The organism is Kribbella italica, assembly GCF_014205135.1.
GTDB lineage: Bacteria > Actinomycetota > Actinomycetes > Propionibacteriales > Kribbellaceae > Kribbella > Kribbella italica.
This window is the reverse complement of sequence record NZ_JACHMY010000001.1, coordinates 1,416,501-1,529,713: the sequence shown is the minus strand read 5'-3', so window position 1 is coordinate 1,529,713 and position 113,213 is coordinate 1,416,501. Positions and strand designations below refer to the sequence as shown.

The 113,213-nt window shown below is 70.3% G+C and carries 109 protein-coding genes and 1 riboswitch (2 of these 110 cut by a window edge); of the genes, 33 read left to right on the top strand and 76 right to left on the bottom strand.

Translation table 11 applies throughout. The annotated features are described in order from the left end of the window. Positions 1–14: the start of an aconitate hydratase AcnA gene (acnA, locus tag HDA39_RS07150; protein WP_184794441.1), read on the bottom strand. 2,761 nt of this gene lie to the left of the window's left edge; 14 of the gene's 2,775 nt are visible here — the first part of the coding sequence; its start codon is at positions 12–14; its stop codon lies beyond the left edge, outside the window. Positions 15–215: 201 nt separating this feature from the next. Here acnA and HDA39_RS07145 point away from each other — a divergent pair, with 201 nt between their 5' ends. Continuing rightward, positions 216–1,412 (top strand): MFS transporter, encoded by a 1,197-nt coding sequence (locus HDA39_RS07145; protein WP_184794440.1) that lies wholly within the window; start codon positions 216–218, stop codon positions 1,410–1,412. On the opposite strand, the gene HDA39_RS07140 is transcribed toward HDA39_RS07145, so the two are convergent. The 4 genes from HDA39_RS07140 to HDA39_RS07125 form a co-directional block, all read right to left on the bottom strand. Beyond that, positions 1,409–2,341, bottom strand: a complete 933-nt coding sequence (locus HDA39_RS07140) for an LLM class F420-dependent oxidoreductase (protein WP_184794439.1) — start codon at positions 2,339–2,341, stop codon at positions 1,409–1,411. The two genes, HDA39_RS07145 and HDA39_RS07140, sit on opposite strands and share 4 nt — an antisense overlap. Positions 2,342–2,351: 10 nt before the next feature. Then, positions 2,352–8,240: a hypothetical protein gene (locus tag HDA39_RS07135; RefSeq protein ID WP_184794438.1), complete on the bottom strand. Its 5,889-nt coding sequence runs from the start codon at positions 8,238–8,240 to the stop codon at positions 2,352–2,354. Positions 8,241–8,305: 65 nt separating this feature from the next. Continuing rightward, positions 8,306–9,478 carry a TRAM domain-containing protein gene (locus HDA39_RS07130; RefSeq protein ID WP_184794437.1) on the bottom strand — a complete coding sequence of 391 codons (1,173 nt, stop codon included), beginning with the start codon at positions 9,476–9,478 and terminating at the stop codon, positions 8,306–8,308. Then, the gene (locus HDA39_RS07125) at positions 9,475–11,502 is read right to left on the bottom strand and encodes an amino acid permease (RefSeq protein ID WP_184794436.1); all 2,028 of its coding nucleotides are present in this window, start codon (positions 11,500–11,502) and stop codon (positions 9,475–9,477) included. The genes HDA39_RS07130 and HDA39_RS07125 overlap by 4 nt, the downstream gene beginning before the upstream one ends. 94 nt (positions 11,503–11,596) lie before the next feature. On the opposite strand from HDA39_RS07125, the gene HDA39_RS07120 reads away from it, so the two are divergent. Both HDA39_RS07120 and HDA39_RS07115 read left to right on the top strand, forming a co-directional pair. Further along, positions 11,597–12,259 (top strand): NAD-binding protein, encoded by a 663-nt coding sequence (locus tag HDA39_RS07120; protein ID WP_184794435.1) that lies wholly within the window; start codon positions 11,597–11,599, stop codon positions 12,257–12,259. Further along, positions 12,259–12,927, top strand: coding sequence for a potassium channel family protein (locus tag HDA39_RS07115; RefSeq protein ID WP_077016494.1), 669 nt, complete (start codon positions 12,259–12,261; stop codon positions 12,925–12,927). The genes HDA39_RS07120 and HDA39_RS07115 overlap by 1 nt, the downstream gene beginning before the upstream one ends. Before the next feature lie 34 nt (positions 12,928–12,961). Here the strand turns inward: HDA39_RS07115 and HDA39_RS07110 are convergent, their stop codons facing one another. From HDA39_RS07110 to HDA39_RS07090, 5 genes are all read right to left on the bottom strand, one after another. Beyond that, positions 12,962–13,876, bottom strand: a complete 915-nt coding sequence (locus tag HDA39_RS07110) for a DUF3159 domain-containing protein (protein ID WP_184794434.1) — start codon at positions 13,874–13,876, stop codon at positions 12,962–12,964. Beyond that, a complete protein-coding gene (locus HDA39_RS07105; RefSeq protein ID WP_184794433.1) occupies positions 13,869–14,258 on the bottom strand; it encodes an OB-fold nucleic acid binding domain-containing protein in 390 nt (129 codons plus the stop codon). Before HDA39_RS07105 ends, HDA39_RS07110 begins: the two co-directional genes overlap by 8 nt. A 54-nt stretch (positions 14,259–14,312) precedes the next feature. Next, positions 14,313–15,059, bottom strand: a complete 747-nt coding sequence (locus tag HDA39_RS07100; protein ID WP_184794432.1) for a DUF3710 domain-containing protein — start codon at positions 15,057–15,059, stop codon at positions 14,313–14,315. 95 nt (positions 15,060–15,154) lie between these two features. Continuing rightward, on the bottom strand, positions 15,155–15,607 hold the full coding sequence (dut, locus tag HDA39_RS07095; RefSeq protein ID WP_184794431.1) for a dUTP diphosphatase: 453 nt from the start codon (positions 15,605–15,607) through the stop codon (positions 15,155–15,157). Continuing rightward, a complete protein-coding gene (locus HDA39_RS07090; RefSeq protein ID WP_184794430.1) occupies positions 15,604–16,158 on the bottom strand; it encodes a hotdog domain-containing protein in 555 nt (184 codons plus the stop codon). The genes dut and HDA39_RS07090 overlap by 4 nt, the downstream gene beginning before the upstream one ends. Before the next feature lie 52 nt (positions 16,159–16,210). On the opposite strand from HDA39_RS07090, the gene HDA39_RS07085 reads away from it, so the two are divergent. Both HDA39_RS07085 and HDA39_RS07080 read left to right on the top strand, forming a co-directional pair. After that, on the top strand, positions 16,211–16,666 hold the full coding sequence (locus HDA39_RS07085; protein WP_184794429.1) for a DUF3093 family protein: 456 nt from the start codon (positions 16,211–16,213) through the stop codon (positions 16,664–16,666). Positions 16,667–16,695: 29 nt separating this feature from the next. Then, on the top strand, positions 16,696–17,010 hold the full coding sequence (locus tag HDA39_RS07080) for a DUF4235 domain-containing protein (protein ID WP_184794428.1): 315 nt from the start codon (positions 16,696–16,698) through the stop codon (positions 17,008–17,010). Between the two features lie 83 nt (positions 17,011–17,093). Here the strand turns inward: HDA39_RS07080 and HDA39_RS07075 are convergent, their stop codons facing one another. From HDA39_RS07075 to HDA39_RS07065, 3 genes are all read right to left on the bottom strand, one after another. Beyond that, on the bottom strand, positions 17,094–17,393 hold the full coding sequence (locus tag HDA39_RS07075; protein WP_012921380.1) for a DUF4193 domain-containing protein: 300 nt from the start codon (positions 17,391–17,393) through the stop codon (positions 17,094–17,096). A gap of 312 nt (positions 17,394–17,705) precedes the next feature. Then, positions 17,706–18,500, bottom strand: a complete 795-nt coding sequence (locus HDA39_RS07070) for an inositol monophosphatase family protein (protein WP_184794427.1) — start codon at positions 18,498–18,500, stop codon at positions 17,706–17,708. Continuing rightward, the gene (locus tag HDA39_RS07065) at positions 18,497–19,648 is read right to left on the bottom strand and encodes a ferrochelatase (RefSeq protein WP_184794426.1); all 1,152 of its coding nucleotides are present in this window, start codon (positions 19,646–19,648) and stop codon (positions 18,497–18,499) included. Before HDA39_RS07065 ends, HDA39_RS07070 begins: the two co-directional genes overlap by 4 nt. Before the next feature lie 46 nt (positions 19,649–19,694). Here HDA39_RS07065 and HDA39_RS07060 point away from each other — a divergent pair, with 46 nt between their 5' ends. Beyond that, positions 19,695–20,894 carry an MFS transporter gene (locus HDA39_RS07060; RefSeq protein ID WP_184794425.1) on the top strand — a complete coding sequence of 400 codons (1,200 nt, stop codon included), beginning with the start codon at positions 19,695–19,697 and terminating at the stop codon, positions 20,892–20,894. Here the strand turns inward: HDA39_RS07060 and HDA39_RS07055 are convergent. Then, a complete protein-coding gene (locus HDA39_RS07055; protein WP_184794424.1) occupies positions 20,891–21,502 on the bottom strand; it encodes a trimeric intracellular cation channel family protein in 612 nt (203 codons plus the stop codon). The two genes, HDA39_RS07060 and HDA39_RS07055, sit on opposite strands and share 4 nt — an antisense overlap. Before the next feature lie 76 nt (positions 21,503–21,578). On the opposite strand from HDA39_RS07055, the gene HDA39_RS07050 reads away from it, so the two are divergent. Beyond that, positions 21,579–22,730 (top strand): phosphotransferase family protein, encoded by a 1,152-nt coding sequence (locus HDA39_RS07050; RefSeq protein ID WP_184794423.1) that lies wholly within the window; start codon positions 21,579–21,581, stop codon positions 22,728–22,730. On the opposite strand, the gene HDA39_RS07045 is transcribed toward HDA39_RS07050, so the two are convergent. Continuing rightward, positions 22,727–23,368: a peptide deformylase gene (locus HDA39_RS07045; protein ID WP_184794422.1), complete on the bottom strand. Its 642-nt coding sequence runs from the start codon at positions 23,366–23,368 to the stop codon at positions 22,727–22,729. The genes HDA39_RS07050 and HDA39_RS07045 overlap by 4 nt on opposite strands. Before the next feature lie 130 nt (positions 23,369–23,498). Here HDA39_RS07045 and fdhD point away from each other — a divergent pair, with 130 nt between their 5' ends. The 4 genes from fdhD to HDA39_RS07025 all read left to right on the top strand — a co-directional run bounded on the left by fdhD (position 23,499) and on the right by HDA39_RS07025 (position 25,973). After that, positions 23,499–24,326, top strand: coding sequence for a formate dehydrogenase accessory sulfurtransferase FdhD (fdhD, locus tag HDA39_RS07040; RefSeq protein WP_184794421.1), 828 nt, complete (start codon positions 23,499–23,501; stop codon positions 24,324–24,326). Positions 24,327–24,396: 70 nt separating this feature from the next. Then, complete coding sequence (locus HDA39_RS07035; RefSeq protein WP_337925659.1) at positions 24,397–24,996, top strand: sigma-70 family RNA polymerase sigma factor; 600 nt, start codon at positions 24,397–24,399, stop codon at positions 24,994–24,996. 5 nt (positions 24,997–25,001) lie between these two features. Beyond that, a complete protein-coding gene (locus HDA39_RS07030; RefSeq protein WP_184794420.1) occupies positions 25,002–25,745 on the top strand; it encodes an anti-sigma factor in 744 nt (247 codons plus the stop codon). Positions 25,746–25,754: 9 nt separating this feature from the next. Beyond that, the gene (locus tag HDA39_RS07025) at positions 25,755–25,973 is read left to right on the top strand and encodes a hypothetical protein (RefSeq protein ID WP_184794419.1); all 219 of its coding nucleotides are present in this window, start codon (positions 25,755–25,757) and stop codon (positions 25,971–25,973) included. Here HDA39_RS07025 and HDA39_RS07020 read toward each other — a convergent pair whose 3' ends face one another. Both HDA39_RS07020 and HDA39_RS07015 read right to left on the bottom strand, forming a co-directional pair. Next, complete coding sequence (locus HDA39_RS07020; RefSeq protein WP_184794418.1) at positions 25,974–28,751, bottom strand: AAA family ATPase; 2,778 nt, start codon at positions 28,749–28,751, stop codon at positions 25,974–25,976. Continuing rightward, complete coding sequence (locus tag HDA39_RS07015; protein WP_184794417.1) at positions 28,748–29,959, bottom strand: metallophosphoesterase family protein; 1,212 nt, start codon at positions 29,957–29,959, stop codon at positions 28,748–28,750. The genes HDA39_RS07020 and HDA39_RS07015 overlap by 4 nt, the downstream gene beginning before the upstream one ends. Before the next feature lie 195 nt (positions 29,960–30,154). On the opposite strand from HDA39_RS07015, the gene HDA39_RS07010 reads away from it, so the two are divergent. Both HDA39_RS07010 and HDA39_RS07005 read left to right on the top strand, forming a co-directional pair. Further along, the gene (locus HDA39_RS07010) at positions 30,155–30,718 is read left to right on the top strand and encodes a GNAT family N-acetyltransferase (RefSeq protein WP_184794416.1); all 564 of its coding nucleotides are present in this window, start codon (positions 30,155–30,157) and stop codon (positions 30,716–30,718) included. 15 nt (positions 30,719–30,733) lie between these two features. Continuing rightward, positions 30,734–31,231: a phosphatase domain-containing protein gene (locus tag HDA39_RS07005; RefSeq protein ID WP_184794415.1), complete on the top strand. Its 498-nt coding sequence runs from the start codon at positions 30,734–30,736 to the stop codon at positions 31,229–31,231. A gap of 3 nt (positions 31,232–31,234) precedes the next feature. On the opposite strand, the gene HDA39_RS07000 is transcribed toward HDA39_RS07005, so the two are convergent. From HDA39_RS07000 to HDA39_RS06980, 5 genes are read right to left on the bottom strand one after another with little or no spacing between them, the layout of a single operon-like run. Beyond that, entirely contained in the window at positions 31,235–32,908 is a 1,674-nt protein-coding gene (locus tag HDA39_RS07000) for an ABC transporter substrate-binding protein (protein ID WP_184794414.1), read from the bottom strand. Beyond that, the gene (locus HDA39_RS06995) at positions 32,905–33,927 is read right to left on the bottom strand and encodes an ABC transporter ATP-binding protein (RefSeq protein WP_337925658.1); all 1,023 of its coding nucleotides are present in this window, start codon (positions 33,925–33,927) and stop codon (positions 32,905–32,907) included. The genes HDA39_RS07000 and HDA39_RS06995 overlap by 4 nt, the downstream gene beginning before the upstream one ends. Beyond that, on the bottom strand, positions 33,924–34,925 hold the full coding sequence (locus HDA39_RS06990; RefSeq protein WP_184794413.1) for an ABC transporter ATP-binding protein: 1,002 nt from the start codon (positions 34,923–34,925) through the stop codon (positions 33,924–33,926). Before HDA39_RS06990 ends, HDA39_RS06995 begins: the two co-directional genes overlap by 4 nt. Then, the gene (locus HDA39_RS06985; protein WP_184794412.1) at positions 34,918–35,916 is read right to left on the bottom strand and encodes an ABC transporter permease; all 999 of its coding nucleotides are present in this window, start codon (positions 35,914–35,916) and stop codon (positions 34,918–34,920) included. Before HDA39_RS06985 ends, HDA39_RS06990 begins: the two co-directional genes overlap by 8 nt. Position 35,917: 1 nt before the next feature. Further along, complete coding sequence (locus tag HDA39_RS06980; protein WP_184794411.1) at positions 35,918–36,847, bottom strand: ABC transporter permease subunit; 930 nt, start codon at positions 36,845–36,847, stop codon at positions 35,918–35,920. Positions 36,848–37,040: 193 nt separating this feature from the next. On the opposite strand from HDA39_RS06980, the gene HDA39_RS06975 reads away from it, so the two are divergent. Then, on the top strand, positions 37,041–38,072 hold the full coding sequence (locus HDA39_RS06975; RefSeq protein WP_184794410.1) for an NADPH:quinone reductase: 1,032 nt from the start codon (positions 37,041–37,043) through the stop codon (positions 38,070–38,072). Positions 38,073–38,129: 57 nt separating this feature from the next. Here the strand turns inward: HDA39_RS06975 and HDA39_RS06970 are convergent, their stop codons facing one another. Then, entirely contained in the window at positions 38,130–38,762 is a 633-nt protein-coding gene (locus HDA39_RS06970; RefSeq protein WP_184794409.1) for a hypothetical protein, read from the bottom strand. Positions 38,763–38,841: 79 nt separating this feature from the next. Here HDA39_RS06970 and HDA39_RS06965 point away from each other — a divergent pair, with 79 nt between their 5' ends. Continuing rightward, complete coding sequence (locus HDA39_RS06965) at positions 38,842–39,570, top strand: class I SAM-dependent DNA methyltransferase (RefSeq protein ID WP_184794408.1); 729 nt, start codon at positions 38,842–38,844, stop codon at positions 39,568–39,570. On the opposite strand, the gene HDA39_RS06960 is transcribed toward HDA39_RS06965, so the two are convergent. Both HDA39_RS06960 and HDA39_RS06955 read right to left on the bottom strand, forming a co-directional pair. Continuing rightward, the gene (locus tag HDA39_RS06960; RefSeq protein WP_184794407.1) at positions 39,549–40,247 is read right to left on the bottom strand and encodes a hypothetical protein; all 699 of its coding nucleotides are present in this window, start codon (positions 40,245–40,247) and stop codon (positions 39,549–39,551) included. The two genes, HDA39_RS06965 and HDA39_RS06960, sit on opposite strands and share 22 nt — an antisense overlap. Further along, positions 40,244–40,765, bottom strand: a complete 522-nt coding sequence (locus HDA39_RS06955; protein ID WP_337925657.1) for an RNA polymerase sigma factor — start codon at positions 40,763–40,765, stop codon at positions 40,244–40,246. Before HDA39_RS06955 ends, HDA39_RS06960 begins: the two co-directional genes overlap by 4 nt. Positions 40,766–40,880: 115 nt before the next feature. On the opposite strand from HDA39_RS06955, the gene HDA39_RS06950 reads away from it, so the two are divergent. Next, positions 40,881–41,660 carry a DinB family protein gene (locus tag HDA39_RS06950; protein ID WP_184794406.1) on the top strand — a complete coding sequence of 260 codons (780 nt, stop codon included), beginning with the start codon at positions 40,881–40,883 and terminating at the stop codon, positions 41,658–41,660. Between the two features lie 54 nt (positions 41,661–41,714). Here the strand turns inward: HDA39_RS06950 and HDA39_RS06945 are convergent, their stop codons facing one another. Continuing rightward, a complete protein-coding gene (locus HDA39_RS06945; RefSeq protein ID WP_238355995.1) occupies positions 41,715–43,469 on the bottom strand; it encodes a DUF2207 domain-containing protein in 1,755 nt (584 codons plus the stop codon). A gap of 139 nt (positions 43,470–43,608) precedes the next feature. Here HDA39_RS06945 and HDA39_RS06940 point away from each other — a divergent pair, with 139 nt between their 5' ends. From HDA39_RS06940 to rox, 5 genes are all read left to right on the top strand, one after another. Continuing rightward, a complete protein-coding gene (locus HDA39_RS06940; RefSeq protein ID WP_184794404.1) occupies positions 43,609–43,896 on the top strand; it encodes a hypothetical protein in 288 nt (95 codons plus the stop codon). A gap of 68 nt (positions 43,897–43,964) precedes the next feature. Further along, a complete protein-coding gene (locus tag HDA39_RS06935) occupies positions 43,965–45,482 on the top strand; it encodes a metallopeptidase TldD-related protein (RefSeq protein WP_184794403.1) in 1,518 nt (505 codons plus the stop codon). Next, positions 45,479–46,888 carry a metallopeptidase TldD-related protein gene (locus tag HDA39_RS06930; RefSeq protein WP_184794402.1) on the top strand — a complete coding sequence of 470 codons (1,410 nt, stop codon included), beginning with the start codon at positions 45,479–45,481 and terminating at the stop codon, positions 46,886–46,888. Before HDA39_RS06935 ends, HDA39_RS06930 begins: the two co-directional genes overlap by 4 nt. A gap of 121 nt (positions 46,889–47,009) precedes the next feature. Further along, a complete protein-coding gene (locus HDA39_RS44080; protein WP_420488796.1) occupies positions 47,010–47,180 on the top strand; it encodes an SbtR family transcriptional regulator in 171 nt (56 codons plus the stop codon). A gap of 97 nt (positions 47,181–47,277) precedes the next feature. After that, entirely contained in the window at positions 47,278–48,693 is a 1,416-nt protein-coding gene (rox, locus tag HDA39_RS06925; protein ID WP_337925656.1) for a rifampin monooxygenase, read from the top strand. A gap of 49 nt (positions 48,694–48,742) precedes the next feature. Here the strand turns inward: rox and HDA39_RS06920 are convergent, their stop codons facing one another. Continuing rightward, complete coding sequence (locus HDA39_RS06920) at positions 48,743–49,399, bottom strand: class I SAM-dependent methyltransferase (RefSeq protein ID WP_184794401.1); 657 nt, start codon at positions 49,397–49,399, stop codon at positions 48,743–48,745. A 381-nt stretch (positions 49,400–49,780) separates the two neighbouring features. On the opposite strand from HDA39_RS06920, the gene HDA39_RS06915 reads away from it, so the two are divergent. The 3 genes from HDA39_RS06915 (at position 49,781) to HDA39_RS06905 (ending at position 53,456) form a co-directional block, all read left to right on the top strand. Beyond that, on the top strand, positions 49,781–51,313 hold the full coding sequence (locus HDA39_RS06915; protein WP_184794400.1) for a PfkB family carbohydrate kinase: 1,533 nt from the start codon (positions 49,781–49,783) through the stop codon (positions 51,311–51,313). A 96-nt stretch (positions 51,314–51,409) separates the two neighbouring features. Next, positions 51,410–53,059: a PfkB family carbohydrate kinase gene (locus HDA39_RS42165; protein ID WP_184794399.1), complete on the top strand. Its 1,650-nt coding sequence runs from the start codon at positions 51,410–51,412 to the stop codon at positions 53,057–53,059. A 241-nt stretch (positions 53,060–53,300) separates the two neighbouring features. Next, on the top strand, positions 53,301–53,456 hold the full coding sequence (locus HDA39_RS06905) for a hypothetical protein (protein ID WP_184794398.1): 156 nt from the start codon (positions 53,301–53,303) through the stop codon (positions 53,454–53,456). 71 nt (positions 53,457–53,527) lie between these two features. On the opposite strand, the gene HDA39_RS06900 is transcribed toward HDA39_RS06905, so the two are convergent. From HDA39_RS06900 to clsA, 19 genes are all read right to left on the bottom strand, one after another. Beyond that, entirely contained in the window at positions 53,528–54,469 is a 942-nt protein-coding gene (locus tag HDA39_RS06900; protein WP_184794397.1) for a Mom family adenine methylcarbamoylation protein, read from the bottom strand. A gap of 150 nt (positions 54,470–54,619) precedes the next feature. Beyond that, complete coding sequence (locus HDA39_RS06895) at positions 54,620–55,132, bottom strand: hypothetical protein (protein ID WP_184794396.1); 513 nt, start codon at positions 55,130–55,132, stop codon at positions 54,620–54,622. Between the two features lie 163 nt (positions 55,133–55,295). Further along, entirely contained in the window at positions 55,296–57,020 is a 1,725-nt protein-coding gene (locus HDA39_RS06890) for an IucA/IucC family protein (RefSeq protein ID WP_184794395.1), read from the bottom strand. After that, positions 57,017–58,258, bottom strand: a complete 1,242-nt coding sequence (locus HDA39_RS06885; RefSeq protein ID WP_184794394.1) for a lysine N(6)-hydroxylase/L-ornithine N(5)-oxygenase family protein — start codon at positions 58,256–58,258, stop codon at positions 57,017–57,019. The genes HDA39_RS06890 and HDA39_RS06885 overlap by 4 nt, the downstream gene beginning before the upstream one ends. Then, positions 58,255–58,803 (bottom strand): GNAT family N-acetyltransferase, encoded by a 549-nt coding sequence (locus HDA39_RS06880; protein ID WP_184794393.1) that lies wholly within the window; start codon positions 58,801–58,803, stop codon positions 58,255–58,257. Before HDA39_RS06880 ends, HDA39_RS06885 begins: the two co-directional genes overlap by 4 nt. Next, a complete protein-coding gene (locus HDA39_RS06875; protein WP_184794392.1) occupies positions 58,800–60,446 on the bottom strand; it encodes an IucA/IucC family protein in 1,647 nt (548 codons plus the stop codon). Before HDA39_RS06875 ends, HDA39_RS06880 begins: the two co-directional genes overlap by 4 nt. Next, positions 60,443–61,945: a pyridoxal phosphate-dependent decarboxylase family protein gene (locus HDA39_RS06870; RefSeq protein WP_184794391.1), complete on the bottom strand. Its 1,503-nt coding sequence runs from the start codon at positions 61,943–61,945 to the stop codon at positions 60,443–60,445. Before HDA39_RS06870 ends, HDA39_RS06875 begins: the two co-directional genes overlap by 4 nt. 83 nt (positions 61,946–62,028) lie before the next feature. Further along, positions 62,029–63,330: a serine hydrolase gene (locus tag HDA39_RS06865; RefSeq protein WP_184794390.1), complete on the bottom strand. Its 1,302-nt coding sequence runs from the start codon at positions 63,328–63,330 to the stop codon at positions 62,029–62,031. Further along, the gene (gene gcvP, locus HDA39_RS06860; protein WP_202892895.1) at positions 63,327–66,215 is read right to left on the bottom strand and encodes an aminomethyl-transferring glycine dehydrogenase; all 2,889 of its coding nucleotides are present in this window, start codon (positions 66,213–66,215) and stop codon (positions 63,327–63,329) included. The genes HDA39_RS06865 and gcvP overlap by 4 nt, the downstream gene beginning before the upstream one ends. Before the next feature lie 76 nt (positions 66,216–66,291). Continuing rightward, positions 66,292–66,383: riboswitch (glycine riboswitch) on the bottom strand. A gap of 15 nt (positions 66,384–66,398) precedes the next feature. Continuing rightward, positions 66,399–67,286 carry a dihydrodipicolinate synthase family protein gene (locus HDA39_RS06855; protein ID WP_337925655.1) on the bottom strand — a complete coding sequence of 296 codons (888 nt, stop codon included), beginning with the start codon at positions 67,284–67,286 and terminating at the stop codon, positions 66,399–66,401. Between the two features lie 58 nt (positions 67,287–67,344). Beyond that, positions 67,345–67,962 carry a MerR family transcriptional regulator gene (locus HDA39_RS06850; protein WP_420488712.1) on the bottom strand — a complete coding sequence of 206 codons (618 nt, stop codon included), beginning with the start codon at positions 67,960–67,962 and terminating at the stop codon, positions 67,345–67,347. Positions 67,963–68,162: 200 nt separating this feature from the next. Further along, positions 68,163–68,657 (bottom strand): bifunctional nuclease domain-containing protein, encoded by a 495-nt coding sequence (locus HDA39_RS06845; protein ID WP_184794388.1) that lies wholly within the window; start codon positions 68,655–68,657, stop codon positions 68,163–68,165. Between the two features lie 215 nt (positions 68,658–68,872). Next, a complete protein-coding gene (gene ftsR, locus HDA39_RS06840) occupies positions 68,873–69,508 on the bottom strand; it encodes a transcriptional regulator FtsR (RefSeq protein ID WP_337925654.1) in 636 nt (211 codons plus the stop codon). Positions 69,509–69,539: 31 nt separating this feature from the next. Then, the gene (locus tag HDA39_RS06835; protein WP_184794386.1) at positions 69,540–70,064 is read right to left on the bottom strand and encodes an FHA domain-containing protein; all 525 of its coding nucleotides are present in this window, start codon (positions 70,062–70,064) and stop codon (positions 69,540–69,542) included. Positions 70,065–70,225: 161 nt separating this feature from the next. After that, complete coding sequence (gene gcvH / locus HDA39_RS06830) at positions 70,226–70,609, bottom strand: glycine cleavage system protein GcvH (protein WP_184794385.1); 384 nt, start codon at positions 70,607–70,609, stop codon at positions 70,226–70,228. A 24-nt stretch (positions 70,610–70,633) separates the two neighbouring features. Further along, the gene (locus HDA39_RS06825; protein ID WP_238355994.1) at positions 70,634–71,626 is read right to left on the bottom strand and encodes a DUF881 domain-containing protein; all 993 of its coding nucleotides are present in this window, start codon (positions 71,624–71,626) and stop codon (positions 70,634–70,636) included. A 2-nt stretch (positions 71,627–71,628) separates the two neighbouring features. Next, positions 71,629–71,961, bottom strand: coding sequence for a small basic family protein (locus HDA39_RS06820; protein ID WP_077016542.1), 333 nt, complete (start codon positions 71,959–71,961; stop codon positions 71,629–71,631). After that, on the bottom strand, positions 71,958–72,740 hold the full coding sequence (locus HDA39_RS06815) for a DUF881 domain-containing protein (RefSeq protein ID WP_184794384.1): 783 nt from the start codon (positions 72,738–72,740) through the stop codon (positions 71,958–71,960). The genes HDA39_RS06820 and HDA39_RS06815 overlap by 4 nt, the downstream gene beginning before the upstream one ends. Before the next feature lie 41 nt (positions 72,741–72,781). Continuing rightward, the gene (clsA, locus tag HDA39_RS06810) at positions 72,782–73,384 is read right to left on the bottom strand and encodes a cardiolipin synthase ClsA (protein WP_184794383.1); all 603 of its coding nucleotides are present in this window, start codon (positions 73,382–73,384) and stop codon (positions 72,782–72,784) included. A 206-nt stretch (positions 73,385–73,590) separates the two neighbouring features. On the opposite strand from clsA, the gene HDA39_RS06805 reads away from it, so the two are divergent. Both HDA39_RS06805 and HDA39_RS06800 read left to right on the top strand, forming a co-directional pair. Beyond that, positions 73,591–73,959 (top strand): YciI family protein, encoded by a 369-nt coding sequence (locus HDA39_RS06805; protein WP_184794382.1) that lies wholly within the window; start codon positions 73,591–73,593, stop codon positions 73,957–73,959. Between the two features lie 68 nt (positions 73,960–74,027). Further along, positions 74,028–75,251 carry an RNA polymerase sigma factor gene (locus HDA39_RS06800; RefSeq protein ID WP_202892893.1) on the top strand — a complete coding sequence of 408 codons (1,224 nt, stop codon included), beginning with the start codon at positions 74,028–74,030 and terminating at the stop codon, positions 75,249–75,251. A 136-nt stretch (positions 75,252–75,387) separates the two neighbouring features. Here the strand turns inward: HDA39_RS06800 and HDA39_RS06795 are convergent, their stop codons facing one another. From HDA39_RS06795 to HDA39_RS06785, 3 genes are all read right to left on the bottom strand, one after another. Next, positions 75,388–76,368 (bottom strand): NAD(P)-dependent alcohol dehydrogenase, encoded by a 981-nt coding sequence (locus HDA39_RS06795; RefSeq protein ID WP_184794381.1) that lies wholly within the window; start codon positions 76,366–76,368, stop codon positions 75,388–75,390. Between the two features lie 113 nt (positions 76,369–76,481). After that, the gene (locus HDA39_RS06790; protein ID WP_184794380.1) at positions 76,482–76,865 is read right to left on the bottom strand and encodes a VOC family protein; all 384 of its coding nucleotides are present in this window, start codon (positions 76,863–76,865) and stop codon (positions 76,482–76,484) included. A 27-nt stretch (positions 76,866–76,892) separates the two neighbouring features. Next, on the bottom strand, positions 76,893–77,687 hold the full coding sequence (locus HDA39_RS06785) for a RibD family protein (protein ID WP_184794379.1): 795 nt from the start codon (positions 77,685–77,687) through the stop codon (positions 76,893–76,895). A gap of 113 nt (positions 77,688–77,800) precedes the next feature. Here HDA39_RS06785 and HDA39_RS06780 point away from each other — a divergent pair, with 113 nt between their 5' ends. Continuing rightward, positions 77,801–78,217: a hypothetical protein gene (locus tag HDA39_RS06780; RefSeq protein WP_184794378.1), complete on the top strand. Its 417-nt coding sequence runs from the start codon at positions 77,801–77,803 to the stop codon at positions 78,215–78,217. Positions 78,218–78,888: 671 nt separating this feature from the next. Here the strand turns inward: HDA39_RS06780 and HDA39_RS06770 are convergent. From HDA39_RS06770 to HDA39_RS06750, 4 genes are all read right to left on the bottom strand, one after another. Then, positions 78,889–82,809 (bottom strand): error-prone DNA polymerase, encoded by a 3,921-nt coding sequence (locus HDA39_RS06770; RefSeq protein ID WP_337925653.1) that lies wholly within the window; start codon positions 82,807–82,809, stop codon positions 78,889–78,891. A gap of 371 nt (positions 82,810–83,180) precedes the next feature. After that, the gene (locus HDA39_RS06760) at positions 83,181–85,061 is read right to left on the bottom strand and encodes a DNA polymerase Y family protein (protein WP_238355993.1); all 1,881 of its coding nucleotides are present in this window, start codon (positions 85,059–85,061) and stop codon (positions 83,181–83,183) included. After that, positions 85,061–85,954, bottom strand: a complete 894-nt coding sequence (locus tag HDA39_RS06755; protein ID WP_337925652.1) for a hypothetical protein — start codon at positions 85,952–85,954, stop codon at positions 85,061–85,063. Before HDA39_RS06755 ends, HDA39_RS06760 begins: the two co-directional genes overlap by 1 nt. Before the next feature lie 53 nt (positions 85,955–86,007). Then, on the bottom strand, positions 86,008–86,589 hold the full coding sequence (locus HDA39_RS06750) for a hypothetical protein (protein WP_184794377.1): 582 nt from the start codon (positions 86,587–86,589) through the stop codon (positions 86,008–86,010). Between the two features lie 56 nt (positions 86,590–86,645). Here HDA39_RS06750 and HDA39_RS06745 point away from each other — a divergent pair, with 56 nt between their 5' ends. Both HDA39_RS06745 and HDA39_RS06740 read left to right on the top strand, forming a co-directional pair. After that, entirely contained in the window at positions 86,646–87,026 is a 381-nt protein-coding gene (locus HDA39_RS06745) for a hypothetical protein (protein WP_184794376.1), read from the top strand. Positions 87,027–87,031: 5 nt separating this feature from the next. Continuing rightward, positions 87,032–87,496 carry a PPOX class F420-dependent oxidoreductase gene (locus HDA39_RS06740; protein WP_184794375.1) on the top strand — a complete coding sequence of 155 codons (465 nt, stop codon included), beginning with the start codon at positions 87,032–87,034 and terminating at the stop codon, positions 87,494–87,496. 17 nt (positions 87,497–87,513) lie between these two features. Here the strand turns inward: HDA39_RS06740 and HDA39_RS06735 are convergent, their stop codons facing one another. The 13 genes from HDA39_RS06735 to HDA39_RS06675 all read right to left on the bottom strand — a co-directional run bounded on the left by HDA39_RS06735 (position 87,514) and on the right by HDA39_RS06675 (position 98,701). Next, on the bottom strand, positions 87,514–88,206 hold the full coding sequence (locus tag HDA39_RS06735; RefSeq protein ID WP_184794374.1) for a GntR family transcriptional regulator: 693 nt from the start codon (positions 88,204–88,206) through the stop codon (positions 87,514–87,516). Between the two features lie 184 nt (positions 88,207–88,390). Further along, positions 88,391–89,356, bottom strand: a complete 966-nt coding sequence (locus HDA39_RS06730; protein WP_184794373.1) for a quinone oxidoreductase family protein — start codon at positions 89,354–89,356, stop codon at positions 88,391–88,393. A 79-nt stretch (positions 89,357–89,435) separates the two neighbouring features. Continuing rightward, positions 89,436–90,332 carry an amidohydrolase family protein gene (locus tag HDA39_RS06725; RefSeq protein WP_184794372.1) on the bottom strand — a complete coding sequence of 299 codons (897 nt, stop codon included), beginning with the start codon at positions 90,330–90,332 and terminating at the stop codon, positions 89,436–89,438. Between the two features lies 1 nt (position 90,333). Next, entirely contained in the window at positions 90,334–90,723 is a 390-nt protein-coding gene (locus HDA39_RS06720) for a cupin domain-containing protein (RefSeq protein WP_184794371.1), read from the bottom strand. Beyond that, positions 90,720–92,300 carry an FAD-dependent monooxygenase gene (locus tag HDA39_RS06715; RefSeq protein WP_184794370.1) on the bottom strand — a complete coding sequence of 527 codons (1,581 nt, stop codon included), beginning with the start codon at positions 92,298–92,300 and terminating at the stop codon, positions 90,720–90,722. The genes HDA39_RS06720 and HDA39_RS06715 overlap by 4 nt, the downstream gene beginning before the upstream one ends. 3 nt (positions 92,301–92,303) lie before the next feature. Further along, the gene (locus tag HDA39_RS06710) at positions 92,304–93,032 is read right to left on the bottom strand and encodes an SDR family NAD(P)-dependent oxidoreductase (protein WP_184794369.1); all 729 of its coding nucleotides are present in this window, start codon (positions 93,030–93,032) and stop codon (positions 92,304–92,306) included. After that, positions 93,029–93,730 carry an FCD domain-containing protein gene (locus HDA39_RS06705; protein ID WP_184794368.1) on the bottom strand — a complete coding sequence of 234 codons (702 nt, stop codon included), beginning with the start codon at positions 93,728–93,730 and terminating at the stop codon, positions 93,029–93,031. The genes HDA39_RS06710 and HDA39_RS06705 overlap by 4 nt, the downstream gene beginning before the upstream one ends. Next, positions 93,727–94,578, bottom strand: a complete 852-nt coding sequence (locus HDA39_RS06700) for a fumarylacetoacetate hydrolase family protein (protein ID WP_184794367.1) — start codon at positions 94,576–94,578, stop codon at positions 93,727–93,729. The genes HDA39_RS06705 and HDA39_RS06700 overlap by 4 nt, the downstream gene beginning before the upstream one ends. Positions 94,579–94,626: 48 nt before the next feature. After that, positions 94,627–95,022 carry a RidA family protein gene (locus HDA39_RS06695; protein ID WP_184794366.1) on the bottom strand — a complete coding sequence of 132 codons (396 nt, stop codon included), beginning with the start codon at positions 95,020–95,022 and terminating at the stop codon, positions 94,627–94,629. Continuing rightward, on the bottom strand, positions 95,022–96,110 hold the full coding sequence (locus tag HDA39_RS06690) for an Ldh family oxidoreductase (RefSeq protein ID WP_184794365.1): 1,089 nt from the start codon (positions 96,108–96,110) through the stop codon (positions 95,022–95,024). The genes HDA39_RS06695 and HDA39_RS06690 overlap by 1 nt, the downstream gene beginning before the upstream one ends. After that, positions 96,107–96,889 carry an ABC transporter permease gene (locus HDA39_RS06685; RefSeq protein WP_184794364.1) on the bottom strand — a complete coding sequence of 261 codons (783 nt, stop codon included), beginning with the start codon at positions 96,887–96,889 and terminating at the stop codon, positions 96,107–96,109. The genes HDA39_RS06690 and HDA39_RS06685 overlap by 4 nt, the downstream gene beginning before the upstream one ends. Next, a complete protein-coding gene (locus tag HDA39_RS06680; protein ID WP_184794363.1) occupies positions 96,886–97,677 on the bottom strand; it encodes an ABC transporter ATP-binding protein in 792 nt (263 codons plus the stop codon). The genes HDA39_RS06685 and HDA39_RS06680 overlap by 4 nt, the downstream gene beginning before the upstream one ends. Before the next feature lies 1 nt (position 97,678). After that, entirely contained in the window at positions 97,679–98,701 is a 1,023-nt protein-coding gene (locus HDA39_RS06675; RefSeq protein ID WP_184794362.1) for an ABC transporter substrate-binding protein, read from the bottom strand. Between the two features lie 370 nt (positions 98,702–99,071). Between HDA39_RS06675 and HDA39_RS06670 the strand changes: the two genes are divergently transcribed. Together HDA39_RS06670 and HDA39_RS06665 are read left to right on the top strand one after the other, a co-directional pair. After that, positions 99,072–100,340: a histidine kinase gene (locus HDA39_RS06670; RefSeq protein ID WP_184794361.1), complete on the top strand. Its 1,269-nt coding sequence runs from the start codon at positions 99,072–99,074 to the stop codon at positions 100,338–100,340. Next, positions 100,337–100,999: a response regulator transcription factor gene (locus tag HDA39_RS06665; protein ID WP_184794360.1), complete on the top strand. Its 663-nt coding sequence runs from the start codon at positions 100,337–100,339 to the stop codon at positions 100,997–100,999. The genes HDA39_RS06670 and HDA39_RS06665 overlap by 4 nt, the downstream gene beginning before the upstream one ends. Before the next feature lie 629 nt (positions 101,000–101,628). Here HDA39_RS06665 and HDA39_RS06660 read toward each other — a convergent pair. Further along, entirely contained in the window at positions 101,629–102,171 is a 543-nt protein-coding gene (locus HDA39_RS06660) for a MarR family winged helix-turn-helix transcriptional regulator (protein ID WP_184794359.1), read from the bottom strand. A 108-nt stretch (positions 102,172–102,279) separates the two neighbouring features. Here HDA39_RS06660 and HDA39_RS06655 point away from each other — a divergent pair, with 108 nt between their 5' ends. Continuing rightward, positions 102,280–102,945: an FMN-dependent NADH-azoreductase gene (locus tag HDA39_RS06655; protein ID WP_184794358.1), complete on the top strand. Its 666-nt coding sequence runs from the start codon at positions 102,280–102,282 to the stop codon at positions 102,943–102,945. 155 nt (positions 102,946–103,100) lie between these two features. Here HDA39_RS06655 and HDA39_RS06650 read toward each other — a convergent pair whose 3' ends face one another. From HDA39_RS06650 to HDA39_RS06640, 3 genes are all read right to left on the bottom strand, one after another. Further along, complete coding sequence (locus HDA39_RS06650) at positions 103,101–103,970, bottom strand: putative RNA methyltransferase (RefSeq protein WP_337926121.1); 870 nt, start codon at positions 103,968–103,970, stop codon at positions 103,101–103,103. 755 nt (positions 103,971–104,725) lie between these two features. Further along, on the bottom strand, positions 104,726–105,643 hold the full coding sequence (locus tag HDA39_RS06645; RefSeq protein WP_238355991.1) for an ABC transporter permease: 918 nt from the start codon (positions 105,641–105,643) through the stop codon (positions 104,726–104,728). After that, a complete protein-coding gene (locus HDA39_RS06640) occupies positions 105,630–106,538 on the bottom strand; it encodes an ABC transporter ATP-binding protein (protein ID WP_337925651.1) in 909 nt (302 codons plus the stop codon). The genes HDA39_RS06645 and HDA39_RS06640 overlap by 14 nt, the downstream gene beginning before the upstream one ends. A 94-nt stretch (positions 106,539–106,632) precedes the next feature. Between HDA39_RS06640 and HDA39_RS06635 the strand changes: the two genes are divergently transcribed. Further along, positions 106,633–106,902 carry a hypothetical protein gene (locus tag HDA39_RS06635; RefSeq protein ID WP_184807058.1) on the top strand — a complete coding sequence of 90 codons (270 nt, stop codon included), beginning with the start codon at positions 106,633–106,635 and terminating at the stop codon, positions 106,900–106,902. Positions 106,903–107,122: 220 nt separating this feature from the next. Here HDA39_RS06635 and HDA39_RS06630 read toward each other — a convergent pair whose 3' ends face one another. The 6 genes from HDA39_RS06630 to HDA39_RS06605 all read right to left on the bottom strand — a co-directional run. Then, positions 107,123–108,211, bottom strand: coding sequence for a LolA family protein (locus HDA39_RS06630; RefSeq protein WP_184794356.1), 1,089 nt, complete (start codon positions 108,209–108,211; stop codon positions 107,123–107,125). A gap of 302 nt (positions 108,212–108,513) precedes the next feature. Next, the gene (locus tag HDA39_RS06625) at positions 108,514–109,128 is read right to left on the bottom strand and encodes an LURP-one-related family protein (protein WP_238355990.1); all 615 of its coding nucleotides are present in this window, start codon (positions 109,126–109,128) and stop codon (positions 108,514–108,516) included. After that, positions 109,125–110,549: a 5,6-dimethylbenzimidazole synthase gene (gene bluB / locus HDA39_RS06620; RefSeq protein ID WP_184794355.1), complete on the bottom strand. Its 1,425-nt coding sequence runs from the start codon at positions 110,547–110,549 to the stop codon at positions 109,125–109,127. Before bluB ends, HDA39_RS06625 begins: the two co-directional genes overlap by 4 nt. Next, complete coding sequence (locus HDA39_RS06615) at positions 110,546–111,901, bottom strand: cobyrinic acid a,c-diamide synthase CobB (RefSeq protein WP_337925650.1); 1,356 nt, start codon at positions 111,899–111,901, stop codon at positions 110,546–110,548. The genes bluB and HDA39_RS06615 overlap by 4 nt, the downstream gene beginning before the upstream one ends. Continuing rightward, positions 111,895–112,509 carry a cob(I)yrinic acid a,c-diamide adenosyltransferase gene (gene cobO, locus HDA39_RS06610; RefSeq protein WP_184794354.1) on the bottom strand — a complete coding sequence of 205 codons (615 nt, stop codon included), beginning with the start codon at positions 112,507–112,509 and terminating at the stop codon, positions 111,895–111,897. Before cobO ends, HDA39_RS06615 begins: the two co-directional genes overlap by 7 nt. Before the next feature lie 43 nt (positions 112,510–112,552). Then, positions 112,553–113,213, bottom strand: the 3' end of a protein-coding gene (locus HDA39_RS06605) for a magnesium chelatase subunit D family protein (RefSeq protein WP_184794353.1). Its footprint extends 1,580 nt past the window's final position; only the last 661 of its 2,241 coding nucleotides appear in the window; the start codon falls outside the window, past its right edge — the gene reads right to left on this strand; the stop codon is at positions 112,553–112,555.

The window sequence follows — 113,213 nt, the reverse complement described above, 5'->3', positions numbered from 1 at the left end:
TCGACGCTGGCCATCAACCTGCTCCTCTGTCCGTCCTGTTCCGCTGGTACCCATCCTGCCGAGCCGCCCACCCGAGCCACAGGTCAGGCTGCCCTAACTTCCCGGCCGCTGCTTCCCGGCCGAAACTCTCTCGACATCAAGATACACGACATCGAGCCACCACCCTAGGGCGAAATTGCGTTGCCGCTCGCCGCCGTGGCCTGATCGACTACCGCGTGGCCAGTTCGCGGCAGGACGTGCTGACCCGCGCGTTCGTCCGGTGGAACTGGGTCCGCGCCGTGCTGCACAACGGCTGGTGGCTCGTCACCTCGGTCTACCTGGTGCTCGACGCCGGGCTGAGCGCTGCCCAGATCGTCGCCATCGGGGCCGTTCAGGGGATCTTCGCGCTGTGCTGCGAGGTGCCGGCCGGCGTACTGGCCGACACGGTCAGCCGGAAGTGGTCGCTGGTCGTCTCGCAGGTCCTGATGGGGACGGCCATGCTGGCGACCGGACTCGTCACGTCGTTCCCGTTGCTGCTGGCAACGCAGGTGCTGTGGGGACTCGCGTGGACCTTCGCGAGCGGTTCGGACATCGCCTGGATCACCGACGAGCTGGACGCCCCTGATCGCATCTCCTTCGTGCTCGCCCGGACCGCCCGCGCTCAGCTCTCCGGCGCGGCGACCGGGCTGGTGGTGATCGGAGCCCTCGCCTGGGCGACCCGGCGTGACGTGGCGATCGTCGGAGCCGGCGTGGCGATGCTGTTGCTGAGCCTGTACGTCGTCGCCCGCTTCAGCGAGGAACGGTTCGTCCCGGCCACCGGCCCTCGGTGGGCGGCATCGTGGACGACGTTCCGCCGCGGACTCAGCCTGGTCCGCGGCAGCCCGGACCTGCTGCGGATCTTCCTGGCGACCTTCCTGATCAACGGAGCTACCGACGCCGCCGGGCGGCTCGCACCGAAACAGCTGCTGGAGCTGGGCCTGCCGATCCGGCTCGACCCGATCATCTGGTTCACCGGGTTGGGTTTCGTCGCCCTCGTCCTCGGCGCGGTGGCCCTGCGGATCGGGGCACGCCGCCTCGACGGGGAACACGCGCGGCACTCGTACGGCGTCGCGGCGGTGGTCGGCACCGCCGGCGCGATCGGGCTGGCGTTCGCGCCGAACGCGATCAGCGCCGCCGCGGCGCTGATCCTCGTGTCCGGGATCGCCGTACCGCTCACCCGGGTGATCTCGATGATCTGGGTCAACGCGCGCACCACGAGCGACGTACGGGCGACCACGCACTCGTTCCTCGCGCAGGCCGAGTACCTCGGCGAGGTGGTCTGCGGGTTGCTGATCACGCTCGTCGCCCACGTGGCCGGCCTACCGGTCGCCCTCGCGGGAGCCGCCGCACTCTTCGCCCTGACCGCGGCGATCATGCGGCGGCCCGCGGTCTAGGACAGCTGCGGGAGGACCTCGGAGGCGATCAGCTCGAGGTGGTCCAGGTCGGTGAGGTCCATGATCTGGAGGTAGAACCGGTCCGCGCCGAGCTCGGCGAAGCGGCCGAGGTGGTCGACGACCTCGGCCGGGGTGCCGCCGACGCCGCTCTCGGCGAGCTGGTCGAGGGACCAGCCGACGGCCGTTGCGCGGCGTTCGACCTCGGCCTTGTCCTTGCCGACGGCAACGCGGTGCGCGGCCGACAGGGCGAGGGTCTTGGGGTCGCGGCCGATCGCCGTACAGGCTGCTTGGACGCGGTCGAACAGCGTCTTGGTGTCGTCGAGCGGTTTGAAGCCGGCGTTGAACTCGGCGGCGTACTGCGCCGCGAGCGCGGGCGTGCGCTTCTTGCCGGCGCCGCCGACGATGATCGGCGGGTGCGGCTGCTGGACCGGCTTCGGCAGGGCCGGGGAGTCCTTGAGCTGGTAGTGCTTGCCGGTGAAGTCGTACTTCTCCCCCACCGGCGTGTCCCACAGCCCGGTGATCAGCTCGAGCTGCTCGGTCAGCAGGTCGAACCGGCCCGGCGTGTCCGGGAAGTCCAGCCCGTACGCCGCGTGCTCGGCCTCGAACCAGCCCGCACCCAGCCCGAGCTCGGCGCGACCACCGCTCATCTGGTCGACCTGCGCGACGCTGATCGCGAGCACGCCGGGATTGCGGAACGTAGCGGAGCTGACCAGCGTGCCGAGCTTGATCCGGCTGGTCTCGCGGGCGAGCCCCGCCAGCGTGATCCAGGCGTCGGTCGGCCCCGGCAGGCCGTCCTCGTCGCCCATCACGAGGTAGTGGTCGGAACGGAAGAACGCGTCGAAGCCGCACTCCTCGGTCTTTTGCGCGACGGCCAGCAGGTCGTCGTACGAGGCGCCTTGCTGGGGTTCGGTGAAGATCCTGAGCAACATGGGGACAACGCTATCCCGCGGTGATGTACAGCTGCTCCAGGTAGGACGGCTGCCAGTCCGGACCGCGGCGGTACAGGCGTCGTACGAGCCCCTCGACGTCGATCGCGCCGGGGAGCTGGGTGTCCCACCACTCGGGAACCTGGTCGTACCAGCGGTCGATCCGCAGGGTCCGGCCCGCCGCGTCGATCCGCGCGAACAGCCACCCGCCGTGATCGGTCCGGGCCTCTTCGATCCACAGATCCCCGAGCAACTCGCTCAGCCGGTCGTCGGGCCACTCCTCGTCGTCGACCCGCGCCGGCTCGAGGTCGAACCGGTACGACGGCCGGGCGGGGTCGAGGACCTGAACCTGAAGCGTGAAGCCAGACGGTACGACGTTGGTGCGTGCGCGGCACCAGGCACGGAGTGCTTCGAAGGCGGCGGACTCCTTGGGGCGCGGGCGGGGGCGCTCGGGCTCGGTGCGCATGGCCTGCTCAACACCGAGCGGGAGCGCGATGGGGATGCCCGGGCTGGAGAGCTCGGGGATGAGCATGCCTGCGGAGGCGTCGTCGGTGGGGTGGGTGTTGGGGGTTTCGGCGTGGTCGCTGGGGATTTCGGCGTGGCCGTTGGGGTGCTCCTGGTGATGGCCGTTCAGCCCGTTGGCCTGTGCGGCGGTCGCCTCGCCGACAAGCTGTGCCGCACCGGCGGCCGCCGCATCCCCGGCAGCCTCGTGCTGCGCCTCCACGTGGTCGGCCGTCTGATCCGGCTCGTCGTCCGCGTCTGCCGGTTCCTCGAGGACGATGGACTCAGAGGCGCCTTCCGGCTCGGCAACTTCTGCAACCTCCGCGGTCGCATCCTCCTCTGACCCCGGCGCGTCCTCCGCTGTCGGTGCATCTTCCGACGCCGGCATATCCTCCGCATCGGCGGCATCGGCCGACTCATCGATGCCAACAGCAACTACCTCGGCCGCTGATACTTGGTCGCCGCCCGGCGCCTGCTCGGCAGTTGCCTGCTCGGCACCTGGTGCTTGCTCAGCTGGCTCTTGCTCGGCGATCTCCGCCTCGGCGTCCACCTCAGCAGATTGCTGCTCGGTCTCGTCGACTTCATGTACCTGCAGCTCGGCGTCCTGCGACTCCGACGTACCGGCGGCTTCTGCCTCAACCTCAGGTCGAGCTTCACTGATCGAAATCTCACCGAGCTGATCGGCCGTCCAGTCCGCGCCACCGAGGATCTCGTCGTGGAAGACCTCGTTCGCGTACTCGTAGTCCAGCTCGCCCCCCGACCCGCCGTACTGATCACTCAACGGCGGATAAGTCCGCGGCCCATCCCCAGCCGCAGCGCTCTCCCCCGAGTCGACCCGCGCAATCTCCTCATCAGCCAGCCCGTCAACCACCGCGGCGATCTCAGCCGTCGGCGCCTCATCCTCGAACCCGACGCCGTCCGCCCGCTGCTCACCCACAGACGACCCGTCAACGTCCTCCGCCGCAGCCCCAAGCACGCGGCCGGCACCCGACCGTTCAACGTCGGCGTCCTCACCGATCAACCGGTCTTCGAAGACCAGATCGTCGGCGTCTTCCGCACCAGCGATCCACCGACCGCCATCCCCGGCAGTGTCGCTCTCGTCGACCGCCTCCACACCAACGGCGTCGCCATCGGAAGCTTCCGCGGTCGGCTCATCGGTAGCCCACCGCGTGTTCGCCGGCTGCGCCTCAGCCTCCGCAGGTCCGTCAGACACCCACCGCGAACCGCTGGGCCCAGACTCACCATCCGCCCGCTGACCGTCCACCGGACGGCCGCCACCCCGTACGTCGACTGCTCGACGGTCGTCATCGCTCCGCGCGTCGCGCCCATCCCCATCGGCACCCTGCGTGCCGGCAGCCCGCCCATCGCTCGTGTCGGCGGCAGGAAGTGCATCGAAGGATTCCGTCGGCAGCTCGGCGATCCGGCGGTCGCCGTCTCCCCGCGGGTCAGTGCCCGACGCCTCGGCCGCCTGCAGGTCCGCACCCGGCTCATCAACACCAGCGCGTGCGTCGGTCTGCCGGTCGCTGTCTCCGCGCAGATCGGTACTCGACGCGTAGGCCGCCTCCTGGTCCGCAGCACCCCGCTCATCAACACCAGCGCGTACGTCGGCCTGGCGCTCGCTGTCCCCCCGCGGATAAGTGTCCGACTCGTCGGCAGTGCGCCGGTCGGCCGCACCCGACTCCTCGACACCACCGGGTACGTCGCCAGCCGCTGCGTCGAGCGCGGGCCGGTCTGCCGACCGCGGCTCCTCGACACCACCGTGTACGTCGCCGGCCGCTGCGTCGAGCGCGGGCCGGTCTGCCGACCGCGGCTCCTCGACACCACCGTGTACGTCGCCCGCCGCTGCGTCGGGCGCGGGCCGGTCTGCCGACCGCGGCTCCTCGACACCACCGTGTACGTCGCCCGCCCGGTGGTCGCTTTCGCCCCGCGGGTCAGAGCCCCACGCGCCCGCCACCGCGTCGGGCGCGGGCCGGTCTGCCGCGGCCGGCTCATCGTCATCACCGGGCACGTCGTCGGCCCGGCGGTCGTCGGTGTCTCGCGGATCGTCGAGGGCGGGAAGTGCCTCGATGGACTCCGTGGGGAGATCGGCAGTGCCTTGGGACTCGTCGTCGGAGTCAAGCACGCGGCTGTCGAGGCGACCGCCGTCGGCGCGGTCTCCGCCGGCATAGGTGTCGGCGGTGTCTCGTGGTTCGACGAGGGCGGGGAGTGCCTCGATGGACTCCGTGGGGAGATCGGCAGTGCCTTGGGACTCGTCGTCGGGGTCAAGCTCGCGGCTGTCGAGGCGACCGCCGTCGGCGCGGGCTTCGCCGGCATAGGTGTCGGCGCGGGATTCGCCGGTGTAGGTGTCGGCGCGGGATTCGCCGGTGTAGGTGTCGGCGCGGGATTCGCCGGTGTAGGTGTCGGCGCGGGATTCGGCGGTTCGGGATTCGGCCGCGTAGGCGTCAGGGTGAGTCTCAGCGGCTTGGGATTCGGCAGTGTGGGTGTCTGGGCCGAACTCCGCGCCACGGGGTTCGGCCGCGTGGGCGTCTGGGCCGAACTCCGCGCCACGGGATTCGGCCGCGTGGGCGTCTGGGCCGAACTCAGCGGTACGGGATTCGGCCGCGGGGGCGTCGCGGCGGGAATCGGCGGCGTAGGTGTCGGGGCGGGATTCGGCGTAGGGGTTGGGGCGGGATTCGGCGTAGGGGTTGGCGGGGGTGTGAAGGCCCTCGGGCGTGGTCGGGTCGGCGGATGGGGTTCTGCGTTGGCGGCGGGCGGGGCGGGGTGGGTGGGCCAGGTGAGGGTTGGCCGCCAGGTACGCGGCGGCGTCCTCGATCCACTCGCCGTTGATCCAGGCGCCGCCTACCCACTCGCGTTCCATCGGGGACGGGGGTTTGGGCTCGGCCTGCGCCGGGTGGTCCGGGGCGTGGGCGTCGAGGGGCGAGACCGCGCGAGGGGGCTGACCTGCGGCGAGGGGCGAGGGCGGGCGGTCACCCTGGGCGTCGTTCGGGTGCGAGGTCGGATGCTGGTCCTGGGGTGCATCGTCAGGCGAGGCCGGATGACGGTCCTGGCGGGCGTCCGAGGGGGAACTCGGGTGCTGGTCCTGGGCCGCCTGTACGGACGAGTCCGAGCGACGGTACTGATCGCGGTCCAGAGGCGAGCCGGGCTGGTCGAAACCAGCGGCGTCGAGAGGCGGAGTCGGGCCGTGGCTCTGGCCGGCGTCGTGGGGTGCAGTTGGGCGATGGTCCCGTTCGTCCGGCGAGGAGGCCTGGCGGTCCTGCAGAGTCCCGAAGGACGAGTCCGAACGCTGATCCTGGGCTGCGTCCGAGCGTGAGCCTGGGTGCTGAACTCGGGCCGCGTCCAAGGGCGAGCCTGGGTGGTGGTCCCGGGCTGCGTCCGGCGACGAGTCTGGGAGTTGGCTCTGGGGGCTGTCCGTGCGCGAGTACTCGCGTGGGTCCTGGTGGGCTTCCAGGGACGACGTTGGGTGGTGGCGCTGGGGGGCGTTCAGTGGGGAGTGCGGCTGGTGGTCCTGCGATTCGGCTGTGGGCGGGTGCTGGTCGTGGTGTGCGTCTGGTGGGAAGGGCGCGTGGCTGCCCTGGGCGGAGTCCGGGGTGGCGACGGGTTGGATTACTCCGGTGTCGTCGTCGGGGGTGGAGTCCGTGGGGGTGATGGCTTCGGCGATCGGCGGGGTGATGCCGGTGTCGTCGCCGGCGGTGAAGGAGTCGGTGGTGCCGGGGTCGGCGATCGGGGGGATGACGCCTGTGTCGTCGTCCGTGGCGGACGGTGCGTCGGCGTCGATGGGGGTGATGACGCCGGTGTCGTCGTCTGCGGTCGAGTACGCCTGGTTGGTGTCGGCGATGGCGCCGGTGTCGTCTGCTGCGGATGCCGAGGCCTGGGGGGCGAACGGGGAGGCGCCAGCCGACGGAGCGAAGGGTGATTGGGGTTCTTGGCCGGGCGCGTGGGGTGCGAAGGGCGAGCCGGGGGCAGGCGGTTGTGCATCGGGGCCGGACTGCTGGGCTCTTGAGGATGGCGCGAAGGGGGAATCCAAGCGGCGGGGATCCGCGTCCGGGAAGGGCGTGAAAGGGGCCGTGTCGTCGATGACTGGGGTGTACGGGGCCGTGTCGTCGGCGGGGTTGTACGAAGCCGCGTCGTCTTCGGCGGGGTAGTACGAGGCCGCGTCAACGGTCGGGGGGTACGGAGCCTCGTCCTCGGCGGGGTCCTCGCCGACGGAGGCGAACTCGCTGGTGGCGTCGTTGGCTGACCACGGGGGTTCGGCGGGTTGCTGGTCGGTGGGGGTGTCGGGGGTGTAACTGGCCGCGGAGGGGGCGTCGGCGAAGAGGCTGGCGTAGAAGTCTTCGCCGTCCTGGACGGGGGCGCCTACGCGTGGGGGCTCTGAGGACGGGAGGGGGCGGTCGTAGCTGCGGGGAGGCGGAGGCGCCGGCTCGGGGTCGGGGGCGGCCAGGCCCAGGCCGGCCAGGGAGGCATTGTCGTCCTCGCGGGGCTGCTTTTTCTTGCGGCCGAAGAGGCGGGGTTTCTTGCTGACTACGCCGTAGTTGTCGGCCGGCTCAGGCGGCGGCGGAGTTTCGTACGACGGCTGGGGCTCGTACGAAGGCTGAGCATCGTACGGCTGCGCGTCGTACGAAGGCTCGGCGCCGATGACCTCATGAGCGTCCTCAGCAATCGGCTGGCCGGTGAACGGACTGACGCCCGGAGGAACGATGAAGAGTTCTTCCTCGTCCTCAGGCTCCTCAACGACAGGCGCAGGCTCAGCAACAGCCACCCCAGGCACCTGATCGAACTGCCCCACAGCCGCCAGCGCCGCCCGCAGATCCGGCTGCTGCGGCGACCGCCGCCCAATCCCCAGCCGCGCAAAGAACCCGTCCAGCTCCTCGGCCGACAAGCTCGAAGCAGCAGCCGAGCGGATCAGCCCCACCCCGAGCGGCACCAGCTCGTCCAGCCCGCCCAGGTAGTCGGCCCACTCAGCAGCCCACTCGACCAGCTCCCGCGCGGTCTCCTCGTCGGAGGTGATCCACGCGCCGATCGGGCCGAAGCCGTCGTCCACCGGCTGCCAAGGATCACCCTCGTACGACGCCCGGGCCCACGTCCCGTTGAACGAGCCGTACACGAACCCGAGATCACCGGCGGTGATCCGCCGCTTGACCTCTGGCTGCCCGATCCAGTCCGGCGCGCCCGCGAGCAGGTCCGTCCCCCGGGTCTGGCTGTGCTGCGTGTGGTAGCCGAACAGCACGGACCGCCCACCGTCGAGCCGCACCATCCGCAGGTCCGAACCGGTCTCGTCCTGGTGGTACCAGCCGTCGGCGTCGGCGTACCAGCGGCGGTCGAAGCCGGTGGCATGGGCGACCGCGGCGAGAGCACTCCAGCGGGCGCGGAGCTCCTCCGGGTCATCCAGATCGACGAGCGGCATCGGGTATCAGGTCTCCAGCGAACATCAGGGCACCAGCGCAGAACGGTACCCGAGCCGCCCGGCAACTAACCAGTCACAGGTTCCAGCACGGCCACGCACTCTATGTGATGGGTCATCCCGAACAGGTCGAACGCCCGCAGCGAGCTGACGCCGTACCCGAGCCCCGCGAACGTCTTCAGGTCCCGTGCCAGCGCCGCCGGGTCACAGGCGACGTACGCGATCTTCCGCGGCGCCAGGCCGGCGATCCGCCGTACGACGTGCTTGCCGGCACCGGTCCGCGGCGGATCCAGTACGACGAGGTCGACCTGCGACAGCCCCTGCCGGACGGCGCCGTTCAGCACCCGGTCCACGTCGCCCTGCTCCAGCGTGACGCCGGTCAGGTCGTGCAGGTTGCGCCGGGCGTTCTTGACCGCGTCCTTGTCCCCCTCGATCGCCAGCACCGCGCACCCGGCCTCCGCCAGGAACGCCGCGAACAGCCCGACCCCGGAGTACAGGTCCAGCGCGGTCTCCCCCGCCGAAGGCTCCAGCCCAGCCAGTACGGCGTCGACCAAGGTCGTCGCCGCGGCAGGATGCACCTGCCAGAACCCACCGGCCTCCACCCGGAACCGCCGGTCCCGGACGACCTCGACGACCCGCCCGCCGTTCGCCGCGTCGGTCAGCACCGCCTGCTTGCCCTCCGACGACACCACCGCCTGCACCGACTCGGTCCCCGGCCAGCGCTGATCCAGCACCGACGGCGTCCCCGGGTGCGCGATCAAGCACTGGTCGACCGGAATCAGGTCGTGCGACCGGTGCACCCGCATCCCCGGCCGCCCGTCGGGCCCCACGGCGTACCGCATCCTGGTGCGCCAGGCGAGCCCGTCGTCACCGGGCGACTCCATCGTCACGGTCCGCTCGATGCCGCCGATCCGCCGGAGCGTGTCGGAGACCACGGTCGCCTTCAGCCGCCGCTGCTCGACGATGTTGGCGTGCTGGAAGTCGCAGCCGCCGCAGAGCCCCGGCCCGGCGTACGGGCACGGTGGTTCGATCCGGTGCGGTGACGGCGTGAGCACCTGGACGACGTCGGCCCGCAGGTACTTGGTGGTCCGCTCGGTCACCCGCGCGTGCACCAGCTCCCCCGGGAGCCCGTGCCGGACGAAGACCACCTGGCCCTCGTACCGCGCGACACAGTGCCCGCCGTGCGCGACCGGGCCAATCTCCAGCTCCAGTACCGTCCCGACGACGACCTCGTCCCTCACCGATCTCCTGACGTCTTGCGAGCGCCCCGGCGTACTTGTCCGGCCACCCGCTCCACCCGGTCCTGCCGTTCCTGGGCCGCCTCGGACGAGATCAGCTGGTACGGAACCGACGTCACCATCACACCAGGTGTGAACAAGAGCCGCCCCTTGAGCCGCAGCGCGCTCTGGTTGTGCAGGATGTGCTCCCACCAGTGGCCGACGACGTACTCGGGGATGTAGACCATCACCACGTCGCGCGGCGACTGCCGCCGGATGTCGCGGACGTACTGCAGGATCGGCCGGGTGATTTCCCGGTACGGCGACGCGAGGCGCTTCAGCGGGACCGGGATGTCGTGCCGTTCCCACTCGGACTGCAGCGTCTCGGACTCCTCGCGGTCGACGTCGACGGTGACCGCCTCGAGCATGTACGGCCGGGCCGCCTTGGCGAAGGCCAGCGCCCGCAGCGTCGGCTTGTGCAGCTTGGAGACCAGCACGATCGCGTGCACGCGGGCCGGCAGCATCAGCTGGTCGCCCTCGTCGACGGCCATCTCGCGGCCGACCGTGTCGTAGTGGCGGCGGATGCCCTTCATCATCACGAACAGCACGGCCATCGCGATGATCGCGATGTAGGCGCCGTGGGTGAACTTGGTGACCAGCACGATCACCAGCACCGTGGCGGTCAGCGTCAGGCCGACCGCGTTGATCGAGCGCGAGCGCATCATCCGGCCGCGGGCGACCGTGTCGGTCTCGGTCTTCAGGTGCCGGGTCCAGTGCCGGATCATGCCGAACTGGCTGAGCGTGAACGAGACGAACACCCCGACGATGTACAGCTGGATCAGCTTGGTGACCTCGGCGTCGAACGCGATGATCAGCCCGACCGCGCAGGCCGCCAGCAAGATGATGCCGTTGCTGTAGGCCAGCCGGTCGCCGCGGGTGTGCAGCTGCTTGGGCAGGAACCCGTCCTTGGCCAGGATCGAGGCCAGCACCGGGAAGCCGTTGAACGCGGTGTTCGCGGCCAGCACCAGGATCAGCATCGTCGCGCCGAGCACCAGGTAGAAGCCGGGCGCGAAGTTCGAGAAGACCGAGTCGCTGATCTGCCCGATCACGGTCTTCTGGGTGTAGGTGTCCCCGACCGGTACGCCGTCGCGGTACAGCTGCGTCCCCGGGTCCTCGGCGAAGCGCAGCTTGATCTTGTCGGCCAGGAACAGGATCGACATCAGCATCGTGATCGCGATCGTGCCGAGCAGCAGCAGCGTGGTCGCGGCGTTCTTGCTCTTCGGCTTGCGGAACGCCGGTACGCCGTTGCTGATCGCCTCGACCCCGGTCAGCGCCGCACAGCCGGAGGAGAAGGCCCGGGCCAGCAGGAACGCGGCCGCGACGCCGCTGAACACTTCGTGCCCCGGCTCCGGGTGCACGTCGAAGGCCGCGCTGTCGGCCAGCGGCAGGTTGCCGGTGGTCAGCCGGACCAAGCCCCACAGCGTCATCCCGATGATCGCGGCCATGAAGATGTACGTCGGGATCGCGAACAGCGCGCCGGACTCCCGGACGCCGCGCAGGTTCAGCGCGGTCAGGATCAGCACCAGCCCGACGCCGAGCGTCGCCTCGTGGCCGGCCAGGAACGGCAGCGCGGACTTCGCGTTCTGCACACCGGACGAGATCGACACCGCCACCGTCAGCACGTAGTCGACCATCAGGGCGCTCGCCACGGTCAGGCCCGCGGTCGGGCCGATGTTCACGGTCGCGACCTCGTAGTCACCGCCGCCGGAGGGATAGGCGTGCACGTTCTGCCGGTACGACGCGACCACGATCAGCATCACGAACGCGACCAGCAGGCCGATCTTCCAGGAGAAGCTGTACGCCGCCAGCCCGGCCAGCGACAGCGTCAGGAAGATCTCGTCGGGCGCGTAGGCCACCGACGACAGAGCGTCACTGGCGAACACCGGGAGTGCGATCTTCTTCGGAAGCAGCGTCTCGCCGAGCTGCGTGCTGCGCAGCTTGCGTCCGATGAGGATGCGTTTACCGATGTCGCCTAGAGCGGGGGTCACACCGAGGATGTTAGAGGGAGCCCCGGTCCGGTGTAGCGTCTACACCGCCGAATGGATGCCAGCGGCCCCCCGCGGGGCAGGGAGTGATCACGGAGTGCACGTCGTCATCATGGGCTGCGGACGCGTCGGGTCGACGCTCGCCCGGACCCTGGAGAAGCGCAGCCACACAGTGGCGATCATCGACCAGTCGGCCGACTCGTTCCGTCGGCTGAGTGCGAACTTCTCCGGCCGCACGATCACCGGCATGGGGTTCGACCGGGAGGTGCTGATCGAGGCCGGGATCGAGGACGCCGAGGCGTTCGCGGCGGTCTCCAACGGCGACAACTCCAATATCCTCGCCGCGCGCGTCGCGCGGGAGAACTTCGGGATCGAGAACGTCGTCGCCCGGATCTACGACCCCGGGCGCGCCGAGGTCTACCAGCGGCTCGGCATCCCGACCGTCGGCACGGTGAAGTGGACGGTGGACCAGATGATCCGCCGGCTGCTGCCGAGCGGGTCCGAGCCCGAGTGGCGCGACCCGTCGGCGACCATCCGGCTGGCCGAGGTGCACGTGCACTCCGGCTGGGTCGGGCGGGCGGCGTTCGACCTGGAGAAGGCCACCGGCGCCCGGGTCGCGTTCCTGACCCGGCTCGGCGAGGGTCTGCTGCCCAAGGCAGACACCGTCATCCAGGAGGGTGACCTGGTGCACGTCGTCATGCTGGAGACCGCCGCCGCGGCGGTCGAGGCCCAGCTCGGCGCCAAGCCTGAGGAGCTGTGATGCGGGTAGCCATCGCCGGCGCGGGGAACGTCGGCCGCTCGATCGCCGGCGAGCTGCTGGAGAACGGGCACGAGGTCCTGTTGATCGACAAGGACCCACGGGCGATCAAGGCCGAGTCGGTGCCGCGCGCCGAGTGGCTGCTGGCCGACGCGTGCGAGCTGTCCTCGCTGGAGGAGGCGGCGCTGCAGCGGTGCCAGGTGGCGATCGCGAGCACCGGTGACGACAAGGTGAACCTGGTCGTCTCGCTGCTGGCCAAGACCGAGTTCGGCGTACCGCGCACTGTTGCCCGGGTCAACCACCCGCGCAACGAGTGGATGTTCAACGAGGCGTGGGGCGTGGACGTGTCGGTGTCGACGCCGCGGATCATGTCGGCGCTGGTCGAGGAAGCGGTCTCGGTCGGCGACCTGGTCCGGCTGTTCACCTTCCGCCAGGGCGACGCGAACCTGGTCGAGCTGACGCTGCCCGAGGACTCCCCCATGATCGGCCTGCGCGTCGGCGACATCGACTGGCCGACCGACACCGCACTGGTGACGATCATCCGCGAGGGCCGCGTGCTGCGGCCGGACCCGGAAGGCACCTTGGAGCTGAACGACGAACTGCTGTTCGTCGCGGCGGACGAGACCGAGGAACAGCTCGAGGACATGCTCTCCCCGCACCACCGGAAGTGAGTAGTTGGGGGAAGGCGGTGCCTTCCCCCAACGGCTACTTCTTCTTGCCGCCGCCCAGCAGGTGGGTGATGTGGTCGCGCGCCTCGTCCCACTTGTCCGGGGGCAGCGAGCCACGCAGTACGGCGTACGCGAGCCACAGCGCGAGGGCGTAGAACGGCAGGCCGAGGCCGACCTTCGCGATTCCCAGGGCGTTCAGGCTGCCGGCCAGGTACAGCGGCACCTGCACGACCAGCCGGATCGCGAACAGCGCGACGAACACCCAGGTGGCCCGGCTGAATCCGCGCAGCATCGCGGGGTCGCGGCGCCACGCCGTACCGGTCTGGGTGATCAGGCCGTACAGCAGGCCGAACAGCGGCCAGCGGATCAGCACGGTGATCAGGTAGAGCAGGCCGTAGCCGACGTTGGTCAGCAGGCCGGGCAGGTAGACGTCCTCGGCGTTGCCGCTGCGGTTCGCCACCCAGGCGGAGATCAGGACGCCGACGAAGCCGCCGAGCACGTTGCGCAGGGGCTGCTTGCGCACCAGCCGCAGTACGGCGACCGCCGCGGCACAGCCGATCGCGACGAGCAGCGCGAGCTTCAGGTCCTTGTCGCTGGCGCTGTAGACGATCAGGAACGCGATCCACGGCAGCCCGATGTCGAGCAGCGCGCCCCAGCCGCCGAGCGCCTGGAAGAAGTCCTTGTCGGTGGTCTTCGGCCGGTCGTCGGTGGAGGTGTCCGGCTGGTCGCCGGTCAGCTCCGACTCCGCGGCCTCGAGCTCCGGCCGCAGGATCCCGGCCAGCTCCTCGTCGGTCGGCCGCTTCGGGGCCTGGTCGGCGTCACGGCCCAGCTGAGGGTCCGAGTCACGGTTCAGGTCCTGATCACGGCCCAGGCCAGGGTCGATGGTCCCGTCCAGGTCCCGGTCGGTCCCGGAGTCCGTGTTGGTGTCACGGCCGGCCCGCGGCTCAGCCATGCGCGGCCGTCGGACGCAGCTCGTAGCGCGGGTTGAACATCACCCGGTCGCCGTCGACCACTCCGATCCGCCCGGACGCGATCAGCTCCGAGCCGGGGTGGATCCCGGCGATCTTGCGCCGGCCGAGCCAGACCAGCTTCACCGTTCCGGTGCCGTCGTACAACTCGCCCTCCAGGGCCGGGACACCGCCGCGCGGGCTGAACGTGATGGTGCGCAGCGTCCCGTACAGCGTCACCATCTCCCGGTCGTGACAACCGGTGATCGACCGCGCGCCACAGTCGTGGGCGAAGTCCTTGAGTACCTCGGCGTCCTGCTCGTCCTGGTCGCCGGCCAGGCCGCGGAAGGCACGCCGCCACAACCCTGCGGGTTTGTCGCTCCCCATGAGATCAGTGTAATCCGCGCGCGAACGCGCCGAACCGGAATCCGGACATCGGGATCAGGCCTCTTCCTCGGCGGCCGGCTGCGCACCCGCGGGCAGCTTCAGCGCCAGCGACTCGCGCGGCGCCATCGGCTCCGAACCGCGGACCACGACGACGTTGCGGAAGGCCTGCTCCATCGGCGGTGCCGCGTCCGGCTCGACCGCGGCGCGACCGAGCACGGTGCCGCGCAGCAGCCAGCGCGGGCCGTCGATGCCGATCACCCGCGAGGTCTGGCTGAAGATCTGGCCCTCGGGGTCCTGCACCGGTACGACGAGCACGAGCTCGGTGCCGAACGGGCCCTCGGTCTCCGACGCCGTCCCGCCCATCTTGGTGGCCTCGCCCGCGATCTCGCGGCGGACCTCGTCCCAGATGCCGGCCGTCTTCGGGGCGGCGAACGCGCGCAGCTCCAGCGCCGAGTCCTCCAGCACCAGCAGGATCGCCTGGACGTCGCCACTCTGCTCGTCGACCTGCAGCCGCAGCTCCATGCCCGGCAGGCCGGTGATCACCAGCGCGCCGAGGTCGATCCGGTCCTCGGCCTCCAGCGTCGCCGGGTCCACCTCGGTCACGTCGAACGGGCCACCCGCGGTGTCCTGGCCGGCCGCGGCGGTCGAGGACTCCTCGGTGCCACTGCCCTCGGTGTCGCTGCCCTCAGCGCCACTGTCCTGGGTGCCACCGTCCTCGGCGGTCTCGCCGGTCGTCGTCTCCTCGACGGCGTCCACGGTCTCCGGGGCGTCCTCGTTCTTGGCCTTGCGGCGGAAGATCACTGCTCTTGCCTACTTCCTCGATCGTCAGTCTTCTGGGGGCGGCACGAACCCCGCCGTAGTCTCCCGTACCCGCAGGTCAGCGGGCGGCAACCTGATCAGCGTGTCACATCACCGAAACCGCCGGTCGAGCCGTGTCCCCCGGTACCGCGCGCGGAGCCCGGCAGGGTGGTCACCTCGACGAAGCGGGCCTTCTCGACCTGCTGGACCACCAGCTGCGCGATCCGGTCGCCACGCCGCAGCGTGACCTCTTCGTGCGGGTCGTGGTTGACCAGGCACACCTTGATCTCGCCGCGGTAGCCCGCGTCCACCGTGCCAGGTGCGTTGACGATCGACACCCCGTGCTTCGCGGCCAGTCCGGACCGCGGGTGCACGAACGCGGCGTACCCGTCCTGCAGCGCGATCGCGATGCCGGTGCCGACCAGCTGACGCTCCCCCGGCTTCAGCGTGACGTCGTGCGAGGCCACCAGGTCGGCGCCCGCGTCGCCCGGGTGCGCGTACGACGGCAGCGGCAACTCCGGGTCGAGCCGCTGGATCAGTACCTCGGTCATGGGTTCACCTCGTAGTCGTGGACCTGCTCGGTCGTCATGTCGGTGCCGTGCTCGACGAAGTGCTCCGGCGGTACGACGACGAAGACAGCGCTCGCCCTCAACGCCACACTGCCCTCGGGTCCCAGCCGCCCGACGGCCTTGGCGTACATCCGCCGTCCGGCGAAGCCCAGGCAGCGGGCCGTCAGGAAGAGCGTCGTACCGACCGGCACCGGCCGGATGTAGTCGGTCTCGAGCCGCCCGGTCACCATCGGCCGCCGCAGCAGCCAGGACAGACCGCCCAGCGTCTCGTCGAGCGCCAGCGCCAGTACGCCGCCGTGCGCGAGACCAGGTGCGCCCTGGTGATCAGCAGTCACGGTGAACTCGCCGCTGATGCTCACCTCGGGCCCGGCAGTAGACACCAGCCGCAGCCCGGTCGGGTGCGAAGGCCCGCAGGCCACACAGTTCTCGTAGTGCGACGGCAGGACCGTGCCGGGAGCAGGTGCCTCCGGGTGACGCTCCGGCGGCTCCAGCTCACGCTGCGGGGTCGCAGAGCGGGTCGGGGGCTCGATCACAGGAGGCGACCCTACCTACGCCACCTGTTGAGCCACATGCCAGGCTGGTCCTGTGACGAACTATCGGGAGCGGTTGAGCGTGCCGGTGCGCTGGTGGATCATCGCCGCCCTACTCGTCCTGACCATCTGGCTGATCGTCGCGGTCCCCGCAGGCCAGCCGGCCGGCCTGGTCGCCGGTGGGGTGTGCGCTGTCCTCCTGGCCGCGCTCTTCGTCCGGTACGGCGGTGCGCTGGTCGAGGTGGACGCCGAGCGGCTCCGCGCGGGCAAGGCCTCGATCGAGCGCGAGTACCTCGGCAAGGTCGAGCCCCTGACCGGCGAGGCCGTCCGGAACGCGTTCGGCCGCGACTGCGACCCGGCGGCGTACCTGGTGCTGCGCAGCTACCTGCGGGGCGCGGTGCGGGTCGAGATCACCGACCCGCACGACCCGGCGCCGTACTGGCTGATCGCCACGCGGAACCCGGAGCGGCTCGCAGCGGCTCTGACGGAGAGCAGCGTGGCAAGATCCTGAAGTCACGGGATCAGCTAGAGGAGGCAGTGGTGATCGGAGCCAAGATCGGCTGGAAGCTGGTGCTGGCGGTCTTCACGATGGTGGTCGGACTGGTCGCCAACAAGGCGGTCAACACGGCCTGGAAGATCGGGTCCGGCGGGAAGCCGCCGAAGAAGGGCAGCACCGAGGCCGGCTACGTCGAGGTGGTCAGCTGGGCGGTCGCCAGCGGCGCGGCCGCGGCGGTCGCCAAGCGGTTCGCCGAGCAGCGGGCGGCGCAGTACTGGCTGAAGTCCACCGGGCGCCTGCCCCCGGGCTTCGAGACCGAGGCCGTCAAGGGCGCGGCCAAGGACGTCGTGAAGGCCTAGAACGCACCAAGGGACCGGCCCCCGGAAGGGGGACGGTCCCGTGTTTGGTACGGATCAGCCGAGCAGGGCGACCGTGCTGTGTGTCAGGCAGCGCAGTCGCGGCAGATCAGCTGGCCGTTCTTGCTGTTCGCGAGCTGGCTGCGGTGGTGGACCAGGAAGCAGCTCGAACAGGTGAACTCGTCGGCCTGGCGCGGGAGAACCCGTACCGCCAGCTCCTCGTGGCTCAGGTCGGCGCCGGGCAGCTCGAAGCTCTCGGCCGCCTCGGCCTCGTCCTCGTCGACCTTGCCGGAGTTCTTGTCGTGACGGCGAGTCTTCAGCTCTTCGATCGACTCCTCGCTGGAGTCCTCGTCCGTCTTGCGCGGGGCGTCGTAGTCAGTCGCCATGGTGTTTCCCTGCCCTCTTCGTACCCGTGGTGTTGCCTGCTGAGCCCAGGAACGGATAACACGCCCGAGAAATTCCGCCCGGAATCCTCTGGTCCCCCGAAACCCTTGACAGACAGGCTGGGACCGGACTCGCTTCCGCTCCCGAGGCAGGGATTGTGCCCTATAACCCGGCCATCACGCGCGCCGGGGTCCACCTTCTGACCCGCGTGTCGAGGAAATTGTCAGGACCGAACAGAAGTTTGCGCGTTACCGCCCCGTACAAGCAGCTTGTGTGCACAAACGAGCACGGGGACTGCGCGCGGGGTGCCGCGGCTACTGACGCAGCGGGTCCGCGGCCGCGAGGGCGTCGTGTAACGCATCGAACACCGCGGGCGTGGCGGCAATCGACATCTCCGGCGAGACCGGGGCGCCGTTCAGGCCGCCGACGCGCGCTCCGGCCTCGGAGGCGACCAGCGCGCCGGCGCCGTAGTCCCACGGGTTCAGCCCGCGCTCGTACACCGCGTCCAGCCGCCCGCAGCCGACGTAGCAGAGGTCGATCGCGCCGACCCCGATCCGCCGGATGTCGCGGACCTTGGCGATCAGGTGCTGGACGACCTCGGCCTGCACCAGCCGCCGGTCCGGGTCGTAGCCGAAGCCCGTCCCGACCAGGGCCCGGTCGAGCGACGTACAGTCCGAGACCTGGATCGGCTTGCCGTCCAGGAACGCGCCGCCGCCGAGTGTCGCGGTGAACACCTCGCCCTTGGGCGCGTCCACGACCACCCCGGCGACCGTCACGCCGTCCTGCTCGACCGCGATCGAGACGGCGTACGTCGGGATGTCGTACAGGTAGTTGACCGTGCCGTCGATCGGGTCGACGACCCAGCGGACGCCGCTGGTCCCGTCGATGTCGTCGCCCTCCTCGCCGAGGAACGAGTCGTCCGGCCGCGCCTCGAGCACTCGGGCCCGGATCAGCTCCTCGGACTCACGGTCGACGGCGGTCACGATGTCGGTCGCGGTGCTCTTGGTGTCGGCCACGGTGATCGTGCCGCGGCGCCGCTCGACGATCAGCTCGGCCGCCTCGGTGGCGACCGTGACGGCCAGCTTCAGCAGTTCCTGCGGGGTGCTCATGCGGTGTCCTTCGGTCCTGCTGTCGTTGGTACGGCGGTCTGGGTGGAGGTGGTCGGCCGGCGCAGGGCCGGGCAGCAGTCGGGGCGGCAGTTGTCCCAGCCGGGGCCCAGCTTGCCCACGCAGGGCCGCTCCGGCTGCTCACCGCGCTCGGCCTCGGCCCGCTCGACCACCAGGTCGCGCAGCATCGTCACGAACCGCGCGTCGGTGCCCGGCGTCGCCGCGCGGGCCATCGGCAGGCCCAGCTTGTCCGCGGTCGCCGCGGCCTCGGTGTCGAGGTCGTAGATGACCTCCATGTGGTCGCTGACGAACCCGATCGGTACGACGGCCACGCCGGGCACCCCGGCCGCGGCCAGCTCCTCCAGGTGGTCGTTCACATCCGGCTCGAGCCACGGGACCTGCGGCGGGCCGGAGCGCGAGCAGTAGACCAGGTCGGTCCGGCGCGTGACGCCGGTCCGCCGTTCCAGCTCGGCGGTGATCTCGGCGGCGACGTCCAGGTGCCAGCCGACGTACCCGTCGCCGTCCGGGCCGCTGGTCGCGTTCATCGCGGTCGGGATCGAGTGCGTCACGTAGGCGATCGCCGCGCCCTCGGGCAGCTCGCTCAGCGCGGCCGCGGTCGACTCGACGAAGGACCCGACGAAGCCCGGGTGGTTCGCGTAGTGCCGCAGCTTGTTGATCACCGGCGCGTTCTCGACCGCGGCGGTCGCGTCGGCCAGGTTCTCCCGGTACTGCCGGCAACCCGAGTACGACGGGTAGGCGCTCGTCACGATCACCACCGCCCGGCGGATCCCGTCCGCGGCCATCTCGCGCAGCGTGTCGGTCAGGTACGGCGCCCAGTTGCGGTTGCCCCAGTACACCGGCAGCCCCAGGCCGATCTCGTCGAACGACTCCCGCAGCGCGGCCAGCAGGGCCCGGTTCTGGTCGTTGATCGGGCTCTTGCCGCCGAAGCCGTAGTAGTGCTCGCCGACCTCCTTGAGCCGCTCGTCGGGGATGCCACGGCCGCGGGTGACGTTCTGCAGGAACGGCAGCACGTCCTCGGGTTTCTCGGGTCCACCGAAGGACAGCAGCAGCACGGCGTCGTACGGGTCGGAGTCAGTGCGAGCCGGGGTGGAATCGGCGCGGGCCGGATCGGGCGACACGGGGTGGACCATGTCACGAGTTTGTCAGGCCCTCCGGATACGGTGTGCACGGTCCCCCATGCTGATGCCCTACGTCCCCCTCATGCGCCGTCCCGGTGCTGCCGCGTTCTGCGCCGCCGGGATCCTCGGGCGTATGCCGATCTCGATGATCGGGCTGGGCATCGTGATCCTGATCGCCCAGGAGAGCGGCTCGTACGGGCTGGCCGGCGCGGTCTCCGGTGTGGCTGTGGTCGCCGGTGCGATCACCGGACCGATCCAGGGCCGCCTGGTCGACCGGTTCGGGCAGCGCAGCCTGCTGCTGACCGGCAGCGTGCTCTGCACGATCGGCCTGGCCGGGCTCCTGCTGGCGGTCCGGGCCGACGCCCCGACCGCCCTGCTCTACCTGCTGTCGTTCCTGGCCGGCGCTACTCGTCCGCAGGTCGGTTCGTTCGTCCGGGCCCGCTGGACTCACCTGCTCGGTCGCGGCCGGGCGCTGCAGACCGCGTTCGCGCTGGAGGCGGTCGGCGACGAGGTGGTCTTCATCATCGGCCCGGTGCTGGTCACCGCGCTGGCGACCCAGGTCAGTCCGTACGTCGCTCTGGCGACCGCCGGCGTGCTCGGGCTGGCCGGCGGCACCTGGCTGGCGCTGCTGCGGCGTTCCGACCCGCCTGGTCGCGGCAAGGCCAACGGGGCCGAGCAGGCTCCGTTGCCGTGGCTGTCGCTGCTCCTGCTCAGCCTGATCGGTCTGGGGCTGGGCGCGACGCTCGGTAGTGCGGAGGTCGTCACTGTGGCCTTCACCGCCGAGCAGGGGCAGCCGGGGATGTCCGGCGTCGTACTGGCGGTGTGGGCGTTCGGGTCGCTGCTGGCCGGGCTCTGGTACGGCTCGGTGCACTGGCGGGCGCCGGTGGAGCGCCGGCTGCTGATCGGGACGATCCTGCTGGCCATCTCGCTCGCGCCACTCCCCTGGGTCGGCAACACCGTCGTACTGGGTGGAGTGCTGTTCTGCGCCGGGCTGACGATCGCACCGACGATGGTGGCGGTCACGGCCTGCGTCGAGGAGTGGGTGCCGCCGCAGCGGCTGACCGAGGCGATCACCTGGACGGTCACGGGGATCCTGCTCGGTGTTGCTCCCGGCAACGCGGCCGCTGGTCACGCGGTCGACCTGTGGGGCGCCTCGTCGGCGTACTGGGTGCCGGTGTTCATCGGCGTACTCTGCGCGGGGGTTGCCGGGGTGTCGATCACGTTCGCTCGGCCGAAGACGGTGTTCGCCCATAACTAGCGCGGCAGCGGGGCGTTCCAGCCGCGGCGGATGGCGATCAGGCGGATCAGGAAGCAGATGACTGCGGCCGTCACCGGCACCCACAGCTCCTCGTAGTCGAGCGCCGCGGCGACGACCACGATGCCGGCGCCGAGGAAGGCCGGGGTCGCGTAGATCTCCGAGCGCAGCACGACGGGCACGCGGCCGGACAGGATGTCGCGGATCACTCCGCCGCCGATGCCCGAGATCGTGCCGAGCAAGGCCGCGGGCAACGGCGAGAGTCCGTAGCTGGTCGCCTTGACCGCGCCGGTCACGCAGAACAGCGCCAGGCCGGCCGCGTCGAAGATGTTCACCAGCCGCTCGACCCGGCCGATCCGCGGGTGCAGGAAGAACGTGAGCAGCCCGGCCACCACGGGGACGACGAGGTACCGCCAGTCCTGCAACGCGGCCGGCGGTGTCGCGCCGATCAGCACGTCCCGCAGGAACCCACCGCCGAGCCCGGTCACCAGCGCCAGCACCTGGATCCCGAACACGTCGAGCTTCTTCCGTACGCCGACCAGCGCCCCGGTGATCCCGAACACGAAGATGCCGACCAGATCCAGCACGTGCAGCACCACAGATCCGTCCATGCTGCGCACGCTAACCGTCCACAGGCCACCAGAAATGAGAGGCTCGCTGGACGCCCGGGCGGCTAGGGTCTGCGGCATGTCCGGACCACCAGTCGTCGACTACACCGCCACCTCGGCCCGCCCCGGCTGGGACACGCTGCCCGCCGCCCTGCAACACGCGCTGGCCGTTGCCCTAGGCACCGAGATCGCCGAGGCCGGCCGCCCGGTCGGCTCTGGCTTCACCGGCGGTTTCGCAGCCCCCGTCACCCTCGCCGACGTCCGCGAACTCTTCGTCAAGGCAGCCCCCGACACCCTCCACGCGTACGGCGCCTACCAGCGCGAGGCAGAGATCGTCCCGCAACTCCCGGACGCCGTCCGAGTCCCAGCAATCGTCGCAACGGCGACAGCCGAACTCCCCGCGACCACCACCCAAGCCCCGGCGATCGTCGCAACGACGGCAGCCGAGCCCCCCGCGACCACCACCCAAGCCCCGGCGATCGTCGCAACGACGGCAGCCGAGCCCCCCGCCACCGCCCAAGTACCGGCCCCCGCCAGGGAGTCGGCCCCCGCAGCCAGCACGACCAAGTGGTTTGCTGTTGCCTCCGAGCGGATCCCCGGCCGCATGCCCGGCTCACCCTGGACCGTCGCCGACTTCGCCGCCGTCACCAGCGCCTGCGAGACCATGGCCGACGCCCTCACACCCACTCCCCTGGCCGGCCTCGACGTCCTCGTCGCCGACATCGCCTCCGGCGGCTGGCCGATCGACCTCCCCGACCAGATCCGCTCCGGCGACCGCCCGCTCCCGCCCGGCTTCCAGCCCTGGCTCCCCGACGTACTCCACGAGCTGACCGACCTCATCGCGCTCTACCCCGAGGCCCTCGCCGGCGACACCGCCATGCACAGCGACCTGCGCCCCGACAACCTCCTCATCGACCCGGCCGGCACCTGCTGGACCGTCGACTGGAACTGGCTCTCCCTCGGCCCGAGGTGGTTCGACTGGTCCTGCCTGCTCCCGATCGCCCAGTACGAAGGCATCGACACCCAGGCAGCGATCACCAGCTCACCGCTCACCGCCGACGTCCCCGCCGACCACCTCGACTGCGGCGCGGCCGTCATCGCGGCGTACATGCTCCACGACCTCGACACCCCACCCCCGGCCGGCTGCACCCCCGAACTCCGCCGCCACCAGCGCCTCTACGCCTGGACCTTCCTCGACTGGCTCGCGATGCGCCGAGGCTGGTCCAGCTAGTCCAGGTGAAAGCCCAACTCCCGAGCCGCCTTCGTCGGCACCGGATCGGCCCACCGGTTCGTGTAGTTCGCCGACGTCGCCAGCGACCGCGGCTCCAGCTTGTCGACGTACACGGTCCCACTCAGGTGATCGGTCTCGTGCTGGAAGATCCGCGCCTGCCACCCGGACAGCGCCCGCTTCCGCCGCTCACCGGTCGGATCGGTGTAGACCGCGTCGACCTTCAGCGGCCGGTTCACCACCCCCGTGTACCCCGGCATGCTCAAGCACCCCTCGTAGAACCCCCGACGCGTCCGCCCGACCGGCTCGTACGACGGATTGATCGCCGCGAAGAACTCCAGCGGGTACCGCTCCCGTGCCTCCGCGACCTCCGCCGGCACGGTCGCCGGATCCTCCATCACGGCCATCCGCAGCGAGATCCCGACCTGCGGCGCGGCCAGCCCGACCCCGGGCGCCGCCTTCATCGTCCGCCGCAGCAGCTCGACGAACGCGGTCAGCAGCTCGCCGTCCAGCTGCCCGTCGTACGGGTCGGCCTTGCGGCGCAGCACCGGATCGCCGAGCGCCACGATCGGCGCGACGTCGTCGCGGTACAGCTCGACCAGCGCCTCGACACGGTCCTTCACAGTGCTCGTAGTGCTCATGGCTCCTCGAGAGGTGGTCACGTGGGCGGTCAGTGGCGCGACCAGCGAACTCGCGAGCAGCAGTCGACGGGACACCCGCACGGCTCACTCCGATCGGTCGGTTTCTCCCCCGCAGCATAAGATCGTATACATGAGCAAAGGCCCCGTGACGCGCTACAAGGTCGAGGTTCAGGACGGTGCGAAGACGTCGCGGCGCGAGGACGTCGTGGTCACCGAGGAGCCGCTCGAGCTCCGGCTGGAGTGGCCCGGCCGACCGCCCGAGGCGCTGGTCGTCACGATGCGCACGCCGGGGTCCGACTTCGAGCTGGCCGCCGGGTTCTGCCTCGCCGAGGGCTTCGCCGTACGGCCGGACGCGATCCGTACGGTCGCCTACTGCACCGACTCCGTCCTGACCCGTGAGCAGCAGTTCAACACCGTGACGGTCACCTTCGACGGCCCGCCCGACCGCGAGCCCCCGCAGCGGTACGGCGTGACCTCGGCCGCGTGCGGCGTCTGCGGCCAGCAGAGCCTCGACGAGCTGGCCGAGCGCGAGTACGACCCGGTCGACCCGGTCGAAGCTCCGCTCGACCTCGTACTGCGCCTGCCCGATCTGCTGCGCGACGCGCAGCCCACGTTCGGGCGGACCGGCGGTTTGCACGCGGCCGGACTGTTCACCACCGACGGCCGCAAGGTCGTCGTCAAGGAGGACGTCGGCCGGCACAACGCGGTCGACAAGGTGGTCGGCTGGACCGTGCTCAACCAGCACAGCCGCAAGGGCCTGGTGCTCGCCCTCAGCGGCCGCGCCGGCTACGAGCTGGTCCAGAAGTCGGTCGCCGCCGGTATCGGCATGATCGTCGCGGTCGGCGCGCCGTCCAGCCTCGCCGTCGACCTGGCCCGGAAGTTCGGCATCACGCTGGCCGGCTTCACCCGCGGCGAGCGCTGTGTGATCTACAGCGCACCCGAGCGCATCCTCAGGTAGGAGACCCATCCGCCACGGCCTCTGCTCCGAAGCTCTTCCGACCGAGTTCTGACGAGCGAAGAGGATGCCCGTGAGCGAGGAGTCGACAGCTCTTCCGTGGCCGGTGGTGACCGGCACCGGCGGTACGACGCCTGCCGAGCTGATGGCCCGGGTGGCGCGTGGTGACACCGACGCGTTCTCGGTCCTCTACGACCAGATGACGCCGCGGGTGTTCGGACTGATCCGGCGCGTGCTGCGCAACCCGGCCCAGTCCGAGGAAGTCACCCAGGAGGTGATGGTCGAGGTCTGGCGGACCGCCACCCGGTACGACGCCGACCGCGGCTCACCGACCTCCTGGATCCTGACGATGGCGCACCGGCGCGCGATCGACCGGGTCCGCTCGGAGCAGTCGGCCACCGACCGGGAGCAGGCCGTCGCCGCGGCCAGCTCCACCACGGCGTACGACGAGGTCGCCGAGGCGGTCACCACGAATCTCGAGGTCGAGCAGGTCCGCCACTGCCTGTCGGCCTTGACCGAGCTGCAACGCGAGTCGGTGACGCTGGCCTACTACGGCGGCTACTCCTACCGCGAAGTGGCCGAACTGCTGGACGCGAAGCTGGCAACGATCAAAGCGCGGATGCGCGACGGCCTGATCAGGCTGCGCGACTGCCTGGGTGTGACGGGGAGGTGAGGGCCATGACAACACCGGACGTGCACATGCTGACCGGTCCCTACGTACTGAACGCACTGCCCGAGGACGAACGGATCGGGTTCGAGGCGCACCTGGCCGACTGCCCGTCGTGCCGGTCAGAGGTGGCCGAGCTGAGGGAAGCGGCCAACAAACTCGGGACGGCGGTTGCGACGCCACCGCCGGCCGCGCTGAAGGCACGGGTCCTGTCGGAGATCGCGGCGACCCGGCAGCTCCCGCCGATCGTCACCGACACCGACGCCGAGCTCGAGCCGGCCGAGGTCGCCACACCGCTCAGGGCACGCCGTACGCGTCGCTCGATGCTCGCCCTGGCCGCCGCGGCTCTGGCCGTCGCCGCCACCGGCGGGATCGCCATCGACCAGTACCGTGACAGCCAGGAGGTCGAGCAGCAGAACAGGGACCTGGCCGGCCTGCTGGCCCAGCCCGACGCCCGCACAGCCCGCGGAGCTGTGGCTGGTGGCGGCAGCGCGGCAGTAGTGCTGTCCGCCCGGCAGGACCGAGCGATCGTCCTCTTGCGCGGCCTGCCCAAGCTGCCCGACGGCAAGACCTACCAGCTCTGGCTGATGGACAAGTCCCGGACCCCGCACTCGGCCGGCCTGGCCACCCCGGAGACCACCAGGCTGTTCACCGGCGGCATCAAGGACAAGACCGCGCTGGGCATCACCGTCGAGAACTCCCCCGGCGCCGTGACTCCCACCGAGCCCATCATCGCCATGGTCCAGATGGCCTAGCCTGGACCCGTGCCGTACTTGATCGCCGCGCTCGCGCTGACCATCACGCTGGCCGCCTTCACCGGGCTGGCCAGGTGGTCACGCAAACGCGGCACGGCAGGTTCCGGCCTCAGCGCGGCGATGGCGGCGTACGACGAGGCGTACCACACCACGGCGTACAGCTCCCACCAGGAGCAACGGGCGGCCGCAGACCGGAAAGCCCAGCAGGGCTCTCCGGACGACCTGTGATCACTGCAGCTTGATGAAGGTTGCCCGGGGCACGTACTCGTAGCGGTCGGGCATGCAGGTCAGGATGATGACCTGGCCGTGGTCGCCGGCGCGGCCGAGCAGGGTGCCCATGTCGCGCAGGCGGGCCTTGTCGGACCAGCCGAGGGCGTCGTCGAAGATGACGGGCACGCTGTTCTCGGTGGTGCTGACCAGGTGGCTGATCGCGAGCCGGGTGATGATCGCGAGCTGTTCCTGGGCGCCGGTGGACAGCGACTCGATCCGCAGCCGGTTGCCGTCCAGCTCGCGTTCGGCGACGGCCAGGTCGTCGTCGAGCCAGACGCGGAACGTCGGCCCGTAGACACTGCGGCCGAGCGCCTCGATCCTGCTCTGCAAGGGCTCCGAGTACTTCGTCTGCGCCGCGGCCCGGTGCCGGCCCAGCGTCTCGTGCACTCGCCGTGCGGCCTCGGCCCGGCGTTGCAGGTTCTCGTGCTCGGCCCGTACGGCGGCCAGCTCCACCCCCGCCGTGTCCTGCCGAGTCGCCAGCCCGTCACGCCCCGACTGCTCCAGCCGGCCCTCCGTCGTACGGAGTGAGTCGCGCAGGGTGTCCCGCTCGCCCTGCAGCCGCCCGGCGACCGCCAACGCGTCAGCCAGCTCGCCCTCGACGTGGTCGGCCCCGGCAGCGTCCACCTGCTCCTGCACGGCGGTGTACTCCTCCAGCACAGCCTCGACCTCGCCGGTCGCCTGCTCCTCGGCCGCGTCGACGTCTTCGTCGGCGAGCACTGCACGAGCCGCCTCCAACGAGGCCGTCGCCGCAGCAACGCGCTCAGCCGCCAGCTCCGCCCGGGCCCGCGCCTGCTGCGCCTCGGACCGGTCCTCGTCGGCCGCCTTCCGCGCCTGCGCCGCCGCGAACTCCGCGTCGGCCAGCAACCGCTCCGCCGTCGCCAGCTCGGTCCGCGCGTCCTCCAGCGCACGCTGCGCACCGGCCAGGTCGTCCGGCGCCAGCGGCTCCGGCATCACCAGGTCCTCGAAGTCGAAGGTGTCCTCGGCGAACTCCTCGAACAGCGACATCTGTCCCGGCACGTTCTCCACCGCCGGCTGCTGCTTGCCCTTGGGCGTCTCGTCCTCGTCCTCGGCCGGCTCGTCGCCGAAGACGCCCAGCCGCGCCGCCAGCAAGGCGATCCGCTCCCCCGGGTCACCGCCGGCGGTCAGCGACCGCTCGGTCCGCCGGGCCTCCTGCAGCTCCGCCGACGCGGTATCGCTCTTGCGCAGCAGCTCCCGCGCAGCCTGCAGGTCACGGACCTTGGCCCGCTTCAGCAGGTCCGTCTCCCGCCGTACGGCCTCGTCGACCAGCGACCGCAGCGAGGCCGCGTCACCCCCGGCGCGAACGGTCACCTCGAGCTGACCCGGTACGCCGATGTGCAGCTCGCCGGACACGAGCATCGACAGCTCGGCACCCTCCGCCAGCTGCGGCGGAACCTCGACGCCGTGAGCGTCCAGCCCGGTCCCGGTCAGCGAGACCTCCTCGGCGCCGAGCCGTCGTACCAGCACATCCGGTACGCCGGCCGCCAGCGCCGCCCGCGCCTCGACCACCCTCGCCCGCGAGTCCTCCAGCTCGGCAACCAGCGCGTCGGTCACCTTGATCCCGTCAAGCACCCGCGACGCCGCGGCGATCCGGGCCCGTACGTCGGCCAGCTCGGCCTGCTGGCCGGTCAGCCGGTCCAGCTCGGCGCGGTCCATCAGCTCGGACACCCGCTGCTCGGCGTGCTGCACGTCACCGCGCCGGTCGTCCTTCAGCTCGACCACCTCGGCCAGCGCGGCCTCGGCGGCGTGCAGCGTGTCGGTGGAGGCCTTGGCGACCTTCTCCGCCTCGGTGCGCAGCTCGGCCAGCTCACCGGCGGCCGTGGTGAAGCGCTCGAGCTCGGTGAGCAGCCGCTCGCGCTCCAGCCGGGTGCGGGTGTGGTTCTCAAGCCGGGCCCGCGCCGTCTCGGCCCGGGCGCGCACCGAGTCGCGCCGCAGCAGGATCTCGTCGGTCTCCTTCTTACGGACCCGCAGCTCCTCGACGGACTTGAGGTGCTCGGCCAGCCTGCTGCTGAGGTCTTCCAGGTCGAGAGCGAGCCGCTCGGCCCGGCGGATGTCGGCGACGACCTCCTCCATCGCCTTGGCGGCCTGCGCGGATCGCAGCTCGGCCGCGGTCACCGCCTGGGCCGACTTGGCGAAGTCCCCGGTCGGGCGGCCGCGCGGCGTCCAGTACCGCAGGAACTCGTGCTCGACCGCGGAGACCAGCGGCATCGAGGCGCCGTCGACCGGCGTACCGGACTCGGCGGTGACGGCGGTGATCAGCGGCTCGGCGTCGGCGGGCGTCGGCAGGATCAGCGACTGGCCCTGGCTGACCATGAGGGTTTGCCAGAGCACCGGGTCGACGTTCTCGGTGAAGAGCCGCTCGGCCTCGTTGTGCGCCTCGCGACCGGTGAACGTCTGGCGGCGGCCGTCCGGCGTGACCACGGACAGCTCGGTGGACCGGTTCTTCAGCCAGCGCTTGGTGTAGGTCAACTCGCGGCCGCCCAGGGTCAGCTCGACCGTCACCTCGGGCGCGACGTCGTGGCCGACCGGCTGGACGTCGGCGATCCGCTTGGACTTGGAGTCGTCCGGGAAGTCGAAAACCAGCGCGAACGCCTCGACCAGGCTGGACTTGCCGACCTCGTTGTCACCGACCACGACGGTCGTACCGATCGCGGGCAGCTGGACAGTGCGCTCCGCGACGCCGCGGAAGTTCCGCAGCGTCAGGCTGTGCAGTCTCATCCGGCGTCCCTGGCCAGACGGTGCATCAAGGTCAGCGCGGCACCGGCCGCCTCGTCGCCACCGGCGAGCGCCTGCCGCAGCTCCTCCATCGCCGCCCGGGCCGGACCGCTCAGCTGCAGCGCGTCCAGGTCGGCGGCCTCCGGCGCGGGCCGGACGGTCCAGAACTTGGGCCACTTCTCGACGCTGGCGAACACTTCGCCCAGCGCGTCGAGCGTCGCGTCCAGCCGGCTCATCAGCGGCAACGGCAGCGACCCATCGGCGGCCAGCCGCACGTACGTCCGCTCCTTGTCCGGCAGCTCGGCGAACCAGTCCTCCAGCGCCTTCAGCGACTCCTCGCCGTCCAGCTCCGCGTGGTGCTCGACCATGTGCCACGCGCCGACCCGCTGCGGCTCGACGGTGATCGCGTCCCCGGTCAGCGTCACGGCCAGCACGTTGCCCGGATGCGTCTCCTCCGGCGCGGTGACCTCCTGCGTCCCGGAGAACCAGATCCGCTCGGTCACCTCGGTCATCGAGTGCCGGTCGCCGAGCCCGACGTACTGCAGGCGCCCGTCCTCGACCGCGGCCTCGAGCGCCGCCTGGTCGATGGTCGGTACGTCGGACATGCCGCCGCTCAGGCTGGTCAGCTGCCCGTGCGCGAGCAGGATCCGCCGTACGGCGGGCTGGGCGCCCTTCGCGCCACCTGTGCCGCTGCCCTTCGCGCCGCCCGTGCTGCTGCTCGTCGCGCGGCTCTTGGCGCTCTGGGCGACGGGCTCGAGCCCGGCGTAGCCCGGGGCTGCCGGGTCCGACACCGGCCGGCGCGAACGCCAGGGCGCTCCGACGATCTCGACCCCCGGCACCACCTCGAACGGCCTCTCATCGGTCACCACCCGCACATGGTCCGGCTTGTGCGCGGCCCACTGCGCCGACGTCCACAACGAGCCCGGCTCGAGGGCATCGTGGTTACCCGGCAGCAGCACCACCGGCACCGGGATCCGCTTCAGCGCCTCGCACGCGCGCAGGATCGTCTGCCGCTCGACCTGGTTGTGCTCGAACACGTCCCCGGTGACCACCAGGAACCGCGCACCGGTCCGTTCCGCGACCTCACCGATCCGCGCGACAGCGTCCAGCCGCGCCTGACCCCACCGGGCCTGACCGTCCGGCCCCAGGAACCGGCGCATCATCCCCAGCTGCCAGTCCGAACTGTGCAGAAACGTGATCGATTCGTCCATCGCGCGAGAACGCTAACCCGACCCACCGACTACCGCCCAACCCAACACACCCACAACCCCTCGACCGCCCGGCATCCGAACACCCATTCGGAATCTCCCTGACAGAACACCGACTCTTTCCGGTCTGGTCCGCTCCGCCGGCGCGGCCGCGAAACCCCGTTGCCGTGCCGCCCGTCCATCACCCAGGATCGGCGCATGGAGACGTACCTGGAGACCGCGCGCCTGGTGCTGCGGGAGTTCACGAGTGGGGACGTGGAGCTGCTGGTCGGGCTGGACTCGGATCTCGAGGTGATGCGGTTCCTGACCGGGAAGGTGACGCCGCGGGACGAGATCGAGAACAAGGTGCTGCCGGGGATGCTCGACGTCTACGCGCGGCACCCGGGGCTGGGGACGTTCGCGGCGCACGAGAAGGCGACGGGCGAGTTCGTGGGGTGGTTCGGGCTGCAGCCGACGGCGACGCCGGGGACGGTGGACGTGGGCTACCGGCTGCGGCGCCAGACCTGGGGCCACGGGTACGCGACCGAGGGGACGCGGGCGCTGATCGCCAAGGCGTTCACCGACCTCGGGGCCGAGCGGGTGGTGGCCGACACGATGGCCGTCAACACCAAGTCCCGGAGGGTGATGGTGAAGTCGGGGCTGCGGTTCGTGCGGGTGTTCCACGTGGTCTTCGAGGATCCGTTGCCGGGGACCGAGCACGGCGAGGTCGAGTACGCCGTCGACCGGGAGACCTGGTCAGCTGAGGCCTGCCGCGACGCATAGGGGACACTGATCTCCGTGCCTGACGACAAGCCGCCGTACGCCGTACTGGACATCGACGCGACGCTGTCCGACACCAGCCGGCGCGTCCATTTCCTGAACAGGAAGCCGAAGGACTGGGACTCGTTCTTCGCCGGCGCCAAGGACGACGCGGTGCTGGACGAGGGACTGGCTGTCGCGACCCAGCTGGCCGAGGGGCACGAGCTCGTCTATCTCACCGGCCGGCCCGAGCGGCTGCGGCGGGACACGGTGAAGTGGCTGAAGGACAACGGCTTCCCGGACGGACAGCTGTTCATGCGGCGCAACAACGACCGCCGGCCGTCGGCGACGATGAAGCTCTACCGCTTGGAGCAGCTCAAGGCCGATCGCCCGGTCGCGATCCTGGTCGACGACGACGTCAAGGTCTGCGCCGCCGCTGAGAAGGCCGGCTACACCGTGCTGAGGGCCGACTGGGGACTCGATGCCGAGACCCAGCCGACCCTCTTCGAGGCCCAGGAGAACGAGGGCCGGACGTAGGACCTACTTGCTCAGACCCACGATCAGCACGTTCGGGTACGGCGGGTAGGCGCCCAGGTAGAAGTCCTGCACCTTCGACCCGTGCAGGAACGCGTTGGTCGCGTAGAGCAGCGGGACCAACGGCGCGTCGCCGAGGATCTGCTGGTCCAGCGCGGCCCACTGGGCCGCGGCCTTGGTGTGGTCCGGCTCACCGGTCGCCGCGGCGATCGCGGTGTCGACGGCCGGGTTGGAGTAGCGCGACAGGTTGTACCCGCCGTTGCCGATCTCCGACGAGGCGAACAGCGGCTGGATGTTGCCGATCGCGCTCGGGAAGTCCGGCAGCCAGCTGCCGACGGTCAGGTCGTAGTCGCCCTTGGCGTTGGTCTGCACCTCGGTCAGCGCCTCGGCCTCGTACGGCTTGATGGTGACGGTGATCCCGGCCCGCTTCAGGCCCTGCTGGATCGCCTGCGCGACGCCGAGCTTCTGGTTGTCCGCGGCCAGCACCAGGTTCAGGTTCGTGGCTCCCGCGGCGGCGAGCATCGACTTGGCCTTGTCGGGGTCGCCCTGCGGCGGCGCCTGGTACAGGTCGAACTTGGTGTAGCCCTCGATGCCGGGCGTGATCAGCGTGGTCGCGATCTCGCCACCGAACTCCGGGCCGCCCTCGGCGACCTGGACGGCCTGCTTGTCGACGGCGTACTGGATCGCCTTGCGGACCTCCGGGTTGGCCAGCGCCGGGCGCTTGTTGTTCATCGCCAGGTACTGCAGCGCACCGGACGGCGACGTCGCCACCCGGGCCTTGACCGCGGCGTTGCCGGTCACGGTCGGGATCAGCGCGGCCGGCACCGACGTCCCGGTGGTGGCGGCGAACTGGTCGTCGCCGGCGTCGGCGATCAGCCGCTGGTTGATGACGTCGGGCTGCAGACCCATGTCGGTGACGATCGTGTCCGGCAGCGCGGTCCGCGCCGGGTCGGTCGCCTGGTCCCAGTTCGGGTTGCGCTCCAGCTCCAGCTTCGAGCCCGGCGCGTACGACTTGATCTGGTAGGGGCCGCTGGCCACGGGGTCCTCACCGTAGTGCGCCGGGTCGGTGTCGGCCTTCTTCGGCACCGGCGAGAAGGCCGGCATGCTGACGATCCACGGCCAGTCGCCGTACGGCTTGTTCAGCTTGAACACGATCGTGGTGTCGTCCGGCGCCTCGATCGACGTGAGCTGCTGGCCCTTGTACGGGCCGGTGTACTTCTCGGCGCCGGCCAGCAGGGACTTGTGGTAGCCCAGACCGCCGGACAGCTCCGGCGCGAACGACCGCTCGACGCCGTACTTGAGGTCGGCGGCGACGATCGGCGAGCCGTCGGCGTACTTCAGGCCCGGCTTGAGCTTGTACGTCCAGGTCTTGCCGCCGTCGCTGACCTGCCCGGTGTCGGTGGCCAGGTCGGGCACGATCTCGGCGCCCTTGCCCTCGGTGGTCTTCCACGAGGTCAGGCCGCGCAGCACCAGGTGGATGCCGCTGATGCCGAGGTTCTGGCTCTTGGCCGGGTCGTAGCTGATCTCCTTGCTGGTGCTCAGGATGTGGAACGTGCCGCCCTTCTCGGCGGCCGCGTCGCTGCCGCCGGCGCCGGGCGTGGACTTGTCGTTGGCGTTGCAAGCGGCCAGCGCGAGGGCCAGCGCCCCTGCGACAGCGACCGCCCGGGTGATGCTCTTCATGGTGTCCTCTCAGACGTGGGGGGTTCAGAGGATTCGGGGAAGTAGCAGGCGGCACGGTGCTCGCCGCCGACTTCTTCGAGACTCGGCCGGACCGTCGCGCAGACGTCCTGGGCCTTGTAGCAGCGGGTCCGGAACGGGCACCCGGAGGGAGGGTCGATCGGCGTGGGGACGTCGCCGGTCAGCACGATCCGCTCCCGCACCGCGCCGGGTTCGGGAACCGGTACGGCGGACAGCAGCGCGCGCGTGTACGGGTGGGCCGGGTTCGCGTAGACGTCCGCGGCCGGGCCCTCCTCGACGATCGTGCCGAGGTACATCACCGCGATCCGGTCGGCCACCTGCCGTACGACGGCCAGGTCGTGCGCGACCAGCACGTACGACAGGCCGAGCTCGTCGCGCAGATCGGCCAGCAGGTTGAGCACCTGGGCCTGGACCGAGACGTCGAGCGCGGAGACCGGTTCGTCGCAGACCAGCAGGTCGGGCTTCACCGCGAGCGCGCGGGCGATGCCGATCCGCTGGCGCTGGCCGCCGGAGAACTCGTGCGGGTACCGCTCGAGGTGCTCCTCGGACAGCCCGACCTGGTGCAGCAGCTCGATCAGCTGGGCCCGGGTCGGTTTGATCCCCTGGGCGCGGAACGGCGTGCTGAGGATCGTGCCGACCGACTGCCGCGGGTTGAGCGAGGCCTGCGGGTCCTGGAACACCATCTGGATCTTGCGCCGGACAGGCCGAAGCCTGCGGCCGCGCAGCGTGGTGACGTCCTGGCCGGCGATGCTGACCCGGCCCTCGGTCGGGTCGAGCAGCCGCATCGCGAGCCGCGCCAGCGTCGACTTACCCGACCCGGACTCCCCGACCAGCCCGACGGTCTCGCCCTTCCGTACGACGAAGTCGATCCCGTCGACGGCCCGCACAGGACCCTTGGAACGGAAGCCGTGCCCGCCGAAGTACTTCTTGACCCCAGTCAGCCGAAGCAGTTCCTCGCCGCCGGCGGGCACCTCGCGGACCTCCACGTTCTCCCCGCTCACGGCGCGACCTCCGGCCGGCGCCCGAGATGGCACGCCGCCTCGTGATCGCCTTCGCCCGGACGCGGCGTCAGCTCGGGCCGCTCGGTCACGCACCGCTCCCCCACCTGGTGCGCGTACGCACACCGCGGCTGGAACGGGCACCCCGTCGTGATCGACCCCGGCGACGGCGGGCTCCCCGGAATCGTCGCCAGCCGGTGCCTCGGCGGTACGTCGACCCGCGGCATCGCGCCGAGCAGCCCCAGGCTGTACGGATGCGCCGCCCGGAAGAACAGGTCGCGGACGGTCCCCCGCTCCGCCGCGCGCCCGGCGTACATCACGAGGATGTCGTCGGCGACCTCCGCGACCACCCCGAGATCGTGCGAGATCAGCACCAGCGCGGTGCCGAACTCGCGCTGCACGTCCTCCAGCAGCCGCAGGATCTGCGCCTGGACGGTGACGTCGAGCGCTGTCGTCGGCTCGTCCGCGATCAGCACCTTCGGGTCGTTCACCAAAGCCATAGCGATCACGACCCGCTGCCGCATTCCCCCGGAGAACTCGTGGGGGTAGGCGCGGGCCCGTTGCGCAGCCGACGGGATGCCGACCAGATCGAGCATCCGGACCGCCCGTTTCCACGCGTCCTTCTTGGACGTGTCGTGGTGCAGCCGGTACGCCTCGGCGATCTGCCAGCCGACGCTGTAGTACGGGTTGAGCGCGGACAGCGCGTCCTGGAAGACCAGCGCGATGTCGTTGCCGCGGATCGTGCGCAGCTCGTCCTTCGGCAGCCCGATCAGCTCGCGGCCGCCGAGCAGCACCTCGCCTTTCACCGTGGCGTTCGACGGCAGCAGGCCCATTACCGCGGCCGAGCTGACGCTCTTCCCCGAGCCCGACTCGCCGACGATCGCCAGCGTCTGCCCGGGCGCGACGGCGAAGTCGATCCCGGCCACGGCCGGCACCGGGCCGCCCTCGGTCGTGAACGTGACGTGGAGGTCGTGGACCTCCAGCACCGGCTGATCAGGCATGGCCCACCCTCGGGTCGAGAACTCCGTGCAGGACGTCCACCACGAGGTTGGCCAGGATCACCAGGAACGCCGAGAACAACGTCACGCCGACCACCACCGCGACGTCGAGCTGCCCGACACCGCTGATCAGCAGCTCGCCGAGACCCTGCATGCTGAACACCTTCTCGGTCAGGATCGCGCCGCCGAGCAGGCTGCCGAGATCGAGCCCGAAGATCGTCACGATCGGCACCAGGACGCCCCGCAGCCCGTGCAGTACGACGACCCGCCCCTCGCCCGCGCCCTTGGCCCGGGCCGTGGTGATGTGGTCGAGGTTCAGCTCCTCGAGCATCTGCGCCCTGGTCAGTCTGATGTACGACGCCGCGTTCAGCGCCGCGAGCACCAGCCACGGCGTGATCAGGTGCCAGGCCCAGTCGACCGGGCTCTCGGTGAACGGCACGTAGCCGTTGACCGGCACCATGTTGAGCCAGAAACCGAAGACCAGGATCGCCAGCAGCCCGACCAGGAACGACGGCGAGGCCACGCCCACCAGGGCGAACCCGACGGCCGCGCGGTCGAGCAGCTTGCCCCGCTTGAGCGCCGCGCCGACACCGAGCGAGACGCCGATGATCAGCCAGAGCACGGCCGCCCCGAGCGCGATCGACGCCGTGACCGGCAGCCGGCTGAGGATCAGCGTCGTGACCGGGCGGGCCAGCGGGAACGAGTAGCCGAAGCAGGGCGCGTTGCACTGGACGGTCGCGGCGCCCTCGCCGAAGCTGCGGCCGGCGACGATGCCCTTGAGGAAGTTCACGTACTGCTGGACGACGCTCTGGTCCAGCTGCATGAAGTGCCGCGCCTGCTCCAGGCGGTCCGGCGTACAGGGCTTGCCGCAGCCGAGTCGGGCCGGGTCGGCGGGCAGCGCGTAGAAGATCAGGTAGACGGCCAGGCTCAGCGCGAGCATCACCAGCACGGTCGCCAGCAGGCGGCGGATCACGAACCACAGCAGGTCGGGCATCTCAGTTCGCCCTCCGCAGCCGGACGTCGAACGCGTCCCGTACGCCGTCGCCGAGCAGCGTGAAGCCGAGGACGGCGAGGAACAGCATCGCGCCCGGGAAGACCAGGAACCACGGGTCGGTGCCGGTGTAGACCCACGCGATCGAGTCCGAGATCGACCGGCCGAGACTCGGTGTCGGCGGCGGTACGCCGACGCCCAGGAAGGACAGCGCGGCCTCGGTGCCGATGATGCCCGGCACGGCCATCGTCGCGATCACCAGCACCGGGCCGAGCAGGTTCGGCAGCAGCTCGCGGGTGACCACGTGCCAGCCGCTGGAGCCGGACGAGCGGGCGGCCTCGACGAACTCGCGGGTGACCAGCGAGCGGGCCTGGTTGCGGATCAGGCGGGCCAGTCCGGCCCAGCCGAACACGCTGAGCACGAGGATCAGCAGCAGCGAGCGCGGGAACGAGGCCGGAACAATGATGCCCAGGGCAATCATGAAGACCAGCTGCGGGAACCCGAAGAGGAAGTCGAGCAGCCGCGACACGATCGCGTCGTACCAGCCGCCGAAGTACGCGGCGCTGATGCCGACCAGGGTGCCGACGGTCGTGGTGATGACGGTGCAGACGATCGCGATGAACAACGACGTACGCAGTCCGAGCACGGTGATCGCGAACAGGTCACGCCCGGTCAGCGGCTCGACGCCGAACCAGTGCTCGCCGCTCAGCCCGCCGACCGCGCCGCGCGGGGCGTTGCCCCGCAGGGGATCCAGCAGGCCGATGTTGTAGGTGTAGGCGTCCTGGCCCTCGAGCTTGGCCAGCAGCGGCGCGGCGAGCGCGATGACGATCAGGGCGAGAACCAGGACGGCGCCGAGCCGGGCACTGCGGTCCCGGCGGACACGGCGCAGGGCCTGCCGGGTCGGTGAGACGGCCGTGGCGACCGAGGAACCCACGAAAACTCCTGACAACGATGGACTTGAACCCAGCCAGAGGACGGTAGGCCAGAGTCTGCCACTCCCGGCACGCCGTCTTGAATGGTGAGAATGTGGGTCGACGTACTGTTGTTTCGTGCTGACGCTCCCGGGAAGATCCGCGGCCCGTGCGGGGTTGTGGGTGGCAAGAGCCGTCGAGCGATGAGGAGTACTGATGAAGGCCGTTGTGTTCAGCGAGTTGGGTGCCGCGGACGTGCTGCGGGTGACCGACCTGGCCGTGCCCGAGCCGGGCGCCGGCGAGGTCCGGGTCCGGGTGGCCGTGTCCGGCGTGAACCCGACGGACTGGAAGGGCCGCAGCGGCGCGTACGGCGCTGGTGAGGGTGAGATCCCGCTCTCGGTGCCGAACCACGACGGCGCGGGGGTGATCGACGCGGTCGGTCCGGATGTCGGGGACTTTGCGGTGGGCGATCGGGTCTGGGTGTCGCTGGCGGCGTACCAGCGTCCGGCGAGTGGGACGGCCCAGGAGTACACGATCCTTGCCGTGAACCGTGTCTTTCCCTTGCCCGACGGCGCGAGCTTCGAGCTGGGCGCGGCGACCGGGATCCCTGCACTGACTGCCCACCGGTCGCTGACCGTCGCCGAGGACGGGCCGTCGCGCCTCGCGCCCGGCGCGCTGGAAGGCGCTGTCGTCCTGGTCGCGGGCGGCGCGGGCGCGGTCGGCCACGCCGCCGTGCAGCTCGCGCGCTGGGCCGGCGCGACCGTCGTCGCCACGGTGAGCGGCGAGGCCAAGGCGTCGTACGCGAAGGCCGCCGGTGCGCACCACGTCGTGAACTACCGCGACGACGACGCCGCCGAGCAGATCCGCGCGATCGCGCCGGAGGGCGTCGACCTGATCGTCGAGGTCGCGGCCGGGCGGAACAACGCGCTCGATCTCGCCGTGCTGAAGAACCGCGGCACGATCGCGATCTACGCCAACGACGGCGGGACGCCGTTCGCGATCGACATCGGGCAGAACATGGGCCTCAACGTGCGCTACCAGTTCGTGCTCGGCTACACGTTCGGCTGGGACAAGGTGGCGGCCGGCGCGGAGGACATCAACGCGGCGATCGCCGACGGCGCGCTGCCGGTCGGCGAGGTCGCGGGACTGCCGCTGCTGGAGTTCGGCCTGGACCGGACCGACGACGCGCACCGCGCCGTCGAGTCCGGTGCAGTAGGCAAGGTTCTGGTGAAGGTCGCGGACCTCTGAGGTCGGCTTCTGATCCGGAGGCCGTCCCCGGTCCGGAGGCTGCGCCTGGTCTGCGCGTTACTCCTGGTCGATCAGCTCCCAGCGGCGCCGCGGCCAGAACTTGACCGCGACAACTGCGAGCACGGCACCGACTAGAGCCCCCGGGAGCGCCCAGCGCCAGCCGGTGAAGGCGTCGGTGCCGTCGCTCGTGGTCGCGGCGGCGGCCGTCGTCACGTCCTCGCTCACCGCGACGTCCGGAGTCGCGCCGTCGCTACCCGCCTTGCCCGGCAGCAGTCCGAGCTCGCCGAGCACCTTGGTCAGCGCGACGCCGTCACCCGCCGGATGCCAGACCGGCTTGTCCGCCATCGTCTCGTTGTAGCTCTCGAACGTCGCCACCCACGGCCCGCCCTCGGCGTCGGGGTAGATCAGGTCGAGCCGCCAGACCGACATGTCATGGATCAGCCAGGTCGCGCGAATCACCCGCCCGTAGTTCTTGTCCGCCTCCCAGCCCGGATGGTTCTTGGCCTGCATCCCGACCGAGCTCATCAAGTCGTTGTACCTGGCCTCCTGGTAGCCGGCGGCAACGACTTTCGGGATCGCCGGCGCGCTCACCAGCACGCTCGTCGGTCCACCCGCCTGCGCCGGCGCCGCGACCCACGCCGACATGACGATCAGCAACAACACACCACCCAACCGCAGCAAAGTCTTCATACCTCTCCTACACCGCTCGGCGCTCGGTGGTTCCGGAAATCCGGTTGCCGACCTCGCCCGCTCCCGCAAGGCTGAGACCATGCGCGACTTCGATCCAGCAGCTGCTTTCGGTCCCGCCGTCGCCGCCAACGACGTCAAGTCCTCCCGCGGCGACGAGCAGGTGGCCGTCGACCTCCTCGCCGACCTGGCTCGCGGCGACTCGGCCCTGGAGTTCGCCATCGGCACCGGCCGGATCGCGCATCCGCTGGCCCAACGCGGTATGCGCGTCGACGGCATCGAGCTGTCGCCCGACATGGCCGAGCAGCTCCGCACCAGGCCCGGCGCCGATTTCGACGTCCTCGTCGGCGACATGACCACCACCACGACCGGCCGCCAGTACCCGCTCGTCTACCTGGTCTTCAACACGATCTTCAACCTGCTCACCCAGGACGCCCAGGTCCGCTGCTTCGAGAACGCCGCCCGCCACCTCACCGACGACGGCGTCTTCCTGATCGAGGCCGCCGTCCCGAGCGCCTGGCTGCCGAGCAACCAGTACGTCAACGCCGAGCAGGTCGAACCGTCGTACGTCGTGCTCGACGTCTGCCGCTACGACCCGGCGACCCAGATCCTCGACGAGAACCACGTCCGCCTCGACGCGGCCGGGGTCCATCTCGGCCCGATCTCCTGCCGGCTCGCCTGGCCGTCGGAGCTCGACCTGATGGCCCGCCTGGCCGGGCTGCGTCTGGTCGACCGCTGGGGCGGCTGGGAGAAGGAGCGCTACACCGGCGAGGGCATGCACGTCTCGGTCTACGGCCGCTCCACCGACTGAGCGATCTCCGTGGCGCGGTCCTTGTCCGCCGCGCCTTCCAGCCGGAACGTCAGGCCGTCGTACAGCCAGACCAGCGTGGGACCGGCGACGCGTTCGTACCGCTCGTTGCCGTACTGGTCCTCCAGCACCAGCTCGTGCGGCGTACTGAACCAGTAGCCGTTGACCGCCGGCACAGGCTCCAGCGAGTCGTAGTACTTCTTCACGTAGTACGGCGACAACCGGTCCTTGAACTGCTCCAGCCGTACGACGCCGTCCGCTGTGTTCCAGCTCATCGCCACCTTGCCGCCTGACGCCTCGACGCCGTCCGGCTTACCGAGCCACTTGGGGACGAGCGGTGTGATTCCAGCGAGCCGACCGGCCTCCTGGAGTGACAGCTGCCCGGTGACAACCGGCGGACCGGGTGCACTGGTCGGGCCGCTGGGGACAGGCCGGGCCTCCACGCCGCCGATGTTCAGCCACTCCGCCACAGCAGCCCGGACCGGCGGAGCCACCACGGCACCCGCGACCAGGACGGCCAGCAACGCCAGCAGGGCCCGCCACTTGCTCCGGATCACCTCGCCGGCAGTACGGCGTACGGCCACACGTTCCAGCACGGCCGTCGCCAGGTCAGGTGCAACAGGAGGTGTGAAGGTGCGCCCGAGCGCCCGCAGCTCTTCAGCCAGCTGCTCATCAGTCATCGCTGCACCTCCTTGTCCGGCAGTTGAGTCCGTAGCTTCTTCAGGGCACGGTGCAGCCTCGACTTGACCGTGCCCCTCGCCCAGCCGAGCACTGTGGCGGTCTCCTGCTCGTCCAGCTCCAGCAGGTAGCGACACGTCACCACCAGTCGGTACTGCTCGGGCAGGGCCTTCAGCGCGTCCAGCAACTCGCGTCTGCGCTCCGACGACAGCGCAGCGGTCGCCGGGTCGTCGAGCACCTCGTCGGGGAGCGCCACCAGCTCCTCACGCCGTACGCGCCGCTGTCTGGAGCGGACCTGGTTGCGCGTCTCGTTGGCCACGATCCGCAGCAGCCAGGGCCGGAAGGCCGAGTCGGTCCGGAAGCTGCCGAGCGCCCGGTAGGCCTTCACGAACGACTCCTGCACCACGTCGTCGGCGTCCGCACCGGCACCGAGCAGCACCGCCATCCGCTGCGCCACCTGGGCATGACGGTTCACCAGCTCCGCGTAGGCGGCGGAATCACCACCCCGGACCCGGTGCACGATCGCGGCCTCGTCGCTGATGCCGCCTCCCTTCCCTGTGCCTGAACTACACCACGGCGGCGTTCGCGGTTCCCACTACCCGAAATCGTCCTGGATCCGGTCCAGAATGCTGACCATGACCGCACAGTTCGGCCCGCACCGCTGGTCCGCCGGCCACGACCGCACCCCCGACACCGACCGCTTCCACGGCGCCCGCTTCCACGTCGCCGACCTCCGCGGCACCCGCTTCGTCGACTGCGACCTGACCGGCGCCAAGGTCGTCGACGCCGCCCTGGTCGACGTCTCGATGTCCGGGTACGTCGAGAACCTGGTCGTCAACGGCGTCGACGTCACGGCGTACGTCGAGTCCGAGCTCGACCGCCGCCACCCCGAACGCGTCCAGCTCCGCTCGGTCGCCGGCCTCGACGACTTCCGCGCCCTGTGGACCACCATCGAGTCCCTCTGGGCCGCCACCACGCGCCGCGCCTCGCAGCTCCCTGAAGCGTTGCTCTCCCAACGCGTCGACGAAGAGTGGTCGTTCACCGAAACCCTCCGCCACCTCGTCTTCATCACCGACTCCTGGGCCAGCCGCACCATCCTCGACCAGGAGAACCCGTTCCACCCCTTGGCCCTCCCGCAGTCCGCCTACTCCCCCACCGACGCCGCCGCCCTGGGCATGACGCTCACCGCCACTCCGTCGTACGCCGAGGTCCTCGCAGCCCGCCACTCCCGCCAGGCGACCGTCCGCGACATCCTCAACTCCCACCCCGACCTCAACCACCCCTGCCCCCGCACCCCCGCCCCCGGCTACCCCGAAGGCAACCGCCCAATCGCCGAATGCCTCTACGTCCTCATGGAAGAAGAACTGGACCACCACCGCTACACCACCCGAGACCTCACCACCCTCGAGTCGTGACCCGCCACCTGGGCGCTCTTCGCGAACTCATCGACTACTGAGCCAGGTGGCTCGTCACCAGGAGCCGCCGCCTCCGCCGCCGGAGCCTCCGCCTACGCCGCTGCTGGAGCTGCCGCTGTAGCTGCTGTCGGAGGACGAGCTGCCCGAACCACCGCTGGACGACCTGGCGCTGTCGGTCGCGGCGGGCAGGTACAAACCTAGCTGCCAGCGGACGTGGTCGTACTCGGGCTGGGCCAGCCGGGCCGAACCGCCCTTCTTCGTGGCGCGCTCAGCGGCGAGCACCCAGGAGGTGGTTTCGCCGAGTCCAGCGGCCCAGGCGGTGAGGAGGTCCTCGTCGCGACCGTCCCAGCCGTCGAGGCCGACGAGGTAGAGGCGGTAGGCCTCGGCCTGGCACCACAGCTCCGAACCTCGCGCCGTACGGGCTACCAGTTCCCACGACCGGACCGCTGCCGCGAGACCACCACCGGCCAGGGCCGCGCCGATCGCGGTCGGCACCCGCCAGCCCGTGCCCGTGTCCAGCACACCGCCGGCACTGAAGATCAGCACGACCACTCCGGCGACAGTGGCCAGTACGCCGCCGAACAGCGCCACCCGGCGCGAGCGCTCCGCACCCGGCACCCACAGCTCCAGTTCGTCGGACTGCCGCCAGGCCTTCAACCCGGCCTCCAGTTCCTTCCACGCCTCGGCGAACTTCCGGTTGTGCTTGCGCAGCGATACATCCCGGTTGTTGGCGAACAGAGTGCCGATCACGCGCCGGGTCAGCTCGTCGGCGTCGGCGGGCTCCTCGTCGGCCTTGCGCAGTACCGGCCGGGTCGCCCCGGTGATCCGCAGGTGGCCGTCCAGCCCGGCGCCGAGCAGCCACGCGACCAGATGGTTCTTGCGAACCTGCCCGGTCAGCAGGATCCCGGCCTGGGCCGGTCCGAGCTCCGTGGGCGGAAGGCCCGACGGCCGAACGGTCCGCGCCAGCCGGCCGGCATCCATCCGGCGGATGCTGCCGTCCGCGCCCCGCACCCGCGCCCGTCCCGCGAACTGCAGGAGTCCCGTGACCAGCACAGCCGCCGCGAGGGCGATGCCGGTGATCCACAACCACCCCTGCACCAGGTGTCCTTCGGCCTCGGACGGCGCCGGCCCGGTCGGCGCCGCGGGCAGGGTCGCCCCGCCGCCACCGGCCTTGGTGAACGTCCCGTAGACAGTGAGGCCCTGCCCCTTGTCGAGGCCTCCATGACTGGCATCGATCTGTCCCGGCACAGGCTGCCGCGTCGTCCCGCAGGGATCGCCGGACCCGTACGTCCCTGCCGCACAAAGCACCGAGCGCAGCGCGTACGGCGTGACGACGTGCACCTCGACCTGCCTGATCGGCACCTCCCACTCGGTGCCGACGGCGTCCCACGCCAGCCGCTCCAGGTTGCCCAGGGTCCGCAGCGTGTACTCGATCCGGTACCGGTGTGTCCCCGTCACCGTCGACGCCGGGTCGCCGATCACCAGCTCTGTCAGCAGCGTGCCGCTGGCCCGGAACGGGACCTTGGCGCCGTCCATCGTGACCGAGACGTCCGTCAGGTCGCCCCGCGCGTCCAGCGGCACGGTCCGGAAGATCCCGTGCTTGTCCGCACCGGCGAAGTCGTAGTCGATCACCTCGGTGATCCGCGCACTCCCGTCCTCCCGGACCTCCGCCCCCACCCACATCCGCGCGACCTGCTCGCCCGACTGCCCGAGCAGCCCCACCAGCAGCCCGACGAGCCCGATCACCAGGCCGCCGGCCACCAACCAGAGCGCGTCCTTGCGTCGACGTCTCACCACTGAACCGGCCATCGCCGTACGCCCTCCTGGCACCGAGCACTCGTTGATCTGCGCAACCATCTTCCCGGGCCCGAGGTCCACCGCTTCGGGCAGGCAGTCTCGGCACCGAGAACCAGGAAGGACAAGGGAACACCTGTTCTATTCTAGATCCATGGGGACCAATCGCCGCTATCCACGCGAACAGCCGCCAGGGCGGCACCGACGGCACTGCTGGGTCCTGGCGACCGCCCACGAACGAGGCCCCTGGCCCGGCCTCATCCTCGAGTGGCGCCGCACCAACTCCGGCGACTGGTCCGCCCGCGTCGTCTACGTCCCCGACCCCCACGAGCACCGCTCCATCGAAGCCTGGTTCGCCTCCGGCCTGCTCCGCCCCATCGACTCCTGGCCCTCCCGCACCACCGTCGACGAGGCCCGGCACATCGACGTCCACGGGATGTGAGGCGGCGTTGTCCACAACGCATTCGATCCGCGCGAAAACCGTCCGTACGACGTACTAAGGTCGTTCCCGTGCCTGACCTCGACGAGTCCTTCCTCGCCCTTCCGCGCCACGAGCTGGCCGGCGCCGCCCTGCAACGTGCCAAGGATCTCGGCGCGACTTTCGCGGAGTTCCGGCTGGAGCGCATCCGCTCGGAGTCGATCGCCCTGCGCGACGGCGCGCTGGAGAGCGCCCGCGACGACGAGGACCTCGGCCTGGCCGTGCGTGTCGTGCACGACGGCACGTGGGGTTTCGCCGCCGCCGTCGCACTGACCACCGACAGTGCGGTCGCCGTCGCCGAGCAGGCGGTCAACCTGGCGCAGGTCTCCCGCCCGATCAACACCGAGCCGATCGAGCTGGCCGACGAGCCGGTGTACGACGACGTCACCTGGGTCTCGTCGTACGAGGTGGATCCGTTCAGCGTGCCGCGCGCGGAGAAGGTCGCGCTGCTCGCCGACTACAGCCGCCGCCTGCTCGAGGCCGACGGCGTCACCCACGTCAACGCGCACGTCGCGTCCGTGCACGAGTGCAAGTTCTACGCGAACTCCGAAGGCACGTCGTACACGCAGCAACGCGTCCGCATCGGCCCCTCGATCCAGGCGACGTCGGTCGACCCCGAGTCGGGCCGCTTCGACACGATGACCACCTGCGCGCCACCGGCCGGCCGCGGCTGGGAGTACCTGACCGGCACCGGCTGGGACTGGGACACCGAGCTCGCGCAGATCCCCGGCTGGCTGGCCGACAAGATGGTTGCCCCGAGCGTCGAACCGGGCCGGTACGACGTGGTCGTGGACCCGACGAACCTCTGGCTGACCATCCACGAGTCGATCGGCCACGCCACCGAGCTCGACCGCGCCCTGGGCTACGAGGCCAACTACGCCGGCACGAGCTTCGCAACCCTCGACCAGCTCGGCACACTCAAGTACGGCTCGCCGATCATGCACGTCACCGGCGACCGCACCGCCGAGCACGGCCTGTCCACCGTCGGGTACGACGACGAGGGCGTCGCCGGTCAGCAGTGGGACCTGGTCAAGGACGGCCTCCTCGTCGGCTACCAGGTGGACCGCCGGATGGCGAAGGTCAACGAGGACGTGCTCGGCACCGAACGCTCCAACGGCTGCGCGTACGCGGACTCCTCCGGCCACATCCCGATCCAGCGCATGGCCAACGTCTCCTTGCAGCCCGCGCCCGACGGCCCCTCCACCGAGGAGCTGATCAGCCAGGTGCAGAACGGGATCTACATCGTCGGCGACAAGTCCTGGTCGATCGACATGCAGCGCTACAACTTCCAGTTCACCGGCCAGCGGTTCTTCAAGATCACCGACGGCAAGCTCGACGGCCAGCTGCGCGACGTCGCGTACCAGGCGACCACCACCGAGTTCTGGGGCTCGATGGCGGCGGTCGGCGGCCCGCAGACCTACCTGCTCGGCGGCGCGCTGAACTGCGGCAAGGCGCAGCCGTCCCAGTCCGGCGCGGTCACCCACGGCTGCCCGTCCGCCCTGTTCCGCGACGTCAACATCCTCAACACCACGCAGGAGGCCGGCCGGTGACGACCGCCATTCAGCTCACCCCGCAGGACACCGTCGAGCAGGCCCTGGAGCTCGCGGCCGCGCAGGGGGCCGAGGGCTGTGTCGTCCTCGTCGCCGAGACCTCCAGCGCGAACCTGCGCTGGGCCAACAACACCCTCACCACGAATGGCGCGATGCGCGGCACCAGCGTCACGGTGATCGCGACGGTCGGCGCCGGCGAGGGCACGGCGGTCGGCATCGTCAGCCGCTCGTCGGTCACCTCGGAGACGCTGCACGAGATCGTCGAGGCCGCGGTCGCGACGGCGCGCGACGCCGAGCCGGCCGAGGACGCACGCCCCCTGGTCGACGGCACCGTCGGCCCGGGCTGGGACGAGGAGGCCGACGAGACCTCCGTCAACGTGTACGAGAAGTTCGCGCCGGCGCTCGGTGAAGTGCTCGGCCGGGCGGGCAAGGAAGGCCGCTGGCTCTACGGCTTCGCCGACCACGAGGTCGTCACGCTGTACGCCGGATCGTCGGCCGGGATGCGTTTGCGGCACTCGCTCCCCCGCGGATTCGTCAGCGCGACCGGCAAGTCCGGCGATCTCGCGCAGTCCGCCTGGGCGGGTGCCGCGACCCGGGACTTCAGCGACATCGACCCACACACGCTCGACGCCGAGCTCACCCGCCGGCTCGGCTGGGCCTCGCGGACGGTCGCGGTCGACGCGGGCCGGCACCCCACGATCCTGCCGCCGGCCGCTGTGGCCGACCTGACGACGTACCTGTTCTGGACGCTCGACGGCCGTGACGCCGCGGACGGCAACAGCCCGTTCTCCAAGCCAGGCGGCGGTTCCCGCGTCGACGACGTACTGTCCAAGCAGCCAGTCAACCTCCGCTCCGACCCGCACCTGCCGGGCCTGGAGACGTTCCCGTTCGCGGTCGCGCGGTCGTCCGGTGGATCGTCCAGCGTCTTCGACAACGGCCTCACGCTGACCGCGACCGACTGGATCCGCGGCGGCAAGCTCGAGAACCTGATGCAGAGCCGCTTCACCGCGGACCTCACCGGCGCTCCCGCGGTCACGCCGACGATCGACAACTACGTCCTGTCCGTCGACGGTGCCACCGGCTCGGTCGACGACCTGGTCGCCGGCATGGACCACGGCCTGCTGCTCACCTGCCTGTGGTACATCCGCGTCGTCGACCCGCAAACCCTGCTGGTCACCGGCCTCACCCGCGACGGCGTCTACCTGGTCGAGAACGGCGAGGTCACCGCCGCGGTCAACAACTTCCGCTTCAACGAAAGCCCGATCGACCTCCTCGACCGCTTCACCACGGCCGGCGCCACCGTCCCGTCCTTCTCCCGCGAATGGGGCGACGAGTTCTCCCGCACCGCGACGCCGCCTCTCCTGATCCCCGACTTCAACATGTCCACCCCAAGCCAAGCGAACTGATCAGTCCCGGGAGGCTCCCCCAGGAGCCTCCCGTACGACGGCTCGCACAACAGCCGCTCCGAGACGGCAGCGCGCCCTCGCGGCAGCGCGCCCAGGCGGCAGCCCCTGCCGATCGCATCAGCTGCTCGACGCGGGCAAGCACGACGGCAGCATCCGTACCGACGCCGACCCCGGCGACTTCCTGCAGCTCACCGGCGCGCTGTGGCGGGCGGCGCGCGGGCCGGACGACCGCTCGCCGCGCATGCTCGCGCTCGTCCTCGACGGCCTCCGGCCGCAGCAGCCGTTGCCCTAGGCAAGCAGCTGGAAAGGTGTGGACGACGTCGTACCGGGGCTTGTAGCTTGCAGTCGTCCGTGACACCGCACGAAGAATCGAGACCCTCCTGTACGACGTGATCATCGCCGGCTGCGGGCCGACCGGCGCGATGCTGGCCGCCGAGCTCCGGCTGCACGACGTCCGCGTTCTCGTTCTGGAGAAGGACACCGAACCGGTGTCGTTCGTCCGCATCGTCGGTCTGCACATCCGCAGCCTCGAAGTGATGGCGATGCGCGGGCTGCTGGAGCGCCTGCTCCCCCACGGGAGGCGGCGCCCCGCGGCCGGGTTCTTCGCCGCGATCAGCAAGCCGGTACCCGAGGGCCTCGACTCCGCGCACGCCTACCTGCTGGGCATCCCGCAGCCGGTCGTCGTACGGCTGCTCGAAGAACACGCGATCGATCTGAGCGCGGAAGTTCGGCGCGGCGGCACGGTCGCCGGTATCGCGCAGGACGACGACGGCGTGACCGTCGGGCTGCCGGACGGCGAACGGTTGCGGGCGCGCTACCTCGTCGGCTGTGACGGCAGCCGCAGCACGGTGCGCAAGCTGCTCGGCGTCGGATTCCCCGGCGAGCCGTCGCGGACCGAGACGCTGATGGGCGAGCTGGAAGTCGCGGCGCCGCAAGAGGAGATCGCCGCCAAGGTGACCGAGGTTCAGCAGACCAGCAAGAGCTTCAGTCTCACGCCGTTCGGCCAAGGTCTCTATCGCGTCGTCGTGCCCGTCGTGGACGTCAGCGAACGCGCGGAGGCGCCGACGCTCGAGGACTTCCGGCACCAGTTGCGCGCCCTCGCCGGGACGGATTTCGGCGTGCATTCGCCGCGTTGGTTGTCCCGCTTCGGGGATGCCACCCGGTTGGCCGAACGCTACCGGGTCGGGCGCGTGCTGCTGGCCGGCGACGCGGCCCACATCCATCCACCGACCGGCGGGCAGGGCCTCAACCTGGGGATCCAGGACGCCTTCAACCTCGGCTGGAAGCTGGCCGCACAGATCCGCGGCTGGGCTCCGGAAACCCTGCTGGACACGTACGAGGCCGAGCGCCGTCCGGTCGCTGCGGACGTGCTGGACAACACCCGCGCGCAACTGGAGCTGTCGTCCACCGAGCCGGGTCCGCAGGCCGTACGGCGGCTGCTCACCGAGCTGATGGACCTCAAGGAGGTGAACCGCCACCTGATCGAGAAGATCACCGCGATCGACCTTCGCTACGACGTCGGCGAAGGTCCGGACCTCCTCGGCCGACGCCTGCGCGATCTCGACCTGCGACAGGGCCGCCTCTACGACCAGCTGCACCGAGGCCGCGGCCTCCTGCTGGACCGCACCGAACGCCTGACCGTCGGCGCCTGGTCCGACCGAGTCGACCACCTCGCCGATCCCACTGCTCCACTGGACGTCCCGTGCGTCCTGCTCCGCCCCGACGGCCACGTCGCCTGGATCGGGGACAAGCAGCAGGACCTGGACGCGCAGCTCAACCGCTGGTTCGGCCAGCCGGTCGCCTGAGTTCGCGGGCCGAACGCCGATCTCCCACGGCGGTCAGGCGGTCAGGCGGTCAGGCAGGCTTCGCCTGAGTGACTCGCCAGAGCTTGCGCGGCCCCTCGTCGTACGCGTCGGCTCCACCAAGCTCCCAGTGATCCGCCAGCTCGCCGATCAGCTCCCGATCGAAGAACCGCCCGGCAAAACCGTCCTTGGCGTACAGGCCGTCACCGACCTCCGGGCACTTGCCGAAGTGCGGATCCTCGGTCGACCACACCGAGTACACGAACAGCCCACCGGGCCGCAGCACCCGCCGGACCTCGTTCATCAGCGACCGCAGCTGCGACCGGGTGAACGCCATGTTCAGCAGCAGGTTCGCGTACACCGCGTTCACCGTCGCGTCAGCGGGCGGTAACGGATCGCGTACGTCGTGCAACGCGGCCGTCACCCGATCGTCCAGCCCGTCGCGCTGAGCGTCCAGCCGCAACTGGTCGAGCGCCGACTCGCTGAAGTCCGTCGCGTGCACGCTGAACCCCTGCCGGGCCAGGTACAACGCGTCCCGCCCGTGCCCGGCGCCGAGTTCCAGCACGTCGTCGATGCCCGCGGCACCGAACAGCCGAACCGTCCACCGCGCGGCCGCCGACGGCTCCGACCCGTGCAGCCGCGGGTTCTCGTCGTACGCCCGCTGCCACCTGTCCTGCTGAGCCCTCGCGAGCTCCTGCTCAGTCTTCATCCTGCTCCCCGTGGTCGCCGTGCCGATCAGAGAAACCGGCAGACCCGCTGCAGCCTACGCGACAACTCACGACCCGTCTTCCCGCCGCCTCTCCTTTGCCAACCGCAACGACCTGGCCCAATTAATTGCTAATAGCAACATTCTCCGGCTCGCACCGTCCCTGGCCAGCCGAAACCGGGACCGGCGAGACACTGACCGGCCGGCCGGATCCGGACCTGCTCGCCCCGGCGGCTACTGGCCGTCATCAGACCTGTAGGCGGTTGGTATCCAACTGAGCCCTCACCGCGCGGCCGGCCGGCGCCGCGGACACTCCGGCCCGCGGTGCGAGCCGGCACCCCGCTTCCCATACTGGAGGGGAACCACGATGAAGCCGGGGGGCGAATGGCCAACCGCGATGATCCGGACTCATCCGACGCCGTCGTACTGACGCATGCGCTGAGAGCGCTCCGGATGCGGGCCGGCGTGGTTCTGGCCAGGCTCGAGGACACCAAGAACGAGGACGTCGCCTCCCTGCTCAACCTGCCCGTCGTCCGCGCACACGCGGAACGGCAGGAGATCGGCCGGCCGGACGCGGCCCTGCAGATCATCGCCCAGGCAGTCCGAGACACCGGCAACGCGACCCACCGCATCGTCGCCGACGCCGTCCTCGGCCTCGGCGTTCTCGCCGACGTCTACGCGCAGCACGGCCTCGATGACAAGGTGATCCAGTCGTTGCGCGCCGGCGCCGTCGGCCGCCGCCGCGCGACGCTGCTCGCGAACTGGCGCCGCCTCCACGAGGCGATGGGCGAGACCGCCACCGAACCACCCAGCGACCGCACCCTGCGCGGCAGCACCGAACCCGAAGTACTCCGCCAACTGGCGCGCCGCCTGATCCAACCGGGTCCGGTCTCCCCCACCGCCGGCCCGCTGTCCAGCGCGACCGATCCGGACCCGCCGCCGAGCGCCCCCGCGGGCCGCGTGATCGTCGTCGGCGGCGCCGTGATGGACGCGATCTTCCGGACCAAGATGATCCCCCAGCACGAGACCTCCGTCCCCGCGCACGACTTCACCCTCACGCCCGGCGGCAAGGGGGTCACCCAAGCGATCGCCGCCGCCCGCCTCGGTCTGAAGGTGTCGATGGTCGCCGCGGTCGCCGCGGTCGCCGACGATCCGTTCGGTCACGAGATCGTCCAGCACCTGCGCGCCGAGAACGTCGACACGTCGTTGCTCAAGATCGTCCGCGGTGCCCGGACGCCGATGACCGGGGTCTTCGAACTGGACCTGGGCGACAGCATCGCGGCGGTCTGGCGCAACGAGAAGGAGATCAGCCTGACCGTCCGCGACGTCGACCTGCTGGGCCGGCAGATCGCGGACTGCGACGCGCTGCTGCTCACCTTCGAGGTCCCCCGCGAAACCGTCCAGCGCACCCTCGGCCTGGCCCACTCGAACGAGACGACCCGGCCGATCGTCATCGTCACTCCCGGCCAGCCACACCCCGACGGCCGCATCTCCCGCCCGGCCCTCGGCCAGATCGACTACCTCGTCGCGCACGCCTGGGAGCTCGCCCGCTACCGCCCGACCGACCAGGACCGTTTCGACGCCGACCGCCTCGGCGAACACCTGCTGGACGGCGGCGTCGGCACCCTGTGCCTGCTCGGCAACGGCGGCGGCCTGATCTACTCGCGCACCGCCCCGACCATCGACCGTCTCCCCACGGTCTCCCGCTCCCCGTTCAAAGAGGTCTCGATCACCCGCGACGCCTTCTGCGCCGCCCTCGCCGCCAAACTCATCGACGACGGCCCGACCCTCACGCCGGCCGCCGCCCGCTGGGTCACCGCCGCCATGGCCTGCGCCGCCGAGGACTTCCCGCTGGCCACCACGATGCCCGACCGCGACCGCATCAACCGCAAACTCCGCGAGGCCCAGAACTTCTGACCTACACCTGCACTGAAGACCATTTAACTCGCGCGGACTGTCAAGGTGGGCAACTTCTCCCCATAATAGACCTCGCGGCGAGCCGAGGGGGCCCATGTGGAACGGAACGACCGAATAACCCACCAGGAAGTACTTGAGATCCTCAAGAGCCTTCGTAAGGGTCGCGGCATCCCACCCGACAACGTCCCGGCATCGAAGATTACGCTCGCGGCAGGGCTTTCAAGACTCTACGCTTTCAGACGGTTCGAGCGTATTGGAAACCCCGATGACATGTTCCCCGCAATTCGCCGACTGATCGTTCAGTGCACCGCGAGCCTGCCGGATCCCACTCAACGGCTGGTGCTCTGGATCGTCCTGGCACTTGATGACCAGCTGCCCAAGAACCTGAGCCAGAGAGACAGGACAGAACTCACCGAATCAACTTTGGACAAACGTCGGGCAGCGCTGGTTGAGCGATGGTCACACCTCCACGAAGCTCTGTCCAAAGGCAATGCAGAGCTCCGCCCCGAAGGCAATCGGCAGAAACCTCCCACAGCGCGGCACCTTCGCCGGAGCGGTGAACTGACAGCTCTGGCTGTCCTGGCGAAGGCGCTCCTGGAGGCCCCAGGCAACGGCACCGCACCGTCAGTCCGCGCTGGCCCTCCAGCACAGAGCATCGGAAAAGTAGTCGTGGTCGGCAGCGTGGCGATGGACCTGACGTTCAGAGTGCACGACTTCCCACCTCACGAAACCTCCACGGAGGCCTCGAGCTTCAAGGTCACTCCTGGCGGGAAAGGTTTTATGCAGGCGATCGCCGCCGCGCGACTTGGCCTTAATACAGCACTACTGGCAACCATCGCTGACGACGAGTATCAAGACTTGATTATCGGACAACTCCAGGCCGCACGAGTTGATACATCTCTGATAAGAATTGCCAACAAGGCCGACAATGAATATCTCGAAGGCGAAGACAACTGGAGCGGAACGAGCTTCACGGGAATCTTCGAGCTACCACTCGGCGACAGCACGGCGGTGAATTTCCGTGGCCATGCAAGAATTACCTCACAGGACATCAACGCCGCATCCGCACGGATCGCCTCGTGCGATGCCTTGCTGGTGACCTTCGAGATTCCAACCAGGATCATGCAAGAGTTGCTGACCATGGTGGCAGGACTTCCCCCTGATCGACCTCAGGTGATCGTCACCCCGGGACAGCCATATGTCGAAGGGAACAAACTCGCCCGCCGTGTTCTCACACATGTGGACTATCTAGTCGGGCGCCGTTGGGAGTTCGAGCAGATCTTCTCGAAGGAACACCCCACGCTGCCCGGCGACAGCCTCTACAAGCACCTGTTGAGTCAGGGCGTGAAGAACGTCTGCGTGATGAACGATCACGGTTCATCGGTGTACCGGGACATGGCGGACGTAATCACGGAGAACCCACCTCACCACCTCTACACGATGGCAAACTCCGCCATCTCGCGCGACGCGTTCTGTGCCGCCATCGCCCATCGCCTCATCGAGGATCCAACAGGAATCGGCGACTCTCCCGGACTCGCAGAGGCGGTTCGATGGGCCACAGCTGCGATGGCTCAGGCAGGCTCCGAGTTCTCGAAGGCTGTCGAGGCGAAGGACGAGACGCCAGCCTTCAACTCTTTACCAAACCGTGACGATGTCAATCGCCGGCTCGAGACCGTCAACCGGGTAGCCAAAAGCCCTGAACTGGCCGCGGAGAACCAACGGGACGACAGTCGCCGGCCGAACTAGCCACGGCCGACGATCGACTGGCGCCAAAACTTACAGTCTGGCGGTGACCAGAGTCCGGTCTCGCCGCCAAACTTCCCTTGCCGCCGCCTCATCGGCGCCAGTACGCCCCGCCGACCGTCGATTCGACTGCCTTGACGGCATTCCTATCTCCTGTTGAATGGAAGCATCGACCGCCGAAGCCACTGGCGACATTATCAACCTGATGTCGCACCAGAAATAGCATGACGGAGGTGCAGATGCCATGCCGACAAACGAGGGAATGCTGCTCCTGATCGCGATCCTGATTGCCGTGTTCACGATCCGGTATTGGAGGAGACTGTTCACCGCATTTCTGATCGCGTTCACCACAGTTTTCATTTTCGGGATACTCCAGATCGCAGCGATTTTCGGCATCTGAAGCGACCGACCTGCCGGCTTCCTGACTCGGTCAGGGAGCCGGCACCAAGCCCAGTCCTCTAGGACAGCAGGTCAGGAGCGGCGACGCAGCCGTCGGCGCGCGGCAGGCTCGACGACCTCCGTCACTCCGCGCACACGGGCGCAGTAGATCATCGAGTCCGCCAGCGCGACTCTGCTCTGCTCGACCACAACCCCAGATCTCGCCCGCACGTCGAGCAGGCTCTGCGTGCCGTACCGATTGCGCAACTGGCGAAGGCTGATCGCGACTCCGTCGATGTACAGGTAGGGCCGCGGTCGTACCGACAGCCAGTGCTGCCAATTCGCCGCGCGATAGCTCGAACCGGTGAATCCGAGATTCTGGTCGACCACCGTGGTGAGCAGTTCCGCGCTCGGTTCGGTCCGGGACAATTCCTTGCGGACCCCGGCGAGCAGTGTCGAAATGGCATTGGCCGGCGCGACGTCGAACGAGTAGACCCGCGACACGTCCCACATCCGCTCCGCCGGTACGCCGAACTGCCGGCTCAACTGCTTGCCCACCAGCGCCCAGTCCAAGGGCGACACGCTGCACAACGTCACCGGCCGTCGATGGATCGGATCGACCAACGCGAAGTTCCGCGACCCGGGCCGGGCGCTCCGCAGATAGTGCAGATTCCCGAAGATCGCCTCGGCGTCCTCGGTCGCGCACTCGACAAGGTGCAGTGCGCTCAGCGTGTATGTCTCGGTCGGGACCAGGTCGGGGATCTTGGCCTGGTCGGCCTGCAGGCCGGTCGCCGCGTTCCGCAGCTCGGCCTCGAGATCACGCCGCCGGATCCGACCGCTGTGCGCCGCAACCCTAGGCAGCTGCAGCAGCGTTCGTACGGTGAGTGCCCGCGTCTCGACGCCGTTCCGTGCGGCCGCGGCGGCGACTGTGGTGGCGAAACGCTCGTCGCCCGACCGGCACAGTTCGAGCGTTAGGGGGGTCCGGGCCGATTCCCGGAGGCCAGGAACTTCTGTCCCGATTGCAAGGGCGCTCATCCGGCCGCCTCCTGTCGTAGACCTTGCATCCGCGATGGGTACGTCTCACGCTCATGCGTGTCTCGCACGCTCCGTCCAGAGATGCGGCGAGCTGGGCCTCACTCACGAGTACGACCGGGTGAACCATCAGTTTCCTCATGGCCGGTGATGTCAGGCGGCCGAACTCTCCTGCGTGCGCAAACGGTGCTTCAGGATGTCCAGGCGCTTCTGGACAAGATCGTTGGTCAGCTCGATGGAACCAAGCCGCGCGATACTGGCGTCATAACTGATCTCCAGCTGGTCGAGGAGCTCGTCGTGCGGCCAGCAGAGGACTTCGTACCGTCGGAGGGCTTCGACCTGGTCGGCAGTGCAGTCGACGATCCAGCGCTGCTCGTAGGAACTCTCCATGACCTCGACCCAGCAGTGCGCCATCAGCAACGGCGTCGTTCCGAGCCGTACCTGGCCGTAGCAGTACGACAGCCTCGACGCGTCGACGCGATCGAGCAGCTGCTCGATCAGCCAGGCCGAACTGACTCCGCACTGCCCGCTCGATTTGGCCCTGTGGCCGTCCGGCTGATCCAGACCGCCCATGTATCTCGTGTCCTCCGACCAGGCGTCGGACAGGCGTTTGCGATGCTTTCCGATGTCGTCGGCCCACATCGGTAACGGTCGACTGGGCAACATCGCCGGCTGACATCCTTGCGCTCCGCGAGGTCCTGTTGACCTTGGGGCCTGGTTGTCGATCCATCTCACTGTGAATGGTCCTGTCTGTGAGGACGACGCCAATCAACCAAGTCTCACATGCGACAACGACCTGCCACAACGATCGCAACGACCCTGATGCCTTTCAACGCTGCGGTGGTAGCGCGACGGTCGCATGGAGCGGATTGGGCAACTCACCCGTTGTCGGGATCGGGGGCCGGGTGTCCAGGTCGGTGTAGCCGAGGGTCAGGCGGTAGCCGTTCAGCGGGTACCGGGTGAACGTTTCTCCGGTCAGCGCTGTGGCAGAAATCCGGTATGCGAGCTGAGGGTTCTGGGTGGCGTACAGGTCCAGTTCGCCTCTGACCAAGCCCCAGAGGTCTACCTCGGGGACGAGGGTGGACAGCGGGTTGAGGACGCCCAGGAAGAGGGCGTCGACCAGGTACTGGCGGAGGACGTTCCACGGTTTGCGGGGAAGGACTCGGTCGTGGGAGTCGGGTTCCAGGCCTCGGGCGGGGATGGGGGTGGTGGAGATGTTGACGTCGTCGACGAGGTCCTTCACGACCAGGCGGGACGGCAGGCCGGACGGGTCGCAGATGATGGCGAGGTTTTCGCCGTGGGGGTTGACCGTGATGCCGTAGCGGTGGAGGAGGTGGAGCAGGGGTCTGAGGACGGTGGTGAGGAGATGGCTGATCCAGACCTCGGGGGTGACGCCGGAGCGTTTGATGTACGTCGCTACGAGGGGCTCGCCGGCGGCATCGACGTGGAGGACGGCGGCCAAGGGCCAGGCGGTTTCGTTGGGACGCAGGCGAGGGTCCAAGGGGTCTCGCCAGATGCAGCCGAGGGTTTCGGTCCATTGGTACGGGACGCCGGGGGCCGTGTTGAGCTGGGGATGGCGGACGGTGACGGAGGCGACCTCGCCGAGGAGTTCGGCGCCGAGGGACTGCAGGACCTCATCGCGGTACCAGAGGCCGCGGAGCCACTGGGTGACCATCGGGGCGGCCAGCGTGCAGTGGGTCGGGATGCCTCGGTAGACGGAGGTGTTGAGGATCTTCAGGGGCAGCTTGACCTGGTAGCGCAGGGGCGACGAGACGTTGACCATCGTCCGGATGGACTGGGTAGGGAGATAGTCGTCAGCAGACTCCCCCAGGACGACGATCTCGCCGGTGGCGAGTTCGCGGGACCACTGGGTTCGGACGACGTGGTCGAGCTGCCACGGGTGGACTGGGAACCAGACGTACGAGTCCGGGTCGACCAACGAGCCCCGAAAGGCCTCCAGAACCTCAGGCCCCAGCTCACGGCCGACCACCGCGTGCTCCGACAGGTCAGGAGTCCCCCGGAACTCGGCCAGGCCTCGCCGCACCGCCAGCCACACCAGCCGGAGCGGCGTACGGGCCTCTGGTGCGTACAGCTCGCTGTCGGAGGCGGAGAAGCCCAGGCGGCCCTTGTTGGCGACCAGGATGGGGTGGCCGGTCAGATGCCCTTCCAGCCGGGTGTGGTGGAGGTCAGCGAGCTCCTCACTCCCCACAGCAGTGGAGGCCATCCGCACGTCGGCAGCGAGCGTGCTGGACAGCTCAGCCGTGTAGCCCGCCAGCGTCGGCCCGTCCAGCCCCAGTACGCCGCCTGCGTCCAGCAGGAACTGCAGCGGGTCGATGGCCGGTTCGCTCTCGTCGTTGCCGAGGATGCCGGCGGTGGTCCGCTGCACGGACCCCGGCGTCACCCGGTACGTCGCGAAGGCGCCCTCGGTGTACTCGAAGGTGTAGGCCACCGAGCCCAGCTCCAGCCGGCCGTCCACGGGCGTCAGCAAGGCCTCACTGCAGAACTGCGAGATCAGCTTCGCCAGTAGCTCCGACGAGCAGCGCTCCCAGCTCATGCGGGCTGGGCGAAGCTGGTGAAGGCGGTGGACTTCTGCAGCCGGAACACCTCGCGCCCGGCGACCGCGTTCAGGATCGTCGCGTTGCGGACCGCCCCGATGCCGAGGTCCGGCGCCGCGACGCCGTGGCTGTGCAGGTCGGCGTTCGAGACGAACAGCTTGGCCAGACCGCCGACACTGTGGTCCCGGTTGATCACCCACCGGCCCGCAGCATCCCGCTGCACCAGCGACTCGACCGAGTCCCCTAAAAACTCCAGCGCCCGGTTCCGGTAACCAGTAGCGGCGACAACCACGTCACACACGTGCTGGAAGGTCCGACCGCTGTCCGTATGCCGCAGCGTCAGCTCAACCCCGTCAGGCCCCTCAACAGCAGCAGTGACCGCCACACCACACTGCAGCTCAGCAGACCGCTCGCGTGAGTACAGCAGGTCGTGGATCTGGTCCAGTGTCTCGGAGGAGATCCCCTTGTAGTGCCGCCATTGCTCCTTGACCAGCCGGTCCCGCACCGGCTCGTCCAGCGCGTGGAAGTAATCCACGTACGACGGTGTGGTCATCTCCAGCACCAGCTTCGAGTAGTCCAGCGGCGCAAACGACGCCGTACGGGTCAGCCAGCTGACAGCCGGTCCGTCGGCCCGCAGCAGGTCCAGCGCGCATTCCGCCCCGGACTGCCCGGACCCGACGACTGTCACCCGCCCAGCCCGCAGCAGCTCGTCCCGCCGGTACAGGTAGTCGGCCGAGTGCAGCAGCCGCTCAGCAGGCAGGTCAGCGAGTGCAGCCGGTACGGCGGGCTCAGTGCCGACTCCAAGCACCAGGTGCCGAGCCTCGAAGACCTCACCACCCGCCACCACCTTGAAGACCGACCCGGACCACTCCACCGAGGTCACCTCGCGCCCAAAGTGCAACGAGTCCAGCTGCGCCGCGCACCACCGCAGGTAGGACTCGTACTCACGCCGGGTCGGGTGGAACTGCTCCCGCACGTAGAACTGGTACAGCCGGTCGCTGTCCCGCAGGTACGACAGGAACGACAGCCGGTGCGCCGGCTCGACCAGGCTGACCAGGTCGGCCAGGAACGAGACCTGCAGCATCGCATCGTCGAACATCAGCCCCCGGTGCCAGGTGAACTCCGGCCGGCTGTCCAGCACGGCGACCCGCAGGTCCAGCCCGTCGGCCAGCGCGGCCAGCCCGAGGTTGAACGGGCCGGCGCCGATCGCGATCACGTCGTACGGATCCGATGTCATGATGCCTCCACGGTCCGGGTGCGGACCATCAGTAGTGCGGTCTTCTCGGGCAGCTGTAGCTCCCCGGCCGGCTCGAACCCGGCCGCGGCGAACGCGCGCAGCGACGGGGTGTTGCGGACGTCGGGTTCGGCGACGACGCGGTCGCAGCGGGGATCGGCCCGCAGTACGGCGTCGGCCAGGGCGCGCAGCAGCCGCCGCCCGATCCCCCGCCCCACCTGGGCGACGTCGCCGATGGCGACGTGCAGTCCCCAGTCGTGCTCGCGCCAGGCGTAGTACTCCGCGAGCCGGTCGTGCCGGACGCGGTACAGCTCCACATACCCCAGGTCAGTGCCGTCAGCAGCGACCAGGCACGGGACCGAGTGCTCCCCCGCCGCCTGCTCGTCCAGCGACCGGGCCCAGCGCTCCACCGGCCAGTCCGACTCCCACCAGGGCACGATGTGCGGCTGCGCCATCCACTGCGCCACGACACCGGCGTCGGACGCAAGAGCCGGGCGGAGGTCGAAGCCGTCGTCCAGGTGCAGCACCGGCGCGACCTCGCACCTCATCGAGCCGCGCCCAGCCGCAAGGGGTTCGGGATCTCGAGGTAGACCGACTGGTTGTCCAGCGGTGCGACCACCTCGTCGATGCCCTTCAGCCGGGTCAGCATGTTCGCCTTGCAGGGCAGCTGGTCGGCCGTGAGCCAGCGCTGAGCCAGCCGGTCGCCGTCAGGTCCAGCAGCCTTCAGCGACGGCAGCGCGTCGGCCAGGCGATCCCGTACGACGTCCAGCAGCTCCAGCTCGTCCGCTACCCCGTCGACGCCCAGTGCACCGACCACTGCGAGCGCCTGGTTGTGCAGCAGGTAGTAGGTCAGCCGGTCGTCGACGATCGCGTCCTCGACCACAGCCAGCGTGGAGTCGCGCAGACCGGTCACCGCGAGCATGCCCTTCAGGTACGACGACGCCAGGTAGTACCCCTGGTTGTCGCGGTACGCACCGCCGCTGACACGTCCGGTGTCGTCGAGCCGGACCAGCGTGTTCTGCTGGTGCGCCTCCAGGCCGATACCGGTCTCGGCGTACAGGCAGAGCATCGGGACGAGCACGTGGTCGACGTACGACGCCACCCAAGCAGCCGGATCCTCCAGTACGCCGGGGAGCGCGCTGAGGCGGCTGACGCCGCCCAGCCGCGGTGCGACGAGTCCGGCGAGACAGGCGTAGCTGTCGACGTCAGCGGGGACCTCCCGGACAGCTACGTCGAGTCCGGTGAGCGTTGGGCCGCCCTCGTCGAGCGCTACCCACGCCGGGTCGCGCACGATCGAGAAGCCGGGGTGGGCGGTCGCCGTACCGGCGTTGTACGCCGCGTCGAGCAGGCGGTTGATCTCGAGCCCGCGGCGAAGCTCTGTCGGGGTGGACTCGCGGCGTGAGTTGGTGATCCGCAGGCCGAGGGACAGCTTGAGCATGACCGGCAGGTCCGGGTGGTACACCGTGCGGAGACTGGAGGTCGGGTACCACTGCGCGCCGAGCGGTCCGAGCGGCCGGACCCGACCGGAGCGGATCAGCTCGGCCACACGCGGCCGGTGGAGCAGGGACTCGGCCTGCCACGGGTGCGCCGGTATCAGCGCCGCACCCGCGGCAGGCGTCGTACCGGCCAGTGCGGCCATCAGTTGCGGGGCGTCCAGTCCCTGCAGTGACGGCGCACCGGCCACCTGATCCGAGGAGACCAGCTTCTGGTCTACCTCGAACCAGTGCACTGCGAAGCGGCCACCGAGCTCCGGCGAGTACGCCGCCAGCTCGGCTCCGCTCAGCCCGTCCCGGCTCTTGGGAGCGGGATGGAGTTGATGCCCGACGAGCAGGGCCTGCTCATGGGCGAGGAAGCGGCCGGGCGCCTCCGCGCCCGGGCCGTCGAAGAACGTCGCGACGTTGCGGACCGACTCGGCGGTGCGCGCGGCCAGGTCGTCGACCTCGGTGGGGTCGGCATCGACGGCGAGCAGCCGCACAAGCTCCTCCGGCGCGGAGACCTGGCCGTCGACGAGCACGTCCGTGAACAGGTGCAGACCGGTCGGCGAAGCATGCAACACCTCGGCGGTGACTTCGGCATCACCGACCAAGAAACTGAGGCGACCAGGTGAGACCGGCACCCCGGCCTCTCGCGTGTAGCACCTGAGGATGGCGTTCAGGTGGGTGGTGACAGCTGCTGCGGTGGTGGGGGTCACGCTGCTCCTTCGCCGCCGGCCGACCGGACTTTGTGGCCGGTGGCCACGACCAGGTCGAGCAGTTCCTCGAGGTCCGGCGCGGTGGCGTTCGGGTTGAGCAGCGTCAGTTTCAACGCGACCGCCGCCGGGCGGTCACCACCGCCGGGGATGGTGGTCCGGCCGATCAGCACCCGTCCCGACGTCAGCAACCGGCGCCGGACCTCCCCCTGGAGCGCGTCCACGCCGGCCGCGTCCAGGCCCCGCCCGGCGACCCGGAACAGCACCGTGGTCAAGGTCACCGGCGCCAGCAGCTCGAGGTTGCTGTCGGCAACGACCCTGGCCGCGGCGGCGTGCGCGAGCTCGTGGCAGGTGTCGAGCATCTTGCCCAGTCCGGCCCGCCCGTAAGCGGTCAGCGTCGTGGCGACTTTCACAGCGTCGGGGCGGCGCGTGGTCTGTAGACTCCGCCCGAGCAGACCGTCCAGGCCGGAGTCGATGTCGTCGACCGGGTTCAGGTAGTCGACCGATCGCCCGAGTGCCGAGAAGCGTTCCTTGTTCGCGACCAGCAGCATGCTCGTCGCGGCCGGCTGCCAGCCGATCTTGTGCAGGTCGAGTGTGACCGAGTCCGCCGCCGGCAGCTCGGCCAGCAGCGGCGCGAGCCGGTCGGAGAACAGGGCACCGAACCCGTACGCCGCGTCCGCGTGCACCCAGGCGCCGTACGGACGGGCGAGCTCCGCGATCCCCTCGATCGGATCGATCGAGCCGTAGTCCGTCGTACCGGCTGTGGCGACCACCGCGATCGGCGTCCGCCCCGGCCGGGCCAGCTCGTCAGCAAGGACGTCCAGGCGCAGGCGGAAGTCACCGTCGGTCGGGATCGCGATCACGGCGTCCTCGCCCAACCCGAGCGCGGCACACGCGCGCTGGATCGAGAAGTGCGCCAATTCGGAGCACAGCACCACGGGGCGCCGCATCCCGTACACGCCGTTCCGCCGTACGTCGAGACCGGCCGCCGCAGCCGCGTTGTCGCGCGCGATCAGCATCGCGAGCAGGTTGGAGATCGAGCCACCCGGTGTCAGCACGCCGTCCGCCGCCGGACCGAACCCGGCCATCCCCGCCAGCGCCCGCACCACCCACTGCTCGATCGCCAGCGTCGCCGGGCCGGAGTCGTAGGTGTCCATGGACGCGTTGCTCGCCGAGGCCAGCCGATCGGCATCCACCGCGACCTGAAGCACCGGCGGCTGCAGGTGCGCCGCCGCGTGCGGGTGACTGAGATCGATCCCGTCCCGCTCCAGCAGTCCGGCGATCAGATCCAGCGCCGCCGACTCGCCGACGCCGGTCGACGGCACCCGCGGCTCCCCGAGCATCGCCGCCGTTCGCCGCAACACGTCGGCCGGTAACCCAGCCGGCAACGGCCCGCGGTCCCGATCCACTACCGTGGACGCCAACGGCCACTGCACGACGTGCGGGCTGTACGGCGCCCGGACCGATGAGCTCAACGGTGCGGGACCCACTTGCTGCGACATCCAGCGACTCCAGGAAAAGTTGTTGAGTAAGGCAACCCTTACTTAGGTAGCCCTAACCTACTTCTCCAGCAGGTGATGTCAATTCAGCGGCCGTACGGCGCGCGGGTCAAGACGAACGTCGCGATGTTCAGCTCGGCGACGCTGCCGTGGTCGTCGCGGACCACGCGCAGTTTCTCGCCCGCGAAGTAGCCGTCGCGGCCCTGGTAGAGGTCAGGGCCCAACGGTGAGAAACGACACGTGAGAGCGCCGCTCAACTGGAGGATGCAACCGCTGACCGTCATGGTGACGGGGGTGTTGCCCCAGTACCAGTGGCCCAGGAGATCCTCGCCCTGCGGCAGCTCGGGCTCGGGGACCCACTCCTGCGGGAGCCACGGCTCGTGGGTCAGCGTGGCCCGCATCAGGTCGAGCGGGACCGAGGCGCACTTGCCGTACGTCGCGTTGGCGAGCGCGACGGCGCCGATGCGCCGGGCCCGGTCGAAGAACAGGCCCGCGACGAACCCGGGCATCGAGCCGGTGTGCCCGGCGAACAGGTACGGGTCGTCGGCCTGCAACCGCAGTCCCAGCCCGTACGCCGCGTTGAGCGCCTCGCGCGGATCGGCCGACGCGGGCGCCGACATCTCCTCGACGCTCTCGCGGCTCAGCACCTCGGACACCGGATCGATCCAGAAGCACGCGTACCGCGCCAGGTCTTCGATCGTGCTCCACAGCTGCCCGGCTGGAGCCATCGCCAGCGAGTCGTACGCCGGTTCTTCAGACAGCCGGCCACTGAACGGATGCACCGAGAAACCCTCGGCCGCCGGATCCTCCGGGAAGTACGTCGTACGCCGCATCTCCAGCGGCGACAGGATCCGCGAACGCACCAGCTCGATCCAGGAAGCACCCCGCAACCGCGAGACGATTTCCCCGAGCAGCCCGTAGCCGAGGTTCGAGTAGTGGTACCGCTGATCCGGTACTCCCGCGGCCTGCGACTCGTCCATCGCCGCGGCCAGCGCCTCGAACGACACTCCCGGATTGCGTTCCCACCAAAGCCCTTCGGGCTCGGCGTTCATCCCGCCCGAGTGCGACAGCAGGTGCCGGATCGTCAGGTCCCCGAACGCGATCCCCGGCAGGTACTTGCCCACGGCATCGTTCAGGGCGAGCAGCCCGTCGTCGCGGCACTGCATCACCAGCACCGCGGTCAGCGTCTTGGTGATCGACCCGATCCGGTACTGCCGCTCCGGACCGGGCAACCCACCGTCGGCCGTGGCGAACTGCCCCCGCGACCCGGTCCACACCAGCGCACCGTCGCGCACCACACCGGCCGTGATCGACGGCAGCTTCCATTCACTCTGGGCCGCCGCCACCTCGGCGTACAAGGCGGCGGCGGTGTCAGAACGAAGAGTCACTCAAAGGCCTCCGGGGAAGGGCAGGAGCAGATCAGGTTGCGGTCGCCGTACGCGCCGTCGATGCGGCGGACCGGCGGCCAGTACTTCGTGGTCCGGTCGACCGACTGCGGGAACGCGGCCTCCTCGCGGGTGTAGGCGTGCTCCCACTTGTCGTTGATCACCGCGGACGCCGTGTGCGGCGCGTTGACCAGCGGGTTGTCGTCGGCCGGCCACTCGCCCGCCGCGACCCGGTCGACCTCGTGCTTGATCGCGATCATCGCGTCGATGAAGCGGTCCAGCTCGCCCAGGTCCTCGGACTCGGTCGGCTCGACCATCAGCGTGCCGGGTACCGGGAACGACATCGTCGGCGCGTGGAAGCCGTAGTCGATCAGGCGCTTCGCGACGTCGTCGACGGTGACGCCGGTCTCCTTGGTCATCGGCCGCAGGTCGAGGATGCACTCGTGCGCGACCAGGCCGTTCTCGCCGGTGTAGAGCACCGGGAACGCGTTCTCGAGCCGCTTGGCGACGTAGTTCGCGGTCAGGACGGCGGCCTTGGTCGCCGAGGTCAGGCCCTCGGCGCCCATCATCCGGATGTAAGCCCAGGAGATCGCCAGGACGCCGGCCGAACCGAACGGCGCCGCCGAGATCGGGCCGACCCCGGAGTCCGGACCGGCCTGGTCCAGGAGCGGGTGGTTCGGCAGGTACGGCGCCAGGTGCGCGGCGACCGCGACCGGACCGACGCCCGGGCCACCGCCGCCGTGCGGGATGCAGAACGTCTTGTGCAGGTTCAGGTGCGAGACGTCGCCGCCGAACTCACCCGGCTTGGCCAGGCCGAGCAGGGCGTTCAGGTTCGCGCCGTCGACGTACACCTGACCGCCGTGGTCGTGGACGATCTGGCAGACCTCGGTCACGCTCTCCTCGTACACGCCGTGCGTGGACGGGTAGGTGATCATGATCGCGGCCAGCTTGTCCGCGTGCTCGGTCGCCTTGGCCCGCAGGTCGTCCAGGTCGATGGTGCCGTCGTCGTTGCCCTTGACAACAACAACCTTCATCCCGGCCATCACGGCGGAGGCGGCGTTGGTGCCGTGCGCCGACGACGGGATCAGGCAGACGTTGCGCTCTTCGTTACCCTCGGCCCGGTGGTATCCGCGGATCGCCAGCAGGCCGGCCAGCTCGCCCTGCGACCCGGCGTTCGGCTGGATCGAGACCTTCGCGTAGCCGGTCACCTCGGCCAGCCAGCGCTCCAGCTGGCCGATCAGCTTCACGTAGCCGGCCGCGTCCTCGATCGGCGCGAACGGGTGCAGGTCGGCGAACTCCGGCCAGGTGACCGCTTCCATCTCGGTGGTCGCGTTCAGCTTCATCGTGCACGAGCCGAGCGGGATCATGCCGCGGTCGAGCGCGTAGTCGTAGTCGGACAGCTTGCGCAGGTAGCGCAGCATCGCCGTCTCGGACCGGTGCGTGTTGAAGACCGGGTGGGTCAGGTAGTCCGACGTACGCGTGACGGCCTCGGCCAGGTTGCCACCGGCAAGCGAAGCGTCGTACCGGACGCCGAACGAGCGGCAGACCCGGCCGAGCGCGGCGGCGTCGGTCTTCTCGTCGCAGGAGATGCCGACGTGGTCCGCGTCGACCAGGCGCAGCCAGATGCCGTTCTGCCGGGCGGTGTCGACGACGTCGGCCGCACGACCGGGGACGCGCGCCAGGACGGTGTCGAAGAACTGCTCGTGCACGACCTCGACGCCACCGGCGCGCAGGGACGCGGCCAGGCTGTCGGCGTTCGCGTGGACGCGTTCGGCGATCGCCTTCAGGCCGTCGGGGCCGTGGTAGACGGCGTACATCGACGCGACGACGGCGAGCAGGACCTGCGCCGTACAGATGTTGGAGGTCGCCTTCTCGCGACGGATGTGCTGCTCGCGGGTCTGCAGCGCCAGCCGGTACGCCGGCGCGCCGTCGGCGTCGACCGAGACGCCGACGAGGCGACCGGGCAACGACCGCTCGAGCCCGGCGCGGACCGACATGAAGCCCGCGTGCGGGCCACCGTAGAACAGCGGGACGCCGAAGCGCTGCGACGAGCCGATGACGATGTCGGCACCGGCCTCACCCGGTGCCTCGAGCAACGTCAGCGCGAGCAGGTCGGAGGCGACGGCCACCAGCGTCTCGCGCTCGTGCGCGGCGGTGACCAACGGCTTGAGGTCGCGGACGACCCCGCCGGAGCCGGGGTACTGGACCAGGAAGCCGAAGAAGTCACCGTCCGGCAGACCATCGGTGGTGTCGGCGACGACGACCTCGATACCGAGCGCCTCGGCGCGGGTCTCGACGACGGCGATCGTCTGCGCGAAGCAGTCGGCGTCGACCAGGAAGCGGTTGCTCTTGCTCTTGCGGTTCGACCGGTGCGCGAGCGTCATCGCCTCGGCGGCAGCAGTGCCTTCGTCGAGCAGCGACGCGTTCGCGGTCGGCAGGCCGGTCAGGTCCGACACGGCGGTCTGGAAGTTCAGCAGCGCCTCGAGCCGGCCCTGGGAGATCTCCGGCTGGTACGGCGTGTACGCCGTGTACCAGGCGGGGTTCTCGACCAGGCGGCGGACGATCACCGACGGGGTGAAGGTGCCGTAGTAGCCCTGGCCGATCATCGAGGTGGCCACGGTGTTGCGGGCGGCGAGCTGCCGGAGCTCGGTCAGCGCGTCGACCTCGGAGGCCGGCTCGGGCAGCCGCAGCGGCTCGGCCGAGCGGATCGAGGCCGGGACCGCGGCATCGACGAGCGCGTCGACGTCGGCGTACCCGAGGGTCTGCACCATCCGGGCGACCTCGTCGGCGCGCGGACCGATGTGGCGGTCGGCGAAGGTGGCCGAAATCTGTGGGGAGATGTCGTGCGACCGGGGCGGTGGGGTGGGAAATGTATCTTGCACAGTCATGAGTGGAGGCTCCGTTGCTGACAGGTCTGCCGGTGGCCTCCCCCTCTGTCACGCGGCGAGCGCGCTTCAGAGTCGCCTGCGGCACCCGGTCCATGGGCCTGAGAGGTTCCGGGGAGGAATTGCCCCTTCGGCGCCCAGGCGAACCTGGGACTCTCCCGAGTGCTGTGTACGGCAACCCCGAGGTTACCAGTTGCCCTCGTCGAGTTCCGGCAGCAGCCGCCGCGCGGTCACCCGCGCGGGTCCGACCAGGTCCGGTTCGGCGTACGCCATCGGCCAGCGGACCCGGGTCCCGGCGTCGGCCCAGCCGCCGACCGCGGCGAGGAACTTGTCGAGCGCGGGGTTGGACAGGCCGCGTGCCTGCAGTGGCGCGATGTGCCCGGCGAAGAACTCCGCGATCCGCCGCTCCACGTCGAGTGCCGCCTGGTGGTCGGTCTCGATCAGCTCGTACCACCTGACGGAACCGGCCGGCGAGAGCGCGGCGACGTTCGAGTAGCTGCCGTCCGCGCCGAGCGGCGTCATGCTCGCCAGGAAATGGCCGGGGACGAAGAGCGACAGGCCGGACTCCCGCGCCTGGCCGAACCACGCGGCGTCTCCCCCGGCGTTCTTCAGCCCGATCAGCGTCGGTACGGCGCGCGCCAGGTCGGCGAGTTGCCGGGGCCCGACCTGCGTCTTCGCGTGCGGCGGGTTGTAGAGCACGAGCGGTACGCCGTCCGCCGTCTCGGCGACGCGGTCGAGGAAGGTCAGCGCCTCGCCGGCACTCAGCGACAGCCAGTCGGGCAGGATCACCTGGATCGCCGAGGGGCGCAGCGCGGCGGCCCGGCGTACGCGATCGAGCTGGAGCTGGGCCGAGGGATGGCTGGCCCCGAGCTGGAACGGGAGCTCGGTCTGCGCGGCGAGGAGGTCGTTGATCCGGTCGTACTCGTCCTCGGTCAGGGTCTGGAACTCGCCCGCCGTGCCGTGCACGTACACACCGTGGACTCCGCTGGTGAGCAGGTGGTCGAGCTGGGCCTTCAGGCGGGCGAAGTCGATCGTGTCGTCAGCGTCGAGGGGCAGCAACAAAGTCGCCCACACACCACGCAAGGTTTCCGCGGTGAGTGGGCGCACTGTTTTGCTGGGGATAGCTCGGGGATCAGCCGGTCATCCGGGCGCGGCGGCGAGCGGCGAGCTCGTCGTTCGCGTGCGAGCCGGACTCCTCGTCGTTGCCGTCGGCACGCTCGGTCGGCAGCTCGGACAGCGAACCCTCGACCTCGCGCCAGACGCCGCCGAGGGCGATGCCGAAGACTCCCTGGCCGCCGGCCAGCAGGTCGATCACCTCATCCGGCGAGGTGCACATGTAGACCGAGGCGCCGTCACTCATCAGCGTGATCTGGGTCAGGTCGTCGATGCCGCGCTTGCTCAGGTGGGCGATCGCGGTCCGGATCTGCTGCAGCGAGATGCCGGCGTCGAGCAGACGCTTGATCACCTTGAGCAGGAGGACGTCGCGGAAGCCGTAGAGCCGCTGCGTGCCCGAGCCGGTGGCCGGACGGACCGACGGCGACACCAGGCCGGTGCGGGCCCAGTAGTCGAGCTGACGGTAGGTGATGCCCGCGGCCGCGCAGGCCGTCGGGCCGCGGAAGCCGACATCCTCCGGCATCGGGCGCAGGTCGTCGTCGAAGAGCAGGCCCTGCACCCCCGCTGCGGCAGCCGCGTCGGCGTGTGCTTCCGACGCCGACTGCGCCGTCAGATCAGTGTCGCCGGTGCGTGTCACGCCTGAGCCTCCCTGGGTACTGACTGGAACGGACTACATCCGTGGAGTTACAACTCCTCACAACTCCTTCAAGGTAAGCCGCCGACCTGACCCGGTCAACGACAACCGCTCCGAGCCGAAAGCGTGTCGCGGCTCCGGGCCGAATCGTTACCAACCCGGCCTTGTACCAGACACACCCAACACACGGTCGTAACGCACGCTCAGGACTTGTCGAAGTCCTCCGGCGAGATCTGGTCGAGGAACTCGCGGAAGCGCTCCACTTCCTCTTCCTCCTCCACCTCGTCGACCTCGTCGGACTCGCTCTCGGGCACCGGGACGCCGGCCTCGGCGAGGATCTCCTCGGCGCAGAACACCGGCGTACCGGTCCGCAGCGCGAGCGCGATCGAGTCCGACGGGCGGGCCGAGATCTCGGTCTTGTCGTCGAAGACCAGGATCGCCTCGAAGACGCCGTCGGTCAGGTTCACGATCCGGACCTGGGTCAGCGTGTGCCCCAGCACCCGGATCACCTCCGCGAAGATGTCGTGGGTCAGTGGACGCGGTGGTTCCATCCCCTGCTGCGCGAACGCGATCGCGCTGGCCTCGGCCGCGCCGATCCAGATCGGCAGGTACCGCTCACCGCCGACCTCCCGGAGCAGCACGATCGGCTGACTCGAGGGCATCTCGACCCGGACTCCGATTACGTCGACTTCGCGCACATCCCTCAGCCTACTCCGCACCGGTGACACAAGCCGGTCCCCGGTCCACCGCCGCGCCCCCACCGGTCTGGCCGGTCCCCGGTCCACCGCCGCGCCCCGCCAGTCCCCCGCCGGTCGGGCCTGCGTCCCCACCACGTTCTTTCCGGCCGGAGCGGCCTCAGCCACAGCCGACCTGGACGGCCGCATCACCGCCGACCTCGCCAGGCAGCGCCCCCTCAGCGGGACAAACGAGACCGAACAAGTGCCGCGTGCAACCGTACGGCGAGGGCCGCAAGCTCCTGGGTCTTGTCGTCGCGCCGCGGCCCGGCGACCTGTTCGATCAGGCCGACCTCGCGGTCGGCCGCCGTCCGGAACGGCCTCAGGTGCCGCGGCTCCACGCCGTACCGCCCGAACTCCGCGGCCGCCTTCGCCACCAGGATCGCGTCGCCGTCGTAGTGGTTGCCCCGAGCCACCACCAGCTGATGACTCTCCAGCTGCTCGAGCAGCTCCGCCGTGATCCCCGCCGCGACCCGCAGCTCCTCACGGGTCAGCTTCAGCTCGGTGCGGTCGGCACCGAAGTCCTCGGCCACCGGCAGCCCGGCCGGCTCGGCCGCGGCAGGCGCCGCCGGACGGCCGCCCGGTGTCGGCCGCAGCCCGCGGTCCATCGCGCCGAGGTGTTCCTTGATCACCTTCAGCGGCAGGTACTGGTCGCGTTGCGCGGTCAGCACGTACCGCAGCCGCTCGATGTCGGCCGCACTGAACTTCCGGTACCCGGACGCCGTCCGGGCCGGCGTCACCAGTCCCTCGGCCTCGAGGAAGCGGAGCTTGGAGATGGTGACGTCGGCAAACTCGGCCTGCAGGACCTGCAGCACCGCTCCGATGCTGCTTCCTCCGGCGTCAGCCTCAGGCCTGGCCACTGGCGTAGTAGACGAGCCGGTACTTGCCGATCTGGACCTCGTCGCCGCCTGCCAGCGCGACCTCGTCGATCCGGTCGCGGTTGACGTACGTGCCGTTCAGGCTGCCGACGTCGCGGACCTTGACCCCGGCCGGGTCGCGGCGGAACTCCGCGTGCCGGCGCGAGACCGTGACGTCGTCCAGGAAGATGTCGCTGTCGGGGTGCCGGCCGGCGGTGACCACGTCGACGTCGAGCAGGAAGCGGCTGCCCGCGTTCGGCCCGCGCTGGACGATCAGCAGGGCGGACCCGGCCGGCAGCGCGCCGACGGCGGCCTCGTCCTCGGCGGTCAGGCCCTCACCGGCCAGCTCGATCCGCTCGGTGTCGGGCTCGGCGCTGATCGGCGTCAGCATCGCGGTGTCGGTGACGCCGGGGGCGGGCACCGGACGGTCCGCGCCAGGGAGCATCGTTCCGCACTGCGAGCAGAACCTGCTGCCCTCGGAGTTCTCGTGCCCGCACTGGTTGCAGAACGGCATGCTGTGATCCTCCCGATCGCCGGCGGTCCGGCGACGTTGTCGTAGATCCCCGTGATGACAGTCGTTGGTGCAAGTGTGGACTGAGGCCTCAACCCTCGACCGGCGGTTGAGGCCGCAAACCTATCAGTTGGCGGGAGGTGTGCGGACGTCCTCCCGACCGGTCAGCTCTGGTCGAGCTGGCCCTTGTAGGTGTCGGCGTCCATCAGGGCCGCCACCTCCTCGTCGTCGTCGACCTCGAGGTCGAGCAGCCAGCCCTCGCCGTACGGGTCGGTGTTGACCAGGTCGGGCTGGTCGGCCAGCGCTTCGTTGACGGCCCGGACGGTGCCGTTGACCGGCGCGAACAGGTCGCTGACGGACTTGGTCGACTCCAGCTCGCCGCAGGCGTCGCCGGCGCGTACGACGGCGCCGACCTCGGGCAGCTGGACGTACACGATGTCGCCCAGCGCGTCCTGGGCGAAGTCGGTGATACCGACCCGCACCGGGCCTTCTTCGCCGGCCTTGAGCCACTCGTGCTCGGCCGTGTACTTCAGGTCTTCGGGGTACACCTCGGGTCCTCTTTCGCTCAGGATCTACTTGGTCGGGCTGGGGGCCGGGCGAGCGTAGCGATGCTCCTCCGGCGCGTGCAAGGCACTGATGGTCAGCTGCCGCAGCTCGGTCACCTCGGCGGTGCCGCCGATCTGCGGACCGGTCACCTCACTGACCAGACCGCCGGGGAAGTTCGCCGCCTCGGCCAGGTTGTGCGACTCACCGATCGCCTCGACCACGTACGGCGAGACGAGCTTCTCGCCGTCCACCCGGACCCCGGGCGCGTCGTCGATCAGGTCGGTACTGGCCACCACCCGGACCGAGCCGTTGATCTGGATCGCCTCGGCGCCGGCGTCACGCAGCTCCTCGATCGCGTCCAGCAGGTTGCCCGACGTCATCTTGCCCTCGGGGTCGTTCAGCGTGATCCGGACACCCGGCCCCTGGGCCGGCAGCGTGCCGGCCAGGATGCCGAGGGTGCGGACCTGCTGCTCGGCCTGCTCGCGCGCGGTCTGGGCCTTGTCCGCGCTGGAGGACAGCGTGTTCTTGCGCTCCTCCAGCTCGGTGATCTCGCTCTCCAGCCGGCGGTTGTTCTGGTTCAGGCCGTCGAGGATCGCGATCAGGTCCTCGCGGCGGGCGTTCTGGTAGCCGTCGTCGGCGCGGTTGACCCGGACCTGGACGACCGCCGTACAGGCGACGAGTGCCAGTACGACGGCGACGATCGCCTGTCCGCGCGAGGGCTTGAAGCCGGCCTTCAACCGGCGCAGGGCCAGGTTCGGCCCCTTGGCGCGCGGCATCGGGGTCGGCGCGGCCGGGTGTGCCGGGTCAGCCGGCGTACCGTCCGGACCCGAACCCGAAGCCTCCGCCGAGGGCGAGGGCGCCGCCGAAGGCGAGGCCGGGGCCGATCCCTCGCCCGGCCCCTCGGGCCCGGGCGGCGGCGTACGGTCGGGATGCTTCGGCGCGGACGCCCGGTGGTGCGCCTCGCCGCGGTGCTGCGGCGGGCGCTTCGGCTCCTCGGGCGGTCGCTGGTCGTCGCTCATGATCAGGCCCGGAAGACGTGCCGGCGGATCGCGGCCATGTTGGTGAAGATCCGGATGCCCAGCACGACGACGACACCCGTGGACAGCTGCGAGCCGACGCCGAGCTGGTCACCGAGGTAGACGATCAGGGCCGCGATCAGCACGTTGGACACGAACGACACGACGAACACCTTGTCGTCGAAGATCCCGTCCAGGAACGCGCGCAGCGCGCCGAAGACCGCGTCGAGCGCGGCGACGACGGCGATCGGCAGGTACGGCTGGGCCCAGTCGGGCACGTCGGGCGCGACCAGCAGGCCGATCACGACGCCGATCACCAGACCGAGCACGGCGATCATTTCGGTCCCACCTTCGCGTACCGCAGCGCGATGGTGGCATCGGCTGGCACCAGCAAGGAGTCCTCCGTCGTGGTTGTCATCCGGACATCGAAGTTGCTCACCAGGTACTGCACCCACTGGCCGCCCGAGCTCTGGGCGAACCGGGCCGGCAAGGTGTTGGTGTCACCGATCGCGAGCACCGTGTACGGCGGGTTGAGCGAGCTGTAGTCGACGGTGATCGCGCTGCCGGCGCCGCGGATCGCGGTCAGGCTGGTCAGCCGGTGGCCGTTCACGGCGATCGCCTCGGCGCCCGCGGTCCACAGCCCGTTGACCAGTTGCTGGAGGTCGACGTCGAGCAGCCGGCCCTCCTTGTCGTCGGCGTTCTTGGCGTCGTCGACGACCACCTTGAGGCCGGGCCCGGTCACGGCGATCGAGCCGACCTGCAGCTCCAGGTCGTCGACCTTCTTCTGCAGCGCCGCGTCGGACTCGCTCAGCGCGCCGGCCTGCAGCCCGCGCACCTCACCCACCAGGGCGGTCTGGCGGTTGCGCAGGTCGTTCAGCCGGCCGTCGGCCTGCTCGACGCGTTCGACCAGCTCGTTGCGCTGCTTCTCGGCCGCCGGGGCGGCGCGGTAGTTCTGCGACGCGGCGATCGCCAGCAGGAATCCCAGGACGACGAACGCGACGACCAGCATGATCCGGTGCCGGGCCTTCTTGGGCCCACCGGTCAACGGACGGGCCCGCGCGCTGATCGCGTACCCCTCGTCGAGCGGGTGCGCCATCAGGTTGTTCAGCAGCGACATGGACGCGTCCACGCGCCGCTGCCCGGGTGGAGCTTGCTGAGTCACGATCTCCCCGGTTGCCCACTGATCGGTTTGACGGTCTGGATCAGGTGCCGCAGCTGCACGAAGTACAGCGCGCCGGCCCAGTAGTACAGCGCCGTGCCCCAGATCGCGAACGCCCAGCCGAACACCCGGGCGAGCAGGTTGAGCGTGCTGTCGCCGTCACCGAGCAGCAGCAGCGGGAAGGCGTACAGCAGACAGAAGGTCGCCGACTTGCCGAGGAAGTGCACGGGCAGCGCGTTGAAGCCGCGGCGGTGCAGCGCGGGCAGGGTGAAGGTCAGCAGCAGGTCGCGCAGCGGCAGCGCGATCGCCAGCCACCACGGGATGATGTCGCGCAGTGCCAGGCCGAGCACGGTCGCGAAGATGTAGAGCCGGTCGGCGACCGGGTCGAGCATCTGGCCGAGCCGGGTGGTCTGGTTCATCCGGCGGGCGATCTGGCCGTCGGCCCAGTCGGTGAAACCGGAGACGGCGAGCACCAGCAGGGCCCAGCCGTCCTCCTCCGGGCCGAGAATCAGCCACAGGAACAACGGCACCCCGAGCAACCGCACGAAGCTCAGTGCGTTCGGGATCGTCAGTACCCGGTCGGACACCTCCAAGTCCGGCACGCGACTCTCCCCCTTTTGTCCGCTGGCTCAGTCCCGCCGGTAACTCTACTGGGGCATGCGAGCAGGTTTCGCCCGGGCCACACCGGGGTAGCCCTGATTTGCCCCTGACTACTCGAACGCGACCTGACCGGCCCGGCTACGCACGACACCGACCGGTGACCTGATCGAGACCGAAGGGAGACTCTCGCGCCTCGTACTGTGGGGTGATGAAGTTCCTGATCCTGATCTACGGCAACCCCGAGGGCCGCGCGCTGTGGAACCAGCTGTCGCCGGAGCAGCGACGCGAGTCGATGGCCGGCTACACCGCCCTCGAAAACGCTTTGAGCGTGAAGAACGAGCTGCTCGCGAGCGAGTCGCTGGACGATCCCGCACTGACCCGCCAAGTGCTCGTACGCGACGGCAAGGCGGTCACCACCGACGGCCCGTTCGCCGAGATCAAGGAGCAGCTGGCGGGCTTCTACCTGGTCGAGTGCGACACCGTCGAGCGCGCGACCGAGATCGTCACGCAGATCCCCGAGGCCGAGTACAGCATCGTCGAGATCCGTCCGGTCCGGGACCTGAGCACTCTGCTGTGAGCACCGTGGGGCAGCCGGAAGGGGGTCTTTCGGGGCAGCGGGGATTCTCGGGGCAGCCGGACGACGGCTTGCCGGGGCAGATCGAGAGTCTGTTGCGGGAGCTCGCTCCCCGGGTCGTCGGCCCGCTGGTCCGCCGGTACGGCGGGTTCGACCTCTGCGAGGACGCCGTCCAGGAGGCCTTGCTCGCGGCGACCACCCAGTGGCCGGCCGACGGCGTTCCCGACCAGCCGCTGAACTGGCTGATCACCGTCGCGTCCCGGCGCCGGATCGAGCTGCTGCGCAGCGAGACGGCCCGGCGCAAACGCGAGGAGACGGTCGCCGCCGCGGACCCCCATCGGTCGTTCGAGACGCCGGACGGGCCGTCGTACGAGCCCGTCCCGGAGAGCGACGACTCGCTCACACTGCTGTTCCTCTGCTGCCATCCCGCGCTCACTCCCCCGTCGCAGATCGCGCTCACCCTGCGCGCCGTCGGCGGACTGACGACGGGCGAGATCGCCCGCGCCTTCCTGGTGCCCGAGGCAACCATCGGTCAGCGGATCAGCCGGGCGAAGGCATCGATCAAGTCCGGCGGCGCGACCTTCCGGATGCCGCCCGCCGAAGAGCTCGGCCCGCGGCTGGCCACCGTCCTGCACGTGCTCTACCTGATCTTCAACGAGGGCTACACCGCCAGCTCCGGCGAGGCCCTGCACCGCGTCGAGCTGAGCACCGAGGCGATCCGCCTCACCCGCCAGCTGCACGCGCAGCTCCCGGCCGAAGGCGAGGTCAGTGGCCTGCTCGCGCTGATGCTGCTGACCGACGCCCGGCGCCCCGCCCGGACCTCCGAGACCGGCGCGCTGATCCCTCTCCCGGACCAGGACCGCACCCGCTGGCACCGCGATTTCATTGCCGAAGGCACCGACCTGATCAGTACGACGCTCAGCGCCGCGCCCATCGGCCCGTACCAGCTGCAGGCCGCGATCGCCGCGGTGCACGCCGAGGCGCTGGATGCCGCCGACACCGACTGGCGCCAGATCCTCGTGCTCTACGAGCTCCTGGAGACCCTCTCCCCCGGCCCGATCGTCACCCTGAACCGGATCGTCGCCGTCGCGATGGTGCACGGTCCGCGGACCGGCCTCGACCTTCTCGGCGAGGCCCCCGAGGACCACCACCGCACCACCGCCGTACGGGCGCATCTGCTCGAACTGGCGGGCGACCTCGAAGCTGCTCGGACGGCGTACCAGGAAGCGGCTCGGCTGACCCAGTCGTTCCCCGAGCGGCACTACCTGGCGGCCCGCGCGGAGGCGCTCAGCTGAGAGCGCTGCAGGCAGGCGGTGTTCGGCAACTCGTTCACCCGAGCACTCTCTCCGTGGGCGGCGGGACACACGTCGTGGTGTCCCGCGCCTTGGGCTCGGGCTGGGTCAGGACGACCTCGGCTCGGGCCGGGTGAGGTCAGAGGGTCAGGACGACCTTGGCCCTCGCGTGGTCCACCTCCAGGTAGCGGATCGCTTCGGCGGCCTGGGCGAGCGGGTACTCGCGATCAACGACCGCGACCACCTTGCCGGTCTCGGCGAGGTCGGCCAGGGCGCGGAGGTTGTCGGCGCGCGGGACGGCTTCGAGGACCTCGATGTGGTGGCGGCGAGTGAGCTTGGCGAGCAAGGTGCCCCGGATGATCAGGCCCACCGGGCCGATCAAGCTGCCGCCGCGGGAGACGCCGCCTCCGGACAGGACGAGCGTGCCGCCTGGCTTCAGGGGGCGGCGCAGGTCGCGGAGGGTGCGGTTGCCGACCAGGTCGAGCAGTACGTCGTACTGGGCGGTGGCTCTGGTGAAGTCGGTGGTGGTGTAGTCGACGACGTGGTCGGCGCCGAGCTCGCGGACCAGGTCGACGTTGCGGGTGCTACAGACGGCGGTCACCTCCGCGCCGTACGCCTTGGCGATCTGTACGGCGAACGTGCCGACCCCGCCGGACGCGCCGTTCACGAGCAAGTGCTGACCCGCCTCCAGCGCGCGCAGACCCATCAGCGCGGTGTTCGCCGCGAGCGGGAACGCCGCCGCCTGCCCGAACGTGAGCGCCGCCGGCAGGTGCGCGACCGAGGTCACCGGCGCACAGACGAACTCGGCGAAGGCACCGTCCGCTTCACCGAACACCCGGTCGCCCGGCTTGAACCTCGTCACCCCCGCCCCGACGGACTCGACCACGCCCGCGAAGTCGCTCCCCCGAACCGGCTGCCTCGGTCCGCGCCGGCCGAAGGTCGACTTGTCCATCAGCCGCGCGACGTACGGATCACCGCGCATCAAGTGCCAGTCCCGCGCATTGACCGCGGCGGCATGAACCCGCACCAGAACGTCACTGGCGCCTGGTGCCGGCTGGTCGATCTCCCGGAGCTCCAGCACGTCAGGCGCGCCGTACCGGTCCTGCACGATGGCTTTCATCAAACCCCCACGCCTCAGCCCCCAGGCCGCGGTTCGACCCTAGTCAGCGTGGGTGGCCGGCCGCATCGGGGAGAGTCCCGAGCCGGCCCCTGACCGGGCCCTTGCGCCGACGCTTACGGCCAGGGGGTCGCCTTGGCGGCGAACTCCTCCGGGTCGGAGTGCACCGGAATGACGCACAACAACTGCCCGCCCGGCACACGCAAGGTGTTGCACCCCTGCCAACTCGACACCTCGACCGCGCCCAGCCCGAGCAGCCTCGCGGTCTCCGCGTCGACGTCGTCGGTCTCGATGTCGAGGTGGTAGCGCGGCTCACCCTCCTCGAGCACCTGGATCGCGGTCACCAGTCCCGGCACCGCGTCGTACAGGCTGAGGTACTGCGGCTCGCCGGGCGGGCTCCCCGTCCGCACTCCCAGCGCGGCGGACCAGAAGTCCTTCGCGCGCGGCGCCTCCGCCTGCGGTACGTCGATCAGCAACGTCGAAACCCGGCTCCTGTGCATGGCTCCCGATCGTAGGCGCCCTGGTCGTCACGCGCCGCTGGTTTCCTTCCGCACCACCTCGTAGCCGAGCCAGATCAGGCCGTCCTTCTCGATGTGGGTGGACAGCAGCCGCACCGGCGTCGGCGCCTGCCCGGCCGGCAGCTCGGGCCCGTCGAACGCGGTCGGCGTCCCGAGACCGCCGATGATCGCCGGACTGATCACCAGGTGGATCTCGTCGACCAGGCCGGCCCGCAGCAGCTCTCCGTTGAGCCCTCCACCGGCCGTCGACACCACGCAGGTCACCTCGAGCACGTCGTACATCTTGCGCAGCGCGGCGTCGAGATCGACCTTGTCCTCTCCCGCCACCAGGTAGGCGATCCGCTCCCGCCGCAAGTACGCGAGATGAGCCGCCGGCGTTGCCCGCGACACGAGCACCAGTACGTCGTACTCGCCCTGGCTCTTGACGTCCCACGCGATCCGCCCCCGGCCGTCCACCACTGTGAACCACTTCTCGCGCCCGGGCCGCCTCCCCACCTCCACCGGCAGGAAGTCGCCCTGCAGTTCCTCGATCGATTCGTCGTACTCGCCCAGGTGCTCGACCGGGTCCGCCGAGTCCGCGACGAACGACCCACTCCCCTCCAGCACCGCCTGCGGACTCCACCGCTCAGCCAGCTCCGCGGTCCGGCCCTCTTCCACCCCGTCCGCACTCGCCGGCATCATCCCCCGCCACGTCCGCGAAGCCGCCTCTCCCATCAACGGCTCTCCCCGCCGCAAAGCCACCCGCCCGTCCACCGAAGCCGTCACCGAAACCACGACCCGAGGCCGCCCCTCCGCACTCGCCATCCCACACCGCCCTCATCGCCGTCCCCTCACCCAACCAGCCGCCGCCGACACCCACCAGACGGCAGGAACATCCGGTATCCGCCGAGCACCGCGGTCGCTCTATCGTGAGCCGCATGAGCTACCAGCAACAGCCGCCGCAGTTCCAGCCGCAGGCTCCGATGGGGATGCTGCACCTGACCATCCAGGGCAGCATGATGACGAGCACGATGATCCCGCCGACGGTGCATCTGAACGGCTACAAGGTGCCGGTCAAGTACGGCCGCAACGACATCCCGGTGTACGCCGGACCGCTGCACGTGGAGATCCACTCGCAGTGGATGCGCGACTTCGGCAGGGCCGCACTCGACTTCACGGTCCAGCCGAACCAGGCAGTGCCGGTGTTCTACGCATCGCCGTACCACCAGTTCGCGTCCGCCGGCAGCATCGGCCACAGCAAGGTAAAACGCAACGGCCTCGGCGTAATCCTGGGCCTGATCGGCACGGTCGTAGCCGTCAGCCTGCTGTTTACCTTGCTCGCAGCACTCGGCTAGCAGTCCCATACTTGAAGCCGCAATGCGACTTGCTGTCCTGCACCTGAAGGCACCCAGGCAACCGTGCGCCGCGCCGGAACCACCGCACGGCCGTCGTGCCGCGCCGGAACCACCGCGCGGCCGTCGTGCCGCACCTGAAACCATCGGGCAACCGTTGCGTCGCGCCGGAACCACCGCGCGACCGTTGCGCTGGACCCGAACCCAACCAGGCGACCCTTGTGCCGCGCCTGAACCACCCCGCGACCGTTGCGCCGCGCCGGAAGGCGCCTCGGGGTGCGGATGGTGCTCGATGCCCTCGATCACCTCACCAGCGCGGAACGGCACCACCGAGGCTGACCTTCGGGCCCGGCTCTGCTCACCCGCTCGTCGGTGTTCGTCGTGTCGAAGGCCGGCCGCGTGGCCCTCGGCCGGGCCACCAGGAGCCGGTCCCCAGGACCGCGAACAGATCGCCGCGCAGATCCGGCCCGGCTGCTCCCACTCCACGCGTGGGTCATCCCAGCCTGGACCATGCCGCGCGGAGCAGGAGAACATCGTCGGCGACGACCAGCTTGCCGGAGGCGGTCCTGGCCGGGGTGCCGGGCACCAGCTCGACCCAGGCGGGATCATGCGCCGGACGTTCGAGTGGTGCGACATCGCCGACAGCGAGACCCAGCGGAAGTCTCGGGAGCCGGTCAGCGGAAGTCTCGGGAGGTGGTTCGGGCTGCTAGTGGGAGGCGTTCGAGTTTGTCGGCGACCAGGTTGGTGACGCCCTGGGAGCGTTCGAGGCGGCCGCGGATGATCAGGGCGCTGGATTCGCGGGCGATGCGGCGGTAACGGTTCCAGACGCCGCCGGAGCAGATGATGTTGATCATGCCGGTCTCGTCCTCGAGGTTGAGGAAGGTGACGCCGGAGGCGGTGGCGGGGCGCTGGCGATGGGTGACCACGCCGCCGACCAGGACCCGGGTGCCGTCGGGGGCGGTCGCGAGTTGGTCAGCGCGGAGGATGCCGCGGGTGTCGAGGACGGCGCGGACGTGACGGATCGGGTGGTCGTCGGGCGAGATCCCGGTCGCCCAGAGGTCGGCCATGGTGGTCTCCATCTCGCTCATCCCGGGCAGTGTCGGCGGCGGGCCGGCGCTGCTCACGCCGGACAGATGACCAGGGCGTTCCTCCGCGGCTCGCCCGGCGTCCCAGAGCGCCTGCCGACGGGACAGTCCGAACCCGTCGAACGCCCCAGCCGTCGCCAACGCCTCCAGCTGTACGGCGGTGAGCCCGGTCCGGCGTACCAGGTCGGCCATGTCGGCGTACGCGCCGTTCTTCTCCCGCTCCTCGACGATGAGCGTCGCGGTACTCTCGCCGATCGACTTCACCCCGGCCAGCCCGAGCCGCACCGTCAACAGCCCGTCCCGCCGATGCGCGTCCGAGTCGAACCGCACCTCCGGATCGAAATCCCCCACCTCCGGCTGCTCCTGCTCCAAACACCCTTCGTGCCCGGTAGTCGGAACCACCCCAGGAACTCCACCCGCAACCGGGGACCCACCAGCTACCTGCCCAGACGAGGACCCCGCACTCCCCGCGAACGACACAGCCGCAGAAGGTTGCTCAAGGCATGCATCAGTTGCAGCACCCGCCGAGGTCAAACCAAGCAGCCCGCCGAGCCCGGCAGGTCGCGGCTCGGCAGAGCGGGGCTGCGTGGGGTGGGGCCCGGCGGAACCCGGCTCCGTAGAGGGCGCGCCGGTGAGCCGGGGTCCGGCAGAGCAGGGCTGCATGGGCTGGGACCCGTCGGAGTGCGGCTCCCTGGAGTCGGGCTCGACCGGCTGGGGCTCGGCAGCGGGAGAACCCATGGGATCGGGCACGGCGGGGCGGGGCTGCGTGGGATGGGGCAGGGTGGAGCGGAGCCCAGCGGGGTGGGGCTCCGCGGGCTGGGGCTCAGCGGAGGTTGGCTCGGTGGGGTGGTGCTCAGCGGCGGCTGGTTCGGTGGGGTTGGGCTCGGCGGCTTCAGTTGGTTCGAGGGTTGCGTGGATGTGGGAGAGGTGGAGGTCGGGGCGGTTGACCTGGACGCCGTGGCGGCGGGCGTCGGCGGTGAGGGATTGGGGAGAGTAGAAGCCCATGGGCTGGGCGCGGAGGAGGGCGGCGAGGAAGGCGGCTGGGTAGTGCAGGCGTAACCAGGTGCTGGCGTAGACCAGGAGGGCGAAGCTGATCGAGTGGGACTCGGCGAAGCCGAAGTTCGCGAAGGCTTCGATCTTCTCGTAGATCTGGTCGGCCAGGTCGCCGGTGATGCCGTTCTCGGCCATGCCGTCGTACAGCTTGGCGCGCAGTGACGAGATCTTCTCGACACCGCGTTTGGACCCCATCGCGCGGCGGAGCAGGTCGGCGTCCTCGCCGCTGCAGCCGCCGACTTTCATCGCGATCTGCATCAGCTGCTCCTGGAACAGCGGTACGCCGAGCGTGCGCTCGAGGACCGGTTCCAGCTTCGGGTGCAGGTAGGTGATCGGCTCCTCGCCCAGCTTGCGGCGGATGAACGGGTGCACCGCGCCGCCCTGGATCGGGCCGGGCCGGATCAGCGCCACCTCGATCGCCAGGTCGTAGAAGCTGCGCGGCCGCAACCGCGGCAGCGTGCTCATCTGCGCCCTGCTCTCCACCTGGAACACCCCGACCGAGTCCGCGTGCCCGAGCTGGTCGTAGACGCCGCGTTCCTCCTTCGGGATGCTGTCCAGCGTCCAGTCCTCCCCCAGGTGCGCCCGCACCAGATCCATGCAGTACTGCAGCGCGGCGAGCATGCCGAGCCCGAGCAGGTCGAACTTCACCAGCCCCATCCAGGCGCAGTCGTCCTTGTCCCACTGCAGAACGGTCCGGTTCTCCTTGCGCGCGTGCTCGACCGGTACGACGTGCCCGACCGGGATGTCGGTCAGCACCATGCCGCCGGAGTGGATGCCCAGATGCCGCGGGAACTTCAGCAGGTCCTCGGCCAGCTTCACCACCGGCTCGGGGATGTCGTGGTCGACGCTGCTGCGGACCGCGCCCCACGCGTCGACCTGTTTCGACCACGCGTCCTGCTGCCCGGTGCTGAACCCGAGCGCCTTGGCCATGTCCCGGACGGCGAGCTTCGGGCGGTAGGTGATCACGTTCGCGACCTGGGCCGCGTTGCGCCGGCCGTACTTGCGGTAGACGTACTGGATCACCTCCTCGCGCCGGTCGGAGTCGAAGTCCACGTCGATGTCGGGTTCCTCGTCGCGGGCCGCGGACAGGAACCGCTCGAACGGCAGGTTGAACTGCACCGGGTCGATCGCGGTGATCTCGAGCGCGTAGCAGACCACGGAGTTCGCCGCCGAGCCGCGGCCCTGGTAGAGGATGCCCTGGCGCTTGGCGTACATCACGATGTCGCGCACGATCAGGAAGTAGCCGGGGAACTTCAGCGAGTCGATCACAGCCAGCTCCCGCTCGACCCGGGCCTCCGCCTCGGGTCGCAGCTTCGGCTTGCTCGCGTACTGCTTCTTCACACCGTCACGGCACAGTTTCCGCAGCCAGCCCATCGCGTCGTAGCCCGGCGGAACCTCCTGGTGCGGCAGGCTCGGTTTGGCGGCGCGCAGGCTGAACGCGAGCTGGTCGGCCAGCTCGACCGAGCGCGCGACAGCGCCGTCGTACCGGTGGAACCTGGCCAGCATCTCCTCGCCCGACCGCAGGTGCGCCGTACCGGCCGGGGGCAGCCAGCCGTCCATCGCGTCCAGCGATCGGCGCGCCCGGACCGAGGCGACCGCGGCGGCCAGCCGGTGCCCGCGCGGGTGGGCGTAGTGAACGTTGTTCGTGGCAACGACCGGGAGTCCCTGCTCGGCGGCGAGCCGAGCCAGTACGGCGTTACGGCTGCTGTCGGTCGGCAGGCCGTGGTCGATCAGCTCGACGACGACCCGGTCCTTGCCGAACAGCGCGGTCAGCCGGTCGAGCTCGCGGGCCGCGGCCGCCGGTCCGTACGCCTGCCCGCCGAGCTCGAGCGCGCGCCGGACCAGGCCCTTGCGGCAGCCGGTCAGGATCAGCCAGTCGTCCTTGCCGTGGTCGGCGAGCTCCTCCAGGTCGTAGACCGGGCGGCCCTTCTCCTGGCCGGCGAGCTGGGCCTCGGTGATCGCTCCGGCGAGCCGGTGGTACCCCTCCTGGCCTTCGGCCAGCACCAGCAGGTGGCTGCCTTCGGGGTCGGCCGCGCCGTTCTGCGGTTTGGTCAGGTCGAGCGACAGCTCGGCGCCGAACACCGTGCGGAGGTCGGCGTACTCCTCCGCGGCCTCGGCCATCCGGACCACGCCGTAGAACCCGTCGTGGTCGGTCAGCGCGAGCGCGTGCAGGCCGAGGCGGACGGACTCCTCGACCAGCTGCTCCGGGGCGGAGGCACCGTCGAGGAAGCTGTAGTACGAGTGGCAGTGCAGCTCGGCGTACGGCACGACCGGTCCCTCGGGCCGGCGTGGTCGCAGCGCGGGGTCCGGGTCGTACGGCGGGCGGTGGCGTGACCAGGCCGGGCCGTCGCCGCCGTCGGCCTCCAGCAACTCGTCGGCGGGAGCGGGCGGGCGCGTCCGGCCGGACAGCTTGCGCTCCAGCTCCGACCAGGGGACCGCCGGGTTATTCCAGCCCACGGGTGGCTCCTCTCTGCAGCTGGCGGAGCTGACGGTGGGCGCGTTGGAGATGACGGCAGGCGGACAGGCGGCGGTGACAGGGCAGCCGGAGGTGCCGCGCGCCGGGCAGGGAATGCCTTGCAGGACAGGAGATCCGGTACGGCGTGAGTCGGTACGGCGTGAGGTGGCGCCGGGTTGCCCGGGCGGGAGTGGTGGGTGCGTGAAGGTCGGAGGCGAACTGCAGGACGCCGGGGTGAGCCGCCAGGAGGTGACGGCGCGCGTAGCGCAGGTGACGGTGAGCGGCAAGCCGATGGCGCTGCCGGTGGGCGGCCAGAAGGTGACGCCGGGCGCAGACCAAGTGCCCCTCGACCGGCCGGCAGCCGGCGGTGAGGTCAGTCATAGCTGGCCTCGATCCACCAGTGGGTGTTCTGGACGGCGGCCAGCCAGGCGCGGCCGTCGGCGGTGACGAGCTGGAAGCGGGCCAGGCGGTTCTCGGTGTCGGAGTCCCACCAGCGTTCCTCCACCGGCCAGGGGCCGGCCCAGGCGGTGATCGGGTGCAGCTTGTTGCTGTCGGCAACTTGTGGGGCCGGGAGCAGGCGGAAGGCCGAGGGCGCGCCGGAGAGGGCGCCGCGGGCGCTGACCGTGACCTGGCGCCCGTCGGCCGACAGCACTTCGGCGGGACGGGGTGAGGGATAGACCAACGTCGGCACCGGAACCGGCCAGCCGGAGGTGGACGGCAACGGCAGTGGAGTTGTAGTGGGCAAAGGCCGGTGGGTCACCGGCGCAGAGGACTCACGCTCAGAGGTAGAAGGCACAGAGGCTGGAGCCGGCCGAAGAACAGAAACAACAGAAGCCACCCGAGGTGCGGGTGCTGCGGGTGCGACAGACACGGGCACGGGCGTGGGTGCAGGCGCCACAGGCGGGGGTGCCGCGGGCGTGAGCGTGACAGGCACGGGCGCGACAGCGACGGGTGCCGGAGCGGCAGCAGGCACAGGTGCAGGTGGCGCCGCCGGCCCAGGCAGGGAGCCCGGCCAAGGGCTGGTGGGGGCGCGGGCGGGCGTGGGGGGATCGCCCCAGGGGATCAGGGTCTGGCGGTCGGCGTAGCCGCGGCCGCCGCTGATCACGGGGGTGACGACGGCGCCGTGGCCGAGCATGCTCTGGACCCGGGACAGCGCGCGATGGATGCGTTCGTCGGGGCCGCTCCCCCACAGCGTGTCGACGTGGGCGCCGACCGGGTCGACCCGTTCGGGGATCAGGCGGAGTCGCACCACCGGCGAGGTCAGCTCGCTGGTCGCCGTACCGCTGCCCTGGAGCTGCCAGCGAACCCGGTCGACCACGTCACCGGGGGCGAACCAGCGAGGGTGCAACCACTCCCGCTCGTGCACCCGGCCGGACTCCGTCCCGACCTCGACGCGCAGGGTGGTGCAGACCAGGCCGAGCGCGGTCAGCCGGCCGACCAGTTCGTCCGCGACCGTCCGGACCGCGAACGCGACCTGGTCGACCCGGTCCACCGGCGGTTCGAAGTCGAGGGTCCGGGTCAGCTCGGGCGGGACCTGCCGGGCCACCACCGCACGGTCGTCGTCGCCGCGGGCCAGCCGGTGAGCGAACGCGCCGTCCGGTCCGAACCGGGTCAGCACCTCGGTCGCGGGCAGCCGCGCGAAGGCGCCGAGCGACCGCAGCCCGAGCCGCCGCAGCAGGTCGGTGAGCTCCGGCCGCTCCAGCGTGTCGACCGTGAGCGGCGCCAGGAACTCGGCCGACCCACCGGACGGGATCACCTGCACCCGGGTCTGCGCCGACGCGGCCCGCGCCGCCTGCTCCGCGGCGAACGGGCCGTCGGCGATCCCCACCCGACCGCCCGGTACGTCGTACGTCTCCAGCCGGTCGAGCAGCTTCTCCGCGGCGGCCGGTTCACTGCCGTAGAACCGGCTCGGGCCGCGGGCCTTCAGCGCGCACATGCCGGGGCGGATCACCTGGATGCCCGGGGTGAGCGCCTCCAGGCAGCCGATCACCGGGTCGAACGCCCGCGCGTCGATCACCGGGTCGTACTTGAGCACGAGCAACTCCGGGCAGCGGGACTGGGCGTCCCGGGCGCGCAGCCCACGGCGTACGCCCTCGGCGCGGGCCGTGGCCGAGCTGGCCAGCACGCGACCCTTCAGCAAGACGGCCAGTGGAGCGTCCGGCGAAACCCCTTCCACCGAAGCCGCCGCGAGCACCGGCCAGTCCGGCACCCACACCACCATCGTCCGCACTCCCACCTGCCGGATCGAGCCCATCAGCCGACCGCCTCCTGCAGCCAGCCGTCGCCCGCCGGCCGAACAGTCCCGTCAACCGGGACCTCCTCCACCGGCCGGATGCTCCCGTCGAGCGCCGGCAACCACAGCTGATGCTGCTGAGGCCGTACGGCGGCGCCACGACCCGTGACCGCGATGGTCGCCCGCCGAGCCGTGAGGTGCCCTTCGCCGGCACCCAAACCGCTCCACGTGTTGGCCTGCACCTCCAGCCGGGCTTCACTCCCCGGCCAGGACCCGACGGCGATCAGCACCGCGCCCCGAGTACGCAGCCGGGCCGACAATCGCGATGCCTCGCCCGAAGTGACCTCACCCGGCGGACGAACCACCACCACGGTCAAGGCGTCGACCAGCGCGGCAACCACGCTCAGCCAGTCGTGCTGAGGATCAGGGACGAGCACCAACCGCTCGAGATCGACCCCGAGACCACGCGCCGCCTCCGCGCCGAACGACGGCATCCCGACCACCCCGCACCACGCCCCCTCGGCGGACGGCCCGGCCATCATCGCCATCACCAACGCGCTGGAGCCGCGCACCGAATACACCGCGCCGCCGCGCAAGGCACCGGACAGCAACTCGGAAACCGCCGGCACCGTCGGCAGCGCCCGCTCCGCGGTCGCCGTGTCGAGCGCCTGCTGAACCCGTGTCTCGGTGGTCCGAGGAGCCGCCACCGTCCGGGAACGCGCGGTGTCGAGCGTGGGAAGAGCCGTCAGAACAGACGCCTCCGAAGCCTCCTCAGCCGCCCGGGCGGCCTTCTGAGCCTGCGCGCGCGCCAGCAACTGACGCGCCTGGTCGAGCGCGGTGATCCGCCCGGCCCGGACCGTCGTGTCCTCGGCCGGAATCGGCGGTGCCTCGTCGGCTGCAGCTGTCCCCGTCACGTCCCCATGTTCGAACACCTGTTCGACTCATGTCAATCCGGCCGTCCACAGCTTCAGGAACTCCACAGGTCAGGACGGCGAGCCCTGATCCAGGCGCCGATCGGGCCGGCCGGCCAGTTCGGGTCGAAGGCGGCCAGCGGGATCCCGATGTGCCGCTTCCCGGAAGGGTCGACGGGCATCGCGGCCAGCGCCTGCCGCATCGCCGCGGGCACCCGGGCCGGCAGCGTCACCGTCGACCAGCCCTGCACGCCGTGATCGGCCATCGACACCTGCACCTGCTGCGGGACCGGTCCGACGTGCAACCGCCGCCGCGGGGCCAGCTGCACGTTCACCGCGCCGATTCCGGTCACGTCGCCCCAGGCCACCTGGTGGACGACTCCCCCGCCGGCCTCCCAGCGGATCCCCCAGTCGTCGAACCGCAGCACGTTGGCCGCCGACAGCCGGTTGAGCTTCAGCATCAGGTAGGCCACCGCGGCGATCGTGCCGACAGCGCTGGCCAGGATCCCCACCGCTAGTCCACCGAGCGACCCCAGCAGCAGAAGCACCACGGCGAGCAGCACCAGCAGCCCCACCATCGGCGCCAGCGCCCGTCCACGCACCTGCGGAGCCATCCGGAACTCGGCGTACTGATCCATCGGATGAGCCTAAACTCCCCACCATGCCACCCGGACGATCCGCAGGGAGGGAAGCCATGATCGAGGCTGAGATCGTCCGGCACCACCAGGACCTCGCCCGCTGGCTGGGGACTGAGGCGGAGCCCGGTCTGCTCGACACCTTCCGGCAGATGCACCGCCCGGAGTTCAGCCTGGTGGCCGTCGACGGCACGCGACTCGGCCTGGCCGAGCTGAGCGACGCACTGGCCGGAGCGCGCAACGCGGTGCCAGGACTCACCATCGGCATCGAGGAGTACGAGCTGGTGATCCGGACCGACCAGGTGGTCGTCTGCCGCTTCCTGGAGCGGCACTCGGTCGGCGAGTCGCGGCGCGTCACCGCCGTACTCACCCCTGACGAGTCCGCCCGGTACGGCGTGCGCTGGCTGAGCGTGCACGAGACAGCGACCGGACTAGGGTGAGTGCCATGCCACGAACGATTGCCACCAACACCAAGGTCGACCTCGACGGGCTGCTGGAGTTCATCCGCCCGCGCCACCACATGCTGCTGATCACCACCCGCCAGGACGGGACGCCGCAGGCCTCGCCGGTGTCCGGCGGGGTGGACGCGGAGGGCCGGATCGTCATCTCCTCCTACCCCGAGCGGGCCAAGAGCACCAACGTGCAGCGCAACCCGCAGACCAGCGTCATGGTGATGTCCGACGACTGGAACGGCGCCTGGGTCCAGGTGGACGGCACCGGTGAGGTGATCGAGCTGCCGGACGCCGTCGAGGCGCTGGTCGACTACTACCGCTCGATCTCCGGCGAGCACCCGGACTGGGACGAGTACCGCGAGGCGATGCGCAAGCAGGGCAAGTGCCTGATCCGGATCACGCCGACCCGCTGGTCCCCGATCGCAACCGGCGGCTTCCCCGCCCGGCTGGCCGACTGACACCCGACAGCCACGCCCTAGTCCTTCGTGTACCGCCGGGCCATCGTCTCGCTGATCCGCTGGAACGCACCCTCCAGGTGCTCACGCAATGCCGCGTCCGCGCCCAGCTCGTCGTTGGCCAGGCACGCATCCAGGATCGCCTGGTGCTCCCGGCGGGTCTGCTCGATCCGCGCCTTGGTCTGCCGGGAGCCGAACCGGTACCGCTCGCTGTTCTGCCAGACCGGCTCGATCGCGCGCGGTAGCCAGCGGGATCCCCCGGCCCGGTAGATCGCGAAGTGGAACTCGGTGTGCGCCTGCCGGGAGGCGACGATGTCGCCCACCTTGGACAGCCGGACGTGCTCGGCCAGCGCGGCCTTGGCGACCACGCCGTCGGACTCGGCGAACCGGGTCGCAGCAGCCCGGACCGCCAGCGTCTCCAGCGCCAGCCGGGTCTCGTGGGTGTCGCGCAGGTCCTCCATCGACAGCTCGCGGACCCAGGCGCCCTTGTGCGGGACGATCTCGACCAGGCCGAGCGCCTGCATCCGGCGCAGCCCCTCCCGGATCGGCATCTGGCTCATGTCCAGCCGCTTGGCCAGCTCCTCCAGCCGCAGCGCGGTGCCGCTCGGCAGCTCGCCGGACAGGATGAGCTCGTGCAGCTCGGCAGCGGCTTCCTCGGCGAGAGTACGCCGGCCGCTGGGCCCCCCGGGCGTGAGCTCGAGTCGTCGGGTCATTGGGTGTGGGCTGCCTCTCTCGTCCACTGCGCACACGTCTGGGAGGTAACCGTAGCGGTGCCACGGGCTTCTCGGGCGTTCCGGCGACGGATTGCTCATCGCGCCCCCGCGCAACCGTGCACAGACCAGCCGGCCGACCGGCCAGCGGTCCAGCCTGTCACCGGAGTCGCCGCCCGTCCACTACTCAGCGCAGCCGGGTGAGGTCGAGCAGTACTCGCCGCTCCGCCGTACCGCCCGTCAGGCGGTCGAGGGCGTCGTCCACCCGAGCCGCTGGAAGCATGTCCAGCTCCGGCGTGATCGGGGCGGGCGCGATGTCGGCCAGCACCTGGGCGACCGTCCCGGCCTCGATCGTCGTCCGCTGCATGTTCACCGGGAGCACCCGCAGGTCCCGCCCGATCAGCTGGTGCAGGTCGAGCGTGGCGAACTCCCCGGCCGTGTAGCCCAGGATGGCGATCCGGCCGCCCGGCGTGATGTGACTCATCACCCCGCTGGTCACCGGGCCGCCCACGGTGTCGATGACCGCGTCGCACCACGGCAGCTCCCGGCCGACCTGGCCCAGCTCGTCCACCCGGACGATCTGGTCGACCAGGCGGGTCAGCAGCTCGACGGACTCGTTCGACCGGACCAGACCGATCACCTTGCCGGCTCCGGCCGCCCGAGCGACCGCGGCACACAGCCGGCTGACCAGTCCGGTCGCTCCGGTGATCACGACCGTCTCGCCCTGCCCGACGCCGGCCACACGCCGTACGGCGGTGTGCGCAGTCAGCGCAGGAGCCAGCAGGGCCAGCGCCTCGGCTGTGTCGAGCCCGATCGGTAGCGCGTGTACGGACGAGTCCGGCACGACTGCCATCGAGCCCCACGTCCCCGGCCGGGCCACGCCGACACCACCGCCGCGGATCACCACGCGCGTCCCCGACGGGTACACCGCCGAGTCGACGACCACACCGGCGCCCTCGGACCCCGGGACGAACGGCGGCTGCAGCTGCTGCGCGAGCTTGCCCGCCAGCACGGTCCGGTCCAGCTGCGTCACCGAGGCGACGTCCATCTCGACCAGGGTCTCTCCCGGCCCGGCGACCAGCTCGGTCTCCTCGGCCTTCAGCTGCTCCCCAGGCCCGTAGCAGCGCAGCACGATGCCTTGTCGCGCGCTCATCCATCCACCCCACTCGTGCCCGTCAACCCCACCTGCATTTGATATCTGATCACATCTTGCCGCTCAGGGACAGTTGGCTTCACGCTGACCGGCCCCCCTGACCGAGCGGACGGGTGAGCTCGCCGGCGGCCGCCGACCGGCGCGGATCCACCTGGTCGCTGCCCATCGGGAACGGCCAGTCGCTCCCGGCCAGCACGTCCCCGAACGTCGACTCCAGCAACGGCAGTACGGCGGGATCGTGCACCAGGTCGTCGGCCACGAACCGCTGCAGCGCCTCGGCCACCGCCAGCGACGGCGCCTCGATCCCCGGCCGGTCGGTGTCGATCCCGCGCTGCCACCGCCCGGCCAGCGCGGCCGTCACGCCACCGCCGTGGCACAGGCAGAACTTGATCCCCGGAAACCGCGCCGGTACGTCGGTGAAGACCAGCTCGGCGGCCGCAAGCCCTGTTTCGTAAGGATTTCCGAGCAGGTTCGACAGGTAGAACGCGTCGAGCCGCCGGTCCGAACTGTGGCCCGGGTGGACCAGCGTGAACGCGTTCAGCTCGTCCAGCACCTTCCAGACCGCGTCCAGCCCGGCGAACCCCGGCGTACCGAGAGCGAAGCCGCCGAACACGCCCTCCTGCCCCAGCGCGGCAGCGACGGCCGGAGCGCTGGCGTGCAGGAGCGGGACGTGGGCCAGCACCCGCAGCTGCGGTCCTGCCAGCTCACGGAGTCCCTGGTTGAGCAGTGCGGTCCACTCCACGCCCTGGTCGTACCGGAACAGCGCAGGCGGCACCGAGACCACTGCGCCGTCCAGGTCCTGGTCGCTGACCCACTGCAGCAGCGCGGCCGGGTCGGCGAGCTTGCCGAGCGGCAGCCGGTGCTCACCGTCGACCACCAGCGACTCGCCTTGAATGGACAGGCCGAACGAGCCACTGCGGGCAGCAGCCAGCACAGTGGGCGGTATCAGGTGCGTGTGGACGTCCCAGCCGGCCATGTCAGCGTGCGTCCTCGTCGTTGTCGTAGAAGGACGGCCGCTCCGGGTAGTGCGGGCCGTCGTACACCTCCAGCAGGACGGAGGTCTCCTCTGCACGCGTCGGGCCGTGCACGACGCCCTTCGGGTTCCAGTAGAAGCTGCCTTTGGTCAGCGTCGTCCCGGTCGGCAGGTACACGTACCGGCCGGACAGGCAGAACATGAACTGGTTCGACGCGTGCTTGTGCTCCGACGGGATCCCCGACCCCTGCTCGAACCGCACCAGCGCGATCGACGCCTCGGTCTCCGGGTCGCGCCACAGCATCTTGTGCGACAGCCCGTCCAGGGACTTGTCCACCCAGTCCAGGTCGTCGGTCTGCAGCAGGATCTCCCGCAGCGGTTCGTCGAACGTCATGACGCCTCCCGAGGGACGGGCCGACCGGTCACCCGCGTGTAGAGCTCCTCGGCCACACCGGGTGCCATCGGGGCCACCGCGGCGATGTGGCCGTCCGGCCGGATCAGTACGACGCTGCCCGCCGGTACGCCGTACCGGTTGGTCGCGATGCTGCCCGGGTCGAACAGCGAGCGGTCCCGCAGGCCGGAGTCGTGCGGCGCGTCCCACCGCGAGACGGCGTAGTGCCGCAGCGCGGGCGAGTCGTTGACCGGGATCTCCGGACGACGGCGTACGTCGGTGAAGTACAGCGCGACGAACGAGTCCCGGCACAGGTCGTGGATGGTGGCCCGGCCGGTCGGGCTCTGCAGCGCCAGGTCCGGTGCCCGGTCCCCTGCCCGCACGGCCGGCGGTGCCGCACTGGTCGCCACCATCGACCAGTCGCCCACACCCTCCACGTCGAGCCGGACGCTGAGCAGCGTGCGGTTGTACGCCGTCGCCCACGCGCCCGTGTCCTCGGTGACCGCACCACGCTGCTGTGCCATGTACTTGCGGGCGGCCTCGGCCATCTCCCCTGAGCCCTCGATCGCCACCGGCCGCTGCTCCCGCTCGTACCCGTCCAGCAACGACGGCTCGGCCCAGCCGCGCAGGACCCAGGCCAGCCGCCACGGCAGGTTGGACGCGTCCAGGGCGCCGGTGTTCAGCCCCAGTGCCCACATCGGAGTGATCAGGTGGGCGGCGTCGCCCATCAGGAACACCTTGCGGTCCTTGGTCCACTGCTCGGCGACCCGGTGGTGCACGTTGTAGATGACCGTGCCGAGCAGCTCGATCTGGTCCACCTCACCGATGAACTGCTTCACCTTCACCAGCAGGTCCTCGGTGCCGGGCGTGTCCGCACCGGGCGCCAGCGGGAACAGGAACCGCCAGTTGTCGGGCTGGCGGATCAGCACCATCCACTCGGTCTTGTCCGCGAAGTACGCCAGGTACGGATAGTCGCGGGCGTTGTCGACGTCCAGGTCCACCGCCACGTCGATCAGCATGTACCGCTCGGGCAGGGTCTCCCCCACCACCTTCACCCCGAGCGCGTCGCGGATCCTGCTCCGGCCGCCGTCACAGGCCAGCAGGTACGACGCCTCCAGCTCCCGCGGACCGTCCGGCGTGTCCAGCTGCAGCACCACCCGGTCGTCCCGGACCTCGAACGACGTCAGCCGGTGCTGCGTGAGCACTGGCTGCGGCAGCGCGTCAGCCAGGATCGGCTCCATGATCTGCTGCGGCAGGTTGATCACGAACGGGAACTGGGTGTCGTTGACCAGTTCGGCCAGCTGGACCGAGGCCCGCGGCGTGTTGGTGGCCCGGTCGATGTCACCGATCTCGTCGATCCGGACCGCCGAGGCGAGAATGCCCTCCACCGCGCCGTACCGGTTCCAGATCTCCAGGGTCCGGCTCAGCGTCGTACCGGCCTTGGTGTCGGACGACAGCGTCGCATCCTCCTCCAGCAGCACGTACGGCACGCCGTAGTGCGCCAGGCCGAGTGCTGTGGTCAGGCCGATCGGTCCGGCGCCGACCACGGCGACGGGCAGTTGCTGGTCAGTCGAGGTCACTCGTCACTCCGTGAGGTCGGTCAACCGGGCGAAAGCGCGCTCCCGGGTCAACTGGGACCCGGTCATCGCGGCCGCGTCGGACAGCAGGAACAGCAGCGGGCCGACCACGTCGGCGGGCTCACCGATGCCGGTGGTCTCCTGCCAGTGGTCGAAGTCGGCTCCGGCGTTGGCGGCCCGGAACTGGTCGGTGTCGACCACTCCGGGCGCGACGATGTTCACCCGGACCCGGTGCTCGGCCACCTCGGCCGCCAGCGTCCTGGCGAAGGCGGTCAGGGCCGCCTTGCTCGCCGAGTACGCCGCCGCATGCGGGAAGCCGGTCGCGGCCAGGCCGGAGGTGAACACCACGACCGAGCCGGCCGACCGCTCCACCATGTGCGGTACGACGGCCTGGCAGACCCACACCACGCCGTCCAGGTTCACCTGCAGCGTCCGGGTCCACTCAGCCGGGTCGGTGTCCAGTACGGCGGACCGCGGCTGCACGGCGGCACCTGCGACCAGCCCGTCGATCCGGCCGTGCCGCTCGATCACCGTCCCGACCGCCTTGAACACCGCGGCCCGGTCGGACACGTCGACCTCGACGTACTCGACCCGCTGGTCGGCCGGCGCGCTGATGTCCAGCACCACCGCCGTACCGCCGTGGGCCACGACGGCCGACGCCAGCGCGGCACCGATGCCGTGCGCTCCACCTGTGACGACCACGACCTCGCCGGTCGCGTCGAAGCTCACCTTCATGTCGACGTCCCCTTCTGCTTCGAGGTCATCGTCTCGGTGATCCGCTGCACCGCGCCAGCCAGGTGGTTGCGCAGGGCCTGCTCGGCGGCGTCCGGGTCGCGCGCGACGCAGGCGTCCAGGATGGCCTGGTGCTCCTGCCGGTTCTGTTCGATCTGGAACGGCGTCTGCCGGCTGCCGAACCGGTACCGCTCGCTGTTCTGCCAGACCGGCTCGATCGCCCGGGCCAGCCACTGCGAGCCACCGGCCCGGTAGAGCGCGAAGTGGAAGTCGGCGTGCGCCTGCCGGGCGCCGATCGAGTCATCGGCCCGCGACAGCCGCAGGTGCTCCTCAAGCGCCGCGATGGCCTGCTGCTCGTCCGCCTCCGCGAAGTGCTCGGCAGCAGCCCGTACGGCGAGACTCTCCAGCGCCAGCCTGGTCTCGTGGGTGTCGTGCAGGTCCTCCAGCGACAGCTCCCGGACCCAGGCGCCCCGGTGCGGGATGATGTCGACCAGGCCGAGCGCCTCCAGCCGGCGCAGCCCCTCGCGCACCGGCATCTGGCTCATCTCCAGCCGGTTCGCCAGCTCGACCAGACGCAACGGCGTACCGCTGGGCAGCTCACCGGACAGGATCAGCTGGTGCAGCTCGGCCGCTGCGGTCTCAGCGAGCGTACGGCGGCCTCCACGGCCACCGCCGGGCAGGAGCTCCAGCCGGCTGGTCACGACAGCTCCTGGTAGGCCAGCGTGTTGCGCAGCTCGCCGATCTTGTCCGCCCGGGTGACGACCTCGTCGCCCTCCTTGAGGAACACCTGCGGCTCCCGGGCGTTGCCGATGCCTGACGGCGTACCGGTCAGCAGGAGGTCACCCGGCCGCAGTGTCATCCCGAAGGACAGCTCACTGATCAGCGTGGCGATGTCGTAGGCCATCTGCTTGGTCGAGGCGTCCTGCATGACCTCACCGTTGAGCAGACAGGTCAACTGCACGTCCTGCGGGTCGCCCAGCTCGTCCGGCGTCACGATCCAGGGACCGAGCGGCATGGTGGCGTCGATGCTCTTGCCCTTGAGCCACTGGCCGCCGTGTGCCCGCTGTAGGTCGCGTTGGGAGACGTCGTTCGCCAGCGTGTAGCCAAACACGTGGTCGAGCGCGTCATCGACCTTGATGCTGCGGCCGGTCTTGCCGATCACCAGCGCCAGCTCGGCCTCGTAGTCCCACTTGGCCGACAGGGCCGGGTCGTAGGCGATCGGGTCGTACGGTCCGACGACGACGTCCGGGCCCTTGGTGAAGAAGGTCGGGTGCTCGGGCCGGTCGACGTCCTGGCCGTCGCGCTTGCCGCGGCTCTCCTCGAAGTGGTCCCAGTAGTTCCAGCCGGTGCAGAGGATGTCCCGGCGGAACCGCCGCAAGGGCGCCCGCAGGTCCTGCTCCCGGAAGGGGATCCGTTCACCGGTCAGCACCGCGTCGGTACCGGCCTCGATCACGGCCACCACGTCGTCGTACGGGAGCAGGACGACCTCGGTGCCGTCCAGTACGCCGGGCCGCTCGGCTCCGGCGTACGTCACTGTCACGAATCTCATCTCACACCCACTCGACGCCACGCATGCGATCACCACCTGTCCACTTCGTCATGCGACCACCGCGATCGCGGAGATCTCGATCAGGTAGTCCGGGTGGGCCAGCTTGCTGACCTCGACCATGGTCGAGGCGGGCAGCGGCTCGCGGAAGTAACGCGCCCGGACCTCGTGGATCGTGGCGAAGTCCTCCATGTTGCGCACGTACACGTCCACCCGGCAGACGTCGTCCAGCGTGCCGCCGGCCTCGCGGACCGCGGCCTGGACGTTCTCGCAGACCTGCCGGGTCTGCTCGCCGACGTCGCCGACCCCGGCGATGCTGCCGTCGGGCCGGCGCGCGGTCATCCCGGAGACGAACACCAGTCGCCCGGTCGCCTCGATCGTGGTCGCCTGCGAGAACACCCCGTTCGGGGTGTGCAGCTCGGCGCTGGTCAGTTGGGTCTTCGGCATCAGTTCTGCACCCCTCCGGTCGGAACCACGGCGCCCACCGCGCGGGCCGCCGCCAGCAGACCGTCCAGACCCGACCGCTCGATCAGGACCCCGGTCCGCCGCTGCTGCCGGGCACGATCCGCCTCGATCTCGCCCGGCAGGTACAACCTGTCGACGCCGGGCGCGGTCGCGCTGCCGCGAACCCGCTCGGCCAGCGCCGACGACCGCTGCCGGAACCCCTCGATGCCACCCAGCAGTTCCGGGTCGATCGCGAGGAACAGGTGCGCGCAGTCGTTCGGCCGGTCAGGTTCGCGGTACAACGGCCGAACCTGGTCCCCCCAGCCGCCACCACTCAGTACGCCGGTCAGGACGTCGATCATCAGGGCCAGCCCGAAGCCCTTGTGGCCCGCGGCCGGCAGCAGCATGCCCAGGACGGCGGCCTCGGGATCGGTCGTCGGTACGCCGGACGGATCGGTCGCCCAGGTGTCCGGGATCGACCGCCCGGCCGACGCCGCCAGCCGGATCTTGCCCAGGGCAACGGCCGACAGGGCCATGTCCAGCACGATCTCCGCGCCGGCCTGCGTCGGGACGGCGATCGCCAGCGGGTTGTTGCCGACGATCCGTTCGGCGCCACCCGGCGCGGGCATCAGCGGCGTCGTGTTCGACATCGCGATCCCGAGGCACCCGGCGTCGGCGGCCTGGACGGCCCAGCGGCTGGCGGCACCGAAGTGGTGCGCGTTGCGGACCGAGACCAGCCCGATCCCGTACCGGCCGGCCCGGTCGATCGCGAGTCCCATCGCCTGTGGGCTGGACAGCTGACCCATCCCGCCGCGCGCGTCGGCGACGATCGCGGCGCCCGCGTCGTGCAGGACGTCCAGCTCGCGTTCCCGGGTGACTCCCCCGGCGTTCAGCCGTTCGACGTACATCGGGACGAGCATGATGCCGTGCGAGCTGACCCCGCGCAGATCCGCCTCGACCAGCGAGTGCGCGATCTGGGCCGCGTCGGCGGGCTCGAAGCCGAGCGCGGTGAACACCGCGGAGACGGTCGCCTCCAGCCAGGCCGGACGGACCAGCACGCGCCGGTCGGCGTCCGACGCCTGGGTCGTCACCGGGTCTCCTCGGCCCACGGCAGCAGCAGGTGCTCCAGCAGGACCAGGAGGTAGAACAAGATGATGCTCATGATCGACAGCAGGCCGATCGCGGCGAACGCCAGCGGGGTGTCGGCCGAGGCGCCGGAGTTCCAGATCACGTAGCCCAGACCCTCGGTGGAGTTGGCGAACTCACCGATCACCGCGCCGATCACGGCCAGCGAGATCGCCACCTTGAGCCCCGTGAAGATCTGCGGCAGCGCGTAGGTCAGCCGGAGCTTGAAGAACTCCTGGGTCCGGCTGGCCTTCAGCGACCGGAGCAGCTCGACCAGCTCGGCCGGGGTCGACTTCATCCCCTGCGCGGTCGAGATCACGATCGGGAAGAAGCAGACCAGCAGCGCCATCGCCATCTTGGGGACCTGGCCGAAGCCCATCCAGATCACCAGCAGCGGCGCGATCGCGACCTTGGGGATCGCGTTCACCGCCAGCAGCAGCGGGTAGACCAGGCGTTCGAGGATCGCGGAGCGGACGATCAGCAGCGCGATCGGGACCCCGATCACGATCGCCAGGCCGAACCCGGTCAGCGCCTCGACCAGCGAGACCACGGTCTGCTGCAGCAGGTAGCCCGGCTGCTCCAGGAAGCGCTTCAGGACGTCGGACGGGCTGGGCAGCAGGAACTGCTCGATGCCGAACGCAACGATCGCCAGCCACCACAGTGCGATCGCGACGAACACTCCGACGACCGGCAGCAGGATCGCGCTGGTCCGGGAGGTGGTCAGCCACGACGAGCGACGGCTCATCGCGTCGCCTCGGGGGCGTCGACCGGGTGCGTCTTCTCGGCCAGCAGTCCGTGCAGGCGGCCGCTGATCTGCGCCACCTCGGTCAGGTGCGCGTTGGTGCCCAGGCTGCGCGGCCGCGGGATGTCGATCTCGACCACCTCACGCAGCCGGCCGGGGCGAGGGGTCAGGACGACGACCCGGTCGGCCAGCAGCACGGCCTCCTCGATCGAGTGCGTGACGAACACGATCGTGGTGGCCAGCTCCATCTGGATCCGCTGCAGCTCCTCCGACAGCTCCGTCCGGGTCAGCGCGTCGAGCGCCGAGAACGGCTCGTCCATCAGCATCACCTGCGGCCGGCGGATCAGCGACCGGCACAGCGAGACCCGCTGCTGCATGCCGCCGGACAGCTCGTGCGGCAGCCGCTTCTCGAAGCCGGACAGGCCGACCAGCTCGAGCAGCTCGTGAGCGCGTTCCTTGTACTCCTTGCGGCCGGTGTCGTCGCCGGAGATCTCGACCGGGAGCATCACGTTCGACAGCACCGAGCGCCACGGCAGCAGCGCCGGGCGCTGGAACATGAACGACACGTCCCGCCGCGGCCCGGTGACGGGCTCGCCCGCCACCGTGACCGCGCCGTACGTCGGTGGGAGCAGCCCCGCGATCAGCCGGAGGAGTGTGGACTTGCCACACCCCGACCGGCCGATCAGCGTGACGAACTCGTTCTGCCGGACGTGCAGGTCGATCGCGTCGAGCGCCTGGACCTGGCCGCCGCGCCCTTCGAAGACCTGACCCACTCCGTCCAGCTCGATCATGTCAGCCCTTCGGCGCCAGCGCGTCGTTGACCACGTCGGCCGGCTTCATCGCACCCTTCGGCTTGACCGCCTCGGCCTCCTCGAGCAGGCTGATGACCTTCTGCACCCTGACGGGGTCGACCTCGCCCAGCGGACCGGTGAAGTCGTCCGGCTTCACGTACGGCTTCATCAGCTGCAGCTCGGCGGTGGCCACGTCGACGTTGGTGTTCGGTACGTACTTGGCCAGCGTCTTGGCCGCCCCGGCCGGGTCGTCGATCGCGTCCTGCAGACCCTTGAACAGCGCGGTGGTGAACTTCTTCACCTGGTCCGGGTGGTCCTTGGCCAGGTCGTTGCGGGTGATGATCGTGTTGCCGTAGAGGTCCGGCAGCAGGTTGCCGTACGGAAGGACGACGGCCTTGCGGCCCTTGCTGTCGGCCTTCTCCACCAGCGGTACGCCGACCACGAACTGGCCGATGCCGTCCACCTTGCCGCTGGACAGCAACTGCGGCAGCTGGGGCGGCGGGTTGGCGACGAACTTGGTCTGCTCCGGGTCGATCTTGGCCGCCTTGGCGTAGACCGGGAACATCACCTGGTTGGTGGAGCCCGGCTGGTCGCCGATCCGCTTGCCCGGCAGGTCCTCCGGCCGGTTGATCGACCCGCCCTCCAGGGCGACGATCGCGGCCATCGACTTCTGCTGGACCATGCCGACCGTGGTGACCGGCAGCTTCTGGTTCCCCAGCGTGATCACGGTCGCGGTGAAGTCACCGATCCCGTAGTCCGCCTGACCGCCGGCGACCAGCTTGAGCACGTCGACGGTGCCGCTGCCCGGAGTGATGGTGACGTCGAACCCGGCGTCCTTGAAGTAGCCCTTCTCGAGGGCGACATAGGCGTAGGCCTCACGGCCGAAAGTGCCGAAGGAGGTCAGGTAGCTGACCTTCTCGAGGGATGTGTCCCCGTTCTGGCCCGTCTCGCTGTCGTTGCACGCGCTCACCAGAGCAAGTGCGAGGACCGCCACCCCAGCGACGGCCGAACGTCTGAACCTCATGCTGGATTTCTCCTCTCCGATATTTGATCAAACATCAAATATGGAAGAGCGGTCAATCGGCCCCCGGGGACTTCACGGGGACTTTACGTCCACCGCGCGGGTCCCCTCAGAACCCTTGTGCCGCCCGTCCTGGAGCCGTTTCCCCTGCACGTCCGGTCAGGACGGGCATCCCGCCCCGACCACAGACCGTACCCGCCCGGACAGCAGATCGCGACGTCCGATCGGGACGAATGTGTGCCTTCCGCGACAAATTTACGTAAACCCACTACTGCCTGTGACCCAAGTCATGCAAACGCTCTCCCTCTTCCGGGGGACCCGCTTCACCCGCCGGAGGGAGCACCACGGCCCGCGTCTTTGACAGGATGACCACGTGGCGAACGTGCTGTTCCGCGGGTCGACGTACCTGCGCTGGGTCTACCTCCTCCTGGGCGCTGCCCTGGTACTGGCGTTCGTCCTGGTAGACAGCGCCCTGGTCTCCCTCATCCAAGAGCTCCAACTCCCCCAGATCATCACCGTCATCGTCGTCACGATCGTGGTCATCGCTCCCCCAGTCCTCCTGGGCGTCCTCCCCGCCGTTCGCGAGGTCGAAGGCATCGCCGTCGAGTCCCTCCTCGGCGTCAAGTTCGACGAGCGCCCGCTGGGCCCGTCCCGCACGTGGCCCCAACGCCGCCGTACGACGCTCTGGTTCTGCCTGCACCTGATCACCGGCGGCTTCGTCGGCATCCTCAGTACGGCGGTCGTCGGCTTCGGCGCGGTGTTGCTCGCAGCCCCTTTCCGAAGCCCCGGCGCCCACGAACTGGTCCCAGGCACCGACTACCACGTCAGCGGCCGCTGGACCGATCTCTGGATGCCCCTCGCGGCCCTGACCGGCATCGTCCTGATGTTGTTGCTCTCGGCCCTCGTCGGCGCTCTCCTGGCGTACTCCGCCCCGCGTGTCCTCGGCCCGACCCCCGCCGAGCGGATCGAGCTGCTCGAACGCCGTACGGCGACCCTTGCCGAGCGCAACCGCCTGGCCCGCGAGCTGCACGACAGCGTCGGCCACGCGCTCAGCCTCGTCACCATCCAGGCCGCCGCCGCCCGCCGGGTCCTCGCCACCGACCCCGCCTTCGCCGAGACCGCCCTCGCCGCGATGGAGACCTCGGCCCGAGCCGCGCTCGCCGACCTGGACCACGTCCTCGGCCTCCTCCGCGACGACCGCCGCCCCGGATCCGCGACCGCACCCCAGGCGACCCTCGGCGACGTCACCCGCCTGGTCGAGGCGACCCGCGCAGGCGGAATCACCGTCGAGGTGCACCGCTCAGGCGACCTGTCGACCCTGCCGGCCGCCGTCTCCCGCGAGGCGTACCGGATTGTCCAGGAAGGCCTCACCAACGCCATCCGCCACGCCGGCCGCCCAGCCGGCGACGTCGAGGTGGATCTGTCGATCAGCCTCGACTCCTCCGGTCTGCTGCTCGAACTGACCAACCCGGTCGACGCCACTCCCGCCGCTTCGGACGTCGAGTCCACCCGCGGCGGCCGAGGTCTGGCCGGGATCCGTGAAAGGGTCGCCGTACTGCGAGGGACGGTCGAGGCCGGCCTCGACGGCAGCCGCTGGCGGCTGGCCGTCACCCTCCCGGTGGCGGTGACGACGAAAGGATGAGTGTGGACATCTCGGTGGTCGTAGTGGACGACGAACCGCTGATCCGCAGCGGGCTGCGCGCGATCATCGACGCGGAGCCCGACCTGACCGTGGTCGGCGAGGCCGGCGACGGGGCCGAGGTCCTGCCACTCGTCCGCCGTACGGGGGCGGACGTCGTCCTGATGGACGTCCGGATGCCCGCCCTCGACGGCATCCAGGCCACCCGGCTGCTGCTCGACGCCCTCGACCCCGCACCACGGGTCCTCGTCGTCACCACCTTCGAGAACGACGACTACGTGTACGACGCCCTCCGCGCCGGCGCCTCGGGGTTCCTGCTCAAGCGCACTCCCCCCGACGACATCATCGCCGCGATCCGCACAGTCGCCGGCAGCGAGTCCCTACTGTTCCCCGAGGCGATCCGCACCCTCGCGCTGGCCCACGTAGACCAGCAAGAGCGCAAGCCCGCGGGCCTGGGCCAGTACGACCTGACCGACCGCGAGCAAGAGGTCCTCCGCCTGATGGCCAAGGGCCTGTCCAACGCCGAAATCGCCGGCGAACTCGTGCTCGGCCTCCAGACCATCAAGACCCACGTAGCCAACCTCCTCGCCAAACTAGGCGCCCGAGACCGCACCCAAGCCGTAATCCTCGCCTACGAATCAGGCTTCGTCCCCCTGCAGTGACCTAACCCAGCACTAGCCACCCAGGCCCTGGAAACAGTCACCCCAGCCCGCCTGCCGCGCCCTCACCTGCACCGCTGCGCCTGCCTCCGCGCCTACCTCCAGGACACCCGCAAGCGCACGCCCCACACCACCGGCCTGCCACCCGCGCCGCCCTCGACGCACTTCCCGCCCGCCGTAAACTCCAGCCACCCCACCTGCTACCGCCGCGCCTACGTCCCGCGCGACCTTCAGCACGCCCACACCACCCACCCACCGCCCGCGACACACTTCCCGGCCACCCAACTCCTAGCGCGCTCACCCGCTACCGCTGCGCCCACGTCCTGCGCGACCTCCAGCACACCCGCAAGCGCGCGCCCGCACCCACCGGCCGCCAACCGCCGTCGTCCTCGAGGCACTTCCCGGCCGACGCAGCGCCCAGCCACACCCCACCTGCTACCGCAGCTCTACGTCTTGCGAAGCCGCCAGGTCGCCCGCACCACCCGCGGCACCCGCCCGCGCCGCCCGCGCCGCCCGCGCCGCCCGCGCCGCCCGCGCCAGCCTCCCCCGCACTTCCCGGCCGCCGCGGCCTCAACCACAGCGCGCCTGCCCGGCCGCATCACCACCGACCTGTAGTCAGACGCCCCTGCCCCTCAGGAGTCCGAAAGCCCCACGTCATCCTGCTCAACCAGCGTGCACGCATTGTGGACCGGATCCACCGCATTAGCCTGCCGAGCCACACGCTGGAGCAACATCCGAAAGATCAGCCGCTCCCCATCATCCAGACCGCCCATCACCTCGTCCTCCGTCGCCCGGAGGCGGCGTTCGAGGTCGCAGAGCAGCTCGACACCCTTCGGCGTAGCAACGATCAACCGCGCGCGGCGGTCCGCCGGATCCGGCTGCCGCTGGACGAGGCCCGCCTTCTCCAGATCGTCCAGCAGGTACGTCATCACCGTCCGGTCGATCTCCAGCTGCGCGGCCAGGTCGAGCTGCCGTTTCGGGCCCTCGACGTTGGCTGTCGCGAGCACCTGGTAACCGCGCGGGCCACCCGGCACGCCCTCGAGCGCGAGCGCGCTCTGCTTCACGTACCGGCGGAAGACCACGCCGAGCGCCCAACCGAGGTCGGCCTCGACGGACGTGCCGCGGGCCCCCTGGGTCGTGCTCGCCTCGGGCGATGAACTGGTCACGAGACCCATCGTACGTGGTGTAGGCCACCCGGAATACGATCTGAATTGAATATGTTCTGCTCCACAGACTATCTTCGAGACAGCTCACCTCGAGTTGCCCTCTCTGGAAGGAACGACATGACCACCCTGCTTCGCATCGACGCCAGCCTCCGGCTCGACGGCTCCGTCAGCCGCGCGCTCGCCGACAGCGCTGAGGCGGCCTGGAAGTCCGAGCACCCGAACGGTGTCGTCGTCCGGCGTGACCTCGGGCTGCACCCGATCCCGGCCGGCGTCTGGCCCGCGCTGATCACCGCCAAGTTCGGCGCGGAAGCTCCGGCCGGCGCCGACTTCGCGGACCCGGCCGAGGCCAAGGCGCTCGCCACCGACGTGATCGCCGAGTTCAAGGCCGCCGACGCGGTGCTGATCGCCGTACCGCTGTACAACTACGGCATCGCCCAGAACGTGAAGGCCTACATCGATCTGCTGCTCACCGACCAGGACCTGCTCGCCGGTACGGCGGTCGCCGGCCGGCCGGTCATCTTCACCCTGGCCCGCGGCGGCGGCTACGCCCCCGGCACCCCGAAGGAAGGCTGGGACCACGCGACGCCGTACCTGAACCGCATCTTCGGCGAGGTCTTCGGCATGAACGTCCGCACCGCAGCCGCGGAACTCACCCTGGCGCCGGTCACCCCCGGCATGGAGGAGCTCATCGATCTGTCCAAGGTCTCCGAGCAGGACGCCCACACGACCGCCGGCGAACACGCCTCCGAGGTCGCCCGCACGCTCAGCAGCACCGCCGCCTGACCCACCTCGCGACAAGCTCCAAGGCCTGGTCGCCGAATCGCGCGTCGTAGCCGGAGAGCAGCAGCTTCACATCCGGCAGCCTGGCGCGAGAGCTGGTCCGACCTCACCTGATCCTCTTCCCGAGTGCCGAGCTCGAGCCGGCATCCGGGCGGTGATCAGACAGTCCGCCAGGCCGACACCGTGACCGACAAGGTCACCGCCATCGGATCAGCCAGTACGCCGATCCGCTCCGCCCGCGCCTCCCGATCCACGTGCCGCGCGCTGGGCGTCATCCCCACCAGTTGCTCGATCGCCTCATGATCGAGCCGCATCGTCGTCTCCACGACCCGCTGCTCGACCCGCTCGAACCCAGCCAGCGACTCGACCAGCCGCCGCTCCTTCTCCCCGTCGACGCTCACCATCCCGAGCACGTCGATCAACTCCCCCAGATGCTGCTGATTGGGCGTCACCACCAGCAACGTCCCACCCGGCGCCAGCACCCGAGCCATCTCACCGGCATTCCGCGGCGCGAACACATCCAGCACCACATCGGCCACCCCGTCCCGCACCGGCAACCCTCGCCAGGCATCCGCGACCACGGACCCGATGCCCGGATCAACCTTCGCCGCCCGCCGAGCCGCGTACCGCGAGACATCAACCGCGATCCCCCGCCAGCCCGCGTCGACCACCCCCGCCAGGTAGTACGCCGTACCGGCCCCGACCTCCACCGCGAGCGGTTGCCGCACCCGGCTGTCGGTCGACGCCTGCGCCGCATCCTTCGGACCGGCGTCCCCCGAAGCCCAGCCAACCTTCGGCAGACTGTCCACCAGTGCCTCACGAATCGGCGCATACCACCCCCGGCTCAGAAACTCCGCCCGCGCGTCAACCATCTCCGCACTGTCCCCCTCGATCCCAGTCGATGCCGAGGGCAACAGATTGAGATACCCCTGCTTGGCCACGTCGAAGGCATGCCCCAGCCCGCACCGCGCCGTACGATCCCTCAACTCCAGCCCACCACCACAAACCGAACACCGCAGAACAGCCACCAAATCAGCACGCACGGCCCCATTGTCCCCCGCAACTTCAGCCGCCACCGCGCACCGGTCCCACCAGCCATCAACATCTCGCGACGGGTTGACTGATCCTTTGTTTGACGACTGACGCGATATACCGCGTCAGTCGTCAAACAACATGCCAGTCGTCGTATGGCAGGCAGCTGGAGGGTAGGTGGTGGTGAGGCCGATGCACGTGGTGAAAGCGGGAGGTGGTGGTGCACCGGAGGTGACCGTGCGCAGGAGGATCGGCGGTGCGAGTGGTCGGTGCGCTGGCGCGTGACGGGGACGAGGCAGCCGTCGTCGACCGCGCGGGGTCAGCCGCCGGCGAGTGGTAGCCGGTGCACTGACACTCAGCGGCGGCCCGGCCAGCCCTCCGCATCGGAGGCAGCACTGGCCGCCAGGGGTCGTGGCCGGAATACCGACACTCGACGGAGCGGGCCGTCATCGATCGCAGGGAACCGTCGGCGACCGAAAGGGTCAGCAGCCGGCGACCGGCGCAGGTCCGGCGGCAGCGGCCGGTGAAAGTCAGCCGGTCATCGACCGCGGGGAAGCCGTCGGGTCTGCGACCGGCAAGGGTTAGCGGCCGGAGACCGGCGCGGATTCACCGGCAGCGGCCGGTGGAGGATCAGCCCGTCATCGACCGCGGGGACGCCGTCGGCGACCAGCACGGGACAGCGGCCGGAGACCGGCGCGGGCTCAGGGACAGCGGCCGGTGGCGGTCAGCGCGTCATCGGCTCGGCGCGGGTTTAGCCGTTGACGTCTCGGCTGGTTAGGCGGGCCCAGGCGGCGGCGTAGAAGACGGCGAGGTAGGCGGATTGCATGAGGAGGTTGCGGATGATGGCGTCCCAGTACGGCGGGTCGCGGAGGAGGTCGGCGAACGAGGTCCAGCCGTACATCAGGAGCCAGGGGTGGATCTCGTCGATCTGGGGGATTGCTCCGAGGATGCCGAAGACGATGAACGCGCCGAAGGTTGCGGCCATTGCGGCGAGTGGGGTGGAGGTCAGGGAGCTGACGAACAGGCCGATTCCTGCTAGGCCGAGGAGGGAGGCTGCGATCAGGACCGCGATGCCGAGCGCTCGTAGCAAGCCGTCTGCGAGGGACACGGTCGAGCCGGAGAGCAGTACGACGTCGCCGACTGGGAACAGGATGAAGCCGGCGATCAGGCCGCCGAGCCATACGGTCAAGGTCGCGGCGAGGCAGAAGATCGCGAGGGCGACCATCTTTGCGGCCAGGAGGCGTGAACGGCCGGCGGGTGCGGTCAGCAGGTTTCGCAGGGTGCCGAGGCTCGACTCTCCGGCGAGTGACTCTCCTGAGATGACCGTCACGGCGGTCGGTAGGAAGAATGGCAGCGACAAGGCCAGGCTCGCCACGATCAGGAAGAAGCCGTTGCCTGCGACCTGACCGATGAATCCCTCGGCGTCGCCGGACGATCCTGACAAACGGATCGCGACACCGACCAGCATCGGTACGACGCCGAGTACGGCGAGCAGAACCCACGTCCGCGCCCGGCCGAACACCAGGTGCAGCTCGGTGCCGAAGAGCGCCAACGTGTGCCGGCCGGCTCCAGGGCGCTGGGGCTGCTCGTCCGACGTGCGGCTCGTGCTGCTGGGGGCAGTGGTGACAGCACCTCTCTGGCCAACAACCTGGACGTCACTCGGCGACATCGAAGCCCTCCCCGGTCAGTGCCACGAAGGATTCCTCGAGGCTGGGGCGTTCGAGGCCGAAACCGTGCAGCCGTACGTCGGCCGCGACCAGGGCGGCGGCAAGTTTGTCGATCGGCAGGTCGCCGGGGTCACCCTCGACCGCCGGGACGCCGTCTCGGTCGTCGGCCGGGTGGACGTTCGGGCGGCGGAGGTCGCGGACGCCGAGGGCGACGAGGGTTTGCTCGGCCTGGTCGAGGTCCGGTGTTCGGACCACCAGGCGTGGTCGGAGCTCGGAGCGCAGCTCGGCCATGGTCGATTGGCGGAGCAGCTGGCCGCGGCTCATGACCGCCGCGTGGGTGCACAGCTGCTCGACCTCGGCCAGGAGGTGGGTTGACGTGAAGATCGTCGTACCGTCGTCTGCCAGTTCGCGGATCAGTGAGCGGACTTCCCGGGTCCCTTGCGGGTCGAGGCCGTTGGTCGGTTCGTCCAGGACCAGCAGTTCTCGTCGCTGCATCAGGGCGACCGCGATCGCCAGTCGCTGGCGCATGCCGAGTGAGTACGCGCGGACCTTCTTCTTCGCGGCGTTCGAGAGGCCGACGCGTTCCAGCGCTTCGCCCGCTCGCTGTTTCCGAGTCCGTGGGTCGGCGGTGCGGTCGGCGGCGTCGAAGCGCAGCAGGTTCGCTTGCCCGGTCCAGAACGGGTAGAACGCCGGGCCCTCCACCAGCGCACCGACCCGCGGCAACACTGCCAGCTGGGCCTTCGGCATCGGCTGCCCCAGCAGCTCCACCGTCCCCGAGGTCGGCGCGATCAAGCCCAGCAGCATGCGGATCGTCGTCGTCTTGCCCGACCCGTTGGGGCCCAGGAATCCGAAGATGCTTCCCGCGGGGACCTCCAGATCGATCCCCGCGACCGCCACCTGTCCACCCCGGAACCGCTTGGTCAGCCCCCGAGTCACAATCGGAGCCCCACCCCCACCCGCAGGAAATCCAGTCGCAGAAGCACTCACCGACGTGGGCTGTGCCGACTCATCAGCAGGTACGCCGGCAGCCGCCGAGGTCACCCCAGGCGCGGTGGAGCCCGCACTCACCGGCGTGGGCTGGGCTGACGCGGCCGACTCACCAGCAGGTACGCCGGCAGCCGCCGACGTCACCCCAGGCGCAGTGGAGCCCGCACTCGCCGACGTCGGCCGAGCCGACGCCGCCGACTCACCACCAAGTCCGCCGACAGCAGCCGCCGTTGTCCCCTGGGCGGCGGAGCCTGCACTCACCGGCGTCGGCTGAACCGACGCCGCCGACGTCACCCCGGGGTCAGAGTCCGTCGTTGGCTCCAGCGCCTCGGGGGTCGGGTCGGTGGGTCTTGCGGGGTCGTCCGCCGTTGCGTCGGCGTCGGTGGACGCCTCCGCGGCGGCCGGTGCCTGAGACGTGGCCTCGGCGTACGTGGATGGGTCTACGTCGGTCGAGGGGCAGCCGTCGAGGGACTCCGGGGTGGTGGGCATGGTGGTCAGCGAGGGGCCAGCGGGGCGGCTGCGGCGAGGGTGTCGGCGGTGACCAGGCCGACGAGGACTCGGCCGTCGTCGGTGATCAGTGCGCTCACCATCTTGCTGGTGAGGATCTTGCCGGAGCCCCAGGAGCCCTCGACCGTGCGGGCGTTGGCCAGCAGCTGGTTCAGCGGGCCGTTGTCGGCGGGGAGCTTGACGCCTCGGACGACCGCGATGGTCTCCCAGCCCTGACCGATGACCGTGGGGCGGTCGTCCGCCGCGGGCTTCTTCGGCAATGCCTTCGGGGTCTCGTGCTTCTTCGGTGTGATCGCGGGCAGCTTCTTCTCGGTCACCTTGACGCCGGCCGGCGGGGTGAAGGCGAAGGTACTGGCCGCCGGTACGTCGAACGACACCGATTCGAAGCCCACCTGGACCGTCGGGTTCTTCCCGGTCCGCGGCAGCACGGTCACCTCGAGCGGCACCCAGGTCTTCGCGTCGATCGCCAGCGTCACCGAGCCGACGGTCGTCTTGTCCGTCTTCGGCACCAGGCGCAGCTTGTACGCGTCGCGGCCGGCCACCGACTCCGTGCCGGTCACGTCGACCGCCGTACTCGGGTCGATCGCGGCCAGGAACTTCTTCGCCACCGCCTGCGGGTCGTACGCCTCCTTCTCGGGCGCGACCTCGGGCTTCGCGGGACGTGCCGGCAGCGTCAGCTTCACGGCCTCGCGCTCGGCGGAGTCGTACGCCCAGGCGGACTTACCGTCGGTCGTCCAGACCCGCTCCGCCATGTCGTCCAGGACGGACACCCGGGCCTTGTCCGGGCCGGCGAAAGCGACCCGTGCCGTGTGCTCACCGGTCAGGAGATCCGGCAGCTGGTTCGCGCCGTCGACGCCCGGCAGCGCGGGCAGGCCGAGATCGGTCGCCGAACGGACCGTGCCGCTCAGGCCGTCGACCTTGGCGGTCTGCACCTTGGCGAGCAGGTCCTGTGCCGTGATCCCTGGGAGATCTGGAGACGCGTCCGCGACCACGGGCCCGAGCGCACCCACGCCCGCGACCACCGCGACTGCCGTGACCGGAACCAACCACCGTCGACCGCGCCTCGTTGCTGCCATGTCTTCAAGACTCGCACCGCCACCGGCCGGAACCAAGGCCTCTCAGGGTCAGTTCACCCAAAAGAGTGAGTCCCCCGGCACAAAGCGCTCAATTCAGGCGCACCGCCCACCCGAGACCAGGCCCCCGGCGGGGGCGGGAAGCCGGGAGGCCAAGGGCCGGGAGCCGGGGCGGGAGCCCGAGGCGGGGCCGGGAGCCGGGGCGGGAGGCCGAGGCGGGGCCGGGAGCCGGGGCGGGAGGCCGAGGGCCGGGGGGACCCAGGTGGCGGCCTGCCTCGAGCCCGCAGGCGCCCGCCGTACAGACCTCAGCGGCTCTGCAGCGCGTCCAGCGCGACCGTCATCGCCGCGGCGACCCGGAAGTCCACCCGCGAGTCGTGCACGGAGACCCGGTAGCGGTCACGGACCGAGACCTTCCGCTCGACCGACAGCAGCGGCTGACCGCCGGCCCGGTCGGTGAAGTCGAAGTGGAAGATGAACGGCAGCGGGATCTCGCCGACGAACGGGACGAACTCCCAGATCCGCCGGATGATCGCGACCTTCGCGTTCCGCTCGGTGCCGTCGGACTTGAAGCCCGGCCCGGTGAGCTGCCAGCTGGACCGCAGCAGGCTCTTGCCGAACTCCTTCTTGAACCACCCGATCGCCTGCCCGTTCGGGTCGAACACGTCGTACCCCGAGCCCAGGTCGAGCCGCTTGCGGGCCTTGAACGAGAACACCGCCTGCGTCTTGCGGTCGTCGGTGTAGAAGGTGACCTCTTCCTTGAACGCCATCCGCTTCTGCTGCGCGAACGCCAGCAACGGCCCGTCGGTGCCGTCGGGGTTGGTCGCGATCAGTTCGTACTTGTTCGCCATCATCGTGATCCGCTGCTTCATCGAGAAGGCGGGTACGTGCATCGGCGCTGAGCCGTTCGGTGGGACCGTCATGCGGGTGAGTCTGTCACCGCCGCGGGCTCATCCACACGTTTGACGACCGCGCCGCAGGCAAGTCCACCCCATCGGATGCCCTCGGTCAGCCTTTCGGCCACCAAAGAGTCACCAATGGACGACACCAGCAGCTCCCCGACCCCCTGCAGTACCAGGTCGCGCGCCACCTCGACACCGAGTTCGACAGCCTCGTCAGCAGTCCGTGCCGGGCGCCACAGCACGCCGAAGTCCGCAGCAGGCTGCTCAGCTCCCACCTGTACGACGAGAACGTCCGCCGCCCCCAGGTGCTCAGCAACGTCGCCGCCATCCAGCACCACTAGGCGCAGCACCTGCGAGCCGCCACCAACCCGCCCGGACGAAGCAGCAGCATCCTGCAGCGCAGCCGTGGTGCTCACCGAAGAACCCGGCAGCCCCCGATACCCCCACTGCTCCTGGTGCACCGCCCACGCCAGCGGACGCCGCGCAGCCCACCCCGAACGCACCAGCTCAGGCGCAGCCGCAAACTCCGAGACATGCCCGACGCACAGGTACCCCAGCAACTCCACATGAGCAGGCAGCCCCAGCACCGCCCCGACCTCAGCCGGGTCGAAGAACGACACCCAGCCAACCCCCAGCCCCTCAGCCCGCGCAGCCAGCCACAGGTTCTGCACAGCAATAGCAGCCGAGAACCAGACGGTCCGCGGGTCCGCGTGCCGACCCAGCACATGCCGACCACCCCGTGCGGGGTCACAGGTGACCGCGATGTTCAGCGGCGTGTCCAGGATCGCCTCGATCTTCAGCCCGTCGAACGCGGACCGCCGGTCCGCCGGCAGCGACGCAGCAAAGGCGTCCCGCTGGGCAGCGGCGAGGTCATGGATCTTCCGCCGCGTCGCGACGTCCTTGATCAGCAGGAAGTCCCACGGCTGGCTCAGCCCGACGCTGGGCGCCCGGTGCGCCGCCTCCAGCACCCTGGTCAGCAGCTCGTCGTCGACAGGCTTGTCCAGGAACCCACGCCGTACGTCGCGCCGCTCCGCGATCACCCGATGCACCACGTCACGATCCGCACACGAGTAGCCCGGTGCAGCCGGCCCGAGCAGTCCAACCGCCACAGTCGCCCCAGCCGACTTCACCTTCGGTACGACGAGCTCCGCTCCAGCCAGCACGACCGCAGCCTCCGCCACACTCGCCGTACCGGCCAGCTCCCCCACCTGCTCACTCGGCGAAGGCACCTGCTGCCCAGCAAGGTCCACCGCCGAGGCGACAAGCAACTGCGCCCCCAACGAGGCCACCAGCCGCTGCAGCCCCGGCTCGTCCTCCCGTCCCTCGACAGTCGCGACTGTCCCGACCACACCCACCACACCGGTCAGCGCACGATCCACCAGGTCCCGCAGCTCCCGGTACGACGTACCGGCGCGCAGACCGATGCCCAGGACGAGCGTCACTTCTCCAGCCCCACGTGTACCCGTGCGGCGGCGACCAGCCGAGCGGGCACGTCCGGAGTCGCCGTCCAGTGCAGGTGCAGGTACGACGCGTGCACGGACGGCCGTGTGACCCCCTCCACGCCGTCAGGCAGGTACCAGGCCGGATCAGCGTCCGCATCCAGCGTCACCGCGGTCCGGTGGAACTCGTGCCCCCGGACGCGTCGCCCTTCGTCGAAGAAGGCCGTCGTACTCGCAGCGATCGCCGTGCGGTAGCCCAGCGTCAGCTTGCCGGTCATCCGAGCCGTAGCGGGCAGTACGCCGGTCATGGCGTGCCCGTCCAACGAGCGGCACAGGTAGAGCAGTCCGGCGCACTCGGCGATTACCGGCATCCCACCGACCACAGCCGACGCCACCTGAGCACGCAAGGCCTCGTTGCTCGACAGCGCCTCCGCATGCATCTCCGGGAAGCCACCGCCCAGGTACAGCGCGGCGGTCCCCTCCGGCAGTGAGTCCTGCAGCGGGTCGAAGGTCGCTACATCAGCACCGGCCGCAGTCAGCAGCTCAGCCGTCTCGGTGTAGCGGAAGGAAAACACCGGTCCCCCAGCCACAGCAACCACCGGTCGCCCCTCCTCCGCCGGAGTCACCTCGGCCGCCGGATCCCACGCCACTGTCTCCAGCGAGGCAGCACCTCGAGCAGCCGCGACAAAGGCCTCCAGATCCACACCAGCCCGGACCAGCTCAGCCGCTGCATCCACGGCAGCCACCGCCTGCGCCCGCTGCTCGTCGGCGGGCACCAGCCCCAGGTGCCGGCTCGGCACCGTCAGCCGGGTGTCCCGACGCAGCACCCCCAGCACCGGTACGCCGGTAGGCGCGACGCCCGCGCGGGCCTCGGCCTCGTGCCGGTCGGTGCCGACCTTGTTCAGGATCACGCCGACGATCCGTACGCCGGTGTCGTAGGCAACGAATCCCTGCACCACCGCGCCGACGCTGCGCCCGGCCGCGGACGCGTCGACGACCAGCACGACCGGTGCCCGCAGCAACTTCGCGACGTGCGCGGTCGACGAGAACCCCTCGGTGCCGAGCGCGCCGTCGTACAGGCCCATCACGCCCTCGACGACGGCAAGGTCGGCGCCGGCCGCGCCGTGCGCGAACAGCGGCGCGACCCGTTCCTCGCCGGACAGCATCGCGTCCAGGTTGCGGCCCGGGCGGCCGGTGGCGACGGCGTGGAAACCGGGGTCGATGTAGTCCGGGCCGACCTTGAAGCCGGCCACCGTGTGCCCGGCCCGGCGCAGCGCCGCCATCAGGCCGACGGCCACCGTCGTCTTGCCGGCACCCGACGCGGGTGCGGCGACGACGATCCGCGGAATCACCACTCGATGCCCTTCTGGCCCTTCTGGCCCGCGTCCATCGGGTGCTTCACCTTGGTCATCTCGGTGACCAGGTCGGCGGCGTCGAGCAGCCGCTGGTCGGCGTTGCGGCCGGTGATCACGACGTACTGGTGGCCGGGGCGGTTGACGAGGGTGTCGACCACCTCGTCGACGTCGATCCAGCCCCACTTCATCGGGTACGTGAACTCGTCGAGCACGTAGAGGTCATGGGTCTGCGCCGCGATCCGGCGCTGGATCTCGCGCCAGCCCTCGAGCGCGTCGGCGGCGTGGTCCTCGTCGGTACCGGCCTTGCGCGACCAGCTCCAGCCCTCACCCATCTTGTGCCACTCGACCGGGCCGCCCTCACCCGTTGCCTCGTGCAACTTCCCGAGCGCGCGGAACGCGCTCTCCTCGCCGACCTTCCACTTCGCGCTCTTGACGAACTGGAAGACGCCGAGGTTCCAGCCCTGGTTCCAGCCCCGTAGCGCCATCCCGAACGCCGCGGTCGACTTCCCCTTCATCTCACCGGTGTGCACCATCAGCAGCGGCCGGTTCCGGCGCTGCCGGGTGGTCAGGCCGTCCTTCGGTACGACGCTCGGCTGTCCCTGCGGCATCAGCTCGCCTCCTTCCGGATCGGCCTCGTACGGATCGGCCCTGTCATGCGGCGCTCCGATCGGTGACCGCGCGAATCAAGTTGCCCGCAGCTACTTCTCCCAGATCGAGGTACTCGGCGCGCAGCGTCGTCGCCAGCTCCGCGGCCAGGCCGAGGCGGACGCCGCGACGCGGTTCGCAGTCGACGACGACCGTCGGGATGCCCTGGTGGGCGATCCACCCGGCCGCCTGCTGAGCCCGCGCGAACGCGCTCTCTCCGTGGGTCGCGCGCCCGTCGGTGACCAGCACGAGCAGCGGCCGCCGGCGCGGATCGCGGATCGCGGCGATCCTGAGCACCTCGGCGGTCTGCAGCAGCCCCTCGGCCAACGGCGTACGGCCGCCGGTGGGCAGCGACTCCAGCCGGCGGACGGCGGTCTCGACGCTGCCGGTCGGTGGGAGCGCGACGGTCGCCTCCGCGCGAGCGAACGTGACCAGGCCGACCTTGTCGCGGCGCTGGTACGCGTCCAGCAGCAGCGAGACGATCGCGGTCTTGACCTCGCCCATCCGCCGCTTGGTGCCCATCGAGCCCGACGCGTCGACGCAGAACATCACCAGGTTTCCCTCGCGGCCCTCGCGCACCCCGAGCCGTACGTCGGAGGCGCGGACCGCGAGGCCCGGCCCCGATCGACCGCGCGCGTGCTGGTGCGGGGCCGCGGCGCGCAGCGTG

Bases quoted from the DNA above. Each gene is read 5' to 3' on its own strand.
- HDA39_RS06790 (WP_184794380.1), bottom strand. From the start codon at position 76,865: ATGCACAGGAGCCGGGTTTCGACGTTGCTGATCGACGTACCGCAGGCG.
- HDA39_RS07020 (WP_184794418.1), bottom strand. From the start codon at position 28,751: ATGAGACTGCACAGCCTGACGCTGCGGAACTTCCGCGGCGTCGCGGAG.
- HDA39_RS06710 (WP_184794369.1), bottom strand. From the start codon at position 93,032: ATGAAGGTGAGCTTCGACGCGACCGGCGAGGTCGTGGTCGTCACAGGT.
- fdhD (WP_184794421.1), top strand. From the start codon at position 23,499: ATGAGCAAAGGCCCCGTGACGCGCTACAAGGTCGAGGTTCAGGACGGT.
- HDA39_RS07055 (WP_184794424.1), bottom strand. From the start codon at position 21,502: ATGGACGGATCTGTGGTGCTGCACGTGCTGGATCTGGTCGGCATCTTC.
- HDA39_RS06895 (WP_184794396.1), bottom strand. From the start codon at position 55,132: ATGTTGCCCAGTCGACCGTTACCGATGTGGGCCGACGACATCGGAAAG.
- dut (WP_184794431.1), bottom strand. From the start codon at position 15,607: ATGACCGAGGTACTGATCCAGCGGCTCGACCCGGAGTTGCCGCTGCCG.
- HDA39_RS07050 (WP_184794423.1), top strand. From the start codon at position 21,579: ATGTCCGGACCACCAGTCGTCGACTACACCGCCACCTCGGCCCGCCCC.
- HDA39_RS07000 (WP_184794414.1), bottom strand. From the start codon at position 32,908: ATGAAGAGCATCACCCGGGCGGTCGCTGTCGCAGGGGCGCTGGCCCTC.
- HDA39_RS06965 (WP_184794408.1), top strand. From the start codon at position 38,842: ATGCGCGACTTCGATCCAGCAGCTGCTTTCGGTCCCGCCGTCGCCGCC.
- HDA39_RS06700 (WP_184794367.1), bottom strand. From the start codon at position 94,578: ATGAGATTCGTGACAGTGACGTACGCCGGAGCCGAGCGGCCCGGCGTA.
- HDA39_RS06680 (WP_184794363.1), bottom strand. From the start codon at position 97,677: ATGATCGAGCTGGACGGAGTGGGTCAGGTCTTCGAAGGGCGCGGCGGC.
- HDA39_RS07030 (WP_184794420.1), top strand. From the start codon at position 25,002: ATGACAACACCGGACGTGCACATGCTGACCGGTCCCTACGTACTGAAC.
- HDA39_RS06990 (WP_184794413.1), bottom strand. From the start codon at position 34,925: ATGCCTGATCAGCCGGTGCTGGAGGTCCACGACCTCCACGTCACGTTC.
- HDA39_RS07070 (WP_184794427.1), bottom strand. From the start codon at position 18,500: ATGAGCACCCCGCAGGAACTGCTGAAGCTGGCCGTCACGGTCGCCACC.
- gcvP (WP_202892895.1), bottom strand. From the start codon at position 66,215: ATGACTGTGCAAGATACATTTCCCACCCCACCGCCCCGGTCGCACGAC.
- HDA39_RS06740 (WP_184794375.1), top strand. From the start codon at position 87,032: ATGCCACGAACGATTGCCACCAACACCAAGGTCGACCTCGACGGGCTG.
- HDA39_RS06885 (WP_184794394.1), bottom strand. From the start codon at position 58,258: ATGACATCGGATCCGTACGACGTGATCGCGATCGGCGCCGGCCCGTTC.
- HDA39_RS07060 (WP_184794425.1), top strand. From the start codon at position 19,695: ATGCTGATGCCCTACGTCCCCCTCATGCGCCGTCCCGGTGCTGCCGCG.
- HDA39_RS06685 (WP_184794364.1), bottom strand. From the start codon at position 96,889: ATGAGCCGTCGCTCGTCGTGGCTGACCACCTCCCGGACCAGCGCGATC.
- HDA39_RS07045 (WP_184794422.1), bottom strand. From the start codon at position 23,368: ATGAGCACTACGAGCACTGTGAAGGACCGTGTCGAGGCGCTGGTCGAG.
- HDA39_RS06725 (WP_184794372.1), bottom strand. From the start codon at position 90,332: ATGGCCGGCTGGGACGTCCACACGCACCTGATACCGCCCACTGTGCTG.
- HDA39_RS06985 (WP_184794412.1), bottom strand. From the start codon at position 35,916: ATGCCCGACCTGCTGTGGTTCGTGATCCGCCGCCTGCTGGCGACCGTG.
- HDA39_RS06730 (WP_184794373.1), bottom strand. From the start codon at position 89,356: ATGAGCGCGCGACAAGGCATCGTGCTGCGCTGCTACGGGCCTGGGGAG.
- HDA39_RS06750 (WP_184794377.1), bottom strand. From the start codon at position 86,589: ATGGATCAGTACGCCGAGTTCCGGATGGCTCCGCAGGTGCGTGGACGG.
- HDA39_RS06920 (WP_184794401.1), bottom strand. From the start codon at position 49,399: ATGAAGACTGAGCAGGAGCTCGCGAGGGCTCAGCAGGACAGGTGGCAG.
- HDA39_RS07105 (WP_184794433.1), bottom strand. From the start codon at position 14,258: ATGGGGAGCGACAAACCCGCAGGGTTGTGGCGGCGTGCCTTCCGCGGC.
- HDA39_RS07110 (WP_184794434.1), bottom strand. From the start codon at position 13,876: ATGGCTGAGCCGCGGGCCGGCCGTGACACCAACACGGACTCCGGGACC.
- HDA39_RS06795 (WP_184794381.1), bottom strand. From the start codon at position 76,368: ATGAAAGCCATCGTGCAGGACCGGTACGGCGCGCCTGACGTGCTGGAG.
- HDA39_RS06675 (WP_184794362.1), bottom strand. From the start codon at position 98,701: ATGAGGTTCAGACGTTCGGCCGTCGCTGGGGTGGCGGTCCTCGCACTT.
- HDA39_RS07010 (WP_184794416.1), top strand. From the start codon at position 30,155: ATGGAGACGTACCTGGAGACCGCGCGCCTGGTGCTGCGGGAGTTCACG.
- HDA39_RS06970 (WP_184794409.1), bottom strand. From the start codon at position 38,762: ATGAAGACTTTGCTGCGGTTGGGTGGTGTGTTGTTGCTGATCGTCATG.
- HDA39_RS06665 (WP_184794360.1), top strand. From the start codon at position 100,337: ATGAGTGTGGACATCTCGGTGGTCGTAGTGGACGACGAACCGCTGATC.
- HDA39_RS06630 (WP_184794356.1), bottom strand. From the start codon at position 108,211: ATGGCAGCAACGAGGCGCGGTCGACGGTGGTTGGTTCCGGTCACGGCA.
- HDA39_RS06915 (WP_184794400.1), top strand. From the start codon at position 49,781: ATGGCCAACCGCGATGATCCGGACTCATCCGACGCCGTCGTACTGACG.
- HDA39_RS07015 (WP_184794417.1), bottom strand. From the start codon at position 29,959: ATGGACGAATCGATCACGTTTCTGCACAGTTCGGACTGGCAGCTGGGG.
- HDA39_RS06780 (WP_184794378.1), top strand. From the start codon at position 77,801: ATGAGCTACCAGCAACAGCCGCCGCAGTTCCAGCCGCAGGCTCCGATG.
- HDA39_RS06760 (WP_238355993.1), bottom strand. From the start codon at position 85,061: ATGGGCTCGATCCGGCAGGTGGGAGTGCGGACGATGGTGGTGTGGGTG.
- HDA39_RS06815 (WP_184794384.1), bottom strand. From the start codon at position 72,740: ATGTCGCTGCTGAACAACCTGATGGCGCACCCGCTCGACGAGGGGTAC.
- HDA39_RS06720 (WP_184794371.1), bottom strand. From the start codon at position 90,723: ATGACGTTCGACGAACCGCTGCGGGAGATCCTGCTGCAGACCGACGAC.
- HDA39_RS06820 (WP_077016542.1), bottom strand. From the start codon at position 71,961: ATGATCGCCGTGCTCGGTCTGGTGATCGGCGTCGTGATCGGCCTGCTG.
- HDA39_RS06660 (WP_184794359.1), bottom strand. From the start codon at position 102,171: ATGGGTCTCGTGACCAGTTCATCGCCCGAGGCGAGCACGACCCAGGGG.
- HDA39_RS06905 (WP_184794398.1), top strand. From the start codon at position 53,301: ATGCCGACAAACGAGGGAATGCTGCTCCTGATCGCGATCCTGATTGCC.
- HDA39_RS06880 (WP_184794393.1), bottom strand. From the start codon at position 58,803: ATGAGGTGCGAGGTCGCGCCGGTGCTGCACCTGGACGACGGCTTCGAC.
- HDA39_RS07140 (WP_184794439.1), bottom strand. From the start codon at position 2,341: ATGTTGCTCAGGATCTTCACCGAACCCCAGCAAGGCGCCTCGTACGAC.
- HDA39_RS06900 (WP_184794397.1), bottom strand. From the start codon at position 54,469: ATGAGCGCCCTTGCAATCGGGACAGAAGTTCCTGGCCTCCGGGAATCG.
- HDA39_RS06745 (WP_184794376.1), top strand. From the start codon at position 86,646: ATGATCGAGGCTGAGATCGTCCGGCACCACCAGGACCTCGCCCGCTGG.
- HDA39_RS07115 (WP_077016494.1), top strand. From the start codon at position 12,259: ATGCGGGTAGCCATCGCCGGCGCGGGGAACGTCGGCCGCTCGATCGCC.
- HDA39_RS06950 (WP_184794406.1), top strand. From the start codon at position 40,881: ATGACCGCACAGTTCGGCCCGCACCGCTGGTCCGCCGGCCACGACCGC.
- HDA39_RS07065 (WP_184794426.1), bottom strand. From the start codon at position 19,648: ATGGTCCACCCCGTGTCGCCCGATCCGGCCCGCGCCGATTCCACCCCG.
- HDA39_RS06655 (WP_184794358.1), top strand. From the start codon at position 102,280: ATGACCACCCTGCTTCGCATCGACGCCAGCCTCCGGCTCGACGGCTCC.
- HDA39_RS06805 (WP_184794382.1), top strand. From the start codon at position 73,591: ATGAAGTTCCTGATCCTGATCTACGGCAACCCCGAGGGCCGCGCGCTG.
- HDA39_RS06870 (WP_184794391.1), bottom strand. From the start codon at position 61,945: ATGTCGCAGCAAGTGGGTCCCGCACCGTTGAGCTCATCGGTCCGGGCG.
- HDA39_RS06825 (WP_238355994.1), bottom strand. From the start codon at position 71,626: ATGAGCGACGACCAGCGACCGCCCGAGGAGCCGAAGCGCCCGCCGCAG.
- cobO (WP_184794354.1), bottom strand. From the start codon at position 112,509: ATGCCGCAGGGACAGCCGAGCGTCGTACCGAAGGACGGCCTGACCACC.
- HDA39_RS06695 (WP_184794366.1), bottom strand. From the start codon at position 95,022: ATGCCGAAGACCCAACTGACCAGCGCCGAGCTGCACACCCCGAACGGG.
- HDA39_RS06975 (WP_184794410.1), top strand. From the start codon at position 37,041: ATGAAGGCCGTTGTGTTCAGCGAGTTGGGTGCCGCGGACGTGCTGCGG.
- HDA39_RS06785 (WP_184794379.1), bottom strand. From the start codon at position 77,687: ATGGCGAGTGCGGAGGGGCGGCCTCGGGTCGTGGTTTCGGTGACGGCT.
- HDA39_RS07075 (WP_012921380.1), bottom strand. From the start codon at position 17,393: ATGGCGACTGACTACGACGCCCCGCGCAAGACGGACGAGGACTCCAGC.
- HDA39_RS06625 (WP_238355990.1), bottom strand. From the start codon at position 109,128: ATGACGGTCCCACCGAACGGCTCAGCGCCGATGCACGTACCCGCCTTC.
- HDA39_RS06735 (WP_184794374.1), bottom strand. From the start codon at position 88,206: ATGACCCGACGACTCGAGCTCACGCCCGGGGGGCCCAGCGGCCGGCGT.
- HDA39_RS07135 (WP_184794438.1), bottom strand. From the start codon at position 8,240: ATGCCGCTCGTCGATCTGGATGACCCGGAGGAGCTCCGCGCCCGCTGG.
- HDA39_RS06645 (WP_238355991.1), bottom strand. From the start codon at position 105,643: ATGTCGCCGAGTGACGTCCAGGTTGTTGGCCAGAGAGGTGCTGTCACC.
- HDA39_RS06945 (WP_238355995.1), bottom strand. From the start codon at position 43,469: ATGGCCGGTTCAGTGGTGAGACGTCGACGCAAGGACGCGCTCTGGTTG.
- HDA39_RS06835 (WP_184794386.1), bottom strand. From the start codon at position 70,064: ATGCCGTTCTGCAACCAGTGCGGGCACGAGAACTCCGAGGGCAGCAGG.
- HDA39_RS06940 (WP_184794404.1), top strand. From the start codon at position 43,609: ATGGGGACCAATCGCCGCTATCCACGCGAACAGCCGCCAGGGCGGCAC.
- HDA39_RS06960 (WP_184794407.1), bottom strand. From the start codon at position 40,247: ATGACTGATGAGCAGCTGGCTGAAGAGCTGCGGGCGCTCGGGCGCACC.
- HDA39_RS06890 (WP_184794395.1), bottom strand. From the start codon at position 57,020: ATGAGCTGGGAGCGCTGCTCGTCGGAGCTACTGGCGAAGCTGATCTCG.